We start from the raw sequence: 115,343 nt of genomic DNA on the forward strand, positions 1-115,343 counted from the left end.
CTTCGTCGCCTATGCGCTGGGCGAGAAGGCGCCCAATAACAAGCCGGTACTGAAGTACATCATCCACGAATCGAGCTGCAGCGTGGGCCTGAACAAGGGCGAAGAGGCACTGCTGGCCAAGGTCAACGAAACCATCACCGCGGCCAAGAAGAGCGGCGAACTCAACACGATCGTCAAGAAGTGGCTGAACGTGCCATTGCCGCAGAAGATCGCGACCACTTACCAATGATGCACAGAGCGGCCGAGACTCAGGCAGGTTCATCGGTACATGGATGCTTCGATGAGGCCGGCCGCTCCTTGTAGGTGTTTTTCTGACACACCAATCGGATACTGTCCGATCTGTTTTTTTGCGACGCGACGATACTATGCATCTCAACGCACTCGAAACCGATGGACATCAATTTTCAGGCCGGAACGTCCCCCTCCGTCCGGCTCTGGAAACGTCCTTCCCCTAATCGGTTTATTCCCACGAGTCGTTTCATAAGCAGAAATTCATCGGAGATTCCCCCGATCTCTGGCGTCTTAATATCCCTCCCCTCAGGCCGCCTCCCCCAGGTGGCCATTTTTTTGCCTATAGCAATGGTCCCGGGCAATCGCTGCCGATGATACAACGCATCTCCGGCGTCGCAGGCGGGCAACGCCGATGCCATGATTCAGGTCAGCTTGTTGCGGGATGTCTGCCATATCGCCCCGTTGGGAAGTATTCTTACAGCAATTCCCGATAGCCCTGAATCCGTCATGCCGATCAATTACCTGCGCCGGCTTACCAGCCCGGCGCGCACCGAGTTGTCAAACCGGCATCTTGGCCGTTCGCTGGCTTTTGTCGCCGGGGCTATCAATGCCGGTGGCTTCCTGGCGGTGGGCCAATACACATCGCACATGTCGGGCATCGTCTCGGCACTGGCCGACGACCTGGTGCTGGGCCAGGCCATATTGCTGGTGACGGGCGCCAGCGCCCTGCTCGCTTTCATCGCCGGTGCGGCGACATCCGCCGTGATGATCAACTGGGGCCGCCGCCGCCAGACCCATAGCGAATATGCCATGCCGCTGATGCTGGAGGCGGTATTGCTGCTGTGCTTCGGTATCCTCGGCAGCAACCTGGAGGGACATCGGCTGCTGTTCGTACCGGCCACAGTGGCGCTGCTGTGCTATGTGATGGGCTTGCAGAATGCCATGATCACCAAGATCTCCCGCGCCGAAATCCGTACGACCCACGTCACCGGACTGGTAACCGACATCGGTATCGAGATCGGCAAGATGTGCTACTGGACGATGGCTCCCCGCATGCCGGGCGAGCATTTGACGGACGACCAGATACAGCCGGCATACCGCAAGTTGCTCCTGCTGTCATCGTTGCTGCTGATGTTCTTTCTGGGCGGTGTAATCGGTGCGATGGGCTTCAAGGCGGTGGGTTTTCTGGCAACCATTCCACTGGCAGCGTCCTTGTTCTTGCTGGCGCTGGTACCGCTGATCGATGACCTGGTTCGGAATTAGGGCCCGTAAACACCCTGAATCATCAAATACCTTGTCAATCGATGTAAATCAGTTATAAGAAACAACCCAGATTACTGGGAACAAAAACAACAATAACTAAGTCCACATGGGCAAATGTAAAGAGACATCCCGTCCATCAGGTTTGATTTCGCGCTCCTGTCCCGTACAGGATCAATTGCGATACAGCGTTGATTCAGGCACACCTTCCTAGCCAATTGCAAAGGAAACATGATGATGTATCTGCAATACGTACGCAGCCATCCATCTTTTCTCCTTCATCGCTTTCGCATTCACTATTTCACCATTGTTATCGGCTTAAGTAGTCTGACGGCAGGCAGTGCATGGGCCGCCTGCGACAATACCGCGCCGGCCTCCAATACCAGCGTCAGTTGCACGCCTTCCGGCGGCACGTCGCCGAGTGTGATCTCAGCTGCCAATAGCAACAATGTCAACGTCACCGTTTCCCCGGGAGCAATATCTTTTTCCAGAATGGGAATACAGGTTGTCGGCAACAGCAGCGTCACCAACAATGGCGCCATCACTACAGCGGCAGGATCGGGAAGCGGCCTGAAGGCGGGAATCTCCGCGCTGTCCAACAATAACGTGATTACCAATAACGGTTCGATCCAGGTAACCGGGGCCAATATTTACGGCATCACCGTGGGCACTTCTGCCGCTGGCGGGGGCGGAGTCGGCAACACCATCGTCAACAGCCTGGGCGCCACAATTTCCACGTTGAACAGCGGTTCGGATGCGATCCATGTCGTGGGCGGCAACAACACGATCACCAACAACGGCACCATCACGACAACCGGTTCGTCATCGACAGCCGTGTATGCGCAAGGCAATGCCAACAGCTTTACCAATAACGGCAGCATCAATGTGCAAGGCAATGGCTCTGACGGTGTGTTCATGAATACCGTCAGTTCGAGCTTCACGTCGAGCATCACAAATACCGGCAGCATCATCAGCGGCAGCTCATATGCCATACGCGGCCTCAACGGCAGTGATACGGTAATCAACAGCGGCTATCTCGAAGGACATGGCGGCGTCAACGGCGATACCGCCATCATCCTTGGCAACAGCCTCAACAATTCATTGATTCTGCGCACCGGCTCCCAGATTGTGGGTGCCGCAGATGGAGGCAAGGGCAACAGCAACGTTTATCTGGAAGGCAGCGGCCTGGTCAACAGCGAGTTCCGCAACTTCAATACCTTGACCATGCGCGGTACCGCATGGAACTGGACTACAGATGCCACGTTCAACAGCACCTTGATCCAAACCGGTACGCTAACGCTGGACAGCGTGCTGACCAGTCCGGTGTACATCGATACTGCCGGTACCCTGGCCACTACCGGCGGCACCACATCGGTTGCCAGCAGCAGCGCCGGCGCTGCGCCTGGAACCGTAGTGGGTGTGCTTTCAGGTGTCGGCAGCGTCGCCGGCAACCTGATCAATGGCGGTACCGTGCATCCGGGTGCTGGAGACGGCACCGGCGCGCTGACGATCAATGGCAATTACACCAATCTGAGTTCGGGTACATTGCTGATTGATATCACACCAACTTCTGCAGGCAAGCTGATCGTTGCCAATCCTGGCACTGTCAGTCTGCAGGGTGGTCAGGTCACGGCCAATTTCATGCCGGGCAACTATGACGCATTCCAGCAGCAGGAAATCATTCATTGCACGGGCAATTGCGTCACCGGCACCTTTTCCGTCTATACGCCATCTGCGTTTCTCGATACTACGGTATTCAACGGCGCCGGCAACAACAGCGTATTCATCGGTTATCAACGCAACAATGTCAGCTTCGCCGAGATTGCCACGACCGATAACGACAAAGCCGCGGCCGCTTCGCTGGATGCGAATGCCAAGGCCGGAGGCATGACCGATACGGTCGATCAATTGGTAGTGATGTCGGCGGCGCAGGCGCAAAACACATTCAGCAACCTGGGGGGCGGCGATGTGCATGCAACGCTGGCTGGCTTGAATATGCGGCAGAGTGAGATGTTTGCACGAGCCCTGACGCAACGCCTGTCCGGCAATCTGCCGCGCGACATGGCGCATGATTCCGCCTTGTGGGCACGTCCGTATTACAGCGACGGCCACGTCAGCAGCAATGTGGTTGCTGGTGTGGATTACCGCATCAATGGCTTGGCCGCCGGCATGGACCGCTGGATCTCGCCTGAATGGCTGATCGGCGCCGGCATTGATATTTCACAATTGCAGGGCAATTTCTCTGCTTATGATGCAAGCGCGAAGACGGATGCCTATCAGCTCGGCATCTACAGCAGCTATCAGCATGATGCTTTTTATTCCGACGCAATTCTCAGTGCCGGCTGGCAGAAAAACTCGATTAACCGCACCATCAATTTCGCCAATACCAGCCAGAGGGCCAATGCGGCTTACACCGGACAACATGTGAATTTCTATCTGGAGAGTGGCTATAAGCTGCCGCTGTCCGGGCAACTGACGCTGAAGCCATTGGCCTCCCTGAGTTATATGCGGCAGCGCGAACCCGGCTTTGCCGAAAGTGGCGCAGGAGAAATAGGTTTGAATGCCGACAGTGCCACTACGCAGAGCGTGCGCTCCGGTCTGGGGGCGGCCTTGATGAAGGACTTCGCTTTAGGCAGCGGAAAGATGACCTTAGAGGGCAAGGCACGCTGGCTGCATGAATTTGCCAGCCGTACGCCGCAGTTCCAAGCCTTGTTTGTCGGCGATGTCACCGGACAGCGTTTTACGGTGCAGGGAGCGGAAACGTGGCGTGATGCAGCCCTGCTCGGCGTCAATTTCATCTACTCCAACGCCGCGAATATGCAGGTTTATCTGAGCTACGATGCCACCGTTGCCAAGAGCAATTCTGCACATACGATTACCGCTGGCTTGCGTTATGTCTGGTAAGTCAGGATGCAGTTCTCGGGCATAACGGCAACGGCCTGGCTGCGCAAGCAAGCGCAGCCAGGCTGTTCGTCCGGAAGACAGTCTTCAGCTTTGCTGTGACGGATTGATGTCCGACTGCTGCGGCTGTAATGCTTGCGGCGTACTTTGGGTCATCTGCGCAGGCGCGACAGTCATGTTGTCGCCGGTGGAACTGGCATTGGTGATGTTCTTGCGGCCATGGCTGTTCAGTCCGCCCTTGCGGCCCGCTTCGCGGGCCTCGGCCGAGGTGAACTCGTGGGCGGCGCCTTTGGCATGGGCTGCCTTGCCGCCCATGCTGGCGATCTGGCGCTGCTTGCCCGGATCCATTGCTGCGAAGCCGCGGCTGCTGCCAGGGTTTTGTGCATTTGCCATGTCTGACTCCTTTGTCTGGAATACTCAAAAGTGAAGTGGGAAGTAATCAGAGGGCAGTCGGGAGTTCAAGCCCTGTCTCACAGCGATGCCAAGCCGGTTGCCGGATATCGCTGATGGGGCAAACCGTCTGTCCACGTCAGCAGTGTAAAAAGCATTCACGGCCGCCACTATCAGAAGAGTTCATCAGTCCATGTAGGCATTGGCTGTAGGAAATGAAGGAAAGCATGAAGATGAGCTTACCGGTTCCTGCCGTCAGGTTGCCTCCCGGATACTTTCGAGGGATCGACAGAGACAAAGTGGTCGAGCGCACAGGCCGGCCTATGCCAGGCGATTCGGGATGAAACCGTGTTTGTTCAGACGATCTTGCAGGGGATCAAGGCATCTTCGCTGAACGCGTATACCGCACACAACCGATGATAGCCATCGGCAATGAGAACTCTGACTCCGGTATCCCTGACCAGCAGCAGCGGCGAGAGCTTGTTTCCGGCAAGAATCTTCTGGCGGTCTTTCTCGACGTGCGCATTGCTGGTGCCGAGTAGCGATAGCCCAGATGCACGAAAGATGTCTTTGGCCTTGAACTTGGACAAGGGGGCCTGCTGGAGCTGATCGGCATAGCGGCCCGCTTTCGCCTCGTCATACAAAAGACTCAGGTAGGACTTGGCGGCGGGATAATCCTGCTCTTCCGGCTCGCTCAGCCAATGGATGTCAACTTTATCGGTCATCGCACTTTTCCTTTCGGTTTTGTAAACGGAAACGGCAAATCCATCCTCAAGCCACCTGGGCCATGCGGAAAGCATTGCGCCCTTCGGCTTTGGCGCGGTACAAGGCAATGTCGGCCTGGTGCACCAAAGCATCCCAGGTCTGGCTCTGGCCCGGCTGCAATACCACCAGCCCGGCACTGATGGTAACCGTCTGGCCATGGTCGAAGGCATGGTCGCGTACTGCCTCGATCAGCCGTGCGCCGATGCGGTTGGCTTCGAACTGATTGAGACCGGGAAATACCGCGCAAAACTCCTCCCCGCCATAACGGCCGAGCACATCGCCATCGCGGCAATTCTCACGCAGGACGGCAGCGATGCTCGCCAGCACCCTGTCACCCACCAGGTGGCCGAAGCGGTCGTTGATATGCTTGAAATGGTCGACATCGATGAAGGCCAGCGTCAGGCTGCTGCTTTTGGAGACCGCATCGCGCAGCATATGTTCGCCGCAGCGCACCAGCTCGCGCCGGTTGAGGGCGCGTGTCAGTTCGTCCTCGGTTGCCAGGCGTTGCTTGTCGGCGACCAGCCGCTCGAAATACACCATCAGCAATGCTGCCGACAGCAACAAGCTGCCGCCCAGCGGAATCAGGTAAACCAGGGCCACGCCAAGATCGCTCATCCGCGGCGGCTCGAAGACTTCGGGGTGGAACGACGAAATCACCAGGCGGGCGATATAGACTGCGCTCAGGATGATCATCGCTGCAATGCCTATGCCGCGCCCAAAGGTCCAGCGCGCATAGCGGCGCGCCTGCGGGCCGGACAAGCCTGTCTTGAATTCCATCAGCACCAGGAAAAACACCAGTTGCATGGCGCCGATCGCCAGGTAACTGCGCTGGGTGAAGTTGGCATCCATGGCCAGCAAGGCGCCGAACAACACGGCGTAGACCACGGTAAACAGCCATGGCCACCAGCGCGCCGGACGCTGATAGAAGCTGCGCAAGCCGCTCCAGGCGGCAATGCAGGAAGCAAACAGGCTGGTATTGCCGACCAGCAAACCGGCGGCGCGCCAAATGCCGGTCGAGCCGGCCTGGACCAAGACGATCAGGCAGATGGAAAACGCCGCCAGGACACCGGACAACGCCCAGTAGCGCGTGCAGCGCTCGGTCGGCGTACTCAGGAACACCCCGGCCATGATCAGGCTGCTACAGAGCTGCACGATAGCCAAAGCGATACTGGCCGTGAATGGATTCATCCGAATACGTCCGCCTCACAGAGGCAAGAAAAAATGATGGGACATATGTTATCGCATGGGTTACTGCGATGGCCAAACTCTTATTCCCGTTTCAGCAATTCGGTATGCCCCCATTTACCCGAACGGCACAATTCGTCAGTCACATCGAGCACCAATTGCTCGACTGCCGCCGCAGCGTTGGTCAGGGGGATATTCTTGGAGGCGCACAGCGCCAGCGTGCGCGAGATTTTTTCTCCGGCGATGGAATGCGCCACCATTTCTCCGCGCTCGATGTCCGCCAGCAGCGGCGCCACCGGCAAGATCGTGGCCCCGATATCGGCCAGGATGGCCGATTTCAGGATCGCCACCGAATTGATCTCGATCACGTTCTCCAGCGCCATGCCCCTGGAACGCACCAGGTTTTCGATGCGCGGCCGCACGCCATGCGCCAGCCCCGGCAGGATCAGCGGCGCCTCGATCGCCTTGGCCAGCTGCACGCCACGGCGCCCGGAAACGCCATAACGCGACTTGGCGCGGGTGATGTACATCATCTCCTCTTCGATCATCGGCGTGGTGGCGAAGGAAGAGAGCTGGCCATCGTCGAACAGCACCGCCAGGTTGATGCGACCCGACTTGAGCTGGGTGATCAGGTTGCCGGTCAGCTCCTCGGTCAGTTGCAGCGTGATCTCGGGATAGGTGGAGCGCACCGCGTTCAGCAGCGGCAACGCCAGCGCGTTGGACACGCTTTGCGGAATCCCCAGCGCCACCGTGCCGGACGGCTTGTCGGTCGATTGCGCCACAGCCTGCTTGGCGTCCTGGATCTGTTTCAGGATCGCCAGGGCATGCTCATAAAACACCTTGCCGGCATCGGTGGCAATCACCCCCTGGGCCGAGCGGTGCAGCAGTTGCGCCTCCATCTCGTCTTCCAGCTGGCGGATCTGCTGGGTCAGGGCCGGTTGCGCAATGTGCAGCACGCGTGCGGCGCGCGAGAGGGAGCCGTGGTCGACGATGGCGACGAAATACCGCAGTTGACGCAATTCCATTCGGGGAAATTCCAGTGGTTCGTTCTTGATTGTCTTGTGCCGCCGCACGCCTGATTTGTCAACTTACTTGACAGCATGGCGCAGGCGCTACATCCCGGGCCGGCTGTTGAACATTCGTGTGCGGGCGTTCTCGATATGGCCGCGCATGGCGCGCCGGGCACCCTCGGCATCCTGCTCGCGGATCAGGTTGAAGATATGGCGGTGTTCGTCCATCGCATCCTGCGAACGCGTCCATGGCGGGATATGCATCAGGTGGCGCAGCATGTTCACGGCGTGGCTGACATCGTATTCCAGCGTCTTCATCACCTGCACGAAACGCACATTGGCGGTGGCCATGGCGATCGCCTCATGGAAGGCGAAATCGAAATGGTGGGCGATACCGCCGACGGCATTGGCTTGCTCGAAGCCGGCCAGCAGGCGCTCCATCTTGTCCAAATCCTGTGCATTGCGGCGCAGCGCGGCCATGTAGGCGCACTCCGGCTCGATCACCAGGCGCAGCTCCAGGCCGTTCATGATGTGGCCGATGCGGGTCTCGGGCTCGGCATCCTGCGATGTCGCTGCCAGTCCCGGCTTTTCCTTCACATACGTGCCGGAGCCGCGGATCGACTCAACCAGCTGGTCTTCGCGCAAACGGTCCAGTGCCTGCCGCACCACCGGCCGCGACACATCGAACAACGTCGCCAGGTCGTTTTCCGCCGGCAGCTTGCTGCCTACCGCAATACGGCCCTCGACGATGGCGTGGAACAGCGTCTCATAGATGCGTTCGGCGAAGCGTTCCGGGCGGACCGGCCCGAGGCCGGCCGCCGCCAGCGTCAGGATTTCAGGTGAGCTGCCGGCTGGGCGCGCCACATTCTTCAAATTGACAACTTTGGCGGATACCCCGCCGTTTGCGGCATCCGCATCATCCGCTCGTGTGCCGCCTGGATGGCGCGGCTGGCTGGATTTCGGCATATCGTCTCCCACTTTATATGTCGCACGGTGCGGTCATTTTCGCTGCAATGCCGCATCACTGCTGGGCCGCGAACACGGCCGACTTGATGTGCATGGTAGCGGATTTGCTGCGCGCGCAGAGTGTTTTTGCCAAAGAAAGTGGCCACCAAATAAGTAAAATAAATTGACAGCTTTAAGCCCCTCCCTTAGATTGAGCATCCATAAGCCGCGCCGCCAACGCCACGAACTGTAGCGGACGCCATAACGACAGGAGACCACAACCCATCAAGGCCGCGCGGCATGTCGCGCATGCTTGCCTGCCGTTTCACTTGGCTTTTTTGTATCAGCCATCGGGCTCTGCGCCGGGTGGATACGCTTTACGCATCTCCAGCTCAGGATTCTCACGAAAGGACGCACCGCACATGAAACAGCACTTCATCGATAACCGCTGGGTCGAGCCATCTTCCGGCGAAAGCATCCCTGTGATCGATCCCTCCGACGGCCAGGCTTTCGAGGCGATCGCGCGCGGCAACGAGGCGGACATCGACCGCGCCGTCAAGGCCGCGCGCCACGCCTACGAAGGCGCCTGGGGCAAGCTCTCGGCCGCCGAACGCGGCCGCCTGCTGATGAAATTGTCGGCCAAGCTGCAAGAGCACCAGGAAGAGCTGGCTCAACTGGAAGGCCGCGACTGCGGCAAGCCGATGAAGCAGGCGCGCGCCGATGCGGCCGCCATCGTGCGTTACTTCGAGTTTTACGCCGGCGCCGCCGACAAGCTGCATGGCGACACCATTCCCTACCAGTCCGGCTACACCGTGCTGACGCTGCGCGAACCGCATGGCGTGACCGCGCACATCGTCCCCTGGAACTATCCGATGCAGATCTTCGGCCGCTGCGTGGGCGGTGCGCTGGCTGCAGGCAACACTTGCGTGGTCAAGCCGGCTGAAGACGCCTGCCTGTCCATCCTGCGCGTGGCCGAACTGGCGGCCGAAGTCGGCTTCCCGGAAGGCGCATTGAACATCGTCACCGGTTACGGCCATGAAGCCGGCGATGTGCTGGTCCGGCATCCCGACATCGACCATGTGTCCTTCACCGGCTCGCCCAACATCGGCAAGGTGGTGGTGCGCGCCGCCGCCGAACACCATACGCCGGTGACGCTGGAACTGGGCGGCAAGTCGCCGCAGGTGGTGTTCGACGATGCCGATTTCGACGCCATGCTGCCGGTGGTCGTCAACGCCATCGTGCAAAACGCCGGGCAGACCTGCTCCGCCGGCAGCCGTCTGCTGGTGCAGCGCGGCGCCTATGAGAAGGTACTGGACCGCCTGGGCGAGCTGTTTTCCAAGCTGCGCGTGGGCTCCTCGCAGATGGACCTGGATTGCGGCCCGCTGATCCGCAAGACGCAGCAGGAGCGCGTGGCCGGCTTCCTCTCCGATGCCCGCAGCGACAAGATCGCCATCGTCGCCCAAGGCAGCATCGATCCCAAGTCGCCCGCTTCCGGCTTCTACCAGGCCCCCACCCTGCTGCGCGACGTGCCGCCGCAGCACCGCCTGGCGCAAGAGGAAGTGTTCGGGCCGATATTGGCAGCCATGCCTTTCGACGACGAAGCCGAGGCGATCCGCTTGGCCAACGGCACCGACTACGGTCTGGTGGCCAGCGTCTGGACCAATGACGGCGCACGCCAGATGCGCCTGGCGCGTGCCATCCGCAGCGGCCAGGTGTTCATCAACAATTACGGTGCCGGCGGCGGCGTCGAGCTGCCCTTCGGCGGCGTCAAGGCCAGCGGCCACGGACGCGAGAAAGGTTTCGAAGCCCTTTACGGCTTCACCGTATTGAAAACCATCGCGATCCGCCACGGCTGAGCTGCGACCATTTCATCAATTGATCAACCAGGAGACAACATGCGTTTGAAAGACAAAGTGGCCATTGTGACCGGCGGCGGTTCGGGATTCGGCGAAGGCATCGCCAAAACCTATGCGCGCGAAGGCGCATCGGTGGTGGTGGCCGACATCGGCGAGGCCGGCGGCTTGCGCGTGGTGGAGAAAATCAAGCAAGCCGGCGGCCGTGCCGTCTTCGTCAAGGCCGACGTTTCCAAGGCCGCCGACATGGATCGCCTGCTGGCGGCCGCGCTGGAAAACTACGGCGCCATGCACATCATCGTCAACAACGCCGGTACCACGCATCGCAACCGGCCCATGCTGGAAGTGGAGGAAGCCGAGTTCGACAAAGTCTATGCGGTCAACGTCAAGAGCATCTTCCTGTCGGCCAAGACCTTCGTGCCGCATTTCCGCAAGGTAGGCGGCGGCGTGTTCATCAACATTGCCTCCACCGCCGGCATCCGTCCGCGCCCGGGACTGACCTGGTACAACGGCAGCAAGGGCGCGGTCATCACCACCAGCAAATCGATGGCTGCCGAGCTGGGCCCGGACAATATCCGCGTGAACTGCGTCAACCCGGTGATCTCGGCGACCGGCCTGCTGTCGGAATTCATGGGCGTGCCCGACACCCCGGAAAACCGCAAGAAGTTCGTGGCGACCATCCCCATGGGCCGCTTTTCGACCCCGCAGGACATCGCCAATGCCTGCCTTTACCTGGGATCGGACGAGGCTGAGTTCGTTACCGGCGTGTGCGTCGAGGTAGACGGCGGCCGTTGCGTGTAACCGAAGCGGGCGGCGACGCATTGACAACCGCGCCGCCGCCACTACAATGCAGGGCACTCGCCAACGGATGCAGCGGAAAGGCAATTCCCGCATACCGATAACGACAACAGCGAAACCCGGATGCGGCACCACGCAAGTCATATGGCCCGGATGTGGCTTTGCGGCGCAGACAAATATAAGAATTCCGCGCACACTTTTTGGAGTGAGACATGACTTACAACGCAGGCCCGACCGCCTCGCCCGGCAACACCCCGGCATCCTTTGAGAATGCCACCTACGCCAAAGTGACCTGGCGGCTGCTGCCGCTGCTGTTCCTGTGCTACGTGGCGTCTTATCTCGACCGCGTCAACGTCGGCTTCGCCAAGCTGCAGATGCTCTCCGACCTCAAGTTCAGCGAAACCGTCTACGGCCTGGGCGCCGGCATCTTCTTCATCGGTTATTTCGTCTTCGAAGTCCCCAGCAACATGATCCTGCACAAGGTGGGCGCCCGCCTGTGGATCGCCCGCATCATGATCACCTGGGGCATCATCTCCGGCGCGATGGCCTATGTCACCACGCCGGAAATGTTCTACATCATGCGCTTCCTGCTGGGCGTGGCCGAAGCCGGCTTCTTCCCCGGCGTGATCCTGTACCTGACCTACTGGTACCCGGCCGAGCGCCGCGGCAAAATCACTGCGCTGTTCATGACCGGCATCGCATTGTCGGGCGTGATCGGCGGCCCGCTGTCGGGCTGGATCATGCACTCCATGCCGGGCATCTGGGGCCATACCGGATGGCAATGGATGTTCATCCTGGAAGCCATTCCTTCGCTGATCCTGGGCGTGCTGGTCATCCTCTACATGAAGGACCGCATCCGCGACGCGCATTGGCTGAACGAAGAAGAGAAGACCCTGCTGGAAACCAACATCCGCAAGGAAGACAGCCAGAAAGAACACCTTTCGCTGTCGGAGATGTTCTCCCACGGCCGCGTCTGGCTGGGAGCATTGATCTACTTCTGCTTCGTGATGGGCCTGTACGGCGTGAGCTTCTGGCTGCCGACCATCATCAAGACTACCGGCGTCACCGATCCGCTCAATGTCGGCCTGCTGACCGCGATTCCCTACGCCTTCGCCGCCGTCGCCATGGTGCTGATCGCCCGCAGCGCCGACGCCCGCCGCGAGCGCCGCTGGCACGTCGCCATCCCGGCTTTCCTTGGATGCGTGGGCTTGCTGGCCTCGACCGTGTACGACCACAACACCACGATGGCGATGGCTTCGCTGACGCTGGCCAGCATCGGTATCCTGACCACCCTGCCGCTATTCTGGAGCCTGCCGACGGCCTTTTTGTCGGGCACCGCAGCGGCCGCCGGCATCGCGCTGATCAACTCGCTGGGTAACCTGGCAGGTTTCGTCAGCCCGTTCCTGGTGGGCTGGCTGAAGGACACCACCCAAAGCACCAACGCCGGCATGTACGTGCTGGCGGCTTCGCTGGTGATCGGTGGCTTGTTGACGCTGACCTTACCGGCCAAGCTGGTGAACAAGTAATACACTGGCGCTCTTCCGGCGAAAATGAAAACGGCGGCTCTTTCGGGAGCCGCCGTTTTTTCATGGGCTTACCTGATGTTGCCTGCATCGCTTTCCCGCGGTTCAAGCAATTGGCGCATGGCCAGTCGCACGGCATCCGCATGGGTGGCCTGCGGATGCCGCCGCTTTTGCTCTTCAACCAAAGCGTCCACATGGGCGCGGTCGCCGTGGCACAGTTCAGTCATGCGCGCAGTCAGTTCCAGATAGCCTTCGGGGTCATGCAGTTGCTGCGCCGTGCGCGCCACATGGCGCAACCAGGCACGGTCCGCAGCATAAACGGCGAGTACAGCGGCCGCAAGAAACAGCATCCAGTTGAGCATGGGCAGGATTCCGGAAAAGAGGAATGCCGATTGTGTACGCTCCCTTGCCTGCGAACCATCGGCGCCATCCGAGAAAAATGACTATTCGGAAAACCTTCAGACCGACAGCCAATCGCGCTGCACCGTAGTATCGGCCAGCAATTGCACAGGCGTGCCATGAAACACAACCTCCCCGCGCCCCATTACGTAGACGCGCTGGGAAATGTCCAGCGCGATCGCCTGCTTCTGTTCGATCAGCAACACTGCCACGCCACGTTCGCGCAATTCCCGCAGATAGCGGGCCACCTGCTCCACCATCTGCGGCGACAACCCTTCCGTCGGCTCATCGATCAGGATCAGCCTGGGGTTGCCCATCAGCGCGCGCGCCAGCGACAACATCTGCTGCTCGCCTCCGGACAAGGCTCCGGCGGCCACCGTACGCCGTTTGTGCAGCGACGGGAACATGGCGTACATGTCGTCGAAACGCCAGCCATCGGCCGGTTGCTTGCCACTTTTTTTACCCAGCAGCAAGTTCTGCTCCACCGTCAATGTGGGAAAGACATCGCGGCTTTCCGGCACATAGGCGATGCCTCGATGGGCGATTTCATACGTCGGCAAACCGCCGATGCCCGTACCATCAAAGCGCACAATGCCTTCGCTGCGTACCTGCCCGACCAGGGCCTTCAGCAAGGTCGAACGGCCTGCGCCGTTGCGCCCCAGCACGCTGACGATCTCTCCCGCGCCGACCTGCAGGCGGATGCCTTGCAGCACGTGGCTCTGGCCGTACCAGGCGTGCAGGTCCTCCACTTCGAGCAAGAGGCCAGGCTCAGGCCGCATGGCTGCTCCGGTTCAGGTAAAGGCGCTGCACGTCAGGATTGGCGCGGATGCTGTGCGCGTCGTCGCAGGCAATCACGCGGCCGTTGTCCATTACCGCGATGCGGTCGGCCAGGTCGAACACCACCTCCATGTCGTGCTCCACCATCAGCAAGGTCTTGCCGGCGGTAACTTCTCGGATGAGTGCCACCATTGCCTCGGCCTCGGCGCGGTTCATTCCGGCGGTCGGCTCATCCAGCAGGATCACCGAAGCATCGGCGGCGATAGTCACCGCCACTTCGAGCGCGCGCTGGTCGGCATAGCTGAGCTCGCCTGCGGGCAAATGCGCGCGCGAGCGCAGGCCGACCTTGTCCAGCACAGCAGTTGCACGGTCGGCGGCATCGTGCAATCGGCCGATACGGCGCCAGAAGGCGTAGCGGTAGCCGAGTTTCCACAAGACGGCGCAGCGCACGTTCTCAAAGGCCGACAGGCGCGGGAACAGGCTCGATATCTGGAAACTGCGCGCCAGCCCCATGCGGTTGATCTGTTGCGGGGCCAGGCGCGTGATGTCTTCGCCATGCAGCAGGATGCTGCCGCCATCGGCGGTATAACGCCCTGAAACCAGATTGAACAGGCTGGATTTGCCGGCGCCGTTGGGGCCGATCAGCGCGCAGCGTTCGCCTTCACGTAGTTGCAGGTCGACGCCGCAAATGACCTCGGTGCCGCCAAAGGCTTTGCGCACGCCGTGCAGTTCGAGGGAATGGCTCGCACTCATGCCTCCTCCCGCTCTTTCGCGCCGGCCTGACGCCATGCATGTTCGGACGACTCCACCTTCTTCCACGCAGCATTCCAGCCGGCCGACCACGGCTGGCGCAAGCGGACGATCGCGCCGACGCCGGCGGCGACCAGTGCCACGGCGAGCAGCCAGGCCCAGGCCGAATGGACGTCGATGGCCAAGCCGAACAACACCACCGGCGCCACGCCGCTGCCGGTGTCGGCCAGGCTGCCCAGGCTCAATTGGTACAGCATTTCGGTGCCGAGGACGGTTCCCGCCAGCACCAGCAATCCGGACAATGCCAGCGCCGCCAGCAGCCGCGCCAGGGCGGCATCCAGCGCCTGTGCGCGCAGCACGCGGGCGAAGTTGTCGACCAGTTTGGCCAGGCCACCCGGCAGCGCCATCACGATCAGGATGAAGAACGCGCCAAGGTAGAACTGCCAGGCCTGGGTATAAGCCGACAGCAGCGAAGCAAACAGCACCCCGACCACGCCGCCGATGATGGGGCCGTAGAAGAAACCGGCGCCGCCGATGAAGGTGAACAGCAGAATGGAACCGGAACGCAGCGCCCCCACGTATTCGGCGCTGACGATCTCGAAATTGATGGCCGACAACCCGCCCGAGACGCCCGCGAAGAACGCCGAGAGGATCAGCGCCAGATAGCGCACACGCTGCGGATCGTAGCCGATGAAGGCAGCGCGCTCGGGGTTGTCGCGCACGGCATTGAGGATGCGGCCCAGCGGCGTGTGCGCCAGCGCGCAGATGGCGATGGCGCATACGAACAGCCAGCCGGCGATCAGGTAATAGACCTGGATCTGCGGACCGTAGCTGATGCCCAGGACCGGCTCGCCCACCACCCGGTTGCTGGAAATGCCGCCCTCGCCGCCGAACAGGTCCGGGAACATCAGGGCGCCGGCCGATACCAGCTCGACCAGCCCCAGCGTGATCATCGCAAAGGTGGTGCCGGCGCGGCGCGTGGTCAGGTAGCCGAAGACCACGCCGCATAGCGCGCCGACCACGCCGCCGGCCAAGGGCACCAGCGTGATCGGGAAAGGCACGCTGCCGTCGCCGATGTGGTTCATCAAGTGGATGGCGCCGAACGCCCCCAGCCCCGAATACACCGCGTGGCCGAAGGACAGCATCCCGCCCTCGCCCAGCAGCATGTTGTACGAAAGGCAGAGCAGCACCATGGTGCCCATTTGCGACAGCAGCGACAGCGCCGCGCTCTGCGGAAACACCAGCGGCGCGGCCAACAGCGTTAGCGCAAAACACAGCCACGGCAAGGCGCGGCGCAACGGGAGGGAAGAATTTGCCATCGCCTTACCCTTCCCGCTTGCCCATCAGGCCCTTGGGCCGCACGATCAGCATCGCCACCAGCAACAGGTACGGCAGGATCGGCGCAACCTGCGCCAGCGTCAGCCGCAGCACCTGCGCCAGCGGCCCGGTAGCCGGCACGCCCAGGCCCAGCGAACCCAGCATGCCGGCCAGCGAATAATCGAGCGCGACCGCGAACGTCTGCATCATGCCGATCAGGATGGAGGTGATGAACGCGCCGGCCAGTGACCCCAGTCCGCCCACCACCACCACCACGAAGATGATGCTGCCCACCGCCGCCGCCATACCGGGCTCGGTGACGAAGGCATTGCCGCCGATCACCCCGGCCAGCGCCGCCAGCGCGCAGCCGCCGCCGAACACCAGCATGAATACGCGTGGCACGTTGTGGCCGAGCGCTTCGGCCATCTGCGGATGCGTCAGCGCGGCCTGGATGGTCAAGCCGATGCGGGTATGGCGCAGCAGCAGCCAGATGGCCAGCAGCATGAGCCCGGCCACCAGCAGCATGAAACCGCGATAGACCGGAAACGAGGTCGAATACAGCGTGAAAAGCGTACCATCCAGCCCGGCCGGGATACGGTAAGGTACCGGCGAGCGCCCCCACACCAGTTGCACCAGCTCCACCACCAGGTAGGACAGACCGAAGGTGAACAGCAGCTCGGGGACATGGCCGTAGCGGTGCACGATGCGCAGGCCGTAATGCTCGACCAGGGCGCCGGCCAGGCCGACCAGCACGGGCGCGATGAACAGCGCCGGCCAGAAGCCGAGCACGCTGGAGATCGAATAGGCGACGTAGGCGCCCAGCATGTAGAAGCTGGCGTGGGCGAAGTTGGGCACGCCCATCATGCTGTAGATCAGCGTCAGCCCGGAGGACAGCATGAACAGCAGGAAGCCGTAGCCCAGGCCGTTCAGGAAGGTGATCAGTGCGAATTCCAAGGATGCCCGCGAAAAATTGCCCTTCCGCAATCGCGGCAGGGTTTAGAACCTGTTCTCAAAAGTAGCGCGATCCTATGGGATTAGCGGTTCTCTGTCAAAATGACGAATTGCGTACGGACGCATCCGCAGCGGCCTTGCGATCAGCACCGACAGCACCATTTACCTGCCATGACTACCATTTCAGACGCTACGGCCCCCTTGCCGTCCTTCGGTAACCGCTTTGCCGACTTCCCGCCGGCTTTTTACACGCGCCTGCAACCTACCCCGCTGCCAGCGCCTTATCTGGTCGGTTTCAGCGACGCTGCAGCCGCCACCATCGGCATGGACCGTTCCATGACCGGTGATCCCGCCTTCCTGGAAGTGTTCACCGGCAACCGCATCGCGGACGGCTCGCTGCCGCTGGCCGCCGTGTATTCCGGCCACCAGTTCGGCGTATGGGCCGGGCAACTGGGCGACGGCCGCGCGATCTCGCTGGGCGATGTGCCGGCCGCCGATGGCCAAGGCCGCATCGAGCTGCAATTGAAGGGGGCCGGCCAGACGCCCTATTCGCGCATGGGCGATGGCCGCGCCGTGCTGCGCTCGTCGATCCGCGAATTCCTGTGTTCCGAGGCCATAGCCGCGCTGGGCATCCCGACCACGCGCGCACTGGCCGTGACAGGTTCCGACCAGCGCGTCATGCGCGAGACCGCCGAAACCGCCTCCGTGGTCACCCGCATGGCCCCCAGCTTCATCCGTTTCGGCTCTTTCGAGCACTGGTACTACAACCAGCGCTTCGACGAACTCAAGGTACTGGCCGATGCCGTGCTGGAACAGTTTTATCCGGAATTGCTGGCGCAGGAAAACCCCTACAAGGCGCTGCTCACCGAAGTCACCCGCCGCACCGCCGAGCTGATGGCACAATGGCAGGCGGTCGGCTTCATGCATGGCGTGATGAATACCGACAACATGTCCATCCTTGGCCTGACGCTCGATTACGGCCCGTTCGGCTTCATGGAAGCCTTCGATGCGCGCCACATCTGCAACCATACCGACCAGCAGGGCCGCTATTCCTACCAGATGCAGCCGCGCATCGGCCAGTGGAATTGCTTCGCGCTGGGCCAGGCCATGCTGCCGCTGGTCGGCAGCGTGGAAGACACCGAAGCCGCTCTGGCCGGCTACGAGGCGGTATTCGAAGTCAAACAGGACGAATTGCTGCACGCCAAGCTGGGCTTGAAGACGTTCCAGCCTGATGACGGCAAACTGATCGATGCGGTGTTCGCCATCCTGCAGAACAGCCATGTCGATTTCACGCTGTTTTTCCGCCGCCTTGGCGAGTTGCAGATCGACAACCCGGCCGCCGACGAACCGCTGCGCGACCTCATCATCGACCGCCCCGCCTTCGACGCCTGGGCCGTGCAATACCGCCAGCGCCTGCGCGCCGAAAACAGCGACGACGCCAGCCGCCGGCTTGCAATGCATGCCGTCAACCCCAAATACGTGCTGCGCAATTACCTGGCCCAGGTCGCCATCGACCGGGCGCAGCGCAAGGACTTCTCCGAAGTGGAAAAGCTGCAGGCCATCCTGAGCCGCCCATTCGACGAGCAGCCCGAGCACGACAAATACGCCGACCTGCCGCCGGACTGGGCCAGCCATCTGGAAGTGAGCTGCTCCTCCTGAGCGGCCCGCAGCGGAAAGCATTACACTTCCGGCCAACGCCATCGCAAGACACCAGCACAACAGGAGCCCATCATGTCCAACCGCGTAGAAAAGACCGAAGCCCAATGGCGCGAGCAGCTTGAGCCGATCGAATACCAGGTAGCCCGCGAGGCCGCCACCGAGCGCGCCTTCACCGGCCGCTACTGGGACCATCACGAGGCCGGCACCTATACCTGCGTCTGCTGCGACACGCCGCTGTTCACCTCAGACGCCAAGTTCGACTCCGGCTGCGGCTGGCCCAGCTACTTCGAACCCATCGATGCAGCCAACGTGCGTGAAAAAATCGACCGCAGTTATGGCATGATTCGCACCGAGATCATCTGCAACGTCTGCGACGCCCACCTGGGCCACGTCTTTCCCGACGGCCCGCCGCCGACCGGACTGCGCTACTGCATCAATTCGGCGTCGCTGCGGTTCGACCCGGCCTGATGCCGCAATGGCCGCTCCCGATTAATTTTCTTATCTTCGAAAAGAAGTCCGCACAATGAAGTTTCTGTTCGACCTGTTCCCCATCATCCTGTTTTTCGGCGTGTTCAAGTGGGCCGAGGGCCATCCCTCGGCCGCGCAGGAACTGGTAATGCAATACCTGGGCGGCGCCATGTCCAGCGGTGCGGTCACCGCGGCGCAAGCCCCCATCCTGCTGTCGACGGCGGTGGCGATCGTTGCCTCGCTGGCGCAGATTGCCTGGCTGCTGCTGCGCCGGCGCAAGATCGACGGCATGCTGTGGGTGTCGCTGGCGATCATCGTCGTCTTCGGCGGCGCCACCATCTATTTCCGCGACGACACGTTCATCAAGTGGAAACCGACCATCCTGTACTGGTGCTTCGGCGTGGCGCTGCTGTTCTCGCAGCTGTTCATGAAAAAGAACCTGATCCGCGTGATGATGGAAAAGCAGGTCAGCCTGCCGGAACCCATCTGGCCCCGCCTGAACCTGGCGTGGATCCTGTTTTTCGCCGCCATGGGCGCGCTCAACCTCTACATCGCGTTCAACTACCCGCTCGATACCTGGGTGAACTTCAAGATGTTCGGCAGCATGGGACTGATGTTCGTCTTCATCATCGGCCAGAGCCTGTTCCTGTCGAAGTACATGAAAGACGCCGAATGAGCGCTGCCGATACGCGTCCCGAACGCATCCGCGAACGGCTGATTGCAACTTTCTCACCCAGCCAGTGTCTGGTCGAGGACGAGTCCGCCCTGCATGCTGGCCATGCGGGCGCGGCCTCAGGCGGAGGTCATTACAGGGTCCGCCTCGTCTCGAACTTGTTTGAAGGTAAAAATAGGGTTAATCGCCATCGGCTGGTGTATGATTGCCTGTCCGATCTGATGCAACAAGAGATCCACGCATTGGCCATTGTGGCGCTCGCCCCATCAGAGGCAACCGACTGAAATCAAGAACAAAGAACAGACGCCACTCCTTCCTGTTTTCATCTCCATTTTGATTTACTCCTTTATTTTTTAGGATGCAATAATGACATTTAAACCTGCTCGTCTGCTGGTTCTGCTGTTTGCAATCGCTTCGATCCCGGCTCTCGCACAAAACCTGGCTGTCGTGAACGGCAAGGCTATTCCCTCCTCCCGCGCCGACCTGATGGTCAAGCAAATGACCTCCCAAGGCCAGCCGGACAGCCCGCAACTGCGCGGCGCCATCAAGGAAGAGCTGATCAACCGTGAAATCCTGATGCAGGAAGCCGACAAGCAAGGCCTGTCCAGCAGCCAGGACGTCAAGAACCAGCTGGAACTGGCCCGCCAGTCCATCGTGATCCGCGCCCTGATCGCCGACTACCTGAAGAAGAACCCGGTGTCGGACGCCGACATCAAGGCTGAATACGACAAGTTCAAGGCCCAGGCCGGCGACAAGGAATACCATGCCCGCCACATCCTGGTGGACAAGGAAGAAGACGCCAAGGCCATCATCGCCAAGCTGAAGGCCGGCACCAAGTTTGAAGACCTGGCCAAGCAGTCCAAAGACACCGGCTCGGCTGCCAACGGCGGCGACCTGGACTGGGCAACCCCGGCTTCCTTCGTCAAGCCGTTCTCCGACGCCATGGTCGCCCTGAAGAAGGGTGAAGTCACCCAGACTCCGGTGCAGACCCAGTTCGGCTGGCACGTGATCCAGCTGGAAGACGTGCGTCCGGCCAAGGTACCGACCCTGGACGAAGTCAAGCCGCAGATCGCTGAAGCCCTGCAACAGAAGAAGCTGCAGGCTTACCAGGAAGAACTGCGCAAGAAAGCCAAGGTGCAGTAACTGCCTGGCTTTACGGCGGCCATCACTGGCTGCCGGAGCGATATCCAACAAACCCGGTCAAGGTCTCCTTGCCGGGTTTGTTGCTTTGCAGGCATGATTTTTAGCTTGTTCGCTCTGTCGAATGACGAAATGCCTCCCCATTACGCCTCTTCTCTGTAGCTATACAAGGAATTTCAACCGCGGATCGCGAATCAGCGAGATCTCCGTCTTATTGGCAGCAAAGTGGAATCACCCGGGTGAGATCGGACTCCCATCTCACTTCATCACTTGTACACCGGAGTCACGCCATGTCGCATCCCATGTTGTCTGCCGAATTCCTGTTGCCGGCAGCAGCGGCCATCGCCCTGTTCGCTTGCCTGGGATTTACGCTCAGCCAAGGATTGCGCGCTGTCTGGCCGCGATGGTATTGGTATGGCCTTGCGTTGCTCTTGTGCAGCGGCCTCGTACTCACGTTGTACACAGCCGAATTCAGCGATACGCCGGAAATGCCATTGGGTTTCGCCATCGGGATCTGGCTGATGCTTGCCGGGATGATCGCCACCATTGCCTCGGCAGTTTGCCTGTTGACCCGGCGCATTCTTGAGCGCCGGAAATCCTCTCGGCAAATATCTCCTTGAGAAAAATCGTCGATTTTATTTTTATCTTTAAATAATTTTTATATAAATAATTAGAAAAATAAAATTATTTAACCTCACTTCAATCATTCCACCAATACGCATTCTGCTATTCTTCGATCCTGTCCCAATCGGGACAAGGCCGTCCGCTCACTAAGCACTACAGCAAAAAGAGCGGCGACAACGGGCATTTCGGGGGAGGCACACAAGGTCGCTCCGTGATGTCACACATTAAATAACATCGTGGTTTCAGGAAAGACACCTATGAAAAAGAGTTCCTTGTTGCTACTCGCAGCGGGTTTGACCAGCGGCGGCGCAGCGTTTGCCCAGACGAACGTAACCATCTACGGCATCGTCGATACCAGCATCCACTACCTCAGCAACGCCAACGCCAACGGCAGCAGCAACATCCGCGTGGACAACGGCGCAATTGCCAACAGCCGTATCGGCTTCAAGGGCACTGAGGATCTGGGCGGCGGTCTGAAGGCCATGTTTCAATTGGAAAACGGCTTCTCCAGTGACACTGGAGCAATGAGCCAAGCCAATACCCTTTTCAACCGTCAGTCGTGGGTTGGCCTGCAAGGCAGCTTCGGCAAGGTTCGTATGGGTAAGCAGAACACTCCGTTGTTCGACCTGCTGGCCGACCACTTCGATCCATTGACCGTAGGTAACTATGGAAGCAACTCTTGGCTGCCGGCTGCAGGTACCTTGATTCGTACCCCTAACATGGTGCGCTACGACAACGACTTTGGCCCGGTGTCGGCTGCAGTCAGCTGGTCCTTCGGCGAAAAGGCCGGTTCGGTGCGTACAGGCAGCCAGTTCAGCAGCGCTCTGCGCTATACCGCCGGTGCCTTCGCGGTCGGCGGTGGTTTCCAGCAAACTGTGAGCCCCGATAACTCCAGCTACAAGGACACCGTCTGGAACCTGTCGGCTTCCTATGACTTCGGTCCGGCGAAGGTATTCGGCGGCTGGTTCAACATCAAGGACACCACTGGTACTACCGGGGCTTATATGGCTGTAGATAGCGATACCACTGGATGGACCACAGCCAGCACTGTCAAGGCAACCGCCGGCAACCAACGCAAGGACAATGGCTTCTTCCTGGGCTCCAGCTACAAGGCCACCAACGCCCTGACTCTGACCGGCGCGTTCTACTACGACAAGAGCAAGAACGTGTCTTACACAGGCCTGGGCAATGTCGGCGACGGCAAGCGTTACGCCTTGGTTGGCTGGGCCGACTACGCATTGTCCAAGCGTACTCAGCTGTACACCACGATCGACTACAACAAGGCCAAGGATGCGGCCGTGTATGAGTTGACCAACTCGGCGTCGGGCAAGAACAGCCTGACCACCGTCGGCGTCGGTATCCGTCACATTTTCTGATCCTGCCTGAATCGCGCCGCAACCTCTTGAGGTATGCGGCGCAAGACAGACTGCTCCAGAAAACAAAAAGCGCAGTTCCTTTCGGAACTGCGCTTTTTTTATTGCCGGTATCGCCTGAACGGCCCGTCAAGCAGACCGGCCAGAATTACCCCACCCACTTCCGCGCATTACGGAACATACGCATCCACGGCGAATCCTCGCCCCAGGACTCAGGATGCCACGACTGCGTGACAGTACGGAACACACGCTCGGCGTGCGGCATCAGCACGGTGAATCGGCCGTCCGGCGTAGTCACCGAAGTGATGCCCTGCGGCGAACCGTTCGGGTTGTACGGATAGGCTTCGGTCGTCGCGCCCTTGTTGTCGACATAGCGCATGGCGACGATCGCCTTGGCGATATCGCCGGTCTGCGAGAAGTCGGCAAAGCCTTCGCCGTGTGCTGTAGCGATCGGCGCCTGGGTGCCGACCATACCCTGCATGAAGATCGACGGCGAATCCGCCACCTCCACGTTCACGAAACGCGCCTCGAACTGCTCGGACTTGTTGCGGGTGAACTTGGGCCAGGCTTGTGCGCCCGGGATCATCGATTTCAGGTTGCTCATCATCTGGCAACCGTTGCAAATGCCCAGCGAGAACGTGTCTCCGCGCTGGAAGAAGCGCGAGAACTGTTCAGCCAGTTGCGCGTTGAACAGAATGGTCTTGGCCCAGCCCTCGCCCGCGCCCAGCACGTCGCCATAAGAGAAGCCGCCAACGGCGATAAAGCCCTTGAAGTCATCCAGCTTGGCGCGGTTGGCGATCAGGTCGCTCATGTGCACGTCGACTGCGGTGAAACCGGCCTTGTGCATGGCGAACGCCGTCTCGATGTGCGAGTTCACGCCCTGCTCGCGCAGGATCGCCACCTTCGGCCGGGCGGCTGCGCCCAGCGACAGGAACGGTGCCGCGATGTCTTCCTGCGGATCGAAGCTCAGCTTGGGCGTGATGCCGGGGTCGGCCGCATCCAGGATGCGGTCGTATTCGGCGTCGGCACAGGCCGGGTTGTCGCGCAGGCGCGCAATGCGCCAGCTGGTTTCGCTCCACAGGCGCTGCAGCTCGATGCGGGTCTGGCTGTAGATGTTCTTGGCGTCGCGCATGAATTCGACCACGTCGCGATCGTTCGGCTTGCCGATGATATGGCTGCAGGCGCCCAGGTTGAAGCTGCGCAGCACGTTCATCACGTCCGACTTCTCTTCTGCGCGTACCTGGATTACTGCGCCCAGCTCCTCGTTGAACAGCGCGCGCAGCGTCAGCTCATTGCGGCGCTCGGCCACTTGCGAGGTCCAGTTCTTGGAATCGCCCCAGTCGGCCGCATGCTCGCCTTCCATGGTCAGAATGTCGAGGTTGACTGAGATGCCGGTATGGCCGGCAAAGGCCATTTCCGCCAGCGCGGCGAACAGGCCGCCATCGGAGCGGTCGTGGTAGGCCAGCAGCTTGCCTTCCGCATTGAGCTGCTGGATGGCGTTAAAGAAGCCCTTCAGGTCTTCCGCGCTGTCCACATCCGGGGTTTCATTGCCGATCTGCTGCATGACTTGCGTGAGCGCCGACGCGCCCATGCGGTTCTTGCCGCGACCGAGGTCGATGACGATCAGTACGGTGTCGCCCTTATCCTTGTGCAATTGCGGCGTCAGCACGCGGCGCACATCCGTCACCGGCGCAAAGCCGGACACGATCAGCGACACCGGCGAAGTCACCGACTTGGCGCCGGCCTCATCCTGCCAGGTGCTGCGCATGGACAGCGAATCCTTGCCCACCGGGATGGACACGCCCAGCGCCGGGCACAGCTCCATGCCCACGGCCTTGACGGTGTCGAACAGCGCGGCATCCTGGCCAGGCTGGCCGCAGGCTGCCATCCAGTTGGCCGACAGCTTGATGTCGCCGATGTCGGCGATCGGTGCGGCGGCAATGTTGGTGATCGCCTCGCCCACCGCCATGCGGCCCGATGCGGCGGCATCGATCACGGCCAGCGGCGTACGCTCGCCCATGGCCATCGCTTCACCGAGATAGCCTTCCAGGCCCATCGCCGTCACGGCGACGTCGGCCACCGGCACCTGCCAGGGGCCGACCATCTGGTCGCGCACCGTCATGGCGCCCACGCTGCGGTCGCCAATGGTGATCAGGAAAGACTTGTCGGCCACGGTCGGCAGGCGCAGCACGCGGTGCGACACCTCCACCAGATCCATGCCGGTCAGGTCCACTGCCGGCAATTCCTTGGCGACGTGCTTGACGTCGCGGTGCATCTTGGGCGGCTTGCCCAGCAACACGTCCATCGGCATGTCGACCGGGCTGTTGTCGTGCTCGGGGTCGATCACCTTCAACTGGCGCTCTTCGGTGGCGGTACCGACCACGGCGAACGGCGAACGCTCGCGCTCGCACAGGTACTTGAACAGCTCCAGGTGCTCGGGCGCGATGGCCAGCACGTAGCGCTCCTGGGACTCGTTACTCCAGATTTCCTTGGGCGCCAGGCCGGACTCTTCCAGCGGCACCTTGCGCAAATCGAACAGCGCGCCGCGCTTGGCGTCGTTGGTGATTTCCGGGAAAGCGTTGGACAGGCCGCCGGCGCCGACATCGTGGATCGACAGGATCGGGTTCTCATCGCCCAGCGCCCAGCAGGCGTTGATGACTTCCTGCGCGCGCCGCTCCATTTCCGGGTTGCCGCGCTGCACCGAGTCGAAGTCCAGGTCGGCGGTATTGACGCCGGTGGCCATCGACGAGGCGGCGCTACCGCCCATGCCGATGCGCATGCCGGGGCCGCCCAGTTGGATCAGCAGGCTGCCTGCCGGCAGGTCGTTCTTTTTGGTGTGCTTGGCCGAGATGTTGCCCATGCCGCCGGCGATCATGATCGGCTTGTGGTAGCCCATCACCTCGCCGTCCACGTTCTGCTCGTAGGTACGGAAGTAGCCGCCCAGGTTGGGACGGCCGAATTCGTTGTTGAACGCGGCGCCGCCCAGCGGGCCCTCGATCATGATCTGCAGCGGCGAGGCGATGCGCTCGGGCTTGCCGTAGATGCCGCCATCGGCGTGGACATCGCGCTCGGCCACGGGCTGCGCCACATCGCGCGCGTTTTCCCACGGCTGCACGGCGTGCGTGACCATCAGGTTAGAGACGGTAAAGCCTGTCAGGCCGGCCTTGGGCTTGGCGCCACGGCCGGTCGCGCCCTCGTCGCGGATTTCACCGCCGGCGCCGGTGGAGGCGCCCGGGAACGGCGAGATCGCGGTCGGATGGTTGTGGGTTTCCACCTTCATCAGGATGTGGGTCAGTTCTTCCGACGCCTCATACACGTTGCCACGGCCCGCGCCGCGCTGGTAGAAACGCGGCACCGTCGCGCCCTCGATCACCGACGAATTGTCGCTGTAGGCCACCACGGTGCCCTTGGGATTCAACTGGTGGGTGTTCTTGATCATGCCGAACAGCGACTTGTCCTGCACCACGCCGTCGATGGTCCAGTCGGCGTTGAAGATCTTGTGGCGGCAGTGTTCGCTGTTGGCCTGGGCGAACATCATCAGCTCGACGTCGGTCGGATTGCGCTGCGCGCGGGTGAAGGCTTCCACCAGGTAATCGATTTCGTCGTCCGACAAGGCCAGGCCCAGTTCGGTGTTGGCGCGCTCGAGGGCAGTACGGCCGCCGCCGAGCACGTCCACCGATTCCAGCGGCTTGGCCTGCAGTTCGGTGAACAGGCCGGACGCTTCGCTCGGATGGCGCAATACGGTTTCGGTCATGCGGTCATGCAGCAGCGCCGCCACGGCCGGGATGCTGGCGTCATTGAGCTTCTTGGCGCCGCCCAGCAGGCCGCTCTTGATCTGGACGTGATAGACGATGCCGCGCTCGACGCGATGGATATGGGCCATGCCGCAGTTGTGGACGATATCCGTGGCCTTGCTGGCCCAGGGCGAGATCGTGCCGAAACGGGAAATCGCAACGAAGGTCTCACCCTCGTCACTGCCGTTGAACGGGTCGCCATAGGTCAGCAGGCCGTTCAGGCGCGCCTCGTCTTCCTTGGTCAGGGCTCCCGCGGCATCGACAAAGTGCAGGAAACGGCCGGAAATGCCGGTAATGGCAGGATCGACAGCTTGCAGTTGGGACAGGAGGCGTTGGGTGCGGAAAGCGGAAAGGGCATTGGAGCCCGGCAAGATCAGCATGGCGAGGTCGAGGCAGTTAGCTTGAATCGGGAAAACGGGTGCTGGCGCGGCTTGGAACCGGTCCACCGATGCCGATGCATCCCATGGTGCCGCATTGCAACAGGCAGATGCCTGGCACGGACAAAGGGCGCTGCATCGGGCTGATCTGGTGGATCGTGCGCGCGTTTGCTAGCAAAGACCGAATTATACAGTGGACAGGGGTATTCGGCCCACTGAAAGCAAGCAGCCGGGAGGGGCTGTCGTACGCACCGGCTACTCCCCTGCAAGTACGGTTTCGGTCACAAACCGGGGCAATTTGTGCCTTGCCATAAAATATGCAACGAAAGACGCGGCCTCCGGAGCGCCTTCTGATCCACGCTTGTCATCGGCGGTTCCTGTTTGCGCGTTGTTCATCAGAAAACACCTGCAGTTCTTGAAACTCTTCAATTATGAGCAGCAAGGGCATTTCGGGGTATCATTCCGGCCGCATTGGAAAACCGGCCTTGCGCGAATGACTATATTGCCATTGCGACCACAAAGGCGGCCATTCGATGACGATGACAACAGCGGCCTGATCCGCCATCCAAGACACACAGAGTGAACAACACACATCGACAGATCGCCGTCATCGGCGGGGGACTTTCAGGGATTTGCAGCGCCTACTTCCTGGCCGCCAAGGGGTATGAGGTCGCCGTAATCGAACGGCGCGCCCATGCTGCGGAAGAAGCCACGTTCGGCAATTCCGGCCTGCTCGCGCCCGGCGCGGCCATGCCGCTGACCCTGCCAGGTGCCTTCGCCACCTTCGCCGGCCGTTTCCAGGAGGAACCACGCGTCCTGTTGGCATCGGGTGCGGACTTCAAGCGCAACCGCTGGATGCGCCAGACGCGCCAGGCCCAGCAGCAACGCTTCGCTGCCAACAAGCTGCGGCTCACACGCCTGTCGGCCTATGGCCAGGAACTCACGCGCCAGTTGCAGGAACATTACGCAATGGAGCACGAAAACAGCAACGGCGTATTCCATCTGTTCCGCACCCCGCTGGAAGCCGCGCGTATGGCGTCATTGCAAGAAGGCGCGCAGCAATGCGAGGTCAAGCACAAGACGCTGGACACCGCTGAAATCCGCCTGCTGGAGCCGGCCTTCTCGTCAGAAGCCGCCCTGGCCGGCGCACTTTATTATCCGGACGACATCGCCGGCAATTGCGTATTGTTCGCCAAGCAGATGCGCAACGCGGCCCAGGAACTGGGTGTGTCTTTCCATTTCAGTTCGACCGTCAAATCCATCCAGCCCGAATTCGGTGGACGCGTGGTGCTGGAACTGGAATCGCCGCACCTGGACAGCCGCCTGACCACCGATGGCGTGGTGCTGGCCGCCGGCATGCAGACGGCCGAGCTGCTGCGCCCGCTGGACACGCCGCTGCCGATGCGCGCCCTGCAAAGCTATTCGGCGCTGGTGCCGGTCAAGAACCCCGACGATGCGCCCAACATGGCGCTATTCGATGACAGCTACAAGGTCGCCATGACGCGCCTGGGCAACCGCATCCGCATCACCGGCCTGCTCGGCTTCATGCCGCCGTCGCAGGCGATCCCGCCCAAGGCGCTGCGCAATTTGCTCAAGATCGCCGGCGACTATTACCCGAACGCCGCCAATTACAACCAGGCGCACTTCTGGAGCAGCACGATCCCGATCCTGCCCAACGGCATGCCGCTGTTTGGCCCGACGCGCCACGGCAACGTCTTCGTCAACGTCGGCCACGGCGTCACTGGCTGGGCTGCCGCCGTAGGCTCGGCGCGCGTGCTGGCCGATATGGTCGCCGGCGAGAAGTCGGCGGTGGATACGGAAGGTTTCCTGCCGCAAGACCTGGCCGCCTGATCCGATCCTTACCCTGCTCCCCCGCCCCGGCCCTCGTCTGGGGCGTTCTTTTTGCTCCCTGCAAACACGAAATCGCGCACGGATTCATCTGCGCCGATTTTTTTCATCAGCCTGTGTGCAGCGCATTCCGCACAATTGACTTAGAATGATTTCGAGGCAATGCCTCACCTCTGCAGTTCATCCCGATCACCGCAACACCAACGCACCAGCGATCACAGCCATGAGCGCGCTCTATTCTGTTGCCGAAATCCGCGAAGTCGAGCAGACCGCCTTGTCCGGACTCCCGTCCTATACCCTGATGCAGCGCGCCGGCGCGGCCGTGGCCGAATACGCGCAGCAGCTCCTGTCCTCCACCACGCAGTCCTCGCCTTCGGTGCTGGTCCTGGCCGGCCCCGGCAACAATGGCGGCGATGCGCTGGAAGCCGCCTGCATCCTTGAAGAAGCCGGCATCGAAGTCGCCGTGCAACTGCATGCCGACCAGAGCAAGCAGCCCCATGATGCGCGCCGCGCGCTGGCGCGTGCGCGTGAAGCGGAAATCCAGTTCATCGAAGACCTCACGCCGGCCGGCCTGCGCGAACAATCGTGGGCACTGGTGATCGACGGCCTGTTCGGCATCGGCTTGACGCGCGCGCCCACGAGCAAGCTGCGCGCCATCATCGACCACGTCAACGGCCTGCCCTGCCCGGTATTGTCCATCGACGTCCCCAGCGGCCTCAATGCCGACACCGGCAGCATCGTCGGCGGCGCCGATGGCCTTGCGGTCAACGCCACCCACACGATTACGTTCATCGGCGACAAGCCCGGCTTGCATACCTGCGAGGGCAAGGACCATAGCGGCCTGATCACGCTGCAGCCGCTGGACATCGATCCCGGCTGCTACCGGCCGACCCGCGCCGTCCTGAACGGACCGGCGCATTTTGCGGCATCCCTCAAGCCGCGCGCCAACAACTCGCACAAGGGCAGTTATGGCGACGTGATCGTCGTCGGCGGCGCCCGCGGCATGGCCGGGGCGCCGGTACTGGCGGCGCGCACCGCGGCGTTTGGCGGCGCCGGCCGCGTCTACCTGGCGTTTGTCGATGACGGCCCGGCCTACGACAGCATGCATCCGGAACTGATGTTCCGCGTCGCCGATCGCGTCGAGTTCGGCGCCAGCGCGGCGCTGGTGGTCGGCCCCGGCATGGGCACGTCACGCCATGCGCACGATATCCTCGCCCGCGCGCTCGACAGCCAGGCCGATATCGTGGTCGATGCCGACGCCCTCAACCTGATCTCGGCCGAACCCACCTTGCAGCACAAGCTGCACGACCGCCGCGGCGGCAGCGGGGAAATCGTCAGCATCATCACCCCGCATCCGCTGGAAGCGGCGCGCCTGCTCGACACTACTACCCAGAACATCCAGAACGACCGTCCCCAGGCCGCGCGCATGCTGGCACGCCACTTCAACGCCATCACCATCCTCAAGGGCGCCGGCACCGTGATCGCCTTTCCCGATGGCGAGATGCTGATCAACCCGACCGGCAATCCGGCGCTCTCCACGGCCGGCACCGGCGACGTGCTCTCCGGCCTGTGCGGCGCGCTGCTGGCGCAAGGCTGGCCCCTGCGCGCCGCCGCGCTGGCCGCCACCTGGATCCACGGCGCCGCCGCCGACCGCCTGGTGGCCCAGGGCCTGGGCCCGGTCGGACTGACCGCCAGCGAATTCATCCCGGCCATCAGAGCCGTGTTCAACAACATCATCCGAGACCATGTCCACCAGCGCCCTGCCGCAGTTCCGAGTCGCACACACACCTAAGCTTTGGCTGGGGATCATTTTTCTTGTCACGGGGTTGTGGACGCTGTCCCTGCTGGACGCGGCCGGCAAGCTGCTGGCCATCTCTGGCTACCACGTGGTGATGATCGCGTGGATGCGCTACACCATCAACGTGCTGTTCATGGCGGCCACGATGGTGCCGCTCTACCAGAAGCGCACCGGACGCAGCATCTTCCGCTCCAACCGTCCGGGCCTGCAGATCGGCCGCGGCGCCCTGCTGCTGGGATCGACGCTGATCTTTTTCTCGGTATTGAAGGTCGTGCCGCTGGCCGAAGGCACGGCCATGAATTTCTGCGCGCCGCTGGTGGTGCTGGCGGTTTCGCCCTGGCTGCTGGGGGAAAAGGCTTATCTCTCGCGCTGGATCGCGGTGCTGATCGGCTTTACGGGGATGCTGATCGTGATCCGTCCCGGCGGCGACATCCCGCCGCACGGCGTGGCGCTGGGCCTGCTGTCGGCTTGCACGATGGCGCTGATGTCCATCCTCAACCGCAAGGCCAACCAGGCCGATGACCCGATGGTGACGCTGTTCTACGGCGCGCTGATGGGCAGCGCGCTGTCCACGCTGGCGGTGCCGTTCTTCTGGAGTTCGCATACGCCGAACCTGGTCGAATGGGCGATCCTGATTTCCACCGGGCTCACCGGCACCATCGGCCACTTCCTGCAGAACAACGCCTACCGCCACGCTGAAGCCTCGGTGCTGACGCCATTCTTCTACGCCCAGATCATCTCGGCATCGGGCATGGGCTGGCTGGTGTTCGGCCAATTCCCCGACCGCATCACCCTCCTCGGCATCGCCATCATCTGCGCCAGCGGCATGGGCATCGCCTATGTCGAGCACAAGCGCGCACATCCGCTGCCGCCGGCCGATCCGATGGAAGCGGTCTGAATATTACCTCAGGTACTGCCGGCAAGACGGCCGGCAGCGATGGTGATGGTGCGCGCGCAGCGCGCGGCGATGGAATTGTCGTGCGTCACCAGCACCAGCGTGGAGCCGCGTTCCTCATTCAGCTCGAACATCAGCCCGATCACCGATTCGCCGGTGGCGGCATCGAGGCTGCCGGTGGGCTCGTCGGCGAACAGCAACGGCGGCTCCGTGACGAAGGCGCGTGCCAGCGCCACGCGCTGCTGCTCGCCGCCGGAGAGGTATTTCGGATAATGCTTGAGACGGCTGCCCAGGCCCACGCGCGCCAGCATCCGCTCGGCCTTGGCGCGCGCCTCGCCGTCGCCGCGCAACTCCAGCGGCAGCATCACGTTTTCCAGCGCGTTCAGGTGGCCGAGCAACTGGAAGGACTGGAACACGAACCCCAGCTTGCGCTTGCGCAACGCCGCGCGGCCGTCTTCATCGAGGGCGAAAATGTCTTGGCCATCCAGCCGCACGGAACCTTCGCTGGGCGTATCCAGTCCAGCCAACAGGCCCAGCAGCGTGGATTTCCCGGAGCCCGATGCGCCGACGATGGCCAACGTGGTACCGGCCGCCACGGTAAAATCGATACCGGAAAGAATCGTGAGCTGGCCGGATTCGGCCGATGCATCGGCAACGCGTTTGGACAACTGAAGGACTTCAATGGCAGGGACAGCGGAAATGGCGGCAGGATCGGCAGCGATGACGACAGCGGAATCGGGCATGCAGGGCATTCAGGCAAGAAGGATGGCGACATTCGCAGCGCGAACCGGCCTCAAGGCATGGCTGCGGCTGCTGGCGGGCATCGCCCTGATGCTGGCGGCGATGAGCGCTTATTCTGCCCCAAAAACCCTGCTCGTGCTCGGCGACAGCCTCTCGGCGGAATACGGCCTGGCGCGCGGCACGGGGTGGACCCGGCTGCTGGAGCAGCGCCTGCAGCAAAATAAGGTCGATGCCGTGGTGATCAACTCCAGCATCAGCGGCGACACCACCATCGGCGGGAAAAATCGCCTCCCTTCCCTGCTGGAAAAGAACAAGCCCGATATCGTCGTGATCGAACTGGGCAGCAACGACGCCCTGCGCGGCCTGCAGCTCAACACCACACAGGACAACCTGCAGGCCATGATGGATCTGGCGCGCCAGAACAAAGCCAAAGTGCTGCTGGTCGGCATGCAGATTCCCCCCAACTATGGCGCCGACTACACGCGCCGCTTCTCAGACATGTTCCAGCACCTGGCCAAACGGAACAAGGCGCCGCTGGTGCCCTTCTTCATGGACGGCATCGCCGCCAACATGGACTTGTTCCAGGCCGACCGCATCCATCCCAACGAACAGGCGCAAGCCATGCTGCTGGATAACGTCTGGCCGCATCTCAAGCCGCTGGTCGGCCTCAAGTAATCGCATCGGCAATAAAAAACCCTTGCCACCGGGACCGGGGGCAAGGGCCAGGGAGCGTCGCGTAACGCTCAGTGGCGTGCGTACAAGTCCAGAAACCGGCGCAGCAAGCCGGCCGACTGTGGCGTTTCGCTGACTTTCTCGCACAGCGCCGCGGCATCAATGCCGCAACCGCGATAGACATCGGCGTAGTAACTCAGATGAGCCCGCACGAAGGCCGGCGAGAACTCCGGATGAAACTGGGTCGAATAGATGCTTTCCGCATGCTTGAGCATGTGGTGCGGGTCCAGCGGCGAGCGCGCCATCACGATCGCCTCCTCGGGCGGGCGCAGTACCGATTGCATGTGCAGCATATGCGCCGGGAAAGTGGTCGGCAGCTCATTGAGCAAGGCATCCTTGCGGCAGCAGTCGTAGGTTTCCACATGCATGGTGCCGGCCGCGCGGCCCGCCGGGTTGTAGCCGACTTCGCCGCCGAAGGCATGGGTCAGCAACTGGTGGCCGTAGCAGATGCCGAACATCGGCGTATCTTCCGCCGCCGCATCGCGCAGCCATTCGGCAGTGCGCTCGCTCCAGTCTTCCTTGTCGGTCACCATGGCGGGCGAACCGGTGATGAAAACGGCACGGTAGGAACAGGGCGAACGCAATGCCTGCCCTTCGTACACGGTGACGGTTTCGGTTTCATGGTCGGCCAGTCCGGCGGCAGACTGGATCTGCCGCGCGTAACTGCCGTAATTGCTTTTGAGGGTCTGGTTGGGATCGCCGGTTTGGATGATCAGGACTGGGGCTGGCATGGAAAGCAGTGGTCGACTATTCAATGGCAAAACATTGCATCGGAAGCATTTCCATCTGGAAATTTCTTCTGCGATGCCCTTCGAATTCGACTGGAGGCAGCGATAACTTTACGGCAGCCGGATAACGCTGAAACGACGCAAGCTGCGATCAGGATGACAAGGAAGGCATGCTGAAAAATGCTGCGCCGCCTCAATAATGAAACAAAAAAGGCCGCTGGAGAAGCGGCCTGTATAAATTTTTTACCTAATTGTCGCGCCCATGCATCTTATCGCCTGCATGGGGCGCCGGGTACGTGCCGCTTCACATCTGCGGCGTACCCGGCAGTACGAATGCCTTATTTGGCGGCATCGTCGGCGCTGACCGAGGCGGCGCCCTTGAGCAGCTTGGTCTTGGCCTTTTCACGCAGGTAGCCGAGGTAAGCCAGCGCTTCCTGCTGCGACAGCGCACCGGCAATCTGTTCCTGCTCGGTCTTGCGGCGCGCCGCATCCACGGTCTTAGGCTGTTCGACCTTGGTCACGCGGTAGATCTGATAACCCAGGCCCGGCATTTCCACACCAGTGTAGGCCGGCAGCTTGGCGGCATCGACCTTCATGACGGCAGTGAACGCCTCTTCGTTCCAGCCTTCGGCCTTGACGCGCGAAACCACCTTGGCATCGCTGAAGCCGGCGCCATCATCCTTGGCCTGCAGTTCCGCCAGGCGGGCCTGGCCGGCCTTGGTGGCCAGCGCCTGCTCTTCCTGCTGCAGCACGACCTTCTGCACGTCAGCCTTGACGTCCTCGAACGGACGCACGGTCACCGGCTTGTATTCGCTGATGCGGCCAGCCACCAGCGTATTGGGGGCGACCTGCACGGCTTCGGTGTTGTGCTTGGACTTGATCACGTCGTCGGTAAACAGCGCCGTCAGGAACTTGGCATTGTTGTACGGCGCTGCGCCGGCAGCCGGGTTGGGCGCACGCGTCACGCCCGTTGCAGTCTGGATCTTCAGCTTGAGCTTGTCGGAGACCGCCTTGAGGCTGTCGCCGTTTTCGTAGACCAGGTTATTGAACTGGTCGGCCATCTCGGAATACTTTTTCGCCGCGATCTGCTTCTTGATCTCGCCGGCGATTTCATCCTTCACCGAATCGAGCGGCTTGACCGATGCCGGCTTGATGCCGGTGACTTGGATCACGTGATAGCCGAAGTCCGACTCCACCGGATCGCTGATCTCGCCTTGCTTCAGGCCGAACGCCGCATCCTCGAAAGGCTTGACCATTGCGCCATGGCCGAAGAAGCCCAGGTCGCCGCCGTTCTCGGCCGAGCCCGGATCTTGCGAATTGGCCTTGGCCAGCTTGGCGAAATCGCCCGGATTCTTGCGCAGCTGGGCCACCAGGCCTTCCGCCTTGGCCTTGGCGGCAGCCTTGTCGGCCGCCGGCGCATCCTTCTTGACCGCGATCAGGATGTGGCTGGCGCGGCGCTGCTCTTCGGTCGAGTACAGCTTCTGGTTTTGCTCGTAGTAGGACTTGATGTCGTCATCGGTCACCTGCGACTGCGCAGCCACGGCAGCGCCATCCAGCACCACGTATTCGATGCTGGCCTGCTCCGGCGTTTCAAAACGCTTGCCGTTCTTGTCGTAGTAGGCCTTGAGCATCTCGTCGGTCACCTTGACCTGGGATGCGTAGCTCTCCGGCTTGAAGTTGAGCATCTGCACCGTGCGTTCCTGGTCATTCAGGTTCGACAGGTTGTCGGCCACGGTCCTGGGCGCGAATGCGGTGTTCTGGATCGCCGCATTGAGCTGCTGCAGCGCCATCTCGCGGCGCAGGCTGGCTTCATAACCCTTCGGGGTCAGGCCCTGGGCCGCCAGCAGCACGCGGTATTGGTCGTTATCGAACGTACCGTCCGGTTTGGTCAGGCCCGGGATTTGCAGGATGCTTTGCTGCAGTGCCTGGTCAGGCACCACCAGCTTGCTGGCCACCACTTCGGCGCCCAGCGCGCGTTGCGCGATCAGGTTTTCGAGGATGGCGCGGCGCGCCTCGGGCGTATCGAACAGCTTGGTGTCGAACTGATTGCCATAGGCCTGGCGCATGCGCTCAAGCTGCTGGCGATGCGCGGCATCCCACTCTTCTTTGGTAATGGTCTGTCCGGCCACCTTCGCCACGGCGTTGTCGCCGTCGGTCAGGCGGCTGTAGCCCTCCAGGCCGAAGAAAGCGAACGACGGGAAGATGAACAGCAGCAGCAGGAACTGCATCAGGCGCTGGTGGGTACGAATGAATTCAAACATGAATAGCCAATCAATAAACGATCCGTCAATGAAAGTGCGCACCTGCCACCCGGATCGGGTAATAAAAAAGGCGAACTCACGTTCGCCCTGATCCGGCGGAGCGGCAACCGCTCAGGCGCACGCACTCAGTCGTGCACGCGCGACATTATACACATGCCAATCCCGGGCAACATCCCCGCGCCTGCCGCAGATGCCTGCATTCATTCGCCCATCTGCGCCAGCGCCACGCTGCGCAACTGGAAGCGCCCGTCGTTATTGAACAGCCAACTTTCGGAGAATTCGATACGGCCGTGCTGCAGCAACGCCTCCGGCGGCTTGGGAAAAGGCGCCGTATTTTTCAGGCTGCCCAGCGCACTGGCCTCGGCCTGCTTGTCGCGGTTGCTGCGCAGGATCTCGCTCTTGACCAGGTTGCCGTCGCGGTCGACCACATACTTGACCACGATCACCGACCGCAGCAACGCCTGCGGGCGCTCGACATAGACACTGGTGAAATTCACCTGCGAGATGCGCTTGGCCAGGTCCTGCTTATAGCCATTGGTGGTAGTTGCCGTCGATGTGCCGTCCGGCGTGGTCTTTTTCTGTTCGATGAGGGACTTGGCCAACTCGTCGCGCTGCTGCTGCGTGCTCTGCGGCCCCGAACAGGCGGCCAGCAATGCCGCTGCGCCGATCCTGGCCAGCGTCAGCCGGGATGGCCCGCGATATGTTCGCTTCCTTGCTTTACCCATATTCGTTCTCCCGGCATGTCCATCGATTGCGGCCCGGCAACGGCTTGCCGCCTTGCGAGCCCGCGCTCAGGAATGTCGACACTATATCAGCGCCGCCATTCCCTTCATCCAGCCCGTAAACCACACCATCCATAACTTCAACCTATAGGTCGGATATTACCCCGCTATCACAGAGAGAGCTGTCATCCAGCAGTCATATTTGCACCGTAACATCCGCTTGCCTTGAGACCGACAACGCCCGCAAATGCGCTACAGCGCTGATTTTTTGCAAGCATAACAAACGATTGCGGCAGCGTTGCGGCCCAGCCGCGCCACCAGCGAGACCAACCAGATGATGCAGACCTCTTCCCTCCTTCCGCCCCACGCCGACCATCTGCCCCATACCGATGGCAGCGAGACTTTCCTGTCGGTGCGCGGCATCGACAAGCGCTTCGGCGCCTTCACCGCGTTAGACAGCGTTTCGCTGGAAGTCAGGCACGGGGAAATGGTTTGCCTGCTGGGGCCGTCAGGCTGCGGCAAGACCACCCTCCTGCGTACCATCGCCGGCCTGGAACGCCAGGATACCGGCAGCCTTCAGGCCGGCGGACGCGACATCTCGCAGTTGCCGCCGCAGGCACGCGATTACGGCATCCTGTTCCAGTCGTACGCGCTGTTCCCCAATCTCACCGTGGAAGACAACGTCGCCTACGGCCTCAATGCTGCCGCCGCCCAACGCAAGCTGTCGCGCCAGCAAAAGCGCGAGCGCGTGACCGAGATGCTGGGCATGGTGGGCCTGGCCGGCAGCGAGCGCAAATATCCCGGCCAGCTCTCCGGCGGCCAGCAGCAGCGCGTGGCGCTGGCGCGCGCGCTGGCGCCTTCGCCTTCGCTGCTGCTGCTTGACGAACCACTGTCCGCATTGGACGCACAGGTACGCGAACACCTGCAACTGGAAATCCGCCGCCTGCAAAAGGAATTCCGCATCACCACCCTGATGGTCACGCACGATCAGGAAGAGGCCATGGTGATGGCCGACCGCATCGCCGTGATGAACCGCGGCCGCATCGAACAATTCGGCACGCCCGACGAGATCTACCGCCGCCCGGCTTCCCCCTTCGTGGCCGACTTCATCGGCCAGTCCAACTGGCTGCCTTTCACCCGGATCTCGGGCTCCCAGGTCGCGGTCGGTTCGCTGCAACTGGAAATCCAGCCGGAGGAAGAAGAACTGTCCAGCGGCCGCCTGTTCTGCCGCCCGGAAGCAGTCGACCTGTTTCCCGGCGAGCAAGCCGCCAACCGCTTCCGTGCCCGGATGATCGACCGCATCTATCTCGGCAACCGCTATCGCATCGCCCTCGCAGCCGATGCCCTGCCAGGGCAGACGCTGATGGCCGACGTCATGGGCGACGCGCATGACCGGCTCGGCGCCATCCACGGCGGCGACGGCATCTGGATTGCGCTGCCGCGCCAATCGCTGCAGGTCTTCGTTTGATGAAAAACGGCGCCGCGATGAATTCCACCGCCACCACTGCCATGCCCGACCTGGGTACGCCGAGCCTGCACAGCGGCGGGGCCAATGCCGTCAATCGGACGCAGGGCAAGGCAGACCGCAGCCAATTATTGGTTACCGGCCTCAAGTGGCTATTGCTGGCCGTTCTGCTGCTGGGGATGGCCGGCCCGCTGGTCTTCATCCTGATGCAGGCAGTGCTCACACCGGAAGGCCGCTGGGCCGGCTTGCAGCCGTTCACCGCACTGTTCTCCAATATCAATTTCCTGCCGATGCTGGGCCGCAGCCTGTGGGTGTCTTTTTCCACCGCGCTGGTCACGGTGCCGTTGGCCTATATTTTTGCCTACGCCCTGCAGCGCACCTGCATCCCGCTCAAACCGGTGTGGCGCGGCATCGGGCTCTTGCCGCTGCTGGCGCCGTCGCTGTTGCCGGGCATCGCGCTGATCTACCTGTTCGGCAACCAGGGCCTGTTCAAGGAATGGATGGACGGCAGCATCTACGGTTTCTGGGGCATCCTGCTGGGCGAAGTGTTCTACACCTTCCCGCATGCGCTGATGATCTTGCTCTCAGCCTTGTCGCAAGCGGATGGCCGTCTGTACGACGCCGCCGCCGCCATGGGCTCGTCGCGCTGGCGCACCTTCAAGAGCGTCACCCTGCCGGCCACGCGCTATGGCATCTTCGGCGCGTTCTGCCTGGTATTTACGCTCACCATCACCGATTTCGGCGTCCCCAAGATCGTCGGCGGCGCCTACAGCGTGCTGGCGGTGGAAGCCTACAAGGCAGTGGTCGGCCAGCAGCAGTTCGGCCGCGGCGCGCTGATCGGCCTGTTGCTGCTGGTGCCGGCGGTGCTCACCTTTGCTGTCGACGCCTGGCTGCAGCGCCGCCAGCGCGCCCAGATGAGCAGCCGCTCCGAATCCTATGTGCCGCGCCCGGACTGGCGCCGCGACGGCGCCAACCTGATGGCAGTGACCATCCTCGCCGCCGCCATCCTGATCATGATCGCAGTCGCCATCGGCGCCTCGCTGGTCAAGCTGTGGCCCTATAACCTGCAGCTCACGCTGCAGCACTACGACTTCGACAACATGGACGGCGGCGGCTGGCTGGCCTACTGGAACAGCCTCAGGCTGGCCTGCGGCACCAGCATCGCCGGCACCCTCGTGATCTTCACCGGCGCCTGGCTGATGGAAAAGACGCGCGGCCCGGCCTTGCTCGGCCCGATGCTGCGATTCCTGTGCTTCCTGCCGATGGCAGTGCCCGGCCTGGTGCTGGGCCTGGGCACCCTGCTGTTCTTCAACCATCCCGCCAACCCGTTCAATTTCCTGTACGGCACGATGGCGCTGCTGGTGGTGTGTTCGGTGGTGCACTTCTACACCACCGCCCACCTGACCGCCGTCACCGCGCTCAAGCAGCTCGATCCTGAATTCGAAGCCGCCTCGCTGTCGCTGAAGGTGCCCTTGCTCAAGACCTTCGTGCGCATCACCGTGCCACTGTGCCTGCCGGCGCTGCTGGAGATCTTCCGCTACCTGTTCGTGTCGTCGATGACGACGGTTTCGGCGGTGATCTTCCTGTACCGCCCAGACACCGTGCTGGCCTCGGTCGCCGTACTCAACATGGACGACGCCGGCGATGTCGGCCCGGCCGCGGCGATGTCGACGCTGATCCTGCTGACCTCGGCCGCCGCCTCGCTGCTGATGCACGCCGCCGGCAGCCGCTGGATTGCCCGTGCCCAGGCGTGGCGCGGCGCACGCGCCCATTGATCCAAACCTTGTTTTCCATCCGGCGTTCTACGGACGCTATTTCAACCCAGCCCATCCAAAGGCCATCATGAAAAAAACCAAGCTGTTCAAACTGCTCGCATCGGTCATCGGCGCCGGCATGCTGTTCTCGGCACAGGCCGCGCATGCCGCCACCACGCTGACGGTCTATACCGCCCTCGAAGCGGACCAGATCAAGGCTTACCAGGCCGCTTTCCAGAAGGCCAACCCGGATATCGAAATCAAGTGGGTACGCGACTCCACCGGCATCGTCACCGCCAAGCTGCTGGCTGAAAAGGCCAACCCGCAAGCCGACGTGATCTGGGGCCTGGCCGCCACCAGCCTGGCCATGCTGGACAAGGAAGGCATGCTGACCCCATACGCCCCCAAGACCCTGTCCAACATCGAAGCCAAGTACCGCAGCGCCGCCAATCCACCGGCCTGGGTCGGCATGGACGTGTGGGCTTCGGCGATCTGCTTCAACACCGTGGAAGCGCAAAAACTGGGCCTGCCCAAGCCGACTTCCTGGGCCGACCTGACCAAGCCGGTCTACGCCGGCAAGATCGTGATGCCGCACCCGGCCTCCTCCGGCACCGGTTACCTGGACGTGTCCGCCTGGCTGCAAATGATGGGCGAAGACAAGGGCTGGGCCTACATGGACGCCTTGCACAAGAACATCGGCCAGTACACCCACTCCGGTTCCAAGCCCTGCAAGCAGGCTGCCACCGGCGAGTTCCCGATCGGCATCGCGTTTGAATACCGCGCCGTGAAGACCAAGAAGGAAGGCGCGCCGATCGACGTGATCCTCCCGTCCGAAGGACTGGGCTGGGACATCGAAGCCACTGCCATCGTCAAGGGCACCAAGAACCTGGAAGCCGCGAAAAAACTGGCCGACTTCTCCGCCAGCAAGGAAGCCATGACCTTGTACGAGAAGAACTTCGCAGTGGTCGCCATGCCTGGCATCGCCAAGCCGGACGAGCTGCTGCCGGCCGACTACGAAAAGCGCCTGGTCAAGAACGACTTCACCTGGGCCAGCACCAACCGCGACCGCATCCTGACCGAGTGGAGCAAGCGCTACGAAAGCAAGGCTGAGAAGAAGCAATAAGCCGCACAGTAACAAGGTAGTACAACCTGCGCCACCGCTCGGTGGCGCAGGCCGCGAGAGGAACAGCAGCAACCGACGGGTGACGCCAGAGCGCCCGCTTAGAACCTGGTACGCAACAACGACATCTTTGCAAACAGAATCAGATGGAGCATTTATGAACAGCACCGATCCCCACCACTTCGACCTGGCCGTGGTCGGCTCCGGTATCCTCGGCCTGGCGCACGCCTACGCCGCCGTCAAGCGCGGCCTGCGCGTGGCCGTATTCGAGCGCACCGGTACTCCGCTGGGCGCATCGATCCGCAATTTCGGCATGGGCCTGGTCACCGGCCAGCCGCCCGGCATCATGCTGGACCTGGCCCGCGAAAGCCGCGAACTGTGGCTCCACCTGTCGACACGCGCCAATTTCAGCGCGCGCGAAGCCGGCACCCTGCTGTTCGCCCGCACCGAAGCCGAACGTGACGTGCTGCAGGAATTCATGATCGTGCGCGCACGCCAATATGAATACCGCGCCTCGCTGCTGCAAGGCGACAAGCTCAACACCCTCTACAACGGCCGTTTCAGCCATCATCTCGCAGCCCTGCATGGCACCGAAGACCTGCAGCTGTATTCACGCGAAGCCATGCCGGCCCTGGTGGCCTACCTGCATTCGCAGGGCGTGCATTTCCGCTTCAATACGCTGGTGCATGGCGTGGGCGATGGACACATCTCCAGCACCGCCGGCGAATTCCGCGCCGAACGCGTGATCATCTGTTCCGGCCATGACTACCAGACCCTGTTCGCCGACAAGCTGCAAGCGATGAACCTGAAGCAATGCCGCCTGCAGATGCTGCGCGTGAAGACCGAAGACGCGCTGCCGCTGACGCACGCCGTGCTGACCGGCCTCTCCTGCACCCACTACGGCGCCTTCTCCGACCTGCCCACCGCGCGTGCGGTGCATGCCGAAATCGACCAGACCGCGCCGCTGCTCAACAAGCACGGCATCCATCTGCTGGTCAGCCCGACGCCCTACCAGGAACTGATCATCGGCGATTCGCACTACTACGGCACCGACTCTCCGCCTTTCAACAGCGAAGAGATCGACCAGTTGATGATCGGCCTGGCCGAACATACGCTGGCCACGCGCGTACAGGTGCTCGAACGCTGGCAAGGCGTGTACGGCAGCAAGGGCCCGGGTCCGTTCTCGGCACTGCCGATCGATGACAAGACCACGGCCGTGCTGATGCACACCGGTATCGGCATGAGCGTCGGCCTCGGGTTGGGCGAGCGCGTGATGAAGGCGCTGCTGGCCGGTGATGCCCTGCCCTCGGGCAACGCCGTCGTAGCGCCGGTCACGGCGCTGGCATAAGGACGCAACCCGGTGCCGCTCAACGCGCATTGAAACGCGATGCACGGCACCGGGTCCTGACCTTCATCAGGACGACATGCAAGAGAAGCCCCGGCATCAGGCTTCGCCAACAATATTGATGGCCAAGAAATTCCCCGTCTGCACTCCCGCTCCAGCCGCTGCACCGCAAAAGCCCTTTCCGCCTGAGGTGCATGCCCAGCATGGCCTCCCCATGCTGCATCGCAACCAATTCCGCCGCTCTTTTCCTGTAAGCCTGTGTAAGTTTCAAGCAAGTCCTGCGTAAGTTTTGAGTCGCACACTCGGCGCGTGGACAAGTGGGCCATTACGCAAGCAATGCGGAACGAATATCGCAGTTTGTGTATGGATCGGTTGACGGTTACCGCAGGGGCGGAATCGTCGGCGGATTCAAAAACGGGGATGGCGTCGCACAGTCATGGCATCTCCACTGCGTTCTTGCATAACGCCCCATTCGGCCATGCATCAGCCAATCAATTAAAACTAGGAGACCAGCATGACGACAGCATCAGTCAACACGACTGCGCGCGGCATCACACCTGAGGAGCGCAAGGTCATTTTCGCGTCCTCTCTCGGCACCGTTTTCGAATGGTATGACTTTTACCTGTACGGCTCGCTGGCGGCTATTATCGCCAAGCAGTTCTTCGCCGGCACCGACCCCAACACCGCGTTCATCTTCGCGCTGCTGGCGTTTGCCGCGGGCTTCATCGTGCGCCCGTTCGGCGCACTGGTGTTCGGCCGCCTGGGTGACCTGGTGGGCCGCAAATATACCTTCCTGGTAACCATCCTGATCATGGGCGCGTCGACCTTCATCGTCGGCATCCTGCCTAACTACAACTCGATCGGCATCACCGCGCCGATCGTCCTGATCATCCTGCGCATCCTGCAAGGTCTGGCGCTGGGTGGTGAATACGGCGGCGCCGCCACTTATGTGGCCGAGCACGCGCCGGAAGGCCGCCGCGGAGCCTTCACCGCATGGATCCAGACGACAGCGACCCTGGGTCTGTTCCTGTCGCTGCTGGTGATCCTGGGTGTGCGCACCTCGGTGGGTGAAGCCGCCTTTGCCGATTGGGGCTGGCGCATTCCGTTCCTGGTCTCCATCCTGCTGCTGGCCATCTCGGTGTGGATCCGCCTGTCGATGAATGAATCGCCGGCGTTCCTGAAGATGAAGTCCGAAGGCAAGATCTCCAAGGCTCCGCTGACCGAAGCTTTCGGCCAATGGAAAAACCTGAAGCTGGTGATCCTGGCGCTGATCGGCCTGACCGCCGGCCAGGCTGTGGTGTGGTACACCGGCCAGTTCTACGCGTTGTTCTTCCTGACGCAATCGCTGAAGGTCGACGGCGCCACCGCCAATATCCTGATCGCACTGGCACTGCTGCTGGCCACGCCGTTCTTCATCTTCTTCGGTTCGCTGTCCGACAAGATCGGCCGCAAGCCCATCATCCTGGGCGGCTGCCTGATTGCTGCGCTGACCTACTTCCCGATCTTCAGCGGCCTGACCCACTTCGCCAACCCGGCACTGGAAGCCGCACTGAAGAAGGCTCCGGTGATCGTGACCGCGGACCCGGCAAACTGCCAATTCCAGTTCAACCCGACCGGCACCAAGAAGTTCACCTCCTCGTGCGACATCGTCAAGGCCAAGCTGTCGGCCGCATCGGTGAACTACGAGAACGTGGCCGGCGCACCGGGTTCGGTGGCCACCATCACGATCGGCGACAAGGTCATCACTTCGTATGACGCCGCCACCTTGTCCAAGGAAGAAGCCGCTGAGAAAGACAAGGCCCTGTCCAAGGAACTGGCTGACGACATCAAGGCCGCAGGCTATCCGAGCAAGGCCGATCCGGATCAGATGAACAAGCCGATGGTCCTGTTGCTGCTGTTCATCCTGGTGCTGTACGTGACCATGGTGTACGGCCCGATCGCCGCAGCGCTGGTCGAAATGTTCCCGACCCGCATCCGCTACACCTCGATGTCCATGCCTTACCACATCGGCAATGGCTGGTTCGGCGGCCTGCTGCCGACTACCTCGTTCGCGCTGGTGGCCTTCAAGGGCGACATCTACTACGGCCTGTGGTACCCGATCGTGATCGCCCTGGCGACCTTCGTGATCGGTCTGTTCTTTGTGAAAGAAAGCGTTCACAACAACATTTACGCTGCCGACTAAATCGGGAGTAGATGGTGGGGGCGCCGTCCTGCAGCAGCTTGGGTTGCGCAGGACGGCGAGATCAAAAGCAAACAATTATTCCTTCAATCGTTGGGCCGATCGGAACCGGATATCCGATCGGCTTTTTTATTTGGCGCCGCGCTTGCCTGCCGGCGGCCGCCCTTTCTCCGCATTTCCCATTTCCGCTGTCGCTTTCTCTTCCACCAACGCCAGCAAGCCCTGCGCCGCGATCGACAGACTGCGTTCCTTGGGCGTGACGATCAGGAGCGGCCGCACCAGCTCCGGCGCATCCAGCGGGATCGCCACCAGATTGGGAAGGCGAAACTGGAACAGCGTCAACTCAGGCACCACGCTCACGCCAAGGCCACTTTCGATCAGCGCCGCCACCGTCGCCAGATGCTCCACTTCGAGCCCGGTGTTGACTGTCCCGCTGGGATGCAGCATCGCATCCAGATGCTGGCGCACGCTGGTCGAGCGCGCCAGGTGGATCAGCTCGCAGCCGGCCAGTTGGCTTATCTTGATGCGCCGTTTGCCGGCCAGCTTATGGTCGCGCCGGCACACCAGATAGAACGGATCGGAGCATAGCGGCCGGGTATCGAACTCCAGGAGATTGGGACCCGGTGCGGTCAACGCAATATCGGCCTTGCCGTGGCGCAGCAGGTCCAGGCAATGGTCTGAAATGGCGTCGAACAATTCCACCGTCACCCCCGGATAGAGCCGTCGGTACTCCGCCAGCACCGGCGGCAGCCAGCCGGCCGCCAGCGAAGGCAATGCGGCAATGGCGACCCGGCCCTTGCGGCGCGCCACATAGTCGCTCATGTTGGAGAAAGCCGATTCGATATCGGCCACCAGTTGGCGCGCCACCTCCACGAACAGTTCCCCTTCCGGCGTGAGCGTCACATTGCGCGTGTCGCGCTCGAACAGCCGGGCGCCGGCAGCGGCTTCCAGCTTCTGGATCATCACGCTGAACGCCGACTGCGAAACATGGCAGCGCTCGGCCGCATGGCCGAAATGGCGGCAGTCGGCCAGCGCCAGGAAGGCCTGCAGCAGGCGGGTCGAGATGTTGGTTTGCATGGTTGTCCGGAAGATGTCGATTAATCTGATAATCCGATCAATCAATCGAAAAAATCAACTTTACAACAAAATTAGCCAAAACCTACACTCGCAGTGCTTTCACTATGCGCCCGACCCGTACAGAAGAATCAAGCCCGGCCGTAGTGGAAATCGAATAAGAACAGCCACTAAAAATCCTGGAGACACGCATGCTTGCCCTGCTCGGCTTTGTCACGATCGTCCTGTTGTTCACCGCCATCCTCACCAAGAAGATGTCGCCGCTGGTGGCGCTGATCGCCATTCCCATCGTCGCGGCCCTGGTAGGCGGCTTCGGATTGCAGACCTCAAAATTCATTGTCTCCGGCGTGACCTCGATCGCACCGGTGGCCGGCATGTTTGTCTTTGCCATCCTGTTCTTCGGCATCGTCACCGATGCCGGCATGCTCGATCCCATCATCAGCCGCATCCTCAAGACCGTCGGCAGCCGCCCCTCGCGCATCGTGCCCGGCACTGCCCTGCTGGCGCTGCTGATCCACCTGGACGGCTCCGGCGCGGTGACCTTCCTGATCACCATCCCGGCCATGCTGCCGCTGTACGACCGCCTGGGCATCGACAAGCGCATCCTGGCTTGCGTGGCCTCGATGGCGGCCGGCGTCAACTTCCTGCCGTGGACCGGCCCGATGATCCGCGCCTCGGCGGCGCTGCATATCCCGGTGTCCGACATCTTCACCCCGCTCATCCCCATCCAGCTGGTCGGCCTGACCTTTGTCTTCATCGCGTCTTACCTGCTGGGCCTGAAGGAAGAACGCCGCCTGGGCCTGGGCAAGGGGTCGAACGTGGGCTTTGTGCAGCAGCATGAACTGACCGAAGAACAGAAAAAGATCCGCCGCCCGCAAAACTTCTGGATCAACATCGTGCTGACCGTGTTCGTGCTGGGCGTGATGATCAGCGGCAAGGTCGATCCGGTGGTGATGTTCATGATCGGCGTGGTGTTGGCGCTGATGATCAACTACCGCGACGTCAACATGCAGCGCGCCCGTATCGACGCGCATGCCAAGGCGGCGCTGCTGATGGCCAGCATCCTGTTCGCCGCCGGCGTGTTCACCGGCATCATGACCAAGTCCGGCATGCTCACCGCCATGGCCAAGACCGCAGTGGGCTTCGTGCCGCCCGAGATGGCCGGACATATCCCGGTGGTGCTGGGTGTCCTGTCGATGCCGCTGTCGCTGCTGTTCGATCCGGACTCGTTCTACTTCGGCGTGCTGCCGGTGATCGCGGAAGTCAGCCACATGCTGGGCGTACCGACCATCCAGGTGGCGCAGGCCGCATTGCTGGGCCAGATGACCACCGGCTTCCCGGTCAGCCCGCTCACACCTGCGACCTTCCTGGTGTGCGGCCTGGCCGGCATCGAACTGGCCGACCACCAGAAATACACCATCCCGTTCCTGTTCGGCGCATCGGTCGTCATGACCATCGCCTGCGTGGTGATGGGCCTGTTCCCGCTGTTCTAAGCGGCGGCGGAAAGCAATTTGTCTTGCACGGAATTGGATAGCGGCATGAACAGCACAACTGACTCTTCGCAACGCGTGGTGCGCATCGGCGCCGGCGCCGGCTACTCGGGCGACCGTATCGAACCGGCACTGGAACTGGCCGAGAAAGGCGATATCGATTACCTGGTATTCGAATGCCTGGCCGAACGCACCATCGCCATCGGCCAGCAAGCGCGCCTGGCCGACCCGGCCAAGGGTTACGACCCGCTGCTGGCCGAACGCATGCATGCGGTACTCAAGACCTGCGCCGAAAAGGGCATCCGCATCATCACCAACATGGGCGCGGCCAATCCGCGAGCCGCCGCGCGCCGCATCCGGGAAATCGCCCAAGAGATCGGCCTGAAGCAGCTCAAGATCGCTGCCGTCAGCGGCGATGACGTGCTGGATGTGCTCAAGCGCGGCAATTTCACCATCGAAGACAACGGCCAGCCAGTCGCCTCGCTGGGCGACAAGCTGATCTCGGCCAACGCTTATCTCGGCATCGCTCCCATCGTCGAGGCGCTCGAAGGCGGCGCCGATGTCGTGGTCACCGGCCGCGTGGCCGACCCGGCGCTGGTGCTGGCGCCGCTGGTGCATGAATTCGGCTGGGCCGCGGACGATTGGGACAAGCTGGGCCAAGGCACGCTGGTGGGCCATCTGCTGGAATGCGCCGGCCAGATCACCGGCGGCTACTTCGCCGATCCGGGCAAGAAGGATGTGGCAGGACTGGCGCGGCTGGGCTTCCCCATCGGTGAAGTCAGCGCCGACGGCAGCGTGGTCATCACCAAGGTGGCCGGCTCCGGCGGCCAGGTGACGGCGCAAACCTGCAAGGAGCAATTACTCTACGAAATCCATGACCCGCGCAGTTACTTCACGCCGGACGTAGTGGCCGATTTCTCTCAAGTGCAAATCGCGGAGATCGGCCCGGACCGCGTGGCCGTCAGCGGTGGCCGCGGCCGCCCCCGCACTGCCACGCTCAAGACTACGCTGGGCTACCGCGACAGCTTCATCGGCGAAGGCCAGATTTCCTATGCCGGCCCGGGCGCCCGGGCACGCGCGCAACTGGCGCTGGACATCGTGCGCGAACGCCTGCAGCTGACCGGCGTGCAAGCCGACGAATTGCGCTTCGACCTGATCGGCATCAACGCCATCTGCGGCGATGAAATGTCGGCCGCCGGCGCTGCCCACGAACCGTTTGAAGTGCGCGCCCGCGTCGCCGGCCGCACCGCCGGCATGAAGGAGGCCGTGCGCATCGGCAATGAAGTCGAGACGCTCTATACCAACGGCCCGGCCGGCGGCGGCGGCGCCACCAAATCGGCGCGCGAAGTGATCGCGGTGCTGTCCATGCTGCTGCCGCGCGAACTGGTGGACACATCGGTCCATTTCGAGGAGATCTGACATGCTGCTGCGTGACATTGCCCATTCCCGCGCCGGCGACAAAGGCGACATTTCCAACATCTCCGTGATCGTCTATCGCCAGCAAGACTATGCCCTGCTTGAGCGTGAACTTACGGCCGAACGTGTGCGCGAGCATTTCGCCGGCGTCGTGCATGGCGAGGTGGTGCGCCATGCGCTGCCGCACCTGGGCGCCCTCAACTTCGTCATGCAAAAAGCACTGGGCGGTGGCGTCACTCGCTCATTGGCATTGGATGCACATGGGAAATCGCTCTCGGGAGCGATGCTTAATTTGCATTTGAACGAAAAATAATTCGTTCCGACGCAAGATTTTCATCGGAATAAGGTGCTGGCATTCGCAAACGAAATATCTTTCTGCCATTTCACTTTATCGGCAATTGCGCTCTGTTGGTGGTGCATACACAGAAGTTGAGCCAGGGGACGTTTGCAGGCTCGCCTTAAAAGATTTCCAAAGGGAAATCATTTCTTGGAGCCTGTGCCGATATCGTGCATTCAGCCCGCATTACTACCAATAATGCGGCTGTCCAAACACGGCAAGATTTGGTATCGTCCCGCCGTTATCGATTCCTCGCACCGGATCAGTCTGTTCCTGATCGCCCCCTTCCCGTTATGAAAAAACCAATCCGACTCGGCACTCCGCTTTCCCCATCGACGACCAAAGTCATGCTGCTCGGCTCCGGCGAGCTCGGCAAGGAAGTCATCATCGCGCTGCAGCGCCTGGGCGTGGAAGTGATCGCCGTGGACCGCTACGAGAATGCGCCCGGCCATCAGGTCGCACATCGTGCCCACGTGATCAACATGACCGACGGCGCCGCGCTGGCGGCACTGATCGAAAAGGAACAGCCGGATTTGGTGGTGCCGGAAATCGAAGCGATCGCCACCGAGACGCTGGTCAAGCTGGAAGAAGCCGGCAAAGCCCGCGTCATCCCGACCGCGCGCGCCGCCTGGCTGACCATGAACCGTGAAGGCATCCGCCGCCTGGCCGGCGAGACCCTGAACCTGGCGACCTCCCCCTACCGCTTCGCCGACAGCCTGGAAGAGCTGCAGGCTGCCGTCCAGCAGATCGGTTTCCCGTGCGTGATCAAGCCGGTGATGTCCTCCTCCGGCAAGGGCCAGTCGAAGATCGATGGCCCCGATGAAGTCGAGGCTGCGTGGAACTACGCCGCAGCTGGCGGCCGCGTCGATGCCGGCCGCGTGATCGTGGAAGGCTTTATCGATTTCGATTATGAAATCACCCTGCTGACCGTGCGTTCGCTCAATGAAAACGGCGACACCATCACCAGCTTCTGCGACCCCATCGGCCACGTGCAGGTCAAGGGCGATTACGTTGAATCCTGGCAGCCGCATCCGATGCCGGCGGCCGCGCTGGAAAAGGCCCGCGACATCGCCCGCAAGGTCACCGAGAACCTCGGCGGACTGGGTCTGTTCGGTGTCGAGCTGTTCGTCAAGGGCGACATGGTGTGGTTCTCCGAAGTCAGCCCGCGTCCGCACGACACCGGCATGGTCACCATGGTCAGCCAGGTGCAAAGCGAATTCGAACTGCATGCCAAGGCCATCCTCGGCCTGCCGATCAACACTGCGCTGAAGACCCCGGGCGCTTCCGCCGTGATCTACGGCCAGCACGATGCCCGCGCGATCGCCTTCGAAGGCGTGGCCGATGCATTGCGCATCCCCGGCGCGGACATCCGCCTGTTCGGCAAGCCGGAATCCTTCCAGCGCCGCCGCATGGGCGTGGCGCTGGCCGCCGGTGAAAACATCGAATCGGCCCGTATCCGCGCCAAGCAGGCTGCGGCCAAGGTCAAGCCGGTGATTCCCGAATAAGGACGCATAGCAAGCTGCTGCCCCCTGCTCCGGGCTCCGATGCGAATCGGAGCCCGATTTGTTTTCGCCTTCCCAAACGCTCTAAACAGTTTCCACCGCAACGGTGGTTATAATCACTGCCCCACCCCTAACACAACAGCAGTGTTGCTCACGATCATGAAGTTCGATGTCGCCATCATCGGCAGCGGTCTGGCCGGTCTTTCCGTTGCACTCCACCTCGCCGAAAAACACCGGGTCGTCGTCGTCTCCAAGGGCGAACTGCTCGACGGCGCCAGCAACTGGGCCCAGGGCGGCATCGCTGCCGTGCTCGACTCCGGCGACAGCCACAGCCAGCACATCGCCGACACCTTGGTCGCCGGCGCCGGGCTGTGCGACGAAGGCGCCACGCGCTTCATCGTCGAACATGGCCGCGAAGCCATCGAATGGCTGATCGAACAAGGCGTGCCGTTCACCCGCGACGACAGCGCCGAGCTGGGCTACCACCTGACGCGCGAAGGCGGCCACAGCCAGCGCCGCATCATCCATGCGGCCGACGCCACCGGCCATGCGGTACAGGTAACCCTGGAGCAGCGCGTACGCACGCATCCCAACATCACCCTGCTGGAACACCACTGCGCGATCGACCTGATCCATGCCCGCAAGCTCGATCCCCGCGCCGAGGCGCGCTGCCTGGGCGTCTATGTGCAGGATACGGAGTCGGAACGCGTGCTTTCCATTGCCGCACGCCATACGGTGCTGGCCACCGGCGGCGCCGGCAAGGTCTACCTGTACACCTCCAACCCCGATTCGGCCACCGGCGACGGCATCGCCATGGCCTGGCGCGCCGGTTGCCGGGTGGCCAATATGGAATTCATCCAGTTCCATCCGACCTGCCTCTACCATCCCTACGCCAAGTCCTTCCTGATCAGCGAAGCGCTGCGCGGCGAAGGCGCGCACCTGCTGCTGCCGCAGTCGGCCGGTGCGGCGGCAGGCACGCGGTTCATGCCGGAGCATGATGAACGCGCCGAACTGGCCCCCCGCGACATCGTGGCGCGCGCCATCGACTTCGAGATGAAAAAGCGCGGCCTGGACCATGTCGACCTCGACATCAGCCACCAGAGCCCGGAATTCATCCGCGAACATTTCCCGACCATCATGGCGCGCTGCCTGGAGTTCGGCATCGATATCACCAAACAGCCCATCCCGGTGGTGCCGGCCGCGCACTACACCTGCGGCGGCGTGGTCACCGACATGGCCGGCCGCACCGACATGCCGGGCCTGTATGCCGTCGGCGAAACCGCCTACACCGGCCTGCATGGCGCCAACCGGCTGGCCAGCAATTCGCTGCTCGAATGCCTGGTGCTGGGCCGTTCGGCGGCAAGCGATATCGAACGGGAACTGGCCGCCAACGCAAGGCCCGTCGCCGACGTGCCGCAATGGGATGAAAGCCGCGTCACCGATGCCGACGAGGAAGTGGTCATCGCCCACAACTGGGACGAGCTGCGCCGCTTCATGTGGAACTACGTCAGCATCGTGCGCACCGACAAGCGCCTGGAACGCGCCCAGCACCGCATCCGCCTGCTCAAGGAAGAGATTGACGAGTACTACGCCAACTTCCGCATCACGCGCGACCTGCTGGAACTGCGCAACCTGGTCGACGTGGCCCAGTTGATCGTGGCCAGCGCACTCACCCGCAAGGAAAGCCGCGGCCTGCATTTCAGCCAGGATTACCCGCGCACGCTGCCGCGCGCCACGCCGACCATCCTGCCGGGGTTATAAGCCCGTCCGGCGGCTGCGCGGCCGATGACGCCGCGCAGCATCGAATCCCCTTGCCATGCCGCCCTGCGCGCGACTAGCATCGACAAGAGCGTGTCGGGCCCAGTCCATTCCAGCCTTGGGATGCACGGCGCAACACGCTCCAGGCATGGCGCGCTGCGCCAGCGAACGGCCAAGGAGGTCATCATGAGCATCACCCGCATCAACAGCTTCCGTGCGCAAGAACATCACGCCAGCGACCTGAAGAACTTCCTGATGGGCATCCTGCCCGCCGTGCGCGCCTCCGCCGGCTGCCAATCCTGCGAACTGCTGCAAGACCACGGCGATCCGCGCCGCATCGTCATCGTCGAGGTCTGGGACAGCGTGGAAGCACACAAGGAATCGCTGCGCCACGTGCCGCCCGAAAGCATTCGCCAGGCCAAGGAATTCCTGGCCGAGCCGCCCACCGGCGCCTACTATTCCTGAGCTGATCAGGATGCGGTGCAATCGCCGCTCTGGTGTAATATCCGCCATCGATCATCGGCCATTTCCCGCCTGAGAGGCGTATTCAGGCAACTGGCCGTTTTCCCTATTTCATTGCGGAATACCCACCGTGCGACGGCCCTTTTTCCTATTTCCGCGCAGCCATCTGCGCCTGTCCATCCCGTTCATTTATCTGGCGACCCTGGCCCTGGCGGCCATCCCGAGTGCACCGGCCAAGGCCGACGAGCCTGCTGCGGGCAAGCAGCGCCCACGCATCTGCCTGGTACTGTCCGGCGGCGGCGCGCGCGGTTATGCCCACCTGGGCGTGTTGCAATACCTGGAAAAATTGCACGTCCCGGTCGATTGCATCGCCGGCACCAGCATGGGGGCGCTGATCGGCGGGCTGTACGCCAGCGGCATCCCGGCCGACGAGCTGGAAAAGCGCCTGGCCGCCACCAACCTTTCCGATATCGCCTTCGATCGCAGCGAGCGTTCGCGCCTGCCGCAATCGCAGCGCGAGGACGAATTCCAGTACCCGATTTCACTGTCGGCCGGTTTTGACGGCGACAAGTTCAAGCTGGCTTCCGGCCTGGTCCAGGGCAATAACCTGCTGTCGCTGCTGCAGAACTGGACTGCGCAATTGCCGGCCAATATCGAGTTCTCCCATCTGCCGATCCCCTTCCGCGCGGTAGCCACCGATCTCGGCAAAGGCAGCGAAGTGGTGCTGGAGAACGGCTCCTTGCCGCGTGCCATGCGCGCCAGCATGGCGGTGCCGGGGCTGTTCGCGCCGTTTCGCATCGGCGAGCGCACGCTGGTCGATGGCGGGCTGGTCAGCAACCTGCCGGTGCAGACCGCGCGCGACATGGGCGCCGACGTGGTGATCGCGGTCAATATCGCCACCCCGCTGCAAGACGCTGCGCAATTGCAGTCGCCGACCGCGGTGGCGCAGCAGATGGTGGGCATCCTGATCCAACAGAACGTGAAGGCGCAAAAAGCCCTGCTCGGCAAGTCGGACGTACTGATCGAACCGATGCTGGCGGGCATGTCCTTCACCGACTTCGCGCGCGGCAAGGATGGCATCAACGCCGGCTGGGACGCGGCGCAACAGCAAAACGCCCGCCTTACCGAACTGTCAATGTCGCCCGCGCAATGGCAGGCCTATCAGGCCGAGCGTGCACACAACGGCACTACGCTGGCCGAAGGCACGCGCATCGACACCATCGAGATACACAACAACACGCGCATTCCCACCGACTACGTACGCAGCAAGCTGACAGTGAAGGAAGGCGACATCTACGATGGCGCCGACCTCAACCGCCAATTGTCGGCGCTGTCGACCAATGGCGACTTCAACGGCGTGACGCAGGAAATGATCACGCGCGACGGCAGCAACGTGCTGGTGATCGACGCGGAAGCGAAATCCTGGGGGCCGCAATACCTGCTGTTCGGCCTGGGCCTGTCCAACAGCTTCAACGGCCGCGGTGGCTACAACCTGCAGATCGGCCACCGCTATCCGTGGATCAATGCCAGCGGACTCGAATGGCGCAACGACCTGGTACTGGGCAATACGCGCCTGAGCCTGCAAAGCGAATTGCGCCAGCCGATCTGGGGCAGCACCGGAGCCTATATCGCCCCCTATCTGGAGTTCAGCCGCCGCTATCTGGATTTGTATTCCGACGGCAGCGATGTCAAGGCATCGCCGGTCAACGAATATCGCCTCGACACCGCCATCGCCGGAGTCGATCTGGGATTGCCGCTGGCGCGCCTGGGTGAGGTGCGGCTGGGCGTGAACTATCGCCATCAGCGCTACTCGCCCAACTACGACTATCCGCTCGGCTATGGCGTGAACTTCCCCAGCGGCAGCGACAGCCAGCCCACGGCCCGCCTGCGCGTGACCATCGACCAGCTGGATGATGTGCTGTTCCCGCGCAAGGGTTACTACGCCTATGCCGAGGTCAATCGTGGTTTCGGCAACAATGACGCGCGCTATTCCGACATCCAGGCCAAGGGCTTATGGGCCTTCAGCAGTGGAGTCAACACCATCAACGTCGCCCTGGAAGGTGCACGCAGCCTGTCCGCCAACGAAAACAGCCTGGGCAGCAACGGCATAGGATTCACGCTCGGGGGCTTCCAGCGCCTGTCGGCCTACGCGCAGGATCAATTCTCCGGCAACTACCTGCTGTACGCCCGCCTGACCTGGCTGCGCGACCTCAACCAATACAGCCTGGCCGGCTTGCGCAACCCTGTGCTGGGCACCAGCCTGGAAGCGGGCAACGTCTGGCAAAGCAAGGAGAATTTCGGCGATGGCCCCTACAAGACCAGCGCCAGCGTCTTTTTGGGCGGCAATAGCGCGGTCGGGCCGATCTACTTCGGCGTCGCAGTGGGGCAACGCGGCGTGTGGAACGTGTACATGCAGTTAGGCCGGGTGTTCTGACCTTGGCCTGATGTGGTACTGCCTCAGTCTTGCGGCGGCGCTTCGCCGGCGGCATCGCCGCCCCGCTCCCGCCTGCGGGGGCGGAACTCCTGGGGCGGGAAGCCGAAAAACTCCAGGATGCTGTTGGCCACCTGGTCGCGGTCATTGTCCACGCAAATCATGTGGTAACTGTTTTCCAGCACCACCACGCGCGCGTCCGCGATCTGCCCCTTGAGGTAATCGGCCGAACGCAGGCTGGTCAGCTCATCCTCGCGCGCATGCACCACCAGCGTGGGCGCCTTGATGTTCCTAGCGCCGCCCATGGCCCAGGCGCGCAGGCGGTCCACCTGCCGCACGCAGCTCAGCGGCACCCAGCGGTAATGGAAATTGTCGCCGCGCTCGAACTTGGCCTTCACCACGGCACGCACCAGCGTGTTCTTGATGCCGTAGGGCTCGCCCTCTTCCACCTTCATGCGCGCGGCCACGCCGGGAATCAGATAGAACAGCGAACGCAGCATGGCATACCAGGGCGTGGACCAGCCGTCGATATAGATCGGCGGCGCCAGCGTCACCAGCTTGCCCTGGGCCGCGCTGTGCTGGACGCGCTCGGCCAGCGCCAACGCTACCAGCGCGCCCATGCACATCCCCATGATATGCAATTGGTCGTACTGCGGCTGCAGTTCGCGGTATTGCGCCACCACGGCGTCTATCCATTGCTCGGCGCGCACGCTCACGAGATCCTCCGGCGTGGTGCCGTGGCCGGCCAGGGTAATGGCGTGCGTTTCCACCCCGGCCTTCTTCAGGATTTTGTTCAGCGAGCCCAGATCGTACTGGGTACCGCCCAGCCCATGAATGAGCAAGGCGCCGACACGGCCGCTCATTACACGCCCCGGCCTTCAGCCGTATCCTGCGCCTTGTCGGAGAAACGCCAGACGCCGGCCACCAGCGCCAGCCGGTCTTCGGCGTCCAGCAGGCTGCGGCTGCTATCCAGCACGACTGCGCCGCCGTCTTGCAGGCGAAACGGCATGTCGGCGCGCTCATCGCCGTCATCCCCGTCCAGCCAGCGCTGGCGCAGGCGCGCCTGGTCCAGCGGCGACACCCGCCGGAGTACCTGATCGAGCGTATGCAACTGCGTCGCCGGAGATCCCAGCAGCGCCTCGACATCGCCGCTCCAGGTGAAGACGAGTTGCTGCGGATCGAGCGTATAAGCCAGCTGGCGGCTGGCCGACAGCGACAGCTCGACCTCGTTTTTCCAGCGTGCGACATCCTCGTGCAATTGCTCGCGGGTAGTCTTGAGCGCACTGATCAGCAACGATAGCAGCGACGCCACCGCCAGGTAAACCTGCAGCTCCAGCAACGCATTGCTGGAATGCAGCTGCACCAGCTCGACGAAGGGGCCGCGGCCCAGCGAGTTGTAGACGAAGGCCATCAGCGACAGCACCGCCACCGACAGCGCGCCGCCGCGCCCGCCCCACAGCAGGGTCACCAGCGCGATGAAAAACAGGGGAACGTAAGTTGTGGAGAATTGGACATCGAATACCAGGCGGTCGATGTGGCTGTCGAAGGCCATGTAAGCCGACGCGACCATGGCGACGAAGGAAGCCAGGCCCAGCAGGAACTCCGTGCGGGCAATGCCGCCGGAGCGGGTCGCGCGAAACTGCGACCAACCGGCCAGCACCGGCGTCATGATCAGGATGCCGACCAGGTCGGACAGCGCCCAGATGCGCAGGGTCTGCAAGAACGACAAGCCTTGCGTCAGCTGGAACCAGGCGGCGCCGAAAATGCCGCTGACCACGCTCGCGCTCACGCCGATGATCAGCAGGCCGCGCACGAAGAACAGCCCCTCCATCGGGAAGGGTGCGCGCCGTACCAGCCACACGACAATGGCGGCCACGCCGATCTCGTCCAACGAAAACAGCATCATGCGCCATAGTTCGCGTTGCTCGATCCAGCCCAGCAGCACCTGGGCCGCCACCAGCAGCACCAGCAACGGGAACCAGCGCGCGGTCGGCGTCAGCAGCAGCGCACCGACGGTGATGCCGGCCGGCAGCCAGATATAGCCGCTGGCGATGAATGCCCCGTTGAGCTCATGCGACGCGAAGCCGAACAGGAAATACACGACAGCCCACGCCAATGGCGCAACAAGATTGTTTGATTTCACAATGGAGTCCCCGGAAATGAAGGTGGCGATGCCTGCGCGATCTCGGCCGCGGCAATGCCGGCCATTCTATCAGGCAGACTCGCGGCTGCCGTAGCGGAAAACGGCAGATGCCGACGGAACTCGCAGGGCGGGCCATAAAAAAACGCCGCGTTGGACGCGGCGTTTTTTCGGCAGCGCAAACGGCCGATACTCAGCCGATCACGCGCAACGAGAAATCCGCCGCGCGGATGTCCTTGGTCAGGCTGCCGATGGAAATGCGGTCCACGCCGGTGTCGGCAATCGCGCGCACGGTCTCCATGTTGATGCCGCCGGAAGCCTCCAGCACGGCGCGGCCGGCATTGTAGGCTACCGCTTCGCGCATCATGTCCAGCGAGAAGTTGTCGAGCAGGATGGAAACGGCGCCGGCGGCCAGTGCCTCCTTCAGTTCCGCGATGTCTTCCACCTCGACCTGGATGGTCACGCCTGCGCCCAGCTTCTGCGCGGCGTTCATCGCGGCGGTGATGCCGCCGGCCGCAGCGATGTGGTTTTCCTTGATCAGGATGCCGTCGTACAGCGCCAGGCGCTGGTTCGCGCCGCCGCCTACGCGGACCGCGTATTTCTGCGCCAGGCGCAAGCCGGGCAAGGTCTTGCGGGTGTCGAGGATACTGGCCCGGGTGCCGGCCACCACATCGACGTAGCGCCGGGTGGCGGTGGCCACGCCCGACAGCAATTGCAGGAAATTCAAGGCGCCGCGCTCCGCGGTCAGCAAGGCGCGCGCCGGGCCTTCGATGGTGCAGACCTCGGTGTCGGGTTGCATCAGGTCGCCTTCGGCATAGCTCCAGCTGATCTGCAGGCGCGGATCGAGGCGGGTCATGACGGCCTCGAACCAGGGCGCTCCGCACAGCACGGCGGCTTCGCGCACGATCACGCGCGCCTTTACGAATTCGTTCTCCGGCACCAGGAGGCCGGTGTAGTCGCCATCCCCCACGTCCTCGGCGATGGCCTGGTTGACGTTGGCGTCGAAAGCGGCATGCAGCGCGGTATCGAACGGTGCGAAGGGGTTGCGCAGGCTGCTGGTGGCGCTGATGCTGCTGGGGCTGGTTTTGATGGCGTGGAGTGTCATGCTGGGCCGATTCCTGCAAACAGGGTCTGTTCGTTTTCAAGCCGCGCCGAAGGGCGGACGTTGGCTTTCTTTTTGGCTGCGAAATCCAGCATGCGGTCGATGCACACCACGGCTTGCTTGCCGACAGCGGGATCGACGTGAATCTCGTTGGCTCCGGTTTCCAAAACGTGCAGCAAATTCTGCAAGCCGTTCATCGCCATCCAGGGGCAATGCGCGCAGCTCTTGCAGGTGGCGCTGTTGCCGGCCGTGGGCGCGTCGATGAACAGCTTGCCGGGCGCGGCCTGGCGCATCTTGTGCAAGATGCCGTTATCGGTCGCCACGATGAACGATGGCGCATTGGAGGCCTGCACGGCGGCGATCAGCTGCGAGGTCGAACCGATCACATCGGCCTGGGCCACCACTGCCGCGGGCGACTCCGGGTGAACCAGCACCAGCGCCTCGGGATGCGCGGCGCGCATCAGCTCCAGCTCGGTGCCCTTGAATTCATCGTGCACCAGGCAGGAACCCTGCCACAGAAGCATGTCAGCGCCGGTCTGCTTCTGGATGTAGCTGCCCAGATGCTTATCGGGCGCCCACAAGATCTTCTTGCCCTGCGCGTGCAGCGCCTGCACGATTTCCAGCCCGATCGACGAGGTCACCATCCAGTCGGCGCGCGCCTTCACGGCGGCGCTGGTGTTGGCGTAGACCACTACGGTGCGGTCCGGGTGCTGGTCGCAGAAGGCGGCGAATTCGTCCGGGGCGCAACCCAGGTCGAGCGAACAGGTGGCATCCAGGTCCGGCATCAGGATGCGCTTTTCCGGGCTCAGAATCTTGGCGGTCTCGCCCATGAAGCGCACGCCGGCCACGATCAGGGTCTTGGCCGGATGGTCGCGCCCGAAGCGCGCCATCTCTAGCGAATCCGACACGCAACCGCCGGTTTCCTCGGCCAGGTCTTGCAGGTCGGCGTCGACGTAATAGTGCGACACCAGCACCGCTTGCTTTTCCCTGAGCAGTTGCTTGATGCGCGCCTTGAGGCTGGCGCGCTCCTCTACGCTGGGCGTCGGCGGTACCTTGGCCCAGGCGCTGGCGGTACAACTCCCGCCGGTCTCCATTTGCGGCCGCTCGAATTCGACGACCTTGGTTGCTGTTGCTTGCATGGCAGTGGGATGGCTCTGCAGGTTATTGGATACCCTGGCTGGCCAGGTAGTCTTCATAGTTGCCCTGGAAGTCGACGATTTCATTGTCTTTCACTTCCAGGATGCGGGTCGCCAGCGAAGATACGAATTCCCGGTCGTGCGATACGAACATCAACGTACCGGCGTATTTCTCCAGCGCGATGTTGAGCGATTCGATCGACTCCATGTCCATGTGGTTGGTCGGTTCGTCCATCAGCAGCACGTTGTGGCGGCCCAGCATCAGCTTGCCGTACATCATGCGCCCTTTCTCGCCGCCGGACAGCACCTTGACCGATTTCTTGACGTCATCGCCCGAGAACAGCAGACGACCCAGGATGCCGCGCACGGCCTGGTCATCGTCGCCTTCCTGGGTCCACATGCCCATCCAGTCGGTCAGGGTCTCGCCCTTGGCGAATTCTTCGGTCGGGTCTTGCGGCATGTAGCCGACGTTGGCGTTCTCAGCCCACTTCACCAGGCCGGAATCCGGATGCAGGCCGGTAACGTCGCCGCCGATGCTGCGCAACAAGGTGGTCTTGCCGGCGCCGTTGGCGCCGATGATGGCGATCTTTTCGCCGGCTTCGACCATGATGCTGAAGTTCTTGAAGATGTCGCGGTCGTAGGTCTTGGCGATGCCCTGGGTTTCCACGGCCAGGCGGTGCAGCTTCTTCTCGCCTTCGAAGCGGATGAAGGGGTTCACGCGCGAAGACGGCTTGATATCCTCGACCTTGATCTTGTCGATCTGCTTGGCGCGCGATGTCGCCTGGCGCGCCTTGGACTTGTTGGCCGAGAAGCGGCGCACGAAGTCCTGCAATTCCGCGACCTTTTCCTTGGCCTTGGCATTGACCGCCAATTGCTGCGCGCGCGCCTGCGACGAGGCCAGCATGTAGTCGTCGTAGTTGCCCGGGTAGACCTTCAGCGTGCCGTAGTCCATGTCGGCCATGTGGGTACAGACCTGGTTCAGGAAGTGGCGATCGTGGGAAATGATGATCATGGTGGAATTGCGCTCGTTGAGCACGTCTTCCAGCCAGCGGATGGTGTTGATGTCCAGGTTGTTGGTCGGTTCGTCCAGCAGCAGGATGTCCGGATTGGAGAACAGCGCCTGCGCCAGCAGCACGCGCAGCTTCCAGCCAGGCGCGACGTTGCTCATCGGTCCCTGGTGCTGTTCGATCGGCACGCCCACGCCCAGCAGCAGTTCGCCCGCGCGCGCTTCGGCGGTGTAGCCGTCGTACTCGGCGAACTTGGCTTCCAGGTCGGCGGCCTTCATGTAGTCGTCGTCGGTGGCTTCCGGATTGGCGTAGATGGCATCGCGCTCGGACATCGCCGCCCACATCTCGACGTGGCCCATCATCACCACATCCAGCACGCGCATTTCTTCATAGGCGAACTGGTCCTGGCGCAGCTTGCCCAGGCGCTCGTTGGTGTCCAGGCTGACGTTGCCGGCCGATGGCTCGAGGTCGCCGCCCAGGATCTTCATGAAGGTCGACTTGCCGCAGCCGTTGGCGCCGATCAGGCCGTAGCGGTTGCCGTCGCCGAACTTGACGGAGATATTCTCAAACAACGGCTTGGCGCCGAACTGCATGGTGATGTTAGCGGTGGATAGCACTGCGAAAAACCTTTTCTAAAATGAAACTTGCGCGCGGCAAAAAGCGGACATTGCCGCAAAGCGCGCCAAAACAAGCGAAAACGGCAATTTTACCACTGCGAGCCAGTGCCGGCTTGCCTTGCAGCCCTTCTGCGAGCCGATCAGCAATCCAAGATGCGGCACCAACTTTCCCGACGGCAAGCGCTGTACATGCACATCCGCCCCTGGAAGCTACAATGGCCGGGATTTTTAGCCGACCGCACCGACTCCAAGCGGCTTCGCTGCATTGAAATGAAGACGATATGACGCAAGCAAAAAAGATGCCCCGCCGCACCATTCCTGCCGCCCTCACCGCTTTTGCCATCGCTGGGATGGGACTTGCCGCGGCCAGCCATGCTGCCTACAACATCTGGACCGGCGAATACAGTGTGTCAAAAAAGGAATTGGAGACGGCGATCGCGCCGCAGTTTCCGCGCAAGCTGCGTTACATGGAAATTTTTGAGGTCACCCTGAGCAACCCGCGGCTGGGAATGGATCCGGCCAAGAACCGCCTGACCACCGTGGTCGACGCGCAAATCGCCAACCCGTTGCTGCTGGCCAGGCCGGTCAATGCCGCACTGACCATGAGCAGCGGCTTCAAGTACGATGCCGCCACGCGTTCACTGCGGCTGGATTCGCCCAAGGTGGAAAACGTCGACTCGCAAGACCTGCTGCCGCAATATGGCCAGCAGTTGAGCGCACTGGGCAATGCCGCCGCCGACAAGCTGCTGCGCGACTACGCGGTCTATACCTTCACGCCCGAGCAGCTGCAAATGAACGGCAAGCGTTTCGAACCGGGCAAGATCACCGTGGAGAAAGATGCGGTGAAGGTGGAAATCAAGGAACAGTGACAATCAGCGTGCATGCAATGTCGGGTAACCCGACAGCGTCAACGCGAAGCCTTCGGCCCCCTTCGAGTCCAGTGCCGCGTGTGCGCCCACCGGTAGCGTAACCAGGTCGCGCACATGGCCGAACGGCAAGCCGGTGATGATCGGCGTGGCGATGCGCTTGCGTAAAAAGGCCAGCATCTCGCCGAAGTCGTAGCCGTTGTCGACCTCCCCCAGCCGATAGCAGGAGAAGTCGCCCAGCACGATCGCCTTTTGCCGTGCCAGTACGCCGGCATGCTCCAGTTGCAGCATCATGCGCTCGACGCGGAACGGATGCTCGTTGACATCCTCCAGGTACAGGATGCCGCCATCGACCTGCGGAAACCACGGACTGCCGACCAGGTGCGCCACCATTGCCAGGTTGCCGCCCCACAGCTTGCCTTCGCATTGCAGGACAGGGCTTTGCGGGTCGGTCCAGCGGTCGCCGTTGGGCGCCCGGTCGGCGCCGGCCGGGCCGGTGTAGTTGCGCACCACAGTCTGCGGTGAAGTCAGGGTTTTCCAGAACGTCGCCAATGCCTGCCAGTTCGGCTGCTCGGCCCCAAAATCACCAGCCAGCATGGGGCCCTGGAAACCGGCCATGCCCACCAGCTTCAGCAAGGCGAATTGCAGCGCGGTGACGTCGCTGTAGCCGACCAGCAGCTTGCCGCTGGCGGCCAGTGCGGGGATATCCAGCACCGGCAGGATGCGGCTGATGCCATAGGAACCGCGCAGGCACAGCATCACATCGATGTCCGGGTCGGCCGCTGCTGCCATCAGTTGCGCTGCGCGCTGCTCGTCGGTGGCGCCGAAGCGCTGGAACCGCGTCTGGTGGCTGTAGAAATTACGTACGCGGCATCCCAGCGATTCCAGCAGGGCCACGCCGCGATCCACGCCGGCGGGATCGCCGGCATGGCCGCACGGGGCGACGATCGCCACCCCCGTGCCGGCAGGCACCAGTCCATCGAGTAGTTCACGGCCTGCGGCCGGCGCTGCTTCAGTCATTCACGCTCACCTTCGTCATTGGTTTGCTCATGCAAGGCCGCTTCGGTATCCTCGGCCAGCTCTGCCGCTCCCGCCTCGGCGGCGTCGAGCAGGCGCTGCCGCTTCACTTCCTCGCGCCGCATGGCGAAAAAATCCTTCAGCAGCTGGCCGCACTCTTCGGCCATCACGCCGCCCAGGAGTTCAGTATGGTGGTTCAACTTTTCCTGTTCGAACAGGTTGAGCACCGAGCCGCACGCGCCAGTCTTGGGATCTGCCGCGCCGTACACCACCCGCGCCAGACGCGCGTGCATCATGGCGCCCGAGCACATCACGCAAGGCTCCAGCGTCACATACAGCTCGCAGCCCGGCAGGCGGTAGTTGCCCAGTTTTTCGGCAGCGATGCGCAGCGCCATGATCTCCGCATGCGCGGTCGGGTCGTGCTTGCCGATGGGCTGGTTGAAACCGCTGGCAATCACCACGCCGTCCTTGACCACCACCGCGCCGACCGGCACCTCGCCCAGTGCCCAGGCGTTATTTGCCTGGTCCAGCGCGGCGCGCATATGGCGCAGGTCGTCTTCGGTTTGCATGGCCTCATCCATCGGTATCAATCCGCAGTGACTTCAGCCCAGCAATTGGGCGTCTCGTGCAGCACCAGTTTTTGCAGGTGCAGTCCGGTGCCGTAGCGGTCCTTGTAGGCCGCCTTGAGGATATTGAACGCGGCGCGCGCCAGGTTTTCCACGGTCGGGATGCTGTCGATGACGACCGTCTTGTGGCCCGGCAGGCTGGCCAGGAAGTCACGCACCGGCGTGTCTTTTTCATAGACCAGGAAGGCATGGTCCCAGACGTCGACCAGATGTTCCTTGGCCAGCGACTTGATGTCGGAAAAGTCCATGATCATGCCATTGTCCGAGTTGCCTTCGATGTCGATCACCGCGCCGGTCAGCGTGATCTCCAGCGTATAGCGATGGCCGTGCAGGTTGCGGCACTGGCTCTTGTGGTCGGGGATGCGGTGGCCGGCATCGAATTCGAGTTTGCGGGTGATCGTCAGCATGAATGGTTTTCTGAGAGGGAAGCCTGCCCCGGCGCACAAGGCGCAGCATGCGCACCGGGCGGCAATAAGCGATTGTAATCAATCGGCACGGCCCCGCGTCAGCGGATTGGCCATGCCGGGTATGGGATCGGGATGATCTTCAGGGGATATTGAGCAGCTTGTGGGTCTGGATGCTCAGCTTCCACTTCGGATTGCCCTTGACCATCTCGATGGCCAGCCTGGTATTGGCCGCGGCATCCGGCCCGTCCATGGGCTGCAGCAGGAAGTGGGTGAAATCGAGCGTCTCGTACTCGGCCAACGGTTGTCCGGCCTGCGGCACCACGACCTTGAGTTCGCTGCCCCGCTTCACCTTCAGCTCCGAACCCATCTTGGGGCTGACGCAGATCCAGTCCACGCCGGCCGGCACCGGGATGGTGCCATTGGTCTCGATGGCAATCTCAAAACCGGCGGCATGCATGGCATCGATCAACGGCCCATCAAGCTGCAGCAGCGGCTCGCCGCCGGTAAACACCACGTACTTGCTGGGTGCATAGCTCGCCGGCCACAGGCTGTTTATCCTGGCGGCCAGTTCTTGCGGCGACTTGAACTTGCCGCCGTTCTCGCCATCGGTGCCGACGAAATCCGTATCGCAGAACTGGCAGATGGCGCGGCTGCGGTCTTCCTCCCGCCCGGTCCACAAATTGCAGCCGGAAAAACGGCAAAATACCGCCGGACGACCTGCGTGGGCGCCTTCGCCTTGCAAGGTGTAGAAGATTTCTTTGATGCTGTAAGTCACGATATCGGTGCGGGAAGGCATAAAACGGGCTGAAAGAAGCCCCCAACTGCCGGAGGATTTCCTAAGCGCCTGATATTTCGGGATATTTTCCGAACGTCCAAGGGCGACATTATAGCGGGACGACAGGCCTGGCGCAGCCGCCGGCTACTGCCAGCGGCTACATCCTTGTTGTTTCGGATACGCATAGATGCTTCATTGGGGGCTTGCTATTTCGAATAAGCCCACATAAAATGAGTGCTTACTCATTCATTATTTCAAAAGCAAACATGGCCCGCCCTAAAAGCGAAGACAAACGCATCGCCATCCTCGCCGCCGCCGTCCAGGTGATTGCCGAGTTGGGCACGGGCGCGCCAACCTCCAAGATAGCCAAGGCAGCCGGGGTGGCTGAAGGCACGCTGTTCACCTATTTCATCACCAAGGACGAGTTGTTGAACCAGCTCTACCTGGAGGTGAAGTCCACGCTGCACGCGACGATGATGGAAGGTTTTCCGCACGGCGCGCCGCTGCGCGAGCGGGTGCGGCATGTGTGGCACGCTTATGTGCATTGGGGCGCCCAGAATCCGGCGCGGCGCAAGGTGATGCAGCAATTGTCGGTATCGGCTGCGGTCATGCCCGCTACCCGCGCCAAGGGTGCCGAAGCCTTTTGCGAGATCAGCGAATTGATCGCCGAAAGCGTGTCGATCGGCATGCTGCGCGACCAGTCGCCGGATTTCGCCGGCGCCATCATGAGTTCGCTGGCGGACATGACGATTGACTTCCTGCTGCGCCACCCCGACCAGGAAGAGAAGTACTGCGAGGCAGGCTTCATCGCCTTCTGGAATGCCATTGGCGGCAAATGACTAGCCGTCCCCTGGGTCGGCATTAACGGTGAAGCGGATTGTTCCGCTTCTTTTACATGGCAATAAATGAGTGATTAAACACTCATAAAACTGAGCATCATATCAACCAACGAAAGGAATCAATCATGTCCCATCCCTCCCAAGTCTGGTTCATCACCGGCAGCGCCAGCGGCCTCGGCCGCGACATTACCGAAGCCGCGCTGGCCGCCGGCCACAAAGTAGTTGCTGCAGCGCGTACGCCGGCGCAACTGGCGGATCTCGTCCAGCGCTATCCCGACCGATTGCTGCCGGTGCCACTGGATGTCACCGACCGCCCCGCCATCGGCCGCGCGGTGGAGCAAGTCATCGCTGCCTATGGCCAGATCGACGTACTGGTCAACAATGCCGGCTATGGCCAGATGCTGCCCTTCGAACAGATGAGCGAAGCCGACTACCGTGCCCAGATCGATACCAACTTCTACGGTGTGGTCGACGTCACGCGCGCAGTGCTGCCCTTCATGCGTGCACGGCGCAGCGGCCATATCATCAATGTGTCATCGGTAGGCGGACGTATCGGGATGCCGGGCTTGAGCGCCTATCAGGCAGCGAAATGGGCCGTGGGCGGGTTTACCGAAGTGCTGGCGATGGAGACCGCCCCGTTGGGCATCAAGGTCACTGCGCTTGAACCCGGCGGCATGCGCACCAATTGGGCCCAACGCGCGCGCGGCAATGCCCCCGATGTGATGCCCGATTATGAGGAGTCAGTGGGCAAGTGGATGAAGATGCTCAGCGGCGTGGCCGGCACCGAGCACAGCGATCCTGCGCGCGTGGCACAGGTGGTATTGAAGCTGGCCGTGCATCCGGCCCCGCCGATGCACCTGATGCTGGGCGAGGATGCCTTGCATTACTTCGGCCTGATCGACCAGCAGCGCGTAGCCGACGCCGAGCGCTGGAAACACGTCACCACGTCGACCGGCTATTCGGATCTCCCGGTCCCCGAACTGCCGGCAGAATAAGCCGCAGCATGCACCACGCCCTATCCCGCAATGAAAGGAAACACGATGAAAGTATTGATCTTCGGCGCCAGCGGCATGGTCGGCCTGGGTGTACTGCGCGAATGCCTGGTCGCCGCCGATGTCACGCAGGTCACCACCGTGGGGCGCGGCCCGGCCGACACCAGCCTGTTCCGCAAGGATAGGCTGGACGCCGGCTTCAACCAGGCGCTCAGCAGCAAACTGCGCCAACTGGTGCATGCCGACATGTTCGACTATCGCGCCATCGAGTCCGAACTGGCCGGTTTCGACGCCTGTTTCTTTTGCCTGGGCGTGTCATCGCTGGGCATACGCGAGGATGAATATGCCCGCATCACCTATGACCTCACGATGGCGGCGGCGCGCTCATTGCAGCGGCTGAATCCGGGCATGACCTTCATCTACGTCTCCGGCGCCGGTACCGACAGCAGCGAGCGCGGCAAGAGCATGTGGGCGCGGGTCAAGGGTGCGACAGAGAATGCGCTGCTGCGCCAGGGTTTTGCGCATGCCTGCATGTTCCGTCCCGGCGCCATCATCCCGATGCATGGTGTGCGATCGAAGACGCCAGCCTACCGCTTGCTCTATCCGGTGCTACAGCCCTTGCTGCCCCTGCTGCGCGCACTCTGGCCGGACAAGATCCTGACCACCGAACTGATCGGCAAGGCCATGCTGGAAGCCGTCCGACACGGCGGCGAAAAAGGCGTGCTGGAAACGGCCGATATCCACCGGCTAAGCCTGCGTGCTGCCTGACGTGAGGAAGAGGCCTTAAGCCTGTTCCTCGTGAGTCATCATTGCGCCACCTCGAAACTGAGCGTGGCCACGTGGCGCACGTCCGTGAATTCCTTGCCGTCGATGGTGACCGAACCGTTCACCTTGGCCGTCACTTCCAGCACGTACAAACCCGGAAACGGCGTGCCCAGCGTGACGGTGCCATCCTTGGCAGGCGTCAGCACACGGCGCCAGCCTTCGGATGTCTCGACGTTGACCTGGGAAGCGGCCACCGCATTGCCCTTCCACATCAGCCGGAAAGTGTTGCCGCCCGGTGCGGTAGGCACCAGCTCGAGGTCATTGACGGCCTCGGTCTCGCCGCGGCCATAGCGGGCCTGGTAGAACACTACGGTGTTCTTGCCGGTAATTTCGCGCGCGGAGAAACGCAGGTCGCCGCCTGCCGGCGCCTTGTCGATCTGCAAGTGGTCGCCCACCGTCGTCACCGGCAGGCTGGCGGCCTCATCCGATGGAAAGGCTTTTGGCATGTCGATCTGCGGCATGGACACATCGCGCTTGGCCAGTTCGCCGGAATAGACGCGGAAACGTCCATTGGACTGCCCGCCCGCGCTATCTTTCTCCAGCCACAGGTAATTGGCATAAGCGGGATTGGCCAGCGCCAGCGAAGCGGTCAGTGCGACGGCCGTCATCAGCTGCTTGCGGCCGGTAACCAGGCGACTGGATACCGACATCGGCAATGAGGCATTTTTCTTTGTCGTCATGATCATGATAGTGGTGGTTTTTGCGTTGAATTCAAAGGAGCGGCACGGTAGCAAGTCATTGCGCAACACGTAAAGATGATAATTATTCTTATTTGAATTCTACCCGTTGATCCGCATTCGCTCCATTGATAATCAATTCAAAACGTAACCGGGGAAAGACCGTTTGCCCTCCTGCCTATTGCGTGCTTCCCCCCTACCCGTTCAAAAACTGTATTTTGCCGTCAGCATGATATTGCGCTCGGCGCCACGATAGAAACTGCCGTAGGCGTGGCCGACAAAATAGCGGCGGTCGAAGAGATTGGTGGCATTGAGGGCGAACTTCCACGGGCCGGTTTCATAGCGCAATGCCCCGTCAACCAGCGTGTAGCCCGGCTGCGAGCTGGTGTTGGCCGCATCGTCCCAGGTCTTGCCGAAGTGGCGCACGCCTGCTCCCACGCTCACCCCCGGCAGCCAGGCATCGGCCGCGTAGTCGAACCAGAGCGTGGCGCTGCGGCGCGGCGTCAGGATCGGCATCTTGCCGATCTCGGATGGGTCGGCGCTTTCCCGCACTTGCATGTTAAGGGCGGTAAAACTGGCGGTCATCTTCAGCCGTTTGGTCAGCGCTGCCTTGCCTTCCAGCTCCAGTCCGCGGGAACGGACCTTGCCGATCTGGCGCGCCTCGAAGGTATTCGGGTCGTAGCTGACCACGCCGGATTTATTCAGGTCGAACAGCGCTGCGGAGAACGACACCGAACCATCGGCCGGCATGTACTTGATGCCGATCTCGTCCTGCCGCGCATGGCTGGGAGTGAAGGCGCGTCCAGCCGCATCCACGCCGACATTGGGCAAGAAGGATTCGGCGTGGCTGACATACGGCGCCCAGCCGTTGCCGACCAGGTAGTTGATGCCGATGCGGCCGCTGAAGGCTTCGTCGTTCTGGGTGGTGCGGATGCTGTTGAAACGATCGTTGTTGTCGGACTTGACACTGTCGTAGCGGCCACCCACGGTCAGCCGCCAGGCTTCGCCCAACGCCACTTGGTCCTGGGCATAGATACCCAATTGGGTGCTGGTCTGCTGAATATCGCCGGCCGGCGTTTGCGGTTCGGGGATCGTGATTCCGTAGATCGGGTTGTTCATATCCAGGCTGGGCGCGGCCCCGGTGTCCCGCCGCCAGTTGGCGCGCGCACGGCTGTAATCCACGCCCACCAGCAGCTTGTGGGCAGTCGCCCCCAACATCACGTCGCCCGACAGCGAAGTGTCGATGGCCAGGTCGTTGACCGATTCGACGTCATGCCGCGCCTGGCGCAGCAGGGTCACGCCGTCGGTATCGAGCGACGACTGGATATGATGCTTGTCCATGCTGCGGTAAGCGTAGCGCGCCTTCTGGCGCAGCGCCCAACCGCCGCCGAAGAGATGCTCCAATTGATAGCCGAAGGCGTCGGTATTGGTCTTGATACGGCTGTAGGTCGGATCGCCCTCCTTCACCGATGTCGGCTGGCCGTTGGCGCCGGTGACGAACTGCACATCGTCGGAAGCGTCGTCGCGCAATATCTCGGCCTGCAGCACCAGCGAGGTCTGCGGCGAGATCTGCCAGCGCAGCGAGGGCGCCAGATACTGGCGCTTGCGCTTCATGCGCTCGCCATTGGGGTACTGCTCCTGGGTGCCGGTATCCAGGTCCAGCCCCACCACGCGAAACAGAAGCTTGCCGTCTTCGTCGATCTTGCCGCCGACATCGGCCGCTATCTGGCGGCGGTCGAAGCTGCCCAGCTGCGCCACGATCTCGCGCGGGGCGTCGGCCGACGGCAGCTTGCTCACGCGGTTGACCACGCCACCGGCATCGCCCTTGCCGAACATCACGGACGACGGCCCACGCAGCACTTCGATGCGTTCCAGGCCATACATTTCAGTCTGCACACCCAGGAAAGTGAGGCCGACGTTCTGGATCAAGCCATCGCGGTAGCTGCCGGTATACCAGCCATCGAAGCCGCGCAGGATCACCCAGTCGGGTGCGCGAGAATCGAACCCGTAGGGATTGACCAGCACCCCCGGCGTCTGCGCCAAGGCATCGGTGAGTGTGGTGGCGCCCTTGTCCTCCGCCTCCTGCGCGGTGATCACCGACACCGACTGCGGCACTTCCAGGAGCGGCGTATCGGTCTTGGTGGCAGTCACGGCACGGCGCGCCACGTAGCCGCCGCCGGCAATGTCGGTTTCCGCATCGGCGCTCACCCGCACCTCCGGCAAGGGTGCAGCGGCCCCCACGGCGCCCGCTGCAGCCGGACGCACCACGTAGCCGGCCGCCGTCCGGGCTGCGGCGTGGCCGCTTCCCTTGAGCAAGGCGCCGAAGCCCTCTTCCACCGAATAGCTGCCTTTCAGCCCCTGCGACTGCAAGCCCTTGAGGCTACTCGCATCCATCACGATGGCGACATTGGCTTGCTGCGCGAAACGGTTGAGTGCATCGGCCAGCGGGCCGGCGGGAATGTCGTAGGAGGCAACCTGGCGCACCTGGGCCTGGACCGGCGCGGCGACGGTGCTGGCCCCGATGCCCAGGCAGGCGACGCGCACGGCCAGCATCAAAGGATGGAAGCGCATGACGCGGCGGCGGGAAGACGAGGAATTAGCCGAATAATGGGAATGCAGGCGATCGCAAGGCATGGATGTGGTTCCGATGATTGTTCTTGCTCCCTTGACGTTTGAAAACGCCGAAGTGGAACCATCCACGCCAGATTTTCGCAAAAATGATCATGCAGGCGCGTCGACCCATACCAGCCATGAGGAGAAGCTGCGGATGCGTAGCGCCGGGAAATTATTCTTCAGCAATTGCAGCGCACGGTCGGTATCGTCCAGAGGCAGCACCGCCGATACCCGTATCCCCTCAAGCTGCGCACGGTCGTAGCGGATGAAGCCGGGCCGGTTGCGCGCCAGCTGGTCGAGCACCTCGGCCAGCGGTCGGTCGCTCACCACCAGTTGCCGATACTGCCAGGCATCGGCGATGCTGCGAACATCGATCTGCTCGATCGGGCCGACACCGTCCCTGCCGATGCGCACAAGCTGGCCGGCTTGCACCACCACGCCGGAGTCGCCGACATCGCGCACGGACTTCACTCTGACCTTGGATTCCAGCATGGACAAGGTGGTGACTGCCCCCTCTTCCTGTACCACGAAGCGCGTGCCTAACGCTTCGATACTGCCTTGCGCGGTCTCGACCAGGAACGGACGTGCGGCGTCATGCGCGACTTCGACCAGGATTTCACCGCGCAGCAACCGTACCGCCCGGCGCTTTGCATCGTAATGCAGGTTCACCGCGCTGCCGCCGCGCATCACGATGCGGGTGCCGTCTTCCAGCATATGGGTCTGCCAGCCGCCGGATGCACGCAAGTCGGCCAGCAGCACCGCAGGCGGATAGGCGTGCAAGCCCAGCCAGGCAGGTACGCCCAAAGCCAGCGCCAGGCATAGGGCCGCTGCGGCCCGCCGTGTACGAGCGCGTGGCGGCTTGGCCAGTCCGGCATCCAGCGCCGCACGTGCGGGCCGGGCACTTCCGCCCGCAGGCGGCCTGGCGTGCGCGAACTGCGCCAGGAACTGTTCCATGCCGGCTGCGGCCTGCGCATGACGCGGATCGGCCGCTTTCCAGGCCGCAAACGCCTCGGAAGCCCGCCGTTTTTCGGCGGCATTGCCCGCACCCAGCCGCACGATCCATTCGGCTGCCAGCTGTTCGATGGCATCGGCTTGCGCGCCCCGGGAAGAATGATCCATGTTCAATCGCCCGCTTCAGGCTTGTGCCTCATCCAGCGCCGGGCAGGCATGGCGGCAATGCAGCAAGGCCTTGACCAGATATTTCTGCACCATCTTGGTCGACACGCCCAGCGCACCAGCCACTTCGGCATGGGGCTGACCGTCCAGGTAATGGCGCAGAAAGGCCTCGCGCGGTTTCTCAGCCAATCCCTCCAGCGCCGCCGCGATCTGCTGCAACGCCTGCACGGCCAGCAGAGTTTCTTCAGGCGAGGGATAACCGTGCGAACTGTCTGCCAGCAGCATCAGCTCTGCGAGATAGGCCTGCTCGATTGCCTGGCGGCGTACCCTGTCCACCAACAAGCGCTTGGCGGTGGTGGTCAGAAAGGCCCGCGGCTCGCGCATGCCCAGCAAGACATCGCGCGAGGCGATGATGCGCAGGAAAGTGTCATGCGCGACGTCGGCAGCATGGTGACCGCAGCCGAGCTTCTTGCGCAGCCAGCCATGCAGCCAACCGTGGTGGCTGCGATAGAACGAACTCAATTGCTGCTGCGACACAGATTCGGCGCCCGCCATGACTGCTCCCTGCCGACACCTGAGAGGCGCCGTCCGTTATGGAATTCATTTTATGTAAATGCGAATTATTTTCAATTGTAAGGCAGACTTGGGCCCGGCCACAACTCCCGCGTATAGGCTGCAGTGCCCGCCCTGCTTGTACGGAAGAGCTTCGCTTCGGTGGCGTGCCCGGATAGAATCGGTGAACAAACAGGAGAGAGACCGCATGGCCAACCCGATATCCGGCGAACCGCAATCACCCTCCAGCCTGATTGATGCCCGCATCATTGAACTAGGCGGCTGGCGAGGCGAACAATTGGCGCGTGCGCGCGCCCTGATCAAGGAGGCGCTGCCGGAGGTCACCGAGGAATGGAAATGGCGCGGCGTGCCGGTGTGGGAAGCCGGCGGAATCATTTGTACCGGCGAGAGCTATAAGAACTACATCAAGCTGACCTTCGCCAAGGGCGCCTCATTGGACGATCCGGCCGGCTTGTTCAATGCATCGCTGGAAGGCAATACGCGACGGGCAATCGATATTCACGAAGGCATGATGCTGGATAAGCCGGCATTCCAGGCTCTGGTACGTGCCGCTGCACAACTGAACCTGGCCAGCAAGGCGAAAAAGAAAACGCGTTGAGATGCGCGGGCAGAGGATCTGCCGCCTGTTAAACTGCCGGCCAGTTTACCGATGACTTCCGCCATGACCATGACTGCCATCACCGAGTTTCGCCATCAATCCCCGGCTCCTGAATACGACCATCCGCGTGAAGAGCGCAGGCTGGAAGGCAATCCGAAACGCACGACCTGGAATCATTTCACCAACGCCGGCGGCGAAGTCAGCGCCGGCATCTGGTCTTGCGAAAAAGGCAGCTGGCGTATCGCTTTCGCGCCCAACAAGGATGAATATTTCTACGTGCTTGAAGGCCGCTGCCGCGTCATCGATGAACAAGGCCATGCCGCCGAAGCCGGCCCGGGAGATGCCCTCGTGATCCCCGGGGGTTTCAAGGGTATCTTCGAAGTCGTCGAGCCGGTGCGCAAGCACTATGTGATTGTTGAGCGAGCGGACTGACTTATTCCGCATTTCCCTGGGTTGCCGCCAGATATTGGTTAAACAATTGCTGCAAATATGGCAGGGAAGCATAGGCCACCACCGCAATACCGACCGCAGGCACGACCCAGTTCAAGAATCCGCGCGTCAAACGGGTGCCCCAGGAAGCCGCCGCATTCGTCAGCGCGCCGGCAGTCAGTGTCATGACATTGACGTTCGCATTGCCAGCGGTGGCGAATTTTTGCTTGAACTGTTCAGCCGCCGTACGCCGGTCATTCAGCCATGCCGGAGCGCCCATACGCCACGAGGCATTGATCAAGGGGGGATAGTCGCCCAGTTCTGTCGCATAAAAAGTGCCGACCACATGCGCCAGTTCGGCATGCACCTGCGACTCGGTATATTTATTATCGCGGCCATGCGGCCCCTGCGCGGCGTTATGGTAAGCCGCGCCTGGCGCCAGCCCCTGCAGATGTGCCTCAAGTCCAGCCAGCACCCCCGGCCCGCCCGGTCCGAGCGGATAATTTCCCGTGTTGGAGTAGTGCGCGATCAATGCAGCTCTGGCTTCTGCCTTGATGATGTCTTTCGCGGCGACTTTCACGTCGGCGCCGACTGCCCCGTTCGCAAGGAAGTCCTCGATCCATCCGGTCAAGACGATCGCTGTCGCCTTGTCCGTCACCGGAGCGGCGAAATCGGCGGTGTAACCATTGCCGTTGATGGCGGCATTGACGGCCGCATCGCCCCTCAGCGCTAACCGGATAGCCTCCACGGCTTGCCAATAGCGCGCGCTGTCCGAGTTCAGTGTCGAAGTGCTGCCATCACCGGCATAGTTGCCCAGTACGCGATCTTGTGACACCTCAACGATATAACCGACCGGCGAGTAGTACTGGTTTTGGCCGGGGTTGTAGTGCGTAGTGCTGTTACCTGCGCCGCCTGCCAGCCATCGGTTCAGATCAATCGGGCGGTTATTCCAGGAAGCGGCATCGGTGCCGCCGAATGTATCGGTGTCCAGCGGTGAGGCATGCGTCAGGCGCAGGACTTCATTGTCCATGTCGCCGGGATTCTGGATGCTTTTGATGTAGCGGGCGAGTTGCATCGGTTGCCGCCCCGGCATGAACGTCGTGGAAAGCAGGGGTGAGGTTCCTGTCGCCTTGAATTGCATGGCCCGCTCGCCCATCGTGGTCGCCTCCAGCTCCAGGCCTGGATCATCGTTCACATCGATACCCTTGGCCTGGGTCGTCGCGCGCACTCTGCCCTGCTTTTGCTGCACCACATGCCAGGCCTCGTGCGGCAAATGCTGCTCTTGACCGGGAGCCAGATGGATCTCCGTACCCTGTGCATAGGCATGCGCATGCAGTTGTGCCGGCATGGAGGAGTTGTAATGCACCTTCACGTCATCCATCGACAGGCCGGACATGCTTTCCACGCCGGACTTCAAGTTGTCCGGGAGGCCGGTGCTGTTTGCCTTTTGCACACTCCCGAATTTTCCCTGCAACGGGTATTCCTCTTCCGGCTTGACGGCGAGCTGGGCGGTCCCGGCCTTTTCCAATTCCTCTCCGTCTGCCGCTTTTCGCTGTGCGGTATCGCCCTCGATGACCTGCACCTGCTTGCGTTGTGCGGCTGAGCGCGGACTGCGTGCGATCATGTCCGAAATTTTTCCCTGTGCTATCGCCGACGCCCGGTTGTCGATGAAAGTCAACTGCCCATCCGCAACGGGCACATGCGTGATCACGGCGCTCCGACGTTGTTGTTCCGATTTGGATTGTGCTGTCTGCTTCATGCCATTTTCCTTTACGTATTTCGACCACGAGGGAAAGACACTCATCATGCCATGCCGTTGTGCCATCTCCGGCGCGTTGCGGAGCCAGTACGCTGCACTCTTCCAGTCGCCTCGGACAGTGCCTCCACAGGCATTTTTGAGGCGCACCGTTTACTCGTCCGGGCAGGACATCAACAGATCGTGAACGGTCGTATTCGGCACCACAAAACCGTTAGCGATTCACATTCTCCTTATCGGATTGCAGGCAATGCGTTTCTTCCCCTTAAAAACTATCGTGTTTTTTTGATAGGAAGTTGCCATATGGTAGCCGCTCCGTCGGCCCGCGCCTTATGCAATTTCTTGTAGCTATCGATCAGGCGGTGGTGCCTGTCGAGCCCTTCCAGCTTCATGCTCGTTGGCGTCAACCCGAAGAAGCGCACGCTGCCATCCACCGATCCCATTACCGCATCCATCCGGGCATCGCCGAACATGCGGCGGAAGTTGACCGCGTAGTCGTCCATTTCCAGTTCATCATCGAGCAGCACCTCCAGCACCACATTCAAGGCCTGGTAAAACAATCCGCGCTCGACCGTGTTGTCGTTGTACTGCAGGAAGGCGCCCACCAGCTCCTGCGCCGTCTCGAATTGCTTCAGGGCGAGATTGATCAGCAGCTTCAACTCGAGCACGGTCAGTTGGCCCCAGTCCGTATTCTCGTCAAATTCGATGCCGATCAAGGTGGCGATATCGGAGTACTCATCCAGCTCGCTGTTCTCCAGACGCTCAAGCAGCGCCGCCAGGCTGGCATCGTCCAGGCGATGCAAATTCAGGATATCGGCGCGGAACAACAGCGCCTTGTTGGTGTTATCCCAGATCAAATCCTCTACCGGATAAATCTCCGAATAACCGGGCACCAGAATGCGGCAAGCTGTGGCGCCCAGTTGGTCGTACACCGCCATGTACACCTCTTTGCCCATCTCTTCCAGAATGCCGAACAAGGTTGCGGCTTCCTCGGCATTGGAGTTTTCCCCCTGGCCGGAAAAATCCCACTCGACAAACTCAACATCCGCTTTGGCGCTGAAAAAGCGCCACGACACGATGCCGCTGGAATCGATGAAGTGTTCGACAAAGTTATTCGGCTCAGTCACCGCATTGCTTTCAAAGGTGGGCTGAGGCAAATCGTTCAGGCCTTCAAAACTGCGCCCCTGCAGCAATTCCGTAAGGCTGCGTTCCAGCGCCACTTCAAAGCTCGGGTGCGCGCCGAACGAGGCAAACACACCGCCTGTACGCGGATTCATCAAGGTGACGCACATCACCGGGTAGGTCCCGCCCAGCGACGCGTCCTTCACCAGCACCGGAAAGCCCTGTTCTTCCAGGCCCTTGATCCCGGCCAGGATGCCGGGGTATTTCGCCAGCACTTCCTGCGGCACATCAGGCAGGGCGATTTCGCCCTCCAGGATTTCGCGCTTGACCGCCCGTTCGAAAATTTCGGACAGGCATTGCACCTGCGCTTCGACCAGCGTATTGCCGGCACTCATGCCGTTGCTGACGAACAGGTTTTCGATCAGGTTGGACGGGAAATACACCACCTCGCCGTCCGACTGCCGCACATACGGCAGCGAACAGATGCCGCGCTCTGCATTGCCGGAATTGGTGTCGACCAGGTGCGAGGCGCGCAATTCGCCATCGGGGTTGTAAATTTCCAGGCAGTATTCATCCAGGATCTCTTTCGGCAGCGCATCTTTGCGGCCAGGCTTGAACCAGCGCTCGTTCGGGTAATGCACAAACTCTGCATTGGCAATGTCTTCGCCCCAAAACGCACCGGCGTAAAAATGGTTGTTGCTGAGCCGTTCGATATACTCGCCCAGCGCCGATGCCAACGCGCTTTCCTTGGTTGCTCCCTTGCCATTGGTAAAACACATCGGCGAGTGCGCATCGCGGATATGCAAGGACCACACATTGGGAATGATATTGCGCCACGAAGCGATTTCAATCTTGATGCCCAGGCCCGCCAGCAAGCCCGACATATTGGCGATGGTCTGCTCCAGCGGCAGGTCCTTGCCCAGAATATAGGTACTGGCATCGTCAGCCGGCTTCATCGTCAACAAGGCCTGCGCATCGGCATCCAGGTTCTCGACTTCTTCAATGACGAACTCGGGGCCTTCCTGCACTACCTTTTTCACCGTACAGCGCTCGATGGAGCGCAGGATTCCGCGACGATCCGCTTCCGAGATATCGGCCGGCAGCTCGACCTGGATCTTGAAGGTCTGCTGGTAACGGTTTTCCGGATCGACGATATTGTTTTGCGACAGGCGGATATTTTCGGTAGGAATATTGCGTGTGTTGCAGTACAACTTCACGAAGTAAGCCGCGCACAAGGCCGATGAGGCCAGAAAATAATCGAAGGGACCAGGCGCCGAGCCGTCGCCCTTATAACGGATAGGCTGGTCGGCTACGACCGTGAAGTCATCGAACTTGGCTTCAAGACGCAGCTTGTCGAGGAAGTTGACCTTAATTTCCATGGGGGAATTCTGAAAATGGCGCTAAAAATGATATGGCCGCTATTATCGGTCATCTGTCGCCACTCCGGTGCGGTGCAATACACCGATGCTGTCTGCAAACACCTCCGCCTACGAATAATCTGAGCGTTGAAGCCGGATATGGCACAGATATGCCCTATCCGGTTTTGCGACGCGGCTCCGGAACAGTGCACCGGAGCTCAGCAACAGCCCTCCATTTTCCGAGGCATCAATAACAACTATTTCTGGCCGTGCGCAGCCTGCTCGATGATCTTCGCAACCACCTCCGGCTGCGAGACGTAGATCGCGTGGCTGCCGGGGGCTTCGCTGACCGTCGCGCCAGCGCGCTGCGCCATCATGCGCTGCACCGGCGGCGGGATCATGCGGTCGTCGGTGGCGACCAGGTACCAGCTCGGCTTCGACTTCCAGGCCGGGACGGTGATGGCGCCGCCTGCGGCCTGAAGGCCCCACGGTACCTGGGAGTCCGCCATGAAGCCGGCTTCGTCGCTCGGGACATCACCAGCGAATGAGGCCGCGAACTTCGCACGGTCGAGAAAGAGGAATCCGTCCTGGGGCGCAAGGATCGGCGGGACCGGCGCGCCAGGAGCCGGATTGGAGGTCAGCGACTGGACCGACTCGCCCGCGTCCGGGGCGAATGCGGCGATGTAGACCAGCCTTTGTACCTTCGGGTCCGTGCCGGCTTCAGAGATCACCGCACCGCCGTAGGAATGCCCCACCAGCACCACGCCCCCATCCTGCCGCGCAATGGTTCGCTTCGTGACCGCGACATCGTCCGCGAGAGACGTTGTCGGGTTCTGCACGATGCTGACGTTATAGCCGTTCTTCTTCAGGATGTTATAGACCTTCTGCCAGCCGGAACCGTCGACGAACCCGCCATGAACGAGCACGACGTTCTTGATGGCTTGCGAGGTTTGTGTCTGATCGGCGGCATTGGCCGTGGAGGCCAAGGATGTAACGATAGCCGTGGCGACGGCCAGAGTCTTGAGGTTCATTAGGGTTCTCCAATGGTTAGCTGGTGGGGCGCGACGGCTATAGGCATCGCATCATGTCAAAAGGAAACGTCGGTTCAGTTGCGCGAGAAGTACTGTTTCAGGCCGTAGACCAGGCCGGCGAAAGGTATGCCGAGCGCGGCGTAGACGGCCTCGGCGTCCGGTGCGGCGTTGTCGCCCAGAATTTCAACGGCGACGTTCGAGTAGCCAACAGGAATTACGCCGGCCTGCTGCATACGCGCTACGCCCATCTCGACCTGCGTCTTGCTGAAACCGCCGGAAGCGTCGATCACCGCATAGCTGCTGTAGCCGTCGGCAATTGCCGAGATCGCCGGGAAAGCGAGGCAGACGTCGGTCGAAACGCCAGCCACGATCAACTTCTTGCGACCGGTTGCCTTGACCGCATCGACAACGCGGCGCTCGTCCCAGGCATTGACGGTGGTGCGCTCGATACGCTTCACACCCGGAAGAGCTCCGGCCAGTTCGGGGATCAATGGACCCCACATGTTTTCAGTCGTTGTGGTGACGATAACCGGCACCTTCAGTGCCAGCGCGGCTTTGGCCAAGCCGACAACGTTGTGCTTGAGCTCAAGCGTTTCGATGTCTCGCACGCCGCTGTATAGGCCGACCTGATGGTCAACCAGCAGCAAGACGGCGTTGTCGCGGGTCAGGCGTTCGTAAAGATGGGGTGAGTTCATTTCAAGCTTCTCCTTGGTGGACTGGGACTTGGGGGTTGCGGCGGTAGCGGCGGTGCCAGCACCGAGCGCGACCGCAGCGACTACTGCGTTGGACTGGTTGATAAATTGACGACGGTTCATCGTGATCTCCTATCGGTGGCATATGGGTTGATTGCATATCGGCTTGGAATGGATATTAGAACGTGGACAATTAAAGAACAATTATGGAAAATGAGAGCCATCGTCCATAAAATGGGACGATGAATTGATGCAGACTTCGATTACCGCGCACACTGAAGGAGGCGGCGATGCTAGATTTGAATGATGTCTACTACTACGTCCAGGTGGTCGAACACCAGGGCATCACAGCCGCGGCACGGGCGCTCGACATGCCAAAGTCCAGCATCAGCCGGCGCATCCTCGCGCTGGAGGCGTCGCTGGGCGCACGGCTGATTCAGCGCACGTCGCGGCGTTTCGTCGTGACAGAGATCGGCGCGGAGTTTCATCGCCATGCGCTGGCCATGCTGGTCGAAGCGGATGCAGCGGAAAACGTCGTGCGAAGCCGCACCACGGAGCCGAACGGCACTATCCGCTTTACCTGTTCTGTGGCGTTTGCACAGTTGGCCCTGGCTGAACTGATTCCCCGCTTCATGGCGACGTACCCGCGTGTGCGCATCGTTCAGCATGCAACGAATCGCTATGTCGACCCTGTGCATGAAGGTTTCGACCTCTGCCTGCGCGCGCATACCCAGCCGCTGCCCGATTCGTCATTGATTCAGCGCTCCATCGCCCAGATCCCCTGGTATCTGTTTGCGTGCCCAAACTATCTCGCCCACAAGGGCATGCCCAGCGAACCCGCTGCATTGTCAGAGTACGACGGCATCGCACTTGGCGGTGCGCAGGAGAGCCATACCTGGCACCTTCGCGATGCACACCATCCCGATCAAGTCGTCGCAGTTCCGTTCACGCCCACTCTTCTGAGCGATGACATGGCAACCCTGAAAGCCGCCGCCTGTGCGGGTTTAGGCATCGTTGCATTACCAGGTTACGTCGGCTCCCGCGAAGTTGAGCGGGGCCAGTTGATTCGCGTGTTGCCTCAATGGATAGCGGGCCTGGCGACGATGAGTGTATTAATGCCTTCTCGCCGCGGCCTGCTGCCATCGGTGGCTGCGTTTGTCGAGTTTCTTGCCGAGCACGTCCCGACGACTGTCCAATGAGCCGTGACTAGCCAACAGCGTTAAAACGCCTGCGTCTTGCTCAACAGCTCATGGGACTGACATATGAAAAAAGCCCGCGAAACTCGCGGGCTTATGCGTCTTTATTGCCTGTGGTTGCCTGAGCCTGAAAGATCAAGCACCAACGTCATCGTCACGTTAAGGATGGAATGCTTTGCCTTGCTCCATCATGGCAAGAATCATCTTCATTCGTTTTTCCCTGGTTTCCGGCTTCTTTGCCGTTTCAAGACGATAAACAATCGAATAAACATTCGCTTTGTTTAGCGTTTTAAAGAATGCCTCTGCTTTTTTATTTTTACTCAACTCTTTCAGAAAATCTTCAGGCGGGCTAGCACTCCTGGATGAACTATAGGCGATGTCCCATCGACCATCGGCCTTTGCCGCTTCAACGGCTTTCATGCCTTCGGAAGTCATTGCTCCGGCGTTGACAAGGCGTTCCACATGCTGAGTGTTTATTTTCGACCACCCGCTTTTGGGGCGTCTTGGCGTAAATTTCTGCAACCATGACAGTTTGTCGAAGGACTTCTTCTGACCATCAATCCATCCATAGCAAAGCGCCTGATCAAGCGCTTCAACATAGGTCAGGGATTTCTCAAGCGCGTCTTTTTTGAAAATGCGCAACCATATGCCCTCTGATTCCGCATGGTTGCTCTCCAACCAATCCCGGAAATCCGCAGACGTTATGAAATGCAAGATTTGCATCAGCTATGCCTCGTTATTGCGACATAGAGACTTGCGCCGGCGTCCGGCCTATTCCGCCATCAGCCGGCTCGGCCAGCCGATGCGGACGAGCAGGTCATCCGGGCCGTTTAGCGCGAACTCATACATACCCCACGGCTTGTGCTCGGCCGCGCGGCTCGGCTCGATGATCTCGGGGCACATCGCCGCGGCCAGGTCGCGCACCCGGGGAGTGTAGACGTAGACGCCAAACGGGTTGCTCCCCGGCGTGAGCCAGCCCTCCACCGCCGGCTGCAAGTGCACTTCGCCGCCGGCGCCATCCGACAGCATGCGATATTCTTCGTAGCCTTGATCGACCGGCCTGAAGAAGCCTAGCCCGTTCCACCATCGCTCCGCTGCATCAAGGTCGTTGCAGGGAATGATGGCGACCACACTCGATATCTGCCGCTCGGCCATAGCGCTGCTCCAGTAAATATCTCGCAATGTTTGTACTTTGAGCCTTGAGTTGCGCAGCGGACCGAGTTACGCCGCTGCACGCCCCGCGTTACTCCCACTCAATCGTCGCCGGCGGCTTGCCCGAGATGTCGTACACCACGCGGTTCAAGCCACGCACTTCGTTGATGATGCGGTTGGACACACGGCCCAGCAGCTCGTGCGGCAGGTGCGCCCAGTGCGCGGTCATGAAGTCCTGGGTCTGCACGGCGCGCAGGGCCACCACGTATTCGTAGGTGCGGCCATCGCCCATCACGCCCACCGACTTGACCGGCAGGAAGACTGCGAAAGCCTGGCTGGTCTTTTCGTACCAGCTTTGACCGTCGGCTTCCTTGGTGTTGCGCAGTTCTTCGATGAAGATAGCATCGGCGCGGCGCAGCAGGTCGGCGTATTCCTTCTTCACTTCACCGAGGATACGCACACCCAGGCCCGGGCCCGGGAACGGATGGCGGTACACCATCTCCGGCGGCAGGCCCAGCGCCACGCCCAGTTCGCGCACTTCGTCCTTGAACAGTTCGCGCAGCGGCTCCAGCAGTTTCAGGTTCAGGGTTTCCGGCAGGCCGCCGACGTTGTGGTGGCTCTTGATGGTGTGGGCAGTCTTCTTGCCCTTGCCGGCGCTTTCGATCACGTCCGGGTAGATCGTGCCTTGCGCCAGCCACTTGGCGCTCTTGAGCTTGCCCGATTCGGCCTGGAATACTTCGACGAATTCACGGCCGATGATCTTGCGCTTGGCTTCGGGGTCGGTCACGCCGGCCAGGTGGCCCATGAACTGGTCGGTGGCGTCCACGTGGATCACCTTCACGCCCAGGTTCTTGCCGAACATCTCCATGACCATCTTGCCTTCGTCCAGGCGCAACAGGCCATGGTCGACGAACACGCAGGTCAGTTGGTCGCCGATGGCGCGGTGGATCAGCGCGGCAGCCACGCTGCTGTCGACGCCGCCGGACAGGCCGAGAATGACTTCATCAGTGCCGACTTGCTTGCGGATGGATTCAACCGCTTCGGCAATATAGTCGGGCATGTTCCAGTCCGATTTGCAGCCGCAGATGTCGAGCACGAAGCGGCTCAGCAAGGCCTTGCCTTGCAGCGTGTGCGTGACTTCAGGGTGGAATTGCACTGCGTAGAAACGACGCTCTTCGTCGGCCATGCCCGCGATCGGGCAGTTGCCGGTGGAGGCCATCAGCTTGAAGCCGGCCGGCATTTCATTGACCTTGTCGCCGTGGCTCATCCACACCTTCAGCATGCCGTGACCTTCGGCCGTGGTGAAATCGGCGATGTCCTTGAGCAAAGCCGTATGCCCATGCGCGCGCACTTCGGCGTAACCGAATTCGCGCAGCTTGCCGTTTTCAACCTTGCCGCCCAGTTGCTGAGCCATGGTCTGCATGCCGTAGCAGATGCCCAGCACCGGCACGCCCAGTTCGAACACTGCCTGCGGCGCCCGCGGGGTGTCGCCTTCGGTGACGCTGTTGGGACCGCCGGAGAGGATGACGCCGGACGCGCCGTAGCCGCGCACGAACTCATCGGTCACATCATGCGGGAAAACCTCGGAAAACACGCCGGCTTCGCGCACGCGACGCGCGATCAGCTGGGTAACCTGGGAACCGAAGTCGAGGATCAGAATTTTCGAGTGCGTAGACATGGCGATGGGGAATGGCTGCGTTGATAAATGGAATGGGGGCTGCTGCAAAAAATCAACAGCCCGGCAGTCCGGCATCTTGCCTGAGGACTGTCGGGCTGTGGCCGCATCGGGAATTACTCGGCGCGGTAGTTCGGGGCTTCCTTGGTGATCTGTACGTCGTGTACATGCGACTCGCGCATGCCGGCCGAGGTGATCTCGACGAATTCCGCCTTCTCGCGGAAATCGTCGATGCTGCCGCAACCGCAGTAACCCATGGAGGAGCGCACGCCGCCCACCAGTTGGTACAGGATGGCAACCACCGAGCCCTTGTAGGCGACACGGCCTTCGATGCCTTCCGGCACGAACTTGTCGGCGGTGTTGTCGCCGTCCTGGAAGTAGCGGTCGGCCGAACCGTCGGCCATCGCACCCAGCGAGCCCATGCCGCGGTAGGACTTGTAGCTGCGGCCCTGGTACAGGATCACTTCGCCCGGCGCTTCTTCGGTGCCGGCGAACATGCTGCCCATCATCACGGCCGATGCGCCGGCGGCCAGCGCCTTCGCCACGTCGCCCGAGAAACGGATGCCGCCGTCGGCGATGACCGGAACGCCGGTGCCCTTCAAGGCATCCGCCACATTGGCGATGGCCGAGATTTGCGGCACGCCGACGCCGGCAACGATACGGGTGGTGCAGATGGAACCGGGGCCGATGCCGACCTTGACGGCATCCGCGCCATGCTCAACCAACGCCTTGGCCGCAGCTGCGGTGGCGATATTGCCGCCGATCACTTCGACGTGCGGGAATTTGGTCTTGACCCACTTGACGCGGTTCAACACGCCTGCCGAGTGGCCGTGGGCAGTGTCGACCACGATGACGTCCACGCCCGCCGCGACCAGCAGCTCGATGCGCTCGTCATTGTCCGGGCCGACGCCGACTGCAGCGCCCACGCGCAGCTTGCCGTGTTCGTCCTTGCAGGCAAAGGGGTGTTCGGTCGATTTCTCGATGTCTTTCACGGTGATCAGGCCACGCAGCTCGAAAGCGTCGTTGACCACCATCACGCGCTCCAGGCGGTGCTTGTTCATCAGGCGCTTGGCTTCTTCAGGATCGGCGCTGGCGCCGTTTTCCTTGACGTAGACCAGCTTCTCGCGCGGAGTCATCTTGGCGCGCACTTCGGCGTCCAGCTCTTCTTCGAAGCGCAGGTCGCGGTTGGTGATGATGCCCAGCAGGCTCTTGCCTTCGACCACCGGGAAACCGCTGATGCCATGCTGCTTGGACAGTGCGATGACGTCGCGGATCTTCATGGTCGGCGGGATGGTGATCGGGTCGCGCACCACGCCGGATTCGAAACGCTTGACCTTGGAAACCTCGCGCGCCTGTTCCTTGGGCGTCAGGTTCTTGTGGATGATGCCGATGCCGCCTTCTTGCGCCATGGCAATAGCCAGACGTGCTTCAGTCACGGTATCCATCGCCGCAGAGACCAGCGGAATGTTCAGCGTGATGTTGCGCGTGAGGCGCGTAGTGAGCGAAGTATCTTTGGGAAGGATGTCCGAGAAAGCCGGGACGAGCAGCACATCATCGAACGTGAGTGCTTTTTGGAGAAGACGCATAGTGTTTCCTATAGGCGCAAAAGCGAATTATACAGAAAAGTTTTGCGTGCGTCGCGCGACAGTTGAGTTTTGCCGCCCGGCCTGTGGCAAACAGGCCAGATTCATTGAAATTCAGGCAAGCATCGCCTGCGATGGGCATGGGAACCGGCCTGTGCGGGGCCGGATGCCTGTCACCGCTGCGCCTTGTGCGCCACGCGGCGGTGGCGTGAATCCTTGGGGTCGGCGATCAGCGGGCGGTAGATCTCGATCCTGTCCTGCGCCCGCAGCGGCGTATCCAGCGCCTTGACCTTGCCGAAGATGCCGACGCGGCATACGGTCAGGTCGATCGCCGGCTGCTCACGCAGCAAGCCGCTGTCCATGATGGCTTGCTGGATCGTACAGCCCTCGTCCACTTCGACGTCTTTCAACACCTGCAAACCGGGGGCGGCATAGCAGATCTGCACTTGCAAACGGACCGGATCAGCCATATATCTGTTCGGCGCGCTTGCAGAAGGAATCGACGAAACTGTTGGCGATCATGCTGAACACCGGGCCGATCACGCCTTCGAGGAGACGGCTGGAGAATTCATACTCCATGTCGAATTCGATCTTGCAGGCGTCTTCGCGCAGCGGCTTGAAATGCCAGCGCCCTTCGAAATGCTTGAAGGGCCCCTCCACCAGGCGCATGGTCATGCTGGTGGGGCGCACGTTGGTATTTTGGGTGCTGAATGACTGTTTCAGCCCGTGGTAATTGATCTTCAGCTTGGCCGTCAGGCTGTGTTCGCCGCGCTCGGCCACTTCCACTCCCCCGCACCAGGGCAGGAATTCCGGGTAGTTCTCGACCTGGTCCACCAGGTTGAACATCTGCTCCGCGCTATAGTTGATCAAGACGGTTTTGTGTACGACTGCCATCGAGGGTGGTCCGTTTGATAAAATCACAAAGTAATAATTTTAAACCGACGGGACGAGTTTTCCTTAGATGAGCATAGTTGACAACAAAAAAGCCTTTTTCGATTACTTCATCGAGGAGCGATTCGAAGCGGGTATCGTCCTGCAAGGTTGGGAAGTCAAATCGATACGCGCCGGCCGCGTGCAATTGAAAGAAGCCTATGTAATCGTGCGCAACGGCGAGGTATTCCTGTTCGGCGCGCACATCAGCGCCCTGACCAGCACCTCCACCCACGTGCACCCGGAAACCTTGCGCACCCGCAAGCTGCTGCTGAACGCGGCCGAGATCAGCAAGCTGATCGGCAAGGTGGAACGCTCCGGCTATACCCTGGTGCCATTGAACCTGCATTACAGCAAAGGGCGCGTCAAATGCGACATCGGCCTGGCCAAGGGCAAGAAGCAGCACGACAAGCGCGAGACCGAGAAGCAGCGCGACAGCCAGCGTGAAATCCAGTCCGCCATGAAACAGCACCGGCGCTGATGCGCCAGCCTCTTCCGGCAAACAGATGACGGCTGCCTTGTGCAGCCGTTTTCATTGCGCGGCAAGCGCACGCACAGCTGCGGCGACCTCATCCGCCACGCCGCCCCAATTGCCGCGCTCCCGCTGGCGAAACAGCCGCATGCCTGGATACCAGGCGCTGCGATCGGGCTGCAGCCCCCAGCGCCACTCGCCTTCCAGCCGCAGCATCAGCAATACCGGCATGCCCAGCGCGCCAGCCAGGTGGGCCACCGCGCTGTCTACGCTGATCACGAGATCGAGATTGGCCAGCAGCGCCGCCGTATCGCCCCAATCCTTCAACGGCAAGATCTGAAGATTGTGCAGCGTATCGGCGTATTGCCGGTCAGGCATCGAAACCGACTGCTGCAGGGAGATGAAATCGGCCTCGGCATCCAGCACCGGCTTCAACTGCGCCAAGGCCAGGTCGCGCGTATGGTTGACGGCGCCATATTGCCGTCCGGCCCAGACGATGCCGATGCGTGGACGCCGCAACGAGCTGCCGCGTTTGCCCAGCCGCGCCGCCCAGTCCGCCACACGTACCGGATCTGCCGTCAGATGCGGCTTCAGCGAGCCTTGCGCCGGATCCGGCCGGTCCAGCAGCAGCGGCAGGCTGAGCAAAGGCGCATGCACGTCGTGGGGAGGCAGCGCCTTGTCGTTGTCGACGAAGCGGCATGCCGGAAAGGATGGCTGCAGCAGCGGCAGCAATTCCGGCGGCACGCAGACGATGACTTGTTCCGCCCGCTGCACCACGTCTGGAATATAGCGGGCGAATTGCAGCGAATCCCCCAGTCCCTGCTCGGCCCACAGCAGCACTGTCTTGCCGGCAAGCACCATCCCCGGTTGCCATTGCACGCTGGGGCTGCGCACGTCGGCACGGCGAATCCGTGCGATCGAGCGCCTTGCCTCATGCTCGCGCCAGCCTTCCTCGTAACGGCCTGCCATCAACAGCAAATGGCTGCGCGCCACACGCGCCTCGGCAAAGCCGGGATGCCGGGAGACGGCCTGTTCATAACACGACAGCGCATCGTCAAAACGCCCCATCTGGCGCAACACATTCCCGCGGTTGAACTGGATCAGCGCCATGTCGGCGCCGCTGTCGAGCGCCGCCTCGCTCTCGTAGCAGGCCAGCGCTTCCTCATGGCGATTAAGCCGGAGCAGGATATCGGCGTGCAGGTTGAGGACGGGGAAATCGGAGGGGATGGCGGCTACTGCCGGAGCAATCGCCTCAAGCGCCTGTTCCGGCAGCCCAAGCTTGAACAATGCCTCCGCCTTGCGGAGACTGGCCTGCAAGGATGGGGAGAGTAATAACTCGTGGTCGCATTGCCCGACCAGCGCATGCAAAGCCTGCGTGCGCGCGGCCTTGGCATCGGCCAGCACAGGACTAAGCGCCAGGCAAACCTCGTAACTGGCGACTGCGGCCTGAAAATATCCAGCCTGCTCCTGCAGGCGTCCGCGTTGCATCAGGAGGGGAATGAATTCCGGTTCGATGGTCAAGCCTGCCGCCACTTTTTCCAGGGCAGGCTCATGCATGCCGGCACCGCCTAGCGCGATGGCGTCACACATCAGGGACATCAACTGCTCCAGCCTGGCCGCATCCAAATTATTCATGCGGCCAGATTAGCACGGGGGCGGCATCCGCAAACCTCAGTAGTGAGGGCGTTACGCTGTCGTATCGATCAGATTGCCGGCACTCTTGCCGTCGGCCAGTTTGCTCTGCAAGCTTTGCAGAAAACTCGATAGCGACGTGCTGTCGCCGGACACGCCCAGCGAACTGAGCAAGCTGCCAAAGCTGCCTTCCAGTGAAGACAAGCTGCTGCCCGCGCTGGATGTGCCATCCGCCCCGTCGCTACCGCTGCTGCTGAGCTTGGAGATGAGACTCTTGAGATCGGCTTCAAGTCCGCCGCCCGGTGGCGGCGGATTGCCTGCCGGGGTATAGGAGGAGGCTGTCACCGTCGTCGCATCGGTCGCCGTATTGCTTCCATCCGAACTGGTATCGCTGCTCGGCGACGACTCACCGCTGCCTTGCGCATGCAGCGTCGCCATCAGTTGCTGCAGGAAGGCATCCAGCTTGGAGTCGACGCTGCCGGTACCGGCCGACGATGCGGACGTCAATGAATAGGCGCTGGTTGCACTGGTGGCAGCAGTATCGCTATCAAGGTCGATGCCCAGCGACTCCAGCACATCCTTGAGCGCACCCAGCAGGCCGCCTCCCTTGCCACCCCCATGCGGCGGCGGAGGTGGCGGCATATCCGTGCGCATGGAGGCGCTGGACGTGGCCGAACCGGTACCCGAAAGCCCGCTCAGGTCGGCGATGGTGTAATTGCTGCTCGATACGCTGCTGATAGCCATGATGACCCCCTTTTGTCTTTGCGATGCAGGCGCATCGCCCCCGTCGATATGGAAGAAGTATCGGCTAGCGCAGCATGTTAAGTTCGCGCCAATCCGGTAAAACGGAGTAAAGTTTTGTCAGGCGCGATCAGGAAGCTCATTTATCGCTGGAACTGCGGCGCTTTTTCCCGCCGGGACGATACCGCAATGGCAATATTCGCCTACTGGAATCCTTGCAATATTGAAACAAAGGAATCCGAACATCGGCCCCAAAAAATGTTCGCCATCGCTGGGTAAATGAATGTAAAGATGCAATTGTAAAGACGTTCTGAAACACTTCTGCAAAACCTTTTACGGCATATTAGCGACTGCCGACGCCCCGCGGCATTAATGCAGGGCAACTCAAGAATGGAATGCAGCAATGTCTAAAGTGCTTTTGATCGATGACGATGTTGAGCTTGTCGATATGCTCAAGGAATACCTCGAGCAGGAAAAATTTGAAGTCAATGTCGCCTATGACGGTGAAGCAGGCGCTGCCGAAGCCTTGACCGGCCAATACGCCATCGCCGTACTGGACGTGATGATGCCGCGCCTGAACGGGGTCGACACGCTGCGCCGCATCCGCGCCAAGAGCAGCATGCCGGTCGTGATGCTGACCGCCAAGGGCGACGATACCGACCGCATCATCGGCCTTGAACTGGGCGCTGACGATTACGTTCCCAAGCCCTGCACGCCCCGCGAAATCGCCGCGCGCATCCGCGCCATCCTGCGTCGCTCCACCGCCGAAAGTACCGAGCAATCGCCCTACTCCCCGCTGGCCGTCGGCGCCTTGTCGATGTGGCCGGAACAACGCCGCGCGACCTGGTCCGGCCGCCCGCTGGAACTGACCAGCAGCGAATTCAACCTGCTCGAGGTGCTGGCGCGCAACGCCGGCAAGCCGGTAAGCAAGCAGCATCTGTCCGAACAAGGTCTGGGCCGCCCGCTGGCGCGCTTCGACCGCAACATCGACGTGCATCTCTCCAGCATCCGCCAGAAGATCGCCGCATTGGGCAGCGACAAGAGCTGCATCCAGACCGTCTACCGACTGGGCTATCAGTTCATCAAGGAATAAAGTGGGTCGGTTATTCTGGAAATTCTTCTTCTTCATTGCGATCGCCCAGATCACCGCCACCTTCGGCGTGGGCGTGCTGTTCTGGATCGAGAACCTGGAACGCAATAGCCACAGCTCCGAAATCGACCTCAGCCCCCCGGCCTCCTTCATGATCCGCTCGGCCGCCGCAACCTTGCAGTTCGGCGGCGCGGAAGCCTTGCGCAGCCTGATCAACGAAGGCCGCGAGCACCGCCTGAAGCTGTATGCGGTGGATGAAAACATGAAGGACCTGATGGGCCGCGAAGTCTCGCCCAAGCTGGTGGAAGAAGCGCGCGCCGTACTCAAGACGGAAAAAGGGCGGCGCGTAGTCGAACTGGTGAAGGCCGCCAATGGCCATAGCTACCTGCTATTCATTCCAGCTCCGCCCGAAGAATTCGTCGGCCCCGGCGGCCCCGGACCTGGCGGACGCGAGCCGCGCCGCATGCGCGACCGCGGGCCACAGCCGTTGTTCTTCCCCAGTATGCCGATCGTGGTGGCAATGGTGGCCAGCATGGTGTTCGCCCTGTTGCTGGCCTGGTATTTCTCCTACCCGATCCGCCACCTGAAAAACGCCTTTGCCCAGGCTGCTTCCGGCAACCTTGACCTGGAACTCGAACCTGTCATGAGTTCGCGCAGCGACGAGCTGGCCGACCTCGGGCGCGACTTCGACGCCATGACCGCCAAGCTGCGCACGCTGATGGAGAGCCAGCGCCGGCTGCTGCATGACGTCTCGCATGAATTGCGTTCGCCGATCGCGCGGCTGCAAGTCGCCATCGGCCTGGCCAGGGTGCAGGACAAGGACAAGCTGGAGATCACGCTGGAGCGCATCGAACGCGAAAGCGTACGCATGGACAAGCTGGTAGGCGAGCTGCTGACGCTGTCGCGGCTGGAAGCCAATGTGCCCGGCTCGATGGAAGAAAACATCGCGATCCAGCCCATGCTTGCCGACATGATCAACGACGCCAGCTTCGAGGCCAGCGCCAACGGCAAGCATATCGAGGGCCAGATCGATTGCCCGGTGGAGGTCAAGGGCAATCCGGAACTGCTCTATCGCGCTATCGAGAACGTGCTGCGCAACGCCATCAAGCACACCGCGCTCGATACCACCGTACAAATCCATACCCAGGTCGATGAAATCAACAAGCTGCTGCATCTCTCGATTCTTGACCGCGGCCCCGGCGTGCCGGAAGACGAACTGAACAGCATCTTCGAACTGTTCTTCCGCAGCAGCCGAACCAAGAGCAACAGCTCAGGCCATGGCCTGGGACTCTCCATCGCACGGCGCATCGTCGAAGCCCACAACGGTTTCATCCGCGCCGCCAATCGCAAGGACGGCGGCCTGCGTGTGGATATCACGCTGCCCTTCATGGCTGACGAACCAGCCAAGGGTCAGACGCTGGACGCCTGAACGCAGGCCCAAAGCTGGGTCCTGGCGTCCGCCAGGACGGCGCAAATTGAAATGCCCATGCCTCTTTGGAGGCATGGGCATTTTGCCTTTCAGGCGTTCTTGCGGCCCTACTTGGCCGGCTCAGGATCGGGCTTGTTGATGATGGCTGCCATCAGGCCTCGTTGCACCTCGACCTGGAAGGCTTGCAGCTCAGCCACGCCCTTTTCGGGCGGATAGGTGATTGGCAGATGGTTGAACAGCACGGCCCACGACCAGCCGTCTTCACGCGCCTGCAGGTAAGCATAAGTGCCCGTGGTCAGCGCACCGCTGTGCGAAAGGATGTTCACCCCATTCATCCTGGTGACTACCCAGCCCAGCCCATTGTTATTGTCCGGCATGGCGGAATTGCGTTGCATCATCAATGCCACCGTTTGCAGCTTGAGCAGCGCAGGCGACTTGCCGCGCCCCAGTGAGGCATCGGCAAACCGCACCAGGTCGCTCGCCGTCGCCGCCCAGCCGCCGTGCGCATCCATGGATTGGAGATGGAAACCGAAATACGACTCGGGGCCGGTGCCCCCGCTGCCATCCTGGTCGGGCACTGGCGGCCAGCGTGGATCGTCATAATAAACGGCCTCGTTGGCCACGCGCTGCACGCGCTTGTCTGCCGCGATCACCGCACTGACAGCACCTGCGGGCGCAAGCACCAGATCACGCACGGCCTGCTCATAAGGCTTGCCGCTCTTGTGCTCAATGATGCGGCCGAGGATGTTGTAACCGAAATTGCTGTAATTGACTTCGGTGCCGGGCGCCACGTCCAGCAAGCGGTGCTTCAGCATGTAGGCGATGACGGTGCGGGCCGAGGCCGGCGCCGGTACGTTCATCGTGCGGGCGATATTGACCAGATCGTATTGCGGATCGTAGTCGCTCGCGCCCCAGCCGCCGGTATGTTGCAACAATTCGCGCAACGTCACTTTCAGCACGCGCGGGTCGAGCGGCTCGGCGAATTCAGGATAGGCGGCATCAGGCAACAAGCCGTCCGGCCCGAATACCCGACGATCCAGCGCCTGCGGCAACTCATCCTCGAACAGCTTGAGTATTGCCACCGCAGTGATCGTCTTGGAGACGCTGGCGATGCGAAACACCGTCTGCGGCGTCGCCGGCGTATTGCTTTCAGTCACCGCCATGCCGTAGCCGCGCTGATAGACGAATTCCCCCTTGTAGGCAATGGCGATGCTGGCGCCGGGGATTGGGTACTGCCCCAGCAATTGCCCCATCTTCTCATCCACCCGCGCAGCCAGCGCAGCATCCTGCGACTGTGCATGGGCCGGCAGTGATGCGCCTCCGGCAATCAATGCAATGGACACGGCTGCCGGCAACAGGCGGCGGATACGGCTGAACATCGTGACTTCCTTCGTTGCAGGATTCCTGTTGGCCAATCTCCGCGATATCGAACCCGGCAGCCTCACTTCGGCTGGCTCTTGACCACTTGCAGCGCTGCAGCGATCAGTCCGCTCATGTCCGACAGGTTGGCCGGCACGATGATGGAATTGTTGGTCTTGGCCAACTGGCCGAAAGCCGCCACGTATTGCTCGGCCACCTTCAGGTTCACGGCATCCGATCCGCCCGGAGACTGGATCGCGGCCGCGGTCTTGCGGATCGCTTCGGCACTGGCTTCGGCAATCGCCAGGATCGCAGCGGCCTGCCCCTGGGCACGGTTGATCGATGCCTGCTTTTCACCTTCAGACCTGGCGATGGCAGCCTCACGCTCGCCGGTGGCGATGTTGATCTGCTCCTGCTTGCGGCCTTCGGAAGCGGCGATCAGCGCGCGCTTCTCGCGCTCGGCGGTAATCTGCGCCTGCATCGCGTGCAGGATTTCCTTGGGCGGGGTGAGATCCTTGATCTCATAACGCAGTACCTTCACCCCCCAGTTCTCGGCCGACTCGTCGATCGCGCTGACGATGGCGGTATTGATGTGGTCGCGCTCTTCGAAGGTCTTGTCCAGTTCCATCTTGCCGATCACCGAACGCAGTGTGGTCTGCGCCAGCTGCGTGATCGCCGCGATGTAATTGGACGAGCCGTAGGACGCGCGCATCGGGTCGGTGATCTGGAAATACAGGATGCCGTCCACCTGCAGCTGGGTGTTGTCCCTGGTGATGCAGACCTGCGGCGGCACGTCCAGCGGGATTTCCTTGAGAATGTGCTTGTAGGCCACGCGGTCGATGAACGGCACCACGATGTTCAGGCCCGGCGCCAGCGTGGCGTGGTATTTGCCCAGGCGCTCTACCACCCAGGCATGCTGTTGCGGGACCACCTTGACCGTCTGGATGACGAACACGATGGCAATAAAGAAAATAACCAGGGTTACGCTTCCCAGCATGGAGTTCTCCTTCAGTGGTTCAAAAATGGATCAGCGCGGCGCGACGATGAGCCGGCTGCCGCGGATTTCGCGGATGACATATGTACCAGGCAAAGGGTGATGCCCGGCTTCCAGTTCCACATCCCATTGGGCGCCGCGGTAAGGCACGCGCGCCACCTGGAGATCACCGTGCGCAGTCCAGGCCGCGACTTCCACGGTCTGGCCGATGTCGAGGATGACGTTCGGGTCGGCATTGGCATTACCTTTGCGCAGGCGGCCGAAACGGCTGCGGCGCAACAGCAGCACCGCGACGATACCCACCACGGCCGCCGCCAGCAATTGCCATTCGAGCAGCGCGCCGCCCAGCGCGACTACACCGCCGGCAGCCAGGCCGAGTGCGATCATCAGCAGATAAAAGGTTCCGGAGAACAGTTCGGCGGCGATCAGTGCGCCCGCTGCCACGAACCAGATAGCCCAGTCGGTCATGTGCGTTTCCTTCATGAAGATGCGCCGGTTTTACCTTTGAACAGATTCTCAGGCAAAGGCGGCATTAGTCTACCCCACAATAGTGCGCGCAAAAACAAAGGCGCGGACATTTCTGTCCGCGCCTTCATGTTCGCCTGGTATTCAAGGCATGCCGGCAGCGGTCAACGCCGCCGGCTGCGCTTCTTACTTCTTGCCGGCCAGCGCCTGCCAGGTGTCGATGACCGTGTCCGGGTTCAGTGAGATCGACTCGATGCCCTGGTCCATCAGCCACTGCGCAAAGTCAGGATGGTCCGAAGGGCCCTGGCCGCAGATGCCGACGTACTTGCCCTTCTCGCGGCAAGTCGAGATCACCTTGGTCAGCAGGGCCTGCAGAGCCGGATCGCGCTCGTCGAAGTCGGCCGCCAGCAATTCCATGCCGGAGTCGCGGTCCAGGCCCAGGGTCAGTTGGGTCAGGTCGTTGGAGCCGATCGAGAAGCCGTCGAAGTGCTCCAGGAACTGTTCGGCCAGGATGGCGTTGGACGGTACTTCGCACATCATGATCACGCGCAGGCCATTTTCGCCGCGCTTCAATCCGTTCTTGCCGAGCAGGCCGATGACCTTCTCCGCCTGGCCCAGGGTACGTACGAACGGCACCATGATCTCGACGTTGGTCAGGCCCATGTCGTTACGCACGCGCTTCATGGCCTGGCATTCCATTTCGAATGCTTCGGCAAAGTCCGCTGCCAGGTAGCGGGCGGCGCCGCGGAAACCCAGCATCGGGTTTTCCTCGTCCGGTTCGTAGCGCGAACCGCCGATCAGCTTCTTGTACTCGTTCGACTTGAAGTCGGACAGGCGCACGATCACGGTCTTGGGCCAGAACGCGGCAGCGATGGTGGCGATGCCTTCGGCCAGCTTGTCGACGTAGAAGGCCTTGGGCGAGGCATGGCCGCGTGCCACCGATTCCACCGCCTTCTTCAGGTCGGCATCGATGTTCGGGTATTCCAGGATCGCCCTCGGATGCACGCCGATGTTGTTGTTGATGATGAATTCCAGGCGCGCCAAACCGACACCGCCATTGGGGATCGACTGGAAGTCGAACGCCAGTTGCGGGTTGCCCACGTTCATCATCACCTTCAGCGGGATCTCGGGCAATTCGCCGCGCGCCACTTCGGTGACTTCGGTTTCCAGCAGGCCGTCATAGATCTTGCCTTCGTCGCCTTCGGCGCAGGACACGGTCACCAGCGTGCCGTCCTTCAGCACATCGGTGGCGTCGCCGCAGCCGACCACGGCCGGCACACCCAGTTCACGGGCGATGATCGCCGCGTGGCAGGTACGGCCGCCGCGGTTGGTGACGATGGCCGCAGCGCGCTTCATCACCGGCTCCCAGTTGGGGTCGGTCATGTCGGCGACCAGCACGTCGCCGGGTTGCACACGTTCCATCTCGGCCGGGTCGCTGATCACACGCACCGGACCGGCGCCGATCTTCTGGCCAATCGCGCGGCCGGTAGCCAGCACCGTGCCCGAACCCTTGAGTTTGAAGCGTTGCTGGGCATCGGTCGCCTTTTGCTGCGACTTCACGGTTTCCGGGCGGGCCTGCAGGATGTACAGCTTGCCGTCGCGGCCGTCCTTGCCCCATTCGATGTCCATCGGGCGGCCATAGTGCTTCTCGATGATGGTGGCGTACTTGGCCAGCTCGACCACTTCGGCGTCGTCCAGCGAATAGCGGTTGCGCAGCTCGACCGGCACGTCGACGGTCTTGACCGAACGGCCAGCCTTGGCTTCGCCGGTGAATTCCATCTTGATCAGCTTGGAGCCGAGGTTGCGGCGGATCACCGGCTGCTTGCCCAGTTCCAGCATCGGCTTGTGGACGTAGTACTCATCCGGGTTGACGGCGCCCTGCACCACGGTTTCGCCCAGGCCATAGCTGGAAGTGATGAAGACCACATCCTTGAAGCCCGATTCGGTGTCGATGGTGAACATCACGCCAGCCGCGCCCACATCCGAACGCACCATGCGCTGCACGCCGGCCGACAGCGCCACTTCGGCGTGGGTGAAGCCCTTGTGCACGCGGTACGAAATCGCGCGGTCGTTATACAGGGAGGCGAATACGTGCTTCATCGCTTCCAGCACGTTGTCGATGCCGACGACGTTGAGGAAGGTTTCTTGCTGGCCTGCAAAGGATGCGTCCGGCAAGTCTTCCGCAGTGGCGGAAGAACGCACGGCGAACGACATCTCGCTGGTGGAGTCGGCCACCAGCTTGTCGTAGAAGGAACGGATCTCCTGATCCAAGCGCGGCTGGAATGGGGTATCGACAATCCATTGGCGGATTTCGGCGCCGGCTTGCGCCAGTGAACGCACGTCATCGATATCCAGTCCTTCCAGGCGCGTGGCGATACGCTTGGCCAGTGTCGGGCCACCGTCGGCGCTGTGCTCGAGGAAATCGCGGAAGGCTTGCGCAGTGGTGGCAAAACCGCCCGGCACGCGAACGCCTGCGCCGGCCAGCTGGCTGATCATTTCACCCAGCGATGCGTTTTTGCCGCCGACGGACTCAACGTCCGTCATGCGAAGAGTTTCAAACGAGGCTACGTATACAGCCCCCTGGGTATTTGCTGCGTTGGACATGACAACCCCTAGCTTGATGATAAGAAATCTTCGCGGGCGCAGCATGCGTCTGTTGATTTTTGTTATTCTGCGACGACGGCGGCAACAGTAGCGGCATGAGAGACGAACCCAGGGACCAGAAGAAACGCGCGCACGCACCGAGGACGTTTGCCAATGCAAACATCGCAAGATACTCGGTCAAATTACGCACGCGATGGATGGTCATTCAGGATGGGCTGCTCGATCAGTTGCCAGGCATTGTACCGCGTGAAACCATTTTTGTTCATCGCAGCACCCTTTTTTTATCTTTATTTCTGACAACATTATGCTCGATCCCATGCCCCTCCCGCGCACTGCGCCGGCCGTTGCAGCCAACCGTACTGTGTTCTTCGTTTCCGACGGCACCGGGATCACTGCTGAAACACTCGGGCATTCAGTACTGAGCCAGTTCGAGCTGCGCTTCAAGCAAGTACGCCTGCCCTTCATCGATACCGTGGACAAGGCCCACGACGCCACACGCAAGATCAATGAAGCATCCCAGGTCGACGGCAAGCTGCCCATCGTCTTTTCGACCCTGGTGAAATCGGAACTGTCGGCCGTGATCCGCAACGCCAAGGCCATGCATATGGACCTGTTCCAGACCTTTGTCGAACCGCTGGAGCAGGAGCTGGGGCTGAAATCCACCCACACCATCGGCCGCAGCCACAACACTGCCGATTCGGAGGAATACAAGAACCGCATCGAAGCCATCAACTTCTCGCTGGCGCATGATGACGGCCAGTCCAACAAGAACCTCTCGGAAGCGGATGTGGTCCTGGTAGGCGTGTCGCGCTCGGGCAAGACGCCGACCAGCCTCTATCTGGCGATGCAGTTCGGCATCAAGGCGGCCAACTATCCGCTGATCCCGGAAGACTTCGAACGCGAGAAGCTCCCCAGCGGCCTGGTGGTACACAAGAAAAAGATCTTCGGCCTGACCATTGCACCGGAACGCCTGGCCGAGGTGCGCAATGAACGCCGTCCCGGCAGCAAATACGCCGCGCTGGAAAATTGCCGCTATGAAATCAATGAGGCGGAGAAGATGATGCGCCGCGAAGGCATCCGCTGGATGTCGTCGACTGCGAAGTCGATTGAAGAGATCGCTGCAACGATCCTGCAGGAAATCAAGCCGGAACCCCGCTGACAAGAATGGTGTGCAGCGGCGTTCGGCATGCGGCCAAAAGGCATGTCAGCGCCGCTGATACTCCGTCAGCAGGCGTGAATGCTTCTTCGGGCCGCGAATGAAGGTTTCCATGGTGAAGTGCCCTTCGCCATGCAATGTGTAGGCGGCCGTATAGCAATCCGGCCCGCAAATATGCTCGGCCGCCGGCGCCAGGAAATTTCCCTTCAGCACATACTGCTGGTACGGCACGCCCACGCGCTCGCCATCGGCAAAGAAGACCTGCACTTGCTCCTCGCCGAACAGGTACTCGAATGCACGGGTAAATGGAATGGGCCGGCCCGGCAGCTGCAACGGCAGCATGTGCAAGGCACCGTGCTCGCGGTAGAGCAGCTTGCCCTCTACCTCCGTCGCCATGAATGCACACTCGCCCTCGGCTTGAGCCTGAGGCGCGTCCTGCGCGCCCCAGACCGTGCGCTTGAAACACCAGTCGCCACGAAAAAAGCCGAACAGGCTGTGGCTATCGTCTGGGAGTGAATCCATGTCCTTGCAACGTGCGCACTGCGCCGTTCAGTCGCCGGCAGTGCGTTGGCGCACTTGCTCGAAGAAGCACACGGCCGCCGCAGCGGCCACATTCAGCGACTCCATTTCCCCCAGGTGCGGAATCACCACTTCCTGCGAGGCCATCTCCATCAGATGCGGTGACACGCCCTGCCCTTCATGGCCGAACAGCCAGGCGACCTCGCCGGCCAGATCGCACTGGTAAATGGTCTGGGCCGCATGCGAACTGGTCGCCAGGACCGGGATCCGGCTGCCTGCGCACAAACGCTCAAGGTCGGCGCTCTCGTAGATATCCAGCACGAAGTGCGCCCCCATGCCCGCCCGCAGGACTTTGGGCGACCATGCGGCGGCGGTGCCGGCCGTGCAGAATATCTGGCCGATGCCGGCGGCAGCAGCACTGCGCAGCACGGAGCCAAGGTTGCCCGGATCCTGCAAGCCATCCAGCAGCACCGCCGACTTTTCCAGCACCTGCGGCTCCTTGGGATTGGGCGTGGCGACCAGCAACAGCAGCCCGACGCCGTTTTCCACCTGGCTGACCGCGCCATAGAGGTTATCGCTCAGGACCAGGCATTGCGCCCGGCTACGTTCGCATTCGGCGAGGATGGGGGCGACTTCCGGATGATGCTGCGCGCTTTCCGCCACCACGCATAGTTGCGGCGCCCCCCGATGCTGCAGCCAGGCTTGCGCCAGATGCACCCCATCCAGCAGCGTCTGCCCGGCGCGTCGGCGCGCCTGGCTGCTGGCGGCCAATTGCTTGAGCTCCTTGTACAGCGGGTTGTCTTTGGAGGTGATGAGTTTCATGCTGGCGGCCTCAACCTCACGCTTGCGTCGACAGCAAAGCCTTGACCGGGGCATAAGAGCGGCGATGCACCGGCGAGACGCCGTGCAGGCGCAGGCGTTCCAGATGCAAGGTGGTCGGATAGCCTTTGTGGCGGTCGAAGCCGTAATGCGGATAAGTATCGTGCAACACCATCAGCGCCGCATCGCGCGCGGTCTTGGCGAGGATGGAGGCTGCCGAAATCGCCGGCACCTTATCGTCGCCTTTGACGATGGCTTCGCAGCGGATACTCATGACCGGGCAACGGTTGCCGTCGATCAGCGCCAGCGTGGGCAGCGTGGCGAGGCTTTCGACCGCGCGTCGCATGGCCAGCATGCTGGCGTGCAAGATATTGAGTTCATCGATTTCCTGCTCGTTGCAGGAAGCGATGGCCCAGGCGACGGCGTTGGCCTTGATTTCCAGCGCCAGGCTGTCGCGTGCGGCTTCGGAGAGCTTCTTGGAATCGCGCAATCCCTGGATCGGGCGTGCCGGATCGAGGATCACGGCAGCCGCGAACACCGGCCCGGCCAGCGGGCCGCGGCCGGCCTCGTCAACACCGCACATGATCTCGCCGGTGTAATCGAACAGGGACAACGTCTGGGGCGCCGCTTTGGGCATGATGGTCTTCTTTCTTTAAAACAATGAGGCTGTTGGTGCTGCTTTACTACCTGGCCCGGGAGCCGATCACTTCGCACACGGCCTTGGCGCTTTCCCTGCTGGTATCGCGCAGCAGCGCATGATGCATGTCGGTAAAGCGGTGCACCAGCCGCTGCTGCTGCGCATGGTCGTCCAGTTGATGCCACATGGCATCGGCCAGCGCTTGCGGCGTGGCGTCGTGCTGTAGCAGCTCCGGCACCAGATACTCCCGCGCCAGGATGTTCGGCAGCCCGACCCATGGCTGATAGCCCATATGGCGCATGATCTGGTACGAGGCCCACATGACCTTATAGGAAATCACCATCGGCTTTTTATACAGCGCCACTTCCAGCGATGCGGTGCCTGAGGCCACCAGCACCGCATCTGCCGCTTCCATGGCCGAATGGGACTGGCCGGAAATGACCTTGATTTCCAGGTCTTCATAGCCGCCCAGGCGGATCTGCTCCAGGAAAAAGGCCATCTGCCTGTCGCCCGCCATGGGAGTCACGAACTGCAAGCTGGATTCCCGCTGCTTCAGCAAACGCGCCGCCGCCAGGAAGCCGTCGCCATTATGCTTCAGCTCGCCCATGCGGCTTCCTGGCAAGATCGCCACCACGCGGGCATCCTGCTTCAGTCCCAGCCGCGCCCGCGCCGCCGGCATGTCGGGCTGCATCGGGATCACTTCGGCCAGCGGATGGCCGACATAGGTCACCGGGATGCCGGCGTTGCGGTAAATGTTTTCCTCAAAAGGAAAGATCACCAGCATGTGCGACACCGCGCGCGCAATCTTCTTGATGCGCCAGCCGCGCCAGGCCCAGATTTGGGGGCCGATGAAATGGATGGTGGGAATGCCTGCCTTGCGCAGTTGCTCTTCCAGGCCCAGGTTGAAGCCCGGATAATCCACTCCGACGAAGACATCCGGTCGGTCGGCCAGCAGCCGGTCGCGCAGGTCTTCCTGGATGCCCTTGATTTCGCGATAACGGGGAATGACTTCGAACAGGCCGCGCACGGTCAGCTTGTCCATCGGCCAATCGCTGGTGAAGCCTTGCGCCATCATGTGCTCGCCGCCGATGCCGTGCAACCGGACATCCGGCAGGCGTTCACGCAGGCCTGCCAGCAAGCGGCTGCCCAGCAAGTCGCCGGAACTCTCTCCGGCCACCAGAGCGATGGATTGCTTGCGCGTCAGTTCAGCGAATGATGCCACGGGCCGAGGATTCGATGAATTCGCGCAGCAGGCGGATGTGCTCGGCCGATGAGGCCGACTTGGCCTCCATTTGCGCCAGTTCCTGCTTGGCGTCTTCCAGCGGCAGGTTGGAGCGGTAAATCACCTTGTAAGCGCGCTTGATCTCCATGATCTGTTCGCTGGTGAAACCGCGCCGTTTCAGGCCTTCGCTGTTGATGCCGGCAGGCACCGCACGGTTGCCTGCGGCAGTCACGAAAGGCGGCACGTCCTGGCTGACGGCGGCGGTAAAGGCGGTCATCGCATGCGCGCCGATATGGCAGAACTGGTGCACGGTGGTGAAACCGCCCAGGAACACATAATCGCCAAGGTGGACGTGGCCGGCCAGCGTGGCATTGTTGGCCAGGATGATATTGTTGGCCAACTGGCAATCATGCGCCAGGTGGACATAGGCCATGATCCAGTTGTCGTTGCCGATGCGGGTGGCGCCGGCATCCTGCACGGTGCCGCGGTTGAAGGTGACGAATTCGCGGATGGTATTGCGGTCGCCGATCTCGACCGTGGTGGGCTCGCCCGCATATTTCTTGTCTTGCGGCGCGGCGCCGATGGAGCCGAACTGGAAGATCTCGTTGTCGCGGCCGATGGTGGTATGCCCTTCGATGACCACATGGGCGCCGATGCGGGTACCCGCGCCGATGCGCACATCAGGGCCGATCACGGCATAAGGGCCGACCTCGACCGAGGAATCGAGCTGGGCGCCGGGTGCAATCACTGCGGTAGGATGAATCTTCGACATATCCTGTTATTCGCTTGATGTTCGCTGCTTGTTCTCTTGATGGGCTTGCAATCTCGCCATGCCCAATGAATCGGGCCCGGCGGGATCGTATTCCGATCGCCGGCCGGGCCCTCCATGCTCAGTTTGGCAGGCCGGCTCAGGCGCTCTGGCTCGCGTCGGCGGCGCTGCGCATGGTGCACATCAGGTCGGCTTCGACCGCGACCTGACCATCCACCGAGGCAACTGCCGTGTACTTCCAGATACCGCGCGCACGGCGGGTGATCTCGACTTGCATCTTCAACTGGTCGCCCGGCTCCACCGGACGCTTGAAGCGGGCGTTATCGATGCCGACGAAATAGACCACGGTGTTTTCATCGGGCTTGCGGCCTTCGGTCAGGAAGGACAGCAGTGCGGCAGTCTGCGCCAGCGCCTCGATCATCAGCACGCCGGGCATGACCGGCTTGTGCGGGAAGTGGCCGTTGAAGAATTCTTCATTGACGGTCACGTTCTTGATGGCGGTAATGGTCTTGCCGCTTTCCCAGTCCAGCACGCGGTCCACCAGCAGCAGCGGATAGCGATGCGGCAGGTACTGTTTGATCTCGTTGATATCGAGGACTTTTTTGATATCGGGACTATTCATTCTCTTCTTGATTCTCTGAATTGGGGGTAAGCGATTTGAGCGTTTTCTCCAACGCCCGGATTTTCTCACGCATCGTGCCCAGATTGCGCACCAATGCGGCGGATTTTTCCCAATCCCGGTGTTCGGTGATAGGGTAGAAGCCGGTGTACTGCCCCGGCTCCAGGATCGAGCGCAACGCCAGCGTACCGGCCGACACATGCACCCGGTCGACGATGGTGATATGGCCGTGGATCATGGCCGCGCCGCCGATCGAGCAATATTTGCCGATGTTGGCGCTGCCGGCGATACCGGCGCAGGCGGCAATGGCGGTATGCGCGCCGATGTGGCAGTTATGGGCGATCTGGATCTGGTTGTCGAGCTTGACGCCCTCCTCGATCACGGTGTCAGCCAGCGCGCCGCGGTCGATGGTGGTGTTGGCGCCGATTTCGACGTCATCGCCGATCATCACGCGGCCGACTTGCGGAATCTTGATCCATTGGCCCGATTCGTTGGCAAAACCGAAACCATCGGCGCCAATGACCGCGCCTGAATGCACAATGCCACGCGCACCGATTTCGCAAGCGTGATGCAGCGTGGCGCGCGCATGGAAATGCGTATCGTCGCCCACTTTGGCATCGCGGCCGATAAAGCTGCCGGCGTCGATGCGCGCACGCTCGCCAATCACTGCACCGGCTTCAACTACCGCCAACGGGCCGATCACGGCGCTGGCGGCCACCTGGGCTGCCGGGTCGACCACCGCGCTGGGATGAATGCCGGCAGGCGGCACCACCTCGTCCAGGCGCTGGAACAACTGCGCCGCACGGGCGAAATACGCGTAAGGATTCTTCGTGACGATGCGCGCTCCAGCATAGGACTGGACCTGGACATCGTCGGCCTCGGACAGGATCAGCGCAGCGGCCTGCGTCTGGTCAGCCTGGGCCCGGAATTTGGGATTGGAAAGGAACGTGATATGGGAGGAGCCGGCGGCATCCAGCGGTGCGATGCCATGGACCTCAATGCCCGCATCGCCCTTCAACTGTCCGCCCAAGCGCTCGACCAATTGTTCCAGCCGAATACTCATCTTGGATATGCCTTACATCAAAAACGAAATTGCCGCTGTCCGGCATCCGAGTTCTGCCAACAAGTGAACCACCAATTGGCATGCGGGCGCGAAGACGTCACCGCCCTCGCGCCCGCATCCATGCCAAACCGGTTACTTTGCCAGTTCTTTCAGCACTTTGTCGGTGATGTCGATACGCTTGCTGGCGTAAACGGCTTCCTGGAAGACGATGTCGTACTTTTCAGCTTCCGCGATCTGGCGGATCACCTTGTTGGTACGTTCCAGAACCACGGCCAGTTCTTCATTGCGGCGCTGGTTCAGGTCTTCGCGGAACTCACGCTGCTTGCGCTGGAATTCCTTGTCCAGATCGGACAGGTCGCGCTGGCGCTTGGCGCGATCCGAATCCGACAGCACGGAGGTGTCCTTGTCCAGCTTGTCCGACTGTGCCTTCAGGCGTGCCGCCATGTCTTGCAGTTCGCGGTCGCGCTTGGCGAATTCCTGCTCCAGTTTGGTTTGGGCCGCCTTGGCCGGCGCCGCTTCGCGGAAGATGCGCTCGGTGCTGACAAATGCGATCTTCGAGCTTTCCTGCGCGTGCGCAGCGGAAAAACTCATCAGGCCAACGGCCATCACGATGGCCTGCAGGGACAAAAACGATTTAGTCATGAACTTCAAGATTGTTCTCCGTATTACAAAATTCAATGATACCCGCTTCAAATTTAGAAGCCGGTACCCAGTTGGAACTGGAAGGATTGAGACTTGTCGCCATCCTTCAGGTTCAACGGCTTACCGAAACTCAGTTTCAAAGGACCGATCGGCGATACCCAGCTGATGCCCACACCTGCCGAATAGCGCAGGTCGTTGAACTTGATGTTCTGGCCATCGGCGAAGACGTTGCCGCCGTCAAAGAACGTGAACCAGCGCAAAGTACGATCCTGGCCCGAACCCGGGAATGGGAATTGTAACTCCGCATTGGCATAGAAACGAGAGGCGCCGCCCATGGAGTCGCCATACTGGTCCTTCAGGCTGCCCAGCGACGATGCTTCATAGCCGCGCACGGTGCCGATACCGCCCGCATAATAGTTCTTGAACACCGGGTACGGCTTGCCGCCAAAGCCGCGGCCGTAGTCCAGTTCGCCGTTCAGCGCCAGCGTTACCGCCTTGCTGAAGAAAGGCTGGAAATACTGGTGCTGGTAGCTGGCACGATAGTATTTGAGCGTGCCCAGCGACGAGACTTCCATGTTGGCGCGCATGTACTGGCCGGTGGTCGGCACGAGCGCACTGTCGCGGCCGTCGCGTTGCCATGCAATGGTCAGCGGAATGCTGGTGGTGCGGGCGCTGCCAATGCCGCAATTATTGGAGGACGAAGTCACATCGCAGCCTGCACCGCCGGCGCCACCGAAATCGCGCACGTACTGGCGATACAGCGAGGGGCTGGTGGAGTCCGTGCTGACGTCGGTATTTTCAACGCCCGCGCCGAAGAACACGCGATCCAGTTCCGAGAACGGCACACCGAACTTGACGCTGCCGCCCAGGGTCTTCACGCGATAGTCACCAGTCGCATACACCGACGGGCGGATCGTGCGCAGATAGACTTCATAGGTGCGGCTGATGCCGTCATCGGTAAAGTATGGGTTAGTAGTCGACACCGAGATCGTACGATAACGCGAGCTGGTATTGACGTCGATACCGACGGTATTGCCGCTGCCGAAAGCGTTTTCCTGCGAAATCGAGCCGGTCAGGCTAAGCTTGTCCGATTGCGAGAAGCCGGCGCCCAGCATGATGTTGCCGGTCGGCTTTTCTTCCACCTTCATGTTGACGTCGACCTGGTCGCTGGTACCCGGGACTTCCGGCGTTTCGAGGGTGACTTCCTTGAAGTAGCCCAGACGGTCCACGCGGTCGCGGGACAGCTTGATCTTTTCGCCGTCGTACCAGGAATCCTCGAACTGGCGGAATTCGCGGCGAATGACTTCGTCGCGGGTCTTGGTGTTGCCGGCGATATTGACGTGGCGCACATACACGCGCTTGCCCGGATCGACCATGATGGTGAAGGCGACTTCCTTCTTCTCGCGGTCGACATTGGGGTTGGCATTGACGTTGGCGAACGCGTAACCGAAGTTGCCCAGACGCTCGCCGATCTTCTTTGTGCTGTCGGTCAGCTTGGCGCCCGAGTAGATATCACCCGGCTTCAACTGCACCAGCGAGGCCAGTTCCTGATCCATCCCGAACATCTCGCCTTCCAGCTTGACGCCGGAGACGGTGTACTTCTCGCCTTCCTTGATGTTGACGGTGATGTAGATGTCTTTCTTGTCCGGCGTGATCGATACCTGGGTAGATTCGATTTGCATCTCCAGGTAGCCACGGTCCAGGTAGTACGAGCGCAGGGTTTCGATGTCGCCCTGCAGCTTTTCCTTGGAATACTGGTCGGCCTTGGTGTACCAGGTGAACCAGCCCGGCGTGGTCAGCTTGATCTGGTCACGCAGCGTGCTGTCGGAAAACACCTTGTTGCCGACAAAATTGATCTGCTTGATGCGCGAGACTTCGCCTTCATCCACCGTGAAGCTGATCGCCACGCGATTGCGTTCGACCGGGGTCACCGTGGTCGACACCTTGGCGCCATACAGGCCGCGCGACAGGTATTGGCGCTTGAGCTCCTGCTCGGCGCGGTCGACCTGCGAGCGGTCGAAAATGCGGGACTCGGCGACGCCGATTTCCTTCAACGCCTTGGTCAGTTGTTCCTTGTCGAATTCCTTGATGCCGGAGAAGTCGACGCTGGCGATCGCCGGGCGCTCGACCACCTGCACCACCAGCACATCGCCTTCGGACTCGATGCGCACGTCGCGGAAGAAACCGGTGGCGTACAGCGCCTTGATTGCCGCCGTGCCTTTTTCATCGGTGAAGGTGTCGCCCACGCGTACCGGCAGGTAGCTGAAAACGGTACCCGCCTCGGTACGCTGGATACCTTCGACGCGAATGTCCTTGACCACGAACGGCGTCACGGCCATGGCTTGGCTGGAGCACAAGGCGAATGCTGCTGCGGCGATCAGGCGACGGGAAAAAGTCGGAATGGGATGGTGCGCAGGGTGTATTTTCATCTATCGTTCATCAACAGTGTTTTCGCCTCGGCACTGCCTGACAAGATGCTGGCAAGCAATTGAAAACGGATTCCAGATCCATTGCCAATTGCTTAACAACTGCCATGGGGGTTGGCCGGCAAATGTAAAAAATCCGGTCTTTCTTGCAAACCTTGGCGATTTCACTCGCCAATGCCCGCAACAGCCCGGATTTATCCTTGAAACATCAAGCGGACGATGTCGTTGAATGCAGCCACGAGCATCAGTGCCATCAGTATTCCCAGGCCGGCACGCTGCGCGATTTCCCCAAACCGCTCGGAAACGCGCCGCCCTGTCAAAATCTCCAGCGCATAATACAGCAAATGACCGCCATCTAAAACCGGGATCGGCAAGAGATTCATCACGCCCAGGCTGATACTGATAAAAGCAAGGAAACTAAGGTAGCTGACCAGGCCGACGCGGGCAGTCTGGCCCGCATAATCGGCAATGGTGATCGGGCCGGTAATGTTCTTCCACGACACCTGGCCGACGATCATCTTGCCGATCATCTTGACCGTCATGATGCTGGTGTCCCAGGTGCGGCGCGCGCCCTTGGCCACCGCTTCCAGCGGGCCATCGCTGATCGTCGCCATCTCGGGCGCCAGCGGCACTTCAACCTTGATGCGGCCGATCTGCTTGCCGGAAGCGCTGTCTGCCACGCTGTCGGGAACCACCGCCACATCAAATGCAGAATTTCCTCTTACACCATGCAGCATCAGCCGCTTGCCTGCGGACTCGCGCACCTTTTCAACGAATGCCAAGCCATCCCGAACCGGCTCGCCGTCGATCGCCAGGATCTTGTCCCCTGTCTGCAGGCCGGCCGATTTGGCCGGGCCATCGAGGATATTGCCCAACACCGCCGGCGGCCGCGCCAGCGCCAATCCCAGCTTGGACAGGAAATCGCCTTCCAGGTCGCCGCTGCCGACTTCATTCAGGCGCAGCGTAACCGTATTGAGCAGCTTGCCCGGCCCGTTCGGATCAGGGCGTTCGACATCGACACGGGCATCGGCCTTTTCGAGCACCAATTGCATCAGCTTCCAGCGCACTTCCGACCAGACATGCACCGGTTCGCCATTGATGGCCGTGATACGGTCGCCGCCGCGCAAGCCGGACTGGTAAGCCGCCGTCGATTGCGCCGCTGCACGCAGCGTGGGCACCGGCTCGGGCACGCCATGCATATACAAGCCTGCGAACAGCAGGATCGCCAGCAGGAAGTTGGCCGCCGGGCCGGCAGCCACGATGGCGATGCGGCGCCATACGGACTGGCGGGTGAATTCGCGTTTGAGGTCTTCTTCAGGGATGCCTTCCAGATCCTGCTCGCGCGCGTCGAGCATCTTGACGTAGCCGCCCAGCGGCAGGATGGACAAAGCCCATTCGGTCTGGTCCCGGCCGAACCGGCGCGACCAGACAATGCGCCCCATTCCTACGGAAAAACGCAACACCTTGACGCCGCACCAGCGGGCCACCAGATAGTGGCCCAGCTCATGCACCACCACCAATGTGCCGAGCGCGACGAAAAATGCGATCAGGGTATGCAGCAACGTCATTGTGAAATCAAGGCCTCGGCATGGGCGCGGGCAGCGGCATCCTGCTCCAGCAGCGTACCTACATCCGCCGCCTGCCGGTTGGGAATCGCGGACATCACCCGCTGGATCAGTTGGTCGATCATCCTGAACCCTATCTTGCGATCGAGGAAAGCCTGCACGGCGACTTCGTTGGCGGCGTTCAGCACCGCAGCCAGCGTGCCACCGGCGTGCAAGGCATCATACGCCAGTTTCAGACACGGAAAGCGGCCGAAATCGGGTTGACTGAATGATAACTGGGCGATCTGCGCCAAATCCAGCGGCGTCACGCCCGAAGAGATACGGTCAGGATAAGCCAGGGCGGATGCGATCGGGGTGCGCATGTCCGGATTGCCCAACTGCGCCAGCACCGATCCATCCGAATACGACACCATCGAGTGGATCACGCTTTGCGGATGGATCACCACTTCGATCTTGTCAGCCGGCGCACCGAACAGCCAGTGCGCCTCGATCACTTCCAGCCCCTTGTTCATCATGGTGGCCGAATCAACCGAAATCTTGCGTCCCATCACCCACTTCGGATGCGCTACCGCCTCTTCCACGGTCACGTCGTTGAGCGTGGCGACAGCGCGGGTGAGGAACGGGCCGCCGGACGCGGTCAACAGGATCTTTTCCACCCCGTGCGCCTGCATTGAACGGGTGTAGCCCGGCGGCAAGCATTGGAAGATGGCGTTGTGTTCGCTGTCGATGGGCAACAGGCAGGCGCCATGCGCAGCCACTGCATCCATGAGCAACTGGCCGGAAATGACCAGCGCCTCCTTGTTGGCCAACAGGATCTTCTTGCCGGCCCTGGCCGCAGCCAAGGTCGACGCCAATCCTGCCGCGCCGACGATGGCGGCCATCACCATATCGCAGCCCTGCGCCGATGCAATATCGCACAATGCCTCGGGGCCATAGGCGACTTCGGTCGACAATCCCTTAGCGCGCAGCAATGCATTCAATTCGCCTGCCGCCTCAGCCGAACCCACCACCGCCACCTGCGGACGAAAGTGTTCACACTGCGCCGCCAGTTCCGCCACACGCGAATGGGCGCTCAAGGCATAGACGCGGTAACGCTCAGGATGGCGTGCAATGACGTCAAGCGTGGAAACGCCGATGGAACCGGTAGAGCCGAGGATGCTGATGGACTGCATGGAATTTCCGGGTTGAGAGGTCGGGACGCTCAGGCTGCCGCCAGCCAGAGGTCAATCAGCGCCGCCAGCGGCAGCACCGGGATAAGTGCGTCGATACGATCCAGCACGCCGCCATGGCCCGGCAGCAGGTTGCTGCTGTCCTTCATGCCGGCGCGGCGCTTGAGCTGCGATTCGAACAGGTCGCCCACCACGCTGGCCACGACCATGACGCTCAGCGCAGCCACGAAGCCCAGCCAGCCCCAGCGGTCATACAGGCGCAACTGGAAAGTCTCGCCCAGGCCGACCGACATCGCCACCGCAGCCGAGATCACCAGCACTGCCAGCCAGCCGCCGATGGCGCCTTCCCACGACTTGCCGGGAGAAATCGATGGCGCCAGCTTGTGACGGCCAAAGCCCTTGCCGGAGAAATAAGCGCCGATATCGGCCACCCAGACCACTGCCATCACCGACAGCAAGTACAGCGGCGAGCGCTGGAACAAGTCGACGATGGCGACAAAGCAGCCCAGGATGGAAAGCATGTAGGTGCCGTTGAGCAGCCGGTTGGCGAACACTTCGGCCTTGGGCAGGCCCAGCCCCAGTGCCGGCACAAAACGTATCGCCCACAGCACCACACACAGGACATACAGCGGGCGCACACTGGGCAAGCCGCTGAAAAACAGGATCACACTGAAAGCCAGGGTCCACACCACCGCCCAGACGGCTGGACGCGGGCTCTTGAACAGGCGAAAACATTCCCAGGCGCCGGCGGCAAAAAACACCAGCACCACCATGGCAAATGCGGGGAAGTAATCGAAATACAGGATAGGCAACAGGATTGCCAGCAGGATCAACGCCGTGATGACACGCGTCTTGAGCATCAGGAAGCCTTTTTCTTGTCCAGCACTTGTGCGCTGGTGCGCCCGAAACGGCGCTCGCGTTGTTGATACGAGGCAATGGCCAGGTCGAGCGCCTCGGCATCGAAGTCCGGCCAAAAGGTATCCGTGAAATACAGCTCGCTGTACGCCAGTTGCCACAGCAGGAAATTGGAAATGCGCTGCTCGCCGCCGGTTCTGATGAACAGATCCGGCTCGGGCGCATAGGCCATGGCCAGGTAAGGCGCCAGCTGCCCTTCGGAAAAGTCGTGGGCGCCGGGATTATCCTTGACCATCCTGGACACCGCCTGCATGACATCCCAGCGGCCGCCGTAGTTGGCGCACACGGTCAAGGTCAGGCGATGATTATCGGCGGTTTGCGCCTCTGCTCGCAGCGCCATTTCCTGCAGCTTGGGGTCAAAACGGCTCATGTCGCCAACGATCTTCAGGCGAATCCCATTGAGCGACATCTTGCCGACTTCCCGCTCCAGCACCGTCATGAACAGGCGCATCAGCACCGACACTTCATCGGCTGGGCGGCGCCAGTTCTCGGAACTGAACGCAAACAGGGTCAGGAATTCGACGCCGCGCACGGCGCAGGCTTCGACGATGGCGCGCACCGCATCCACGCCTTTGGCATGGCCCGCCACGCGCGGCAGGAATCGTTTGGTTGCCCAACGCCCATTGCCGTCCATGATGATGGCAACATGACGCGGAACCGCGGAAATATCCGGAACCGCAAGAGTTGAGCTTTGATGCTTCATGAAGAATTATTTAGTGCATTAATGGCTTTCGGCCGCACCATGGTAGCGGGCTATGGGAACTTTGACAAACCTGGGAACCGGGAGTATTCCCCTGCCCCTCCGGCCGCTCCGCCGCACATTTCCTTTTAGTTTTACTTCTGCAACATGATGCGGCCGCCATCCAGCGGCCGCATCATGCAAGCCTTGCACGAGGTATAACGGATTACACCGTCATCACGTCCTTTTCCTTCTCGCTCACCAGCTTGTCGATCTCGGCGACAAACTTGTCGGTCAGCTTCTGGATCTCTTCCTGGCCACGGCGCTCGTCGTCTTCCGATGCCACCTTGTCCTTGACCAGCTTTTTCAGCCCTTCGTTGCCTTCACGGCGGATATTGCGGATGGCGATCTTGGCATCCTCAGCCTCGCTCTTGACCAGCTTGACCATTTCCTTGCGGCGTTCTTCAGTCAGCGCCGGCATCGGCACGCGAATCAGTTCGCCGTGGGTAGCCGGGTTCAGGCCCAGGTCGGCTTCGCGAATTGCCTTTTCCACCACACTCACCATTTTCTTTTCGTACGGCTGCACACCAATGGTGCGGGCGTCGATCAAGGTCAGGTTGGCCACTTGCGACAGGCCGGTCGGGCTGCCGTAGTAGTCCACCATCACCTGGTCCAGCAGGCCGGTGTGGGCACGGCCAGTGCGAACCTTGGCCAGGTTGGCCCTCAAAGTCTCGATCGACTTGCTCATCTTTTGTTCACTGTTCTTCTTGACGTCAGCGACACTCATGCTGCTCTCCTTTGATGCAATAACTTATCTTGAATGCAAATGCCCAATGCGGGGGCATTGTAAACGGGAATACCGAGGGTGTGGCCGGTTTGCTTGCCACAAGGCCTCAGACGTGTACCAGCGTACCTTCGTCCTCGCCCATCACGACGCGCTTGAGGGCGCCCGGCTTGATGATCGAAAACACCTTGATCGGCAACTTCTGGTCGCGGCACAGTGCGAATGCCGTGGCATCCATCACCTGCAGGTGCTTGGCAATCGCCTCGTCGAACGAGATCGATGCGTAGCGGGTGGCCGATGGGTCCTTCTTCGGATCGGCGGTATAGACGCCATCCACCTTGGTGGCCTTGAGCACGATCTGCGCGCCGATTTCCGAACCGCGCAGCGCTGCTGCGGTATCCGTGGTGAAGAAAGGATTGCCGGTGCCGGCGGCGAACACCACAACCTTGCCTTCCTCCAGGTATTGCAGCGCCTTCGGGCGCACATAAGGCTCGACCACCTGTTCGATGCCGATGGCCGACATCACGCGGGCGGTCAGGCCGGCCTGGCGCATGGCGTCGGCCAGGGCCAGCGAATTCATGACGGTGGCCAGCATGCCCATGTAGTCGGCGGTCGCGCGGTCCATCCCTTGCGCCCCCGGCGCCACACCGCGGAAGATGTTGCCGCCACCGATGACGATGGCCAGTTCGATACCCAGTTTGCTGATTTCTGCCACATCCGCGACCATGCGTTCGATGGTCGCGCGATTGATACCGTAGGCGTCGTCGCCCATCAGTGCTTCGCCGGAAAGTTTGAGGAGTACGCGCTTGTAAGCAGGTGTTGTCATTGCAGGGCTCCGTGTTCTATCCGATTTGAATTATTGCTTGTTGATTGGCCCGCCCTTTTTTCGCCTGGACGGGATGGCGCGTTCCCGTCGCGGAAAAATGCGGACACTTGCATGCCTGTACTGCTGCGCCAGTCTTTCCTACAACCGATCAACACCCATTGCCACTGCCTGCTTTGCCATGTGGATCTGCCAAAGCCATGACAATAGATGCCGCCCACTCCAAAAGTTCCGGTTGAGCTTAAAAAAACGGGCCTCTCGGCCCGCTTTCTTTTACAACGCTTACTGAGCTTGTTTCGCCGCAGCCACTTGCGCTGCCACTTCGGCAGCGAAGTCGTCCTGCTTCTTCTCAATGCCTTCACCCACCACGTACATCACAAAGGACTTCACGGTAGAGCTGGCGGCCTTGAGCATCTGCTCGACGCTTTGCTTGTCGTTCTTCACGAAAGCCTGGTTGAACAGCGACACTTCCTTCAGGTACTTTTGCACCGAACCTTCGACCATCTTGGCAGCGATGTCGGCCGGCTTGCCGGATTCGGCAGCCTTCAGGGAGGCAACCGAACGTTCCTTCTCGATCAGGTCGGCCGGCACTTGCTCGGCAGACAGGGCGACCGGCTTCATGGCGGCGATGTGCATTGCCACATCCTTGCCGACTTGCACGTCGGCGCCATCGAACTCGACGACCACGCCGATACGGGTGCCGTGCAGGTAGGACACCAGCTTGGCAGCCGATTCAAAACGCTGGAAGCGGCGGAACGACATGTTTTCGCCGATGCGGCCGATCAGTTCGGTACGCAGCTCTTCCAGGGTCTTGCCGTCAGGCAGCTTGCAGGCGCCCAGGGCAGCTACGTCGGCCGGGTTCTGTTCGGCGACCAGCTTGGCTGCTGCTTCAGCCAGGCCGATGAATTCTTCGTTCTTGGTCACGAAGTCGGTTTCGCAGTTGACTTCGATCAGGGCACCAACGTTGCCGTTGATGTAGGTCGCGACCACGCCTTCGGCGGTGATGCGCGAGGAAGCCTTGGAGGCCTTGCTGCCCAACTTGACGCGCAGGAGCTCTTCAGCCTTGACCAGATCGCCGTCGGCTTCGGTCAGTGCCTTCTTGCACTCCATCATCGGTGCATCGGTCTTTGCGCGCAGTTCGCCTACCATTGCTGCGGTAATTGCCGCCATACTATTTCTCCTGACTTGATGGCTCGCTGCCTGAGGCAACGCGCCTTAATCCAAAATTGGCTCGAAAATTGACTCAAAAAAAAGGGGCCACCGCGCGTATCGCTGTCACCCCTTTTTGTACTGCACCAGCGAAAGCGGAATTACGCCTGTTCGCTGACCTCGACGAACTCGTCGCCCTTGACGGCTTCGACTACTTCGTTGACGGCATTGGCACGGCCTTCCAGCACGGCGTCAGCCACACCTCGAGCGTACAGAGCGATCGCCTTGGCGGAATCGTCGTTACCCGGGATGACGTAGGTCACGCCTTCAGGCGAGTGGTTGGTATCAACCACACCGATGACCGGGATGCCCAGCTTGGCGGCTTCGGTGATGGCGCCCTTGTGGTAGCCGACGTCGATCACGAAGATGGCGTCAGGAATGCCGCCCATATCCTTGATGCCGCCGATGGCCTTTTCCAGCTTTTCTTTCTCGCGGCTGAACAGCAGCGCTTCCTTCTTCGACAGCTTTTCGACCGAACCGTCTTCGATGGCAGCTTCCATGTCCTTCAGGCGCTTGATCGAGGTCTTGATGGTCTTGAAGTTGGTCAGCATGCCGCCCAACCAGCGCTGGTCGACGTAAGGCACGCCAGCGCGTTGCGCTTCAGCAGCCAGGATTTCACGCGCTTGGCGCTTGGTACCGACAAACAGGATAGTGCCGCGGTTGGCCGACAGCTGACGCACGTACTTTTGCGCCTCCTGGTACATGCCCAGGGTCTTTTCCAGGTTGACGATGTGGATCTTGTTGCGATGACCGAAAATGAACGGGGCCATCTTGGGGTTCCAGAAGCGGGTTTGGTGACCGAAGTGGACACCGGCTTCCAGCATTTCGCGCATGGTAACGGACATGAATTTCTCCAGGGTTAGGTCTGGAATCCGCTCGGTCATCCGGCTCATGCAGCCAGACACCCTTTGGCGAACGGATTCGCGTTTCAAAAATACATTTCAATAAGACAACATGCGGCTTGCACCAGCCATATTGCCCTCCAACCTGATTTCAGGTTAGCCCGAGATTATACTTAACTACGCCATTTTATTCAAGCATCACTTCAACTTGGAATGCTGCCGCCTCCGGCGCGCCGGCAGCCTCTCGACTATAATCCCTACTTGACGATTTTCCTGCGAATTACGATACAACATGGGCAACATCACCATCAAGACCGCTGAAGACATCGAAGGCATGCGCGTGGCCGGCCGCCTGGCCGCCGAAGTACTGGATTACATCGCCCCTTTCGTGAAACCCGGCGTGACCACCGGCGAGATCGATCGCCTCTGCCACGAGTACATGACAAATGTACAAGGCACCATCCCGGCCCCGCTCAACTATTGCCCGCCCGGCTACACGCCCTACCCCAAGGCCATCTGCACCTCGCTCAACGACGTGATCTGCCACGGCATTCCTGGCGACAAGGTCATGAAGAACGGCGATGTGCTCAATATCGACATCACGGTCATCAAAAACGGCTACCACGGC

The 115,343-nt window shown here is 61.5% G+C and carries 103 protein-coding genes (1 of these 103 running past the window's edge); 41 read left to right on the plus strand and 62 right to left on the minus strand.

Annotated elements, in window-relative coordinates:
• The 3 genes from AKL28_RS04160 to AKL28_RS04170 form a co-directional block, all read left to right on the plus strand.
• A partial coding sequence (locus AKL28_RS04160; RefSeq protein WP_156226228.1) for a transporter substrate-binding domain-containing protein occupies positions 1-229 on the plus strand: 229 nt, incomplete at its 5' end.
• Positions 230-738: 509 nt separating this feature from the next.
• Positions 739-1,494, plus strand: coding sequence for a YoaK family protein (locus tag AKL28_RS04165; RefSeq protein ID WP_050466807.1), 756 nt, complete (start codon positions 739-741; stop codon positions 1,492-1,494).
• 231 nt (positions 1,495-1,725) lie between these two features.
• Positions 1,726-4,395, plus strand: a complete 2,670-nt coding sequence (locus AKL28_RS04170; RefSeq protein ID WP_197091041.1) for an autotransporter family protein — start codon at positions 1,726-1,728, stop codon at positions 4,393-4,395.
• 84 nt (positions 4,396-4,479) lie between these two features.
• On the opposite strand, the gene AKL28_RS04175 is transcribed toward AKL28_RS04170, so the two are convergent.
• The 5 genes from AKL28_RS04175 to AKL28_RS04195 all read right to left on the minus strand — a co-directional run bounded on the left by AKL28_RS04175 (position 4,480) and on the right by AKL28_RS04195 (position 8,708).
• Positions 4,480-4,785 (minus strand): KGG domain-containing protein, encoded by a 306-nt coding sequence (locus AKL28_RS04175; RefSeq protein WP_050466809.1) that lies wholly within the window; start codon positions 4,783-4,785, stop codon positions 4,480-4,482.
• Positions 4,786-5,138: 353 nt separating this feature from the next.
• Positions 5,139-5,507 (minus strand): hypothetical protein, encoded by a 369-nt coding sequence (locus AKL28_RS04180; protein ID WP_050466810.1) that lies wholly within the window; start codon positions 5,505-5,507, stop codon positions 5,139-5,141.
• Between the two features lie 46 nt (positions 5,508-5,553).
• Positions 5,554-6,735, minus strand: a complete 1,182-nt coding sequence (locus AKL28_RS04185) for a GGDEF domain-containing protein (RefSeq protein ID WP_050466811.1) — start codon at positions 6,733-6,735, stop codon at positions 5,554-5,556.
• 80 nt (positions 6,736-6,815) lie between these two features.
• Positions 6,816-7,757, minus strand: a complete 942-nt coding sequence (locus tag AKL28_RS04190) for a LysR substrate-binding domain-containing protein (protein WP_050466812.1) — start codon at positions 7,755-7,757, stop codon at positions 6,816-6,818.
• Positions 7,758-7,844: 87 nt separating this feature from the next.
• Positions 7,845-8,708 carry a FadR/GntR family transcriptional regulator gene (locus AKL28_RS04195; RefSeq protein ID WP_414735686.1) on the minus strand — a complete coding sequence of 288 codons (864 nt, stop codon included), beginning with the start codon at positions 8,706-8,708 and terminating at the stop codon, positions 7,845-7,847.
• Positions 8,709-9,109: 401 nt separating this feature from the next.
• Here AKL28_RS04195 and AKL28_RS04200 point away from each other — a divergent pair, with 401 nt between their 5' ends.
• The 3 genes from AKL28_RS04200 (at position 9,110) to AKL28_RS04210 (ending at position 12,864) form a co-directional block, all read left to right on the plus strand.
• Positions 9,110-10,543, plus strand: coding sequence for an aldehyde dehydrogenase family protein (locus AKL28_RS04200; protein WP_050466813.1), 1,434 nt, complete (start codon positions 9,110-9,112; stop codon positions 10,541-10,543).
• Between the two features lie 39 nt (positions 10,544-10,582).
• On the plus strand, positions 10,583-11,341 hold the full coding sequence (locus tag AKL28_RS04205) for an SDR family oxidoreductase (protein WP_050466814.1): 759 nt from the start codon (positions 10,583-10,585) through the stop codon (positions 11,339-11,341).
• Positions 11,342-11,550: 209 nt separating this feature from the next.
• On the plus strand, positions 11,551-12,864 hold the full coding sequence (locus AKL28_RS04210) for an MFS transporter (RefSeq protein ID WP_050466815.1): 1,314 nt from the start codon (positions 11,551-11,553) through the stop codon (positions 12,862-12,864).
• Positions 12,865-12,932: 68 nt separating this feature from the next.
• Here the strand turns inward: AKL28_RS04210 and AKL28_RS04215 are convergent, their stop codons facing one another.
• From AKL28_RS04215 to AKL28_RS04235, 5 genes are all read right to left on the minus strand, one after another.
• Positions 12,933-13,223, minus strand: a complete 291-nt coding sequence (locus AKL28_RS04215; RefSeq protein ID WP_050466816.1) for a hypothetical protein — start codon at positions 13,221-13,223, stop codon at positions 12,933-12,935.
• Between the two features lie 96 nt (positions 13,224-13,319).
• The gene (locus AKL28_RS04220; RefSeq protein ID WP_050466817.1) at positions 13,320-14,039 is read right to left on the minus strand and encodes an ABC transporter ATP-binding protein; all 720 of its coding nucleotides are present in this window, start codon (positions 14,037-14,039) and stop codon (positions 13,320-13,322) included.
• Positions 14,029-14,790 carry an ABC transporter ATP-binding protein gene (locus AKL28_RS04225; RefSeq protein WP_050466818.1) on the minus strand — a complete coding sequence of 254 codons (762 nt, stop codon included), beginning with the start codon at positions 14,788-14,790 and terminating at the stop codon, positions 14,029-14,031. Before AKL28_RS04225 ends, AKL28_RS04220 begins: the two co-directional genes overlap by 11 nt.
• A complete protein-coding gene (locus AKL28_RS04230) occupies positions 14,787-16,106 on the minus strand; it encodes a branched-chain amino acid ABC transporter permease (RefSeq protein WP_050466819.1) in 1,320 nt (439 codons plus the stop codon). The genes AKL28_RS04225 and AKL28_RS04230 overlap by 4 nt, the downstream gene beginning before the upstream one ends.
• A 4-nt stretch (positions 16,107-16,110) precedes the next feature.
• A complete protein-coding gene (locus tag AKL28_RS04235) occupies positions 16,111-17,058 on the minus strand; it encodes a branched-chain amino acid ABC transporter permease (protein WP_050466936.1) in 948 nt (315 codons plus the stop codon).
• A gap of 168 nt (positions 17,059-17,226) precedes the next feature.
• On the opposite strand from AKL28_RS04235, the gene AKL28_RS04240 reads away from it, so the two are divergent.
• The 7 genes from AKL28_RS04240 (at position 17,227) to AKL28_RS04270 (ending at position 22,995) form a co-directional block, all read left to right on the plus strand.
• On the plus strand, positions 17,227-18,714 hold the full coding sequence (locus AKL28_RS04240; RefSeq protein ID WP_050466820.1) for a protein adenylyltransferase SelO: 1,488 nt from the start codon (positions 17,227-17,229) through the stop codon (positions 18,712-18,714).
• Positions 18,715-18,786: 72 nt separating this feature from the next.
• Positions 18,787-19,182 (plus strand): peptide-methionine (R)-S-oxide reductase MsrB, encoded by a 396-nt coding sequence (gene msrB / locus AKL28_RS04245; RefSeq protein ID WP_050466821.1) that lies wholly within the window; start codon positions 18,787-18,789, stop codon positions 19,180-19,182.
• 55 nt (positions 19,183-19,237) lie between these two features.
• Positions 19,238-19,858 carry a septation protein A gene (locus tag AKL28_RS04250; protein ID WP_050466822.1) on the plus strand — a complete coding sequence of 207 codons (621 nt, stop codon included), beginning with the start codon at positions 19,238-19,240 and terminating at the stop codon, positions 19,856-19,858.
• A complete protein-coding gene (locus AKL28_RS04255) occupies positions 19,855-20,139 on the plus strand; it encodes a BolA family protein (RefSeq protein WP_050466823.1) in 285 nt (94 codons plus the stop codon). Before AKL28_RS04250 ends, AKL28_RS04255 begins: the two co-directional genes overlap by 4 nt.
• Before the next feature lie 82 nt (positions 20,140-20,221).
• A complete protein-coding gene (locus AKL28_RS04260; RefSeq protein ID WP_050466824.1) occupies positions 20,222-20,998 on the plus strand; it encodes a peptidylprolyl isomerase in 777 nt (258 codons plus the stop codon).
• A gap of 287 nt (positions 20,999-21,285) precedes the next feature.
• Positions 21,286-21,615 carry a hypothetical protein gene (locus tag AKL28_RS24335; RefSeq protein WP_156226229.1) on the plus strand — a complete coding sequence of 110 codons (330 nt, stop codon included), beginning with the start codon at positions 21,286-21,288 and terminating at the stop codon, positions 21,613-21,615.
• Between the two features lie 261 nt (positions 21,616-21,876).
• Positions 21,877-22,995 carry a porin gene (locus AKL28_RS04270; protein ID WP_050466826.1) on the plus strand — a complete coding sequence of 373 codons (1,119 nt, stop codon included), beginning with the start codon at positions 21,877-21,879 and terminating at the stop codon, positions 22,993-22,995.
• Between the two features lie 145 nt (positions 22,996-23,140).
• Here the strand turns inward: AKL28_RS04270 and purL are convergent, their stop codons facing one another.
• Positions 23,141-27,166 carry a phosphoribosylformylglycinamidine synthase gene (gene purL, locus AKL28_RS04275; RefSeq protein WP_050466827.1) on the minus strand — a complete coding sequence of 1,342 codons (4,026 nt, stop codon included), beginning with the start codon at positions 27,164-27,166 and terminating at the stop codon, positions 23,141-23,143.
• A 576-nt stretch (positions 27,167-27,742) separates the two neighbouring features.
• Between purL and AKL28_RS04280 the strand changes: the two genes are divergently transcribed.
• The 3 genes from AKL28_RS04280 to AKL28_RS04290 all read left to right on the plus strand — a co-directional run bounded on the left by AKL28_RS04280 (position 27,743) and on the right by AKL28_RS04290 (position 31,707).
• Positions 27,743-29,014, plus strand: a complete 1,272-nt coding sequence (locus AKL28_RS04280; protein ID WP_050466828.1) for an FAD-dependent oxidoreductase — start codon at positions 27,743-27,745, stop codon at positions 29,012-29,014.
• Positions 29,015-29,234: 220 nt separating this feature from the next.
• Positions 29,235-30,803: a bifunctional ADP-dependent NAD(P)H-hydrate dehydratase/NAD(P)H-hydrate epimerase gene (locus tag AKL28_RS04285; RefSeq protein WP_050466829.1), complete on the plus strand. Its 1,569-nt coding sequence runs from the start codon at positions 29,235-29,237 to the stop codon at positions 30,801-30,803.
• Positions 30,757-31,707 (plus strand): DMT family transporter, encoded by a 951-nt coding sequence (locus tag AKL28_RS04290; RefSeq protein ID WP_050466830.1) that lies wholly within the window; start codon positions 30,757-30,759, stop codon positions 31,705-31,707. The genes AKL28_RS04285 and AKL28_RS04290 overlap by 47 nt, the downstream gene beginning before the upstream one ends.
• An 8-nt stretch (positions 31,708-31,715) precedes the next feature.
• Here AKL28_RS04290 and AKL28_RS04295 read toward each other — a convergent pair whose 3' ends face one another.
• On the minus strand, positions 31,716-32,447 hold the full coding sequence (locus AKL28_RS04295) for an ABC transporter ATP-binding protein (RefSeq protein WP_050466831.1): 732 nt from the start codon (positions 32,445-32,447) through the stop codon (positions 31,716-31,718).
• Positions 32,448-32,469: 22 nt separating this feature from the next.
• Between AKL28_RS04295 and AKL28_RS04300 the strand changes: the two genes are divergently transcribed.
• Complete coding sequence (locus tag AKL28_RS04300) at positions 32,470-33,120, plus strand: arylesterase (protein ID WP_269432169.1); 651 nt, start codon at positions 32,470-32,472, stop codon at positions 33,118-33,120.
• A 68-nt stretch (positions 33,121-33,188) separates the two neighbouring features.
• Here the strand turns inward: AKL28_RS04300 and AKL28_RS04305 are convergent, their stop codons facing one another.
• From AKL28_RS04305 to AKL28_RS04315, 3 genes are all read right to left on the minus strand, one after another.
• A complete protein-coding gene (locus AKL28_RS04305) occupies positions 33,189-33,908 on the minus strand; it encodes a glutamine amidotransferase (protein ID WP_050466832.1) in 720 nt (239 codons plus the stop codon).
• 335 nt (positions 33,909-34,243) lie between these two features.
• Positions 34,244-36,166 (minus strand): SurA N-terminal domain-containing protein, encoded by a 1,923-nt coding sequence (locus AKL28_RS04310; protein ID WP_050466833.1) that lies wholly within the window; start codon positions 36,164-36,166, stop codon positions 34,244-34,246.
• Between the two features lie 200 nt (positions 36,167-36,366).
• Positions 36,367-36,891, minus strand: coding sequence for a TonB family protein (locus AKL28_RS04315; protein WP_050466834.1), 525 nt, complete (start codon positions 36,889-36,891; stop codon positions 36,367-36,369).
• Positions 36,892-37,225: 334 nt separating this feature from the next.
• Between AKL28_RS04315 and AKL28_RS04320 the strand changes: the two genes are divergently transcribed.
• From AKL28_RS04320 to AKL28_RS04345, 5 genes are all read left to right on the plus strand, one after another.
• Positions 37,226-38,356, plus strand: a complete 1,131-nt coding sequence (locus AKL28_RS04320; protein ID WP_050466938.1) for a putative 2-aminoethylphosphonate ABC transporter ATP-binding protein — start codon at positions 37,226-37,228, stop codon at positions 38,354-38,356.
• A 17-nt stretch (positions 38,357-38,373) separates the two neighbouring features.
• Positions 38,374-40,128 (plus strand): putative 2-aminoethylphosphonate ABC transporter permease subunit, encoded by a 1,755-nt coding sequence (locus AKL28_RS04325; protein WP_082221363.1) that lies wholly within the window; start codon positions 38,374-38,376, stop codon positions 40,126-40,128.
• A 118-nt stretch (positions 40,129-40,246) separates the two neighbouring features.
• Complete coding sequence (locus AKL28_RS04330) at positions 40,247-41,230, plus strand: putative 2-aminoethylphosphonate ABC transporter substrate-binding protein (protein WP_231602340.1); 984 nt, start codon at positions 40,247-40,249, stop codon at positions 41,228-41,230.
• Positions 41,231-41,384: 154 nt separating this feature from the next.
• Complete coding sequence (locus AKL28_RS04335) at positions 41,385-42,575, plus strand: TIGR03364 family FAD-dependent oxidoreductase (protein ID WP_050466836.1); 1,191 nt, start codon at positions 41,385-41,387, stop codon at positions 42,573-42,575.
• A 511-nt stretch (positions 42,576-43,086) separates the two neighbouring features.
• Positions 43,087-44,754, plus strand: coding sequence for an MFS transporter (locus tag AKL28_RS04345; RefSeq protein ID WP_050466838.1), 1,668 nt, complete (start codon positions 43,087-43,089; stop codon positions 44,752-44,754).
• Positions 44,755-44,880: 126 nt separating this feature from the next.
• Here the strand turns inward: AKL28_RS04345 and AKL28_RS04350 are convergent, their stop codons facing one another.
• Entirely contained in the window at positions 44,881-45,828 is a 948-nt protein-coding gene (locus AKL28_RS04350) for a LysR family transcriptional regulator (RefSeq protein ID WP_050466839.1), read from the minus strand.
• A gap of 188 nt (positions 45,829-46,016) precedes the next feature.
• On the opposite strand from AKL28_RS04350, the gene AKL28_RS04355 reads away from it, so the two are divergent.
• The 7 genes from AKL28_RS04355 (at position 46,017) to AKL28_RS04385 (ending at position 55,224) form a co-directional block, all read left to right on the plus strand.
• Positions 46,017-47,318: a CitMHS family transporter gene (locus tag AKL28_RS04355; RefSeq protein ID WP_050466840.1), complete on the plus strand. Its 1,302-nt coding sequence runs from the start codon at positions 46,017-46,019 to the stop codon at positions 47,316-47,318.
• A gap of 45 nt (positions 47,319-47,363) precedes the next feature.
• Positions 47,364-48,734 (plus strand): acyclic terpene utilization AtuA family protein, encoded by a 1,371-nt coding sequence (locus tag AKL28_RS04360; RefSeq protein WP_050466841.1) that lies wholly within the window; start codon positions 47,364-47,366, stop codon positions 48,732-48,734.
• 1 nt (position 48,735) lies between these two features.
• On the plus strand, positions 48,736-49,044 hold the full coding sequence (locus AKL28_RS04365) for an AtuA-related protein (protein WP_050466842.1): 309 nt from the start codon (positions 48,736-48,738) through the stop codon (positions 49,042-49,044).
• 317 nt (positions 49,045-49,361) lie between these two features.
• Complete coding sequence (purT, locus tag AKL28_RS04370; RefSeq protein WP_050466843.1) at positions 49,362-50,573, plus strand: formate-dependent phosphoribosylglycinamide formyltransferase; 1,212 nt, start codon at positions 49,362-49,364, stop codon at positions 50,571-50,573.
• A gap of 156 nt (positions 50,574-50,729) precedes the next feature.
• The gene (nadB, locus tag AKL28_RS04375; protein WP_050466844.1) at positions 50,730-52,331 is read left to right on the plus strand and encodes an L-aspartate oxidase; all 1,602 of its coding nucleotides are present in this window, start codon (positions 50,730-50,732) and stop codon (positions 52,329-52,331) included.
• Positions 52,332-52,514: 183 nt separating this feature from the next.
• Positions 52,515-52,793, plus strand: a complete 279-nt coding sequence (locus AKL28_RS04380) for a putative quinol monooxygenase (RefSeq protein WP_050466940.1) — start codon at positions 52,515-52,517, stop codon at positions 52,791-52,793.
• Between the two features lie 190 nt (positions 52,794-52,983).
• Complete coding sequence (locus tag AKL28_RS04385; protein ID WP_414735688.1) at positions 52,984-55,224, plus strand: patatin-like phospholipase family protein; 2,241 nt, start codon at positions 52,984-52,986, stop codon at positions 55,222-55,224.
• 23 nt (positions 55,225-55,247) lie between these two features.
• Here the strand turns inward: AKL28_RS04385 and AKL28_RS04390 are convergent, their stop codons facing one another.
• The 5 genes from AKL28_RS04390 to AKL28_RS04410 all read right to left on the minus strand — a co-directional run bounded on the left by AKL28_RS04390 (position 55,248) and on the right by AKL28_RS04410 (position 61,223).
• Positions 55,248-56,084 carry an alpha/beta hydrolase gene (locus AKL28_RS04390; RefSeq protein WP_050466845.1) on the minus strand — a complete coding sequence of 279 codons (837 nt, stop codon included), beginning with the start codon at positions 56,082-56,084 and terminating at the stop codon, positions 55,248-55,250.
• On the minus strand, positions 56,084-57,364 hold the full coding sequence (locus AKL28_RS04395; protein ID WP_231602334.1) for an MASE1 domain-containing protein: 1,281 nt from the start codon (positions 57,362-57,364) through the stop codon (positions 56,084-56,086). Before AKL28_RS04395 ends, AKL28_RS04390 begins: the two co-directional genes overlap by 1 nt.
• Before the next feature lie 190 nt (positions 57,365-57,554).
• Positions 57,555-58,466, minus strand: coding sequence for a carboxylating nicotinate-nucleotide diphosphorylase (gene nadC / locus AKL28_RS04400; RefSeq protein ID WP_050466847.1), 912 nt, complete (start codon positions 58,464-58,466; stop codon positions 57,555-57,557).
• Positions 58,463-59,602: a quinolinate synthase NadA gene (gene nadA / locus AKL28_RS04405; RefSeq protein WP_050466848.1), complete on the minus strand. Its 1,140-nt coding sequence runs from the start codon at positions 59,600-59,602 to the stop codon at positions 58,463-58,465. The genes nadC and nadA overlap by 4 nt, the downstream gene beginning before the upstream one ends.
• 22 nt (positions 59,603-59,624) lie before the next feature.
• Positions 59,625-61,223 carry an ABC-F family ATPase gene (locus AKL28_RS04410; RefSeq protein ID WP_082221354.1) on the minus strand — a complete coding sequence of 533 codons (1,599 nt, stop codon included), beginning with the start codon at positions 61,221-61,223 and terminating at the stop codon, positions 59,625-59,627.
• Positions 61,224-61,573: 350 nt separating this feature from the next.
• Between AKL28_RS04410 and AKL28_RS04415 the strand changes: the two genes are divergently transcribed.
• Positions 61,574-62,092, plus strand: a complete 519-nt coding sequence (locus tag AKL28_RS04415; RefSeq protein ID WP_231602342.1) for a DUF1439 domain-containing protein — start codon at positions 61,574-61,576, stop codon at positions 62,090-62,092.
• 3 nt (positions 62,093-62,095) lie between these two features.
• Here AKL28_RS04415 and ldcA read toward each other — a convergent pair whose 3' ends face one another.
• The 4 genes from ldcA to queE form a co-directional block, all read right to left on the minus strand.
• Positions 62,096-63,109: a muramoyltetrapeptide carboxypeptidase gene (ldcA, locus tag AKL28_RS04420; protein ID WP_050466850.1), complete on the minus strand. Its 1,014-nt coding sequence runs from the start codon at positions 63,107-63,109 to the stop codon at positions 62,096-62,098.
• A complete protein-coding gene (gene tadA, locus AKL28_RS04425; RefSeq protein ID WP_050466851.1) occupies positions 63,106-63,687 on the minus strand; it encodes a tRNA adenosine(34) deaminase TadA in 582 nt (193 codons plus the stop codon). Before tadA ends, ldcA begins: the two co-directional genes overlap by 4 nt.
• A gap of 5 nt (positions 63,688-63,692) precedes the next feature.
• On the minus strand, positions 63,693-64,139 hold the full coding sequence (queD, locus tag AKL28_RS04430) for a 6-carboxytetrahydropterin synthase QueD (RefSeq protein ID WP_050466852.1): 447 nt from the start codon (positions 64,137-64,139) through the stop codon (positions 63,693-63,695).
• A gap of 139 nt (positions 64,140-64,278) precedes the next feature.
• On the minus strand, positions 64,279-64,914 hold the full coding sequence (gene queE, locus AKL28_RS04435) for a 7-carboxy-7-deazaguanine synthase (RefSeq protein ID WP_050466943.1): 636 nt from the start codon (positions 64,912-64,914) through the stop codon (positions 64,279-64,281).
• A gap of 266 nt (positions 64,915-65,180) precedes the next feature.
• Here queE and AKL28_RS04440 point away from each other — a divergent pair, with 266 nt between their 5' ends.
• The 3 genes from AKL28_RS04440 to AKL28_RS04450 all read left to right on the plus strand — a co-directional run bounded on the left by AKL28_RS04440 (position 65,181) and on the right by AKL28_RS04450 (position 67,513).
• Positions 65,181-65,753, plus strand: coding sequence for a TetR/AcrR family transcriptional regulator (locus AKL28_RS04440; protein WP_050466853.1), 573 nt, complete (start codon positions 65,181-65,183; stop codon positions 65,751-65,753).
• Between the two features lie 125 nt (positions 65,754-65,878).
• Entirely contained in the window at positions 65,879-66,748 is an 870-nt protein-coding gene (locus tag AKL28_RS04445; protein WP_050466854.1) for an oxidoreductase, read from the plus strand.
• Between the two features lie 45 nt (positions 66,749-66,793).
• Positions 66,794-67,513 (plus strand): Rossmann-fold NAD(P)-binding domain-containing protein, encoded by a 720-nt coding sequence (locus tag AKL28_RS04450; RefSeq protein ID WP_050466855.1) that lies wholly within the window; start codon positions 66,794-66,796, stop codon positions 67,511-67,513.
• A 38-nt stretch (positions 67,514-67,551) separates the two neighbouring features.
• On the opposite strand, the gene AKL28_RS04455 is transcribed toward AKL28_RS04450, so the two are convergent.
• From AKL28_RS04455 to AKL28_RS04470, 4 genes are all read right to left on the minus strand, one after another.
• Entirely contained in the window at positions 67,552-68,250 is a 699-nt protein-coding gene (locus AKL28_RS04455) for a hypothetical protein (RefSeq protein WP_231602335.1), read from the minus strand.
• A 201-nt stretch (positions 68,251-68,451) separates the two neighbouring features.
• On the minus strand, positions 68,452-70,881 hold the full coding sequence (locus AKL28_RS04460; protein WP_050466856.1) for a TonB-dependent siderophore receptor: 2,430 nt from the start codon (positions 70,879-70,881) through the stop codon (positions 68,452-68,454).
• A gap of 87 nt (positions 70,882-70,968) precedes the next feature.
• Positions 70,969-71,979 (minus strand): FecR family protein, encoded by a 1,011-nt coding sequence (locus tag AKL28_RS04465; RefSeq protein WP_050466857.1) that lies wholly within the window; start codon positions 71,977-71,979, stop codon positions 70,969-70,971.
• A gap of 15 nt (positions 71,980-71,994) precedes the next feature.
• Complete coding sequence (locus tag AKL28_RS04470; protein ID WP_050466858.1) at positions 71,995-72,531, minus strand: sigma-70 family RNA polymerase sigma factor; 537 nt, start codon at positions 72,529-72,531, stop codon at positions 71,995-71,997.
• Between the two features lie 205 nt (positions 72,532-72,736).
• Between AKL28_RS04470 and AKL28_RS04475 the strand changes: the two genes are divergently transcribed.
• Positions 72,737-73,147, plus strand: coding sequence for a DUF1801 domain-containing protein (locus tag AKL28_RS04475; protein ID WP_050466859.1), 411 nt, complete (start codon positions 72,737-72,739; stop codon positions 73,145-73,147).
• A 69-nt stretch (positions 73,148-73,216) separates the two neighbouring features.
• On the plus strand, positions 73,217-73,579 hold the full coding sequence (locus tag AKL28_RS04480) for a cupin domain-containing protein (RefSeq protein WP_050466945.1): 363 nt from the start codon (positions 73,217-73,219) through the stop codon (positions 73,577-73,579).
• A 1-nt stretch (position 73,580) separates the two neighbouring features.
• Here the strand turns inward: AKL28_RS04480 and AKL28_RS04485 are convergent, their stop codons facing one another.
• The 4 genes from AKL28_RS04485 to AKL28_RS04500 form a co-directional block, all read right to left on the minus strand.
• Positions 73,581-75,335 carry an eCIS core domain-containing protein gene (locus AKL28_RS04485; RefSeq protein WP_050466860.1) on the minus strand — a complete coding sequence of 585 codons (1,755 nt, stop codon included), beginning with the start codon at positions 75,333-75,335 and terminating at the stop codon, positions 73,581-73,583.
• 269 nt (positions 75,336-75,604) lie between these two features.
• Complete coding sequence (locus AKL28_RS04490; RefSeq protein ID WP_050466861.1) at positions 75,605-77,833, minus strand: OsmC domain/YcaO domain-containing protein; 2,229 nt, start codon at positions 77,831-77,833, stop codon at positions 75,605-75,607.
• Between the two features lie 236 nt (positions 77,834-78,069).
• Positions 78,070-78,843 (minus strand): alpha/beta hydrolase, encoded by a 774-nt coding sequence (locus AKL28_RS04495; RefSeq protein WP_082221355.1) that lies wholly within the window; start codon positions 78,841-78,843, stop codon positions 78,070-78,072.
• Positions 78,844-78,917: 74 nt separating this feature from the next.
• Positions 78,918-79,658, minus strand: coding sequence for an isochorismatase family protein (locus AKL28_RS04500; protein WP_050466862.1), 741 nt, complete (start codon positions 79,656-79,658; stop codon positions 78,918-78,920).
• Positions 79,659-79,825: 167 nt separating this feature from the next.
• On the opposite strand from AKL28_RS04500, the gene AKL28_RS04505 reads away from it, so the two are divergent.
• Positions 79,826-80,734 carry a LysR substrate-binding domain-containing protein gene (locus tag AKL28_RS04505; RefSeq protein WP_050466863.1) on the plus strand — a complete coding sequence of 303 codons (909 nt, stop codon included), beginning with the start codon at positions 79,826-79,828 and terminating at the stop codon, positions 80,732-80,734.
• 156 nt (positions 80,735-80,890) lie between these two features.
• Here AKL28_RS04505 and AKL28_RS04510 read toward each other — a convergent pair whose 3' ends face one another.
• The 6 genes from AKL28_RS04510 to AKL28_RS04535 form a co-directional block, all read right to left on the minus strand.
• Positions 80,891-81,454: a YdeI/OmpD-associated family protein gene (locus tag AKL28_RS04510; protein WP_050466864.1), complete on the minus strand. Its 564-nt coding sequence runs from the start codon at positions 81,452-81,454 to the stop codon at positions 80,891-80,893.
• 48 nt (positions 81,455-81,502) lie between these two features.
• The gene (locus AKL28_RS04515) at positions 81,503-81,886 is read right to left on the minus strand and encodes a VOC family protein (RefSeq protein ID WP_050466865.1); all 384 of its coding nucleotides are present in this window, start codon (positions 81,884-81,886) and stop codon (positions 81,503-81,505) included.
• Between the two features lie 88 nt (positions 81,887-81,974).
• The gene (gene guaA / locus AKL28_RS04520) at positions 81,975-83,561 is read right to left on the minus strand and encodes a glutamine-hydrolyzing GMP synthase (RefSeq protein WP_050466866.1); all 1,587 of its coding nucleotides are present in this window, start codon (positions 83,559-83,561) and stop codon (positions 81,975-81,977) included.
• A 113-nt stretch (positions 83,562-83,674) separates the two neighbouring features.
• Positions 83,675-85,144: an IMP dehydrogenase gene (guaB, locus tag AKL28_RS04525; protein WP_050466867.1), complete on the minus strand. Its 1,470-nt coding sequence runs from the start codon at positions 85,142-85,144 to the stop codon at positions 83,675-83,677.
• Positions 85,145-85,314: 170 nt separating this feature from the next.
• Positions 85,315-85,611, minus strand: coding sequence for an RnfH family protein (locus tag AKL28_RS04530; RefSeq protein WP_050466868.1), 297 nt, complete (start codon positions 85,609-85,611; stop codon positions 85,315-85,317).
• Entirely contained in the window at positions 85,604-86,035 is a 432-nt protein-coding gene (locus AKL28_RS04535; RefSeq protein ID WP_050466869.1) for a type II toxin-antitoxin system RatA family toxin, read from the minus strand. The genes AKL28_RS04530 and AKL28_RS04535 overlap by 8 nt, the downstream gene beginning before the upstream one ends.
• A 67-nt stretch (positions 86,036-86,102) precedes the next feature.
• Here AKL28_RS04535 and smpB point away from each other — a divergent pair, with 67 nt between their 5' ends.
• On the plus strand, positions 86,103-86,552 hold the full coding sequence (smpB, locus tag AKL28_RS04540; RefSeq protein ID WP_050466870.1) for an SsrA-binding protein SmpB: 450 nt from the start codon (positions 86,103-86,105) through the stop codon (positions 86,550-86,552).
• A gap of 51 nt (positions 86,553-86,603) precedes the next feature.
• On the opposite strand, the gene AKL28_RS04545 is transcribed toward smpB, so the two are convergent.
• Both AKL28_RS04545 and AKL28_RS04550 read right to left on the minus strand, forming a co-directional pair.
• A complete protein-coding gene (locus AKL28_RS04545; RefSeq protein ID WP_231602337.1) occupies positions 86,604-88,142 on the minus strand; it encodes a tetratricopeptide repeat protein in 1,539 nt (512 codons plus the stop codon).
• Positions 88,143-88,229: 87 nt separating this feature from the next.
• Positions 88,230-88,919, minus strand: a complete 690-nt coding sequence (locus AKL28_RS04550; protein ID WP_050466872.1) for a hypothetical protein — start codon at positions 88,917-88,919, stop codon at positions 88,230-88,232.
• 400 nt (positions 88,920-89,319) lie between these two features.
• Between AKL28_RS04550 and AKL28_RS04555 the strand changes: the two genes are divergently transcribed.
• Positions 89,320-90,009: a response regulator transcription factor gene (locus tag AKL28_RS04555; protein ID WP_050466873.1), complete on the plus strand. Its 690-nt coding sequence runs from the start codon at positions 89,320-89,322 to the stop codon at positions 90,007-90,009.
• 1 nt (position 90,010) lies between these two features.
• Entirely contained in the window at positions 90,011-91,435 is a 1,425-nt protein-coding gene (locus tag AKL28_RS04560; protein WP_050466874.1) for an ATP-binding protein, read from the plus strand.
• Between the two features lie 107 nt (positions 91,436-91,542).
• On the opposite strand, the gene AKL28_RS04565 is transcribed toward AKL28_RS04560, so the two are convergent.
• From AKL28_RS04565 to ppsA, 4 genes are all read right to left on the minus strand, one after another.
• Positions 91,543-92,814, minus strand: coding sequence for a serine hydrolase domain-containing protein (locus AKL28_RS04565; RefSeq protein WP_050466875.1), 1,272 nt, complete (start codon positions 92,812-92,814; stop codon positions 91,543-91,545).
• A gap of 62 nt (positions 92,815-92,876) precedes the next feature.
• A complete protein-coding gene (locus tag AKL28_RS04570) occupies positions 92,877-93,791 on the minus strand; it encodes an SPFH domain-containing protein (RefSeq protein ID WP_050466876.1) in 915 nt (304 codons plus the stop codon).
• Between the two features lie 30 nt (positions 93,792-93,821).
• The gene (locus AKL28_RS04575; protein ID WP_050466947.1) at positions 93,822-94,256 is read right to left on the minus strand and encodes an NfeD family protein; all 435 of its coding nucleotides are present in this window, start codon (positions 94,254-94,256) and stop codon (positions 93,822-93,824) included.
• A 183-nt stretch (positions 94,257-94,439) separates the two neighbouring features.
• Complete coding sequence (gene ppsA, locus AKL28_RS04580) at positions 94,440-96,797, minus strand: phosphoenolpyruvate synthase (RefSeq protein ID WP_050466877.1); 2,358 nt, start codon at positions 96,795-96,797, stop codon at positions 94,440-94,442.
• 364 nt (positions 96,798-97,161) lie between these two features.
• Here ppsA and ppsR point away from each other — a divergent pair, with 364 nt between their 5' ends.
• A complete protein-coding gene (ppsR, locus tag AKL28_RS04585) occupies positions 97,162-98,016 on the plus strand; it encodes a posphoenolpyruvate synthetase regulatory kinase/phosphorylase PpsR (RefSeq protein ID WP_050466878.1) in 855 nt (284 codons plus the stop codon).
• Positions 98,017-98,061: 45 nt separating this feature from the next.
• Here the strand turns inward: ppsR and AKL28_RS04590 are convergent, their stop codons facing one another.
• The 17 genes from AKL28_RS04590 to rpsB form a co-directional block, all read right to left on the minus strand.
• Positions 98,062-98,535, minus strand: a complete 474-nt coding sequence (locus tag AKL28_RS04590; RefSeq protein ID WP_050466879.1) for a DUF6314 family protein — start codon at positions 98,533-98,535, stop codon at positions 98,062-98,064.
• Positions 98,536-98,562: 27 nt separating this feature from the next.
• On the minus strand, positions 98,563-99,354 hold the full coding sequence (locus AKL28_RS04595) for a TrmH family RNA methyltransferase (RefSeq protein ID WP_050466880.1): 792 nt from the start codon (positions 99,352-99,354) through the stop codon (positions 98,563-98,565).
• Positions 99,355-99,370: 16 nt separating this feature from the next.
• Positions 99,371-99,988: a ribonuclease HII gene (gene rnhB / locus AKL28_RS04600; protein ID WP_050466881.1), complete on the minus strand. Its 618-nt coding sequence runs from the start codon at positions 99,986-99,988 to the stop codon at positions 99,371-99,373.
• Positions 99,989-100,034: 46 nt separating this feature from the next.
• Complete coding sequence (gene lpxB / locus AKL28_RS04605; RefSeq protein ID WP_050466882.1) at positions 100,035-101,210, minus strand: lipid-A-disaccharide synthase; 1,176 nt, start codon at positions 101,208-101,210, stop codon at positions 100,035-100,037.
• Entirely contained in the window at positions 101,194-101,982 is a 789-nt protein-coding gene (gene lpxA / locus AKL28_RS04610; protein WP_050466883.1) for an acyl-ACP--UDP-N-acetylglucosamine O-acyltransferase, read from the minus strand. The genes lpxB and lpxA overlap by 17 nt, the downstream gene beginning before the upstream one ends.
• 136 nt (positions 101,983-102,118) lie before the next feature.
• Positions 102,119-102,601, minus strand: coding sequence for a 3-hydroxyacyl-ACP dehydratase FabZ (gene fabZ / locus AKL28_RS04615; protein ID WP_050466884.1), 483 nt, complete (start codon positions 102,599-102,601; stop codon positions 102,119-102,121).
• A complete protein-coding gene (gene lpxD / locus AKL28_RS04620; protein ID WP_050466885.1) occupies positions 102,594-103,661 on the minus strand; it encodes a UDP-3-O-(3-hydroxymyristoyl)glucosamine N-acyltransferase in 1,068 nt (355 codons plus the stop codon). Before lpxD ends, fabZ begins: the two co-directional genes overlap by 8 nt.
• 132 nt (positions 103,662-103,793) lie before the next feature.
• Positions 103,794-104,267, minus strand: coding sequence for an OmpH/Skp family outer membrane protein (locus tag AKL28_RS04625; RefSeq protein WP_231602343.1), 474 nt, complete (start codon positions 104,265-104,267; stop codon positions 103,794-103,796).
• 89 nt (positions 104,268-104,356) lie between these two features.
• Positions 104,357-106,732: an outer membrane protein assembly factor BamA gene (bamA, locus tag AKL28_RS04630; protein WP_050466887.1), complete on the minus strand. Its 2,376-nt coding sequence runs from the start codon at positions 106,730-106,732 to the stop codon at positions 104,357-104,359.
• A 191-nt stretch (positions 106,733-106,923) separates the two neighbouring features.
• On the minus strand, positions 106,924-108,297 hold the full coding sequence (rseP, locus tag AKL28_RS04635) for an RIP metalloprotease RseP (RefSeq protein WP_050466888.1): 1,374 nt from the start codon (positions 108,295-108,297) through the stop codon (positions 106,924-106,926).
• On the minus strand, positions 108,294-109,466 hold the full coding sequence (ispC, locus tag AKL28_RS04640) for a 1-deoxy-D-xylulose-5-phosphate reductoisomerase (protein WP_050466889.1): 1,173 nt from the start codon (positions 109,464-109,466) through the stop codon (positions 108,294-108,296). The genes rseP and ispC overlap by 4 nt, the downstream gene beginning before the upstream one ends.
• A 29-nt stretch (positions 109,467-109,495) precedes the next feature.
• Complete coding sequence (locus tag AKL28_RS04645; protein ID WP_050466890.1) at positions 109,496-110,323, minus strand: phosphatidate cytidylyltransferase; 828 nt, start codon at positions 110,321-110,323, stop codon at positions 109,496-109,498.
• The gene (uppS, locus tag AKL28_RS04650; RefSeq protein ID WP_082221357.1) at positions 110,323-111,081 is read right to left on the minus strand and encodes a polyprenyl diphosphate synthase; all 759 of its coding nucleotides are present in this window, start codon (positions 111,079-111,081) and stop codon (positions 110,323-110,325) included. The genes AKL28_RS04645 and uppS overlap by 1 nt, the downstream gene beginning before the upstream one ends.
• Before the next feature lie 202 nt (positions 111,082-111,283).
• The gene (gene frr / locus AKL28_RS04655; RefSeq protein WP_050466892.1) at positions 111,284-111,844 is read right to left on the minus strand and encodes a ribosome recycling factor; all 561 of its coding nucleotides are present in this window, start codon (positions 111,842-111,844) and stop codon (positions 111,284-111,286) included.
• Between the two features lie 106 nt (positions 111,845-111,950).
• On the minus strand, positions 111,951-112,667 hold the full coding sequence (pyrH, locus tag AKL28_RS04660) for a UMP kinase (protein WP_050466893.1): 717 nt from the start codon (positions 112,665-112,667) through the stop codon (positions 111,951-111,953).
• 279 nt (positions 112,668-112,946) lie between these two features.
• Positions 112,947-113,834, minus strand: a complete 888-nt coding sequence (gene tsf / locus AKL28_RS04665) for a translation elongation factor Ts (protein ID WP_050466894.1) — start codon at positions 113,832-113,834, stop codon at positions 112,947-112,949.
• Between the two features lie 140 nt (positions 113,835-113,974).
• Positions 113,975-114,718 carry a 30S ribosomal protein S2 gene (gene rpsB, locus AKL28_RS04670; protein ID WP_050466895.1) on the minus strand — a complete coding sequence of 248 codons (744 nt, stop codon included), beginning with the start codon at positions 114,716-114,718 and terminating at the stop codon, positions 113,975-113,977.
• Positions 114,719-115,007: 289 nt separating this feature from the next.
• On the opposite strand from rpsB, the gene map reads away from it, so the two are divergent.
• Positions 115,008-115,343 carry the beginning of a type I methionyl aminopeptidase gene (map, locus tag AKL28_RS04675; protein ID WP_050466896.1) on the plus strand. The gene runs 489 nt beyond the window's last position, so 336 of the gene's 825 nt are visible here — the first part of the coding sequence; it begins with the start codon at positions 115,008-115,010; its stop codon lies beyond the right edge, outside the window.

Origin of the sequence: Herbaspirillum chlorophenolicum (genome assembly GCF_001189955.1) — a bacterium.
Lineage (GTDB): Bacteria > Pseudomonadota > Gammaproteobacteria > Burkholderiales > Burkholderiaceae_D > Herbaspirillum > Herbaspirillum chlorophenolicum.

What these genes read in the sequence shown, in the direction of transcription:
- AKL28_RS04165 (WP_050466807.1), top strand. Translation starts at nt 739, where the DNA reads ATGCCGATCAATTACCTGCGCCGGCTTACCAGCCCGGCGCGCACCGAG.
- AKL28_RS04170 (WP_197091041.1), top strand. Translation starts at nt 1,726, where the DNA reads ATGATGTATCTGCAATACGTACGCAGCCATCCATCTTTTCTCCTTCAT.
- AKL28_RS04175 (WP_050466809.1), bottom strand. Translation starts at nt 4,785, where the DNA reads ATGGCAAATGCACAAAACCCTGGCAGCAGCCGCGGCTTCGCAGCAATG.
- AKL28_RS04180 (WP_050466810.1), bottom strand. Translation starts at nt 5,507, where the DNA reads ATGACCGATAAAGTTGACATCCATTGGCTGAGCGAGCCGGAAGAGCAG.
- AKL28_RS04185 (WP_050466811.1), bottom strand. Translation starts at nt 6,735, where the DNA reads ATGAATCCATTCACGGCCAGTATCGCTTTGGCTATCGTGCAGCTCTGT.
- AKL28_RS04190 (WP_050466812.1), bottom strand. Translation starts at nt 7,757, where the DNA reads ATGGAATTGCGTCAACTGCGGTATTTCGTCGCCATCGTCGACCACGGC.
- AKL28_RS04195 (WP_414735686.1), bottom strand. Translation starts at nt 8,708, where the DNA reads ATGCCGAAATCCAGCCAGCCGCGCCATCCAGGCGGCACACGAGCGGAT.
- AKL28_RS04200 (WP_050466813.1), top strand. Translation starts at nt 9,110, where the DNA reads ATGAAACAGCACTTCATCGATAACCGCTGGGTCGAGCCATCTTCCGGC.
- AKL28_RS04205 (WP_050466814.1), top strand. Translation starts at nt 10,583, where the DNA reads ATGCGTTTGAAAGACAAAGTGGCCATTGTGACCGGCGGCGGTTCGGGA.
- AKL28_RS04210 (WP_050466815.1), top strand. Translation starts at nt 11,551, where the DNA reads ATGACTTACAACGCAGGCCCGACCGCCTCGCCCGGCAACACCCCGGCA.
- AKL28_RS04215 (WP_050466816.1), bottom strand. Translation starts at nt 13,223, where the DNA reads ATGCTCAACTGGATGCTGTTTCTTGCGGCCGCTGTACTCGCCGTTTAT.
- AKL28_RS04220 (WP_050466817.1), bottom strand. Translation starts at nt 14,039, where the DNA reads ATGCGGCCTGAGCCTGGCCTCTTGCTCGAAGTGGAGGACCTGCACGCC.
- AKL28_RS04225 (WP_050466818.1), bottom strand. Translation starts at nt 14,790, where the DNA reads ATGAGTGCGAGCCATTCCCTCGAACTGCACGGCGTGCGCAAAGCCTTT.
- AKL28_RS04230 (WP_050466819.1), bottom strand. Translation starts at nt 16,106, where the DNA reads ATGGCAAATTCTTCCCTCCCGTTGCGCCGCGCCTTGCCGTGGCTGTGT.
- AKL28_RS04240 (WP_050466820.1), top strand. Translation starts at nt 17,227, where the DNA reads ATGACTACCATTTCAGACGCTACGGCCCCCTTGCCGTCCTTCGGTAAC.
- msrB (WP_050466821.1), top strand. Translation starts at nt 18,787, where the DNA reads ATGTCCAACCGCGTAGAAAAGACCGAAGCCCAATGGCGCGAGCAGCTT.
- AKL28_RS04250 (WP_050466822.1), top strand. Translation starts at nt 19,238, where the DNA reads ATGAAGTTTCTGTTCGACCTGTTCCCCATCATCCTGTTTTTCGGCGTG.
- AKL28_RS04255 (WP_050466823.1), top strand. Translation starts at nt 19,855, where the DNA reads ATGAGCGCTGCCGATACGCGTCCCGAACGCATCCGCGAACGGCTGATT.
- AKL28_RS04260 (WP_050466824.1), top strand. Translation starts at nt 20,222, where the DNA reads ATGACATTTAAACCTGCTCGTCTGCTGGTTCTGCTGTTTGCAATCGCT.
- AKL28_RS24335 (WP_156226229.1), top strand. Translation starts at nt 21,286, where the DNA reads ATGTCGCATCCCATGTTGTCTGCCGAATTCCTGTTGCCGGCAGCAGCG.
- AKL28_RS04270 (WP_050466826.1), top strand. Translation starts at nt 21,877, where the DNA reads ATGAAAAAGAGTTCCTTGTTGCTACTCGCAGCGGGTTTGACCAGCGGC.
- purL (WP_050466827.1), bottom strand. Translation starts at nt 27,166, where the DNA reads ATGCTGATCTTGCCGGGCTCCAATGCCCTTTCCGCTTTCCGCACCCAA.
- AKL28_RS04285 (WP_050466829.1), top strand. Translation starts at nt 29,235, where the DNA reads ATGAGCGCGCTCTATTCTGTTGCCGAAATCCGCGAAGTCGAGCAGACC.
- AKL28_RS04290 (WP_050466830.1), top strand. Translation starts at nt 30,757, where the DNA reads ATGTCCACCAGCGCCCTGCCGCAGTTCCGAGTCGCACACACACCTAAG.
- AKL28_RS04295 (WP_050466831.1), bottom strand. Translation starts at nt 32,447, where the DNA reads ATGCCCGATTCCGCTGTCGTCATCGCTGCCGATCCTGCCGCCATTTCC.
- AKL28_RS04300 (WP_269432169.1), top strand. Translation starts at nt 32,470, where the DNA reads ATGGCGACATTCGCAGCGCGAACCGGCCTCAAGGCATGGCTGCGGCTG.
- AKL28_RS04305 (WP_050466832.1), bottom strand. Translation starts at nt 33,908, where the DNA reads ATGCCAGCCCCAGTCCTGATCATCCAAACCGGCGATCCCAACCAGACC.
- AKL28_RS04310 (WP_050466833.1), bottom strand. Translation starts at nt 36,166, where the DNA reads ATGTTTGAATTCATTCGTACCCACCAGCGCCTGATGCAGTTCCTGCTG.
- AKL28_RS04315 (WP_050466834.1), bottom strand. Translation starts at nt 36,891, where the DNA reads ATGGGTAAAGCAAGGAAGCGAACATATCGCGGGCCATCCCGGCTGACG.
- AKL28_RS04320 (WP_050466938.1), top strand. Translation starts at nt 37,226, where the DNA reads ATGCAGACCTCTTCCCTCCTTCCGCCCCACGCCGACCATCTGCCCCAT.
- AKL28_RS04325 (WP_082221363.1), top strand. Translation starts at nt 38,374, where the DNA reads ATGAATTCCACCGCCACCACTGCCATGCCCGACCTGGGTACGCCGAGC.
- AKL28_RS04330 (WP_231602340.1), top strand. Translation starts at nt 40,247, where the DNA reads ATGCTGTTCTCGGCACAGGCCGCGCATGCCGCCACCACGCTGACGGTC.
- AKL28_RS04335 (WP_050466836.1), top strand. Translation starts at nt 41,385, where the DNA reads ATGAACAGCACCGATCCCCACCACTTCGACCTGGCCGTGGTCGGCTCC.
- AKL28_RS04345 (WP_050466838.1), top strand. Translation starts at nt 43,087, where the DNA reads ATGACGACAGCATCAGTCAACACGACTGCGCGCGGCATCACACCTGAG.
- AKL28_RS04350 (WP_050466839.1), bottom strand. Translation starts at nt 45,828, where the DNA reads ATGCAAACCAACATCTCGACCCGCCTGCTGCAGGCCTTCCTGGCGCTG.
- AKL28_RS04355 (WP_050466840.1), top strand. Translation starts at nt 46,017, where the DNA reads ATGCTTGCCCTGCTCGGCTTTGTCACGATCGTCCTGTTGTTCACCGCC.
- AKL28_RS04360 (WP_050466841.1), top strand. Translation starts at nt 47,364, where the DNA reads ATGAACAGCACAACTGACTCTTCGCAACGCGTGGTGCGCATCGGCGCC.
- AKL28_RS04365 (WP_050466842.1), top strand. Translation starts at nt 48,736, where the DNA reads ATGCTGCTGCGTGACATTGCCCATTCCCGCGCCGGCGACAAAGGCGAC.
- purT (WP_050466843.1), top strand. Translation starts at nt 49,362, where the DNA reads ATGAAAAAACCAATCCGACTCGGCACTCCGCTTTCCCCATCGACGACC.
- nadB (WP_050466844.1), top strand. Translation starts at nt 50,730, where the DNA reads ATGAAGTTCGATGTCGCCATCATCGGCAGCGGTCTGGCCGGTCTTTCC.
- AKL28_RS04380 (WP_050466940.1), top strand. Translation starts at nt 52,515, where the DNA reads ATGAGCATCACCCGCATCAACAGCTTCCGTGCGCAAGAACATCACGCC.
- AKL28_RS04390 (WP_050466845.1), bottom strand. Translation starts at nt 56,084, where the DNA reads ATGAGCGGCCGTGTCGGCGCCTTGCTCATTCATGGGCTGGGCGGTACC.
- nadC (WP_050466847.1), bottom strand. Translation starts at nt 58,466, where the DNA reads ATGACACTCCACGCCATCAAAACCAGCCCCAGCAGCATCAGCGCCACC.
- nadA (WP_050466848.1), bottom strand. Translation starts at nt 59,602, where the DNA reads ATGCAAGCAACAGCAACCAAGGTCGTCGAATTCGAGCGGCCGCAAATG.
- AKL28_RS04415 (WP_231602342.1), top strand. Translation starts at nt 61,574, where the DNA reads ATGGGACTTGCCGCGGCCAGCCATGCTGCCTACAACATCTGGACCGGC.
- ldcA (WP_050466850.1), bottom strand. Translation starts at nt 63,109, where the DNA reads ATGACTGAAGCAGCGCCGGCCGCAGGCCGTGAACTACTCGATGGACTG.
- tadA (WP_050466851.1), bottom strand. Translation starts at nt 63,687, where the DNA reads ATGGATGAGGCCATGCAAACCGAAGACGACCTGCGCCATATGCGCGCC.
- queD (WP_050466852.1), bottom strand. Translation starts at nt 64,139, where the DNA reads ATGCTGACGATCACCCGCAAACTCGAATTCGATGCCGGCCACCGCATC.
- AKL28_RS04440 (WP_050466853.1), top strand. Translation starts at nt 65,181, where the DNA reads ATGGCCCGCCCTAAAAGCGAAGACAAACGCATCGCCATCCTCGCCGCC.
- AKL28_RS04445 (WP_050466854.1), top strand. Translation starts at nt 65,879, where the DNA reads ATGTCCCATCCCTCCCAAGTCTGGTTCATCACCGGCAGCGCCAGCGGC.
- AKL28_RS04450 (WP_050466855.1), top strand. Translation starts at nt 66,794, where the DNA reads ATGAAAGTATTGATCTTCGGCGCCAGCGGCATGGTCGGCCTGGGTGTA.
- AKL28_RS04455 (WP_231602335.1), bottom strand. Translation starts at nt 68,250, where the DNA reads ATGACGACAAAGAAAAATGCCTCATTGCCGATGTCGGTATCCAGTCGC.
- AKL28_RS04460 (WP_050466856.1), bottom strand. Translation starts at nt 70,881, where the DNA reads ATGCCTTGCGATCGCCTGCATTCCCATTATTCGGCTAATTCCTCGTCT.
- AKL28_RS04465 (WP_050466857.1), bottom strand. Translation starts at nt 71,979, where the DNA reads ATGGATCATTCTTCCCGGGGCGCGCAAGCCGATGCCATCGAACAGCTG.
- AKL28_RS04470 (WP_050466858.1), bottom strand. Translation starts at nt 72,531, where the DNA reads ATGGCGGGCGCCGAATCTGTGTCGCAGCAGCAATTGAGTTCGTTCTAT.
- AKL28_RS04475 (WP_050466859.1), top strand. Translation starts at nt 72,737, where the DNA reads ATGGCCAACCCGATATCCGGCGAACCGCAATCACCCTCCAGCCTGATT.
- AKL28_RS04480 (WP_050466945.1), top strand. Translation starts at nt 73,217, where the DNA reads ATGACTGCCATCACCGAGTTTCGCCATCAATCCCCGGCTCCTGAATAC.
- AKL28_RS04485 (WP_050466860.1), bottom strand. Translation starts at nt 75,335, where the DNA reads ATGAAGCAGACAGCACAATCCAAATCGGAACAACAACGTCGGAGCGCC.
- AKL28_RS04490 (WP_050466861.1), bottom strand. Translation starts at nt 77,833, where the DNA reads ATGGAAATTAAGGTCAACTTCCTCGACAAGCTGCGTCTTGAAGCCAAG.
- AKL28_RS04495 (WP_082221355.1), bottom strand. Translation starts at nt 78,843, where the DNA reads ATGAACCTCAAGACTCTGGCCGTCGCCACGGCTATCGTTACATCCTTG.
- AKL28_RS04500 (WP_050466862.1), bottom strand. Translation starts at nt 79,658, where the DNA reads ATGAACCGTCGTCAATTTATCAACCAGTCCAACGCAGTAGTCGCTGCG.
- AKL28_RS04505 (WP_050466863.1), top strand. Translation starts at nt 79,826, where the DNA reads ATGCTAGATTTGAATGATGTCTACTACTACGTCCAGGTGGTCGAACAC.
- AKL28_RS04510 (WP_050466864.1), bottom strand. Translation starts at nt 81,454, where the DNA reads ATGCAAATCTTGCATTTCATAACGTCTGCGGATTTCCGGGATTGGTTG.
- AKL28_RS04515 (WP_050466865.1), bottom strand. Translation starts at nt 81,886, where the DNA reads ATGGCCGAGCGGCAGATATCGAGTGTGGTCGCCATCATTCCCTGCAAC.
- guaA (WP_050466866.1), bottom strand. Translation starts at nt 83,561, where the DNA reads ATGTCTACGCACTCGAAAATTCTGATCCTCGACTTCGGTTCCCAGGTT.
- guaB (WP_050466867.1), bottom strand. Translation starts at nt 85,144, where the DNA reads ATGCGTCTTCTCCAAAAAGCACTCACGTTCGATGATGTGCTGCTCGTC.
- AKL28_RS04530 (WP_050466868.1), bottom strand. Translation starts at nt 85,611, where the DNA reads ATGGCTGATCCGGTCCGTTTGCAAGTGCAGATCTGCTATGCCGCCCCC.
- AKL28_RS04535 (WP_050466869.1), bottom strand. Translation starts at nt 86,035, where the DNA reads ATGGCAGTCGTACACAAAACCGTCTTGATCAACTATAGCGCGGAGCAG.
- smpB (WP_050466870.1), top strand. Translation starts at nt 86,103, where the DNA reads ATGAGCATAGTTGACAACAAAAAAGCCTTTTTCGATTACTTCATCGAG.
- AKL28_RS04545 (WP_231602337.1), bottom strand. Translation starts at nt 88,142, where the DNA reads ATGTCCCTGATGTGTGACGCCATCGCGCTAGGCGGTGCCGGCATGCAT.
- AKL28_RS04550 (WP_050466872.1), bottom strand. Translation starts at nt 88,919, where the DNA reads ATGGCTATCAGCAGCGTATCGAGCAGCAATTACACCATCGCCGACCTG.
- AKL28_RS04555 (WP_050466873.1), top strand. Translation starts at nt 89,320, where the DNA reads ATGTCTAAAGTGCTTTTGATCGATGACGATGTTGAGCTTGTCGATATG.
- AKL28_RS04565 (WP_050466875.1), bottom strand. Translation starts at nt 92,814, where the DNA reads ATGTTCAGCCGTATCCGCCGCCTGTTGCCGGCAGCCGTGTCCATTGCA.
- AKL28_RS04570 (WP_050466876.1), bottom strand. Translation starts at nt 93,791, where the DNA reads ATGCTGGGAAGCGTAACCCTGGTTATTTTCTTTATTGCCATCGTGTTC.
- AKL28_RS04575 (WP_050466947.1), bottom strand. Translation starts at nt 94,256, where the DNA reads ATGACCGACTGGGCTATCTGGTTCGTGGCAGCGGGCGCACTGATCGCC.
- ppsA (WP_050466877.1), bottom strand. Translation starts at nt 96,797, where the DNA reads ATGACGGACGTTGAGTCCGTCGGCGGCAAAAACGCATCGCTGGGTGAA.
- ppsR (WP_050466878.1), top strand. Translation starts at nt 97,162, where the DNA reads ATGCTCGATCCCATGCCCCTCCCGCGCACTGCGCCGGCCGTTGCAGCC.
- AKL28_RS04590 (WP_050466879.1), bottom strand. Translation starts at nt 98,535, where the DNA reads ATGGATTCACTCCCAGACGATAGCCACAGCCTGTTCGGCTTTTTTCGT.
- AKL28_RS04595 (WP_050466880.1), bottom strand. Translation starts at nt 99,354, where the DNA reads ATGAAACTCATCACCTCCAAAGACAACCCGCTGTACAAGGAGCTCAAG.
- rnhB (WP_050466881.1), bottom strand. Translation starts at nt 99,988, where the DNA reads ATGCCCAAAGCGGCGCCCCAGACGTTGTCCCTGTTCGATTACACCGGC.
- lpxA (WP_050466883.1), bottom strand. Translation starts at nt 101,982, where the DNA reads ATGTCGAAGATTCATCCTACCGCAGTGATTGCACCCGGCGCCCAGCTC.
- fabZ (WP_050466884.1), bottom strand. Translation starts at nt 102,601, where the DNA reads ATGAATAGTCCCGATATCAAAAAAGTCCTCGATATCAACGAGATCAAA.
- lpxD (WP_050466885.1), bottom strand. Translation starts at nt 103,661, where the DNA reads ATGAGTATTCGGCTGGAACAATTGGTCGAGCGCTTGGGCGGACAGTTG.
- AKL28_RS04625 (WP_231602343.1), bottom strand. Translation starts at nt 104,267, where the DNA reads ATGGCCGTTGGCCTGATGAGTTTTTCCGCTGCGCACGCGCAGGAAAGC.
- bamA (WP_050466887.1), bottom strand. Translation starts at nt 106,732, where the DNA reads ATGAAAATACACCCTGCGCACCATCCCATTCCGACTTTTTCCCGTCGC.
- rseP (WP_050466888.1), bottom strand. Translation starts at nt 108,297, where the DNA reads ATGACGTTGCTGCATACCCTGATCGCATTTTTCGTCGCGCTCGGCACA.
- ispC (WP_050466889.1), bottom strand. Translation starts at nt 109,466, where the DNA reads ATGCAGTCCATCAGCATCCTCGGCTCTACCGGTTCCATCGGCGTTTCC.
- AKL28_RS04645 (WP_050466890.1), bottom strand. Translation starts at nt 110,323, where the DNA reads ATGCTCAAGACGCGTGTCATCACGGCGTTGATCCTGCTGGCAATCCTG.
- uppS (WP_082221357.1), bottom strand. Translation starts at nt 111,081, where the DNA reads ATGAAGCATCAAAGCTCAACTCTTGCGGTTCCGGATATTTCCGCGGTT.
- frr (WP_050466892.1), bottom strand. Translation starts at nt 111,844, where the DNA reads ATGAGTGTCGCTGACGTCAAGAAGAACAGTGAACAAAAGATGAGCAAG.
- pyrH (WP_050466893.1), bottom strand. Translation starts at nt 112,667, where the DNA reads ATGACAACACCTGCTTACAAGCGCGTACTCCTCAAACTTTCCGGCGAA.
- tsf (WP_050466894.1), bottom strand. Translation starts at nt 113,834, where the DNA reads ATGGCGGCAATTACCGCAGCAATGGTAGGCGAACTGCGCGCAAAGACC.
- rpsB (WP_050466895.1), bottom strand. Translation starts at nt 114,718, where the DNA reads ATGTCCGTTACCATGCGCGAAATGCTGGAAGCCGGTGTCCACTTCGGT.